We start from the raw sequence: 115,343 nt of genomic DNA, 5'->3' as shown, positions 1-115,343 counted from the left end.
GGATCTCGCCGACCGAGAACTCGGAGTCCAGTGCCTCACTGAGCACGGTCTTGAGATGCCAGTACTTCGGTTCCGGCACCGATTCCAGCTGCGTGGTCCCCACCCTGTCCTCCGCAAGAGCCGTGGTCCGGCGGTTTTTAGCGCCCTTGTTTATTAAAGGTTGTTGCACTTATCTGCGACCATAGGGCTGCCGTCACCCTTGGTCAAGACCAATCCTCGATCCCTGGGACAAGGCACAGGGGCGGCGCCGTGGAGCGTTCATGCGGCGTTCGTACGCGCCCGCATGTGTGACATTCCGGCAAAGCCCCCGTCGCACGACGGGCACGGGACCGCCCCGGACCACAATGTCCGCGGACCGCCGGTGGCCGGCGGCCGGGGTCCGGGGTCCGGGAGGTGACCGATGCACTACGGGGTGCTGGGCACGGGCGAGGTGGGCCGCACACTCGCCGACAGGCTCGTGGAGCTGGGGTACGAGGTGACCCTCGGGTCGCGTACGCGGGACAATCCGATCGCAGTGGAGTGGGCCACGGCCGTGGGCGGCCGGACGCACGCGGGCACGTTCGCGGACGCGGCCGCGGCGGCCGACGTGGTCGTGAACGCGGTGGGCGGCCGGGTGGCGCTCGACGCCCTGCGGGCGGCGGGGGCGGAGAACCTGGGCAGCAAGATCCTGGTGGACGTCTGCAATCCCCTGGCGTTCGAGGACGGGCAGTCACGGCTGGACCCGGTGGAGTCGGACAGCATGGGCGAGCAGATCCAGCGGGCCTTCCCGCACGCGCGCGTGGTGAAGACGCTCAACACCGTCAACTGCCAGGTGATGGTTGCGCCGGGGCGGGTGCCGGGCGAGCACAACCTGTTCGTGTGCGGTGACGACGCGCGCGCCAAGCAGCAGGTGACGGAGCTGCTGGGCGAGTTCGGGTGGCCGGCCGAGCGGGTCCTGGACCTGGGCGGAATCCGGTCGGCGCGGGCCGTGGAGATGCTGCTGCCGCTGTGGCTCGGCCTCTCCCGGAAGTTCGGGCACGCGGATTTCAACTTCGAGGTGCGCCGGGCACATTGAGGCCCTCGGGAACGCGGTGACTGAGCGCCGTGGCTGGTTCCGACCGCGCTTCCGTGATGGCTACGGCTGCTGGAGGATCCGGACTCTGAGTAGGGCGAGGGCCACCGCCCTCAACCTCCGCCGAGTCGTCGACCTCGGTCTCAACCACGACAACGGAGCCTGGTCCCTGACAGCCCTCACAAGATCTTCATCGGTCTTCTAGGGCCTGTCCGATGGGTTGGGCGGACTGAGCACGTCCGTGAGGCGTGTCAGTTCGATCGCGCTGACAGGGCGGAAGAACCGGTCAGGGGCGGCCAGTAGATGCCTGACCAAATACAGCAGGGTGGCTGCGTACTCGTCGATAGAGCCTGGCCAGCGGTCGGTCGACAACATCCACGGCTCAACGCCGGGGTAGGCATTATCGGGCCCGGCCGCACGGATGACGGACTTGGCCAGGAGGGCGCCGGTTCCGGCAAGGACCATCGGGGTGAACACGCGGGCGGGCGTGGTCGTGGCCGCACCACCCAGGACCGCGAGGGCACCCTCCTGCGGTGCGCCATTGGTCTGCACGCCGACCATGACCCACATCGTGCCTTGGGGGGCTTCGCGCAGCGACCGCAGGCCCACGACCTCGTACGAAGCATCGGACAGGACCTAAGGGGCTCGTCGGACGTCACCTGATCAGCTGACTCCTGTCGCGAGGGAAGTGGCGGCGTAGGAAGCTTGCACCGACATGGTGACTGTGCGGATCGTTGAGCAGCCCGGAGCCAGCCGCGGCCTGCTCACCGTACGAGACGCTGCCGCGGCGCCCTGACGAGCATCACCTGTCACCGGGACCGCAGTCACCGGGCAGACGCAGCAGCAGGCCCGGGCAGTGGCAGGGCCGACCACACTGGGAGCAGTCCGCCTCGCCGGTCGTCGTTGCCCGTACCCAGTAGTCGTGCAGAAGGGTGACCGGCTGCCAGCCGAAAGCCTTCAGCACGCCGTCGCTGCGGTCCGGCTCATTGTGCAACCAGGAGATCGCGTACGCCTCGGTGCATCGTTGTCGCAACCATTGCGAGCGCCGTGCGACGAGGGCGCTTCCGACGCCGCGTCGGCGCATCCGGGCGGCCACGGCCATGGTGCCCAGACGTCCGATTCGGCGGCCGTCGACGGACGGTGAGGTGGTGGGAAGGGCGCTGACCGGCATGGGAGCGACGAATTCCCGGTAACTGTCGTCATCCAACACGCAGGCAGTGGCCGCACCCACCACAGCCGATTGCATCCCTGCGCGAGCGACCAGGAAGAGCAGCGTCCCTTCACGGATGCCATAGAGTGCCTGGTCAACGCTGAGCATGCCACGCCCCACAACCGCATCGAACAGGCTGATGGCCTCCCTCACGACCGGCCGGTCATGGGGTCCCAGCTCGGTAACTGCCCAGTCCGTCATGGCTGACAGTGCTCCTCTCCGCGTGCCGCTGGGGTTGATGGTTGGCGGCGGTGCGCGGTCTACGTGGCTCGAAGAAAATGAGCAGGGCGGCGACGACACGTACTACGTCTACGCACCAGGCGACTTCAGCGACCCCAAGCACGTCGAGTTCAAATCGGCGGCGAAGACATGCAGCTGCCTCCAGTGGGTCAACGTGCGGCTCTCGGACACACCGTCCATCTGGCACTTCCGCTGCTCAACGCGCACCGACCGGAACGAGAGCGAGGAGGGCTGCGACCGGGTGTCGCTCGGTTCAGGGCCACGCCGATTGGTTGGCGTCGGACGGTGCCAGTAGCTACCCCCGTCGAGTGGCGCTCATGCAACACGTCACTCTGAGGGAGCAATTCACGCCGATGAAGGGGGCGCTGCCACCGGGCGACTGAATCCGCAGGCTGAGCGGCGTGTCTGGGCAGGCGGGGTGGCTGGCTCGGATGAGGGTGGTCGGTGCTGTCGCCGTCGAGGAGGATTCGTGAAGCGTCGTGTCGCCGCCGCCTTGGCCGTTGCCGTCGCCTGGCTGATGCTGTCCGCGTTACCGGCCGCGGCTCGGGGCGGCCATGGCGACATCGGGAGCGACGACTGGAACATCCCGCTCACCAACATCGGCCTGCTGTAGCGCGTCGCCACCGATCCTGAAGCGACCGGTGCGCTCGCCGGGAGCTATCTCCTCCGCAGGGCTGAACTAGGTCCACAGCCGATTCGAGGTCCGCAAGACATCAGGGCGTCCCGGTGACCACGTACCGCTGCGGCGTATTCGCGGGGCCGCCGCGTCCGCGGGTGGCTCTCCAAAGCCTTCAGCAGCGCCCGCGCCGCGTGGCGTAGACGTTGGGTCGGCGAGCGAACGGCGCACGGTGTCCGCGAAGTCCTTGGCGGCATTGCCCGGCTGGAACCCACTGATCAGGACATCGCCAACGCCCTCTACGGTTACTTCGCGACCCGGGCCAACGCCTTCCGGACCTGGGCCCTGGTGAATCCCCAGGGCTTCCGCCTCATCTACGGCGACCCTGTCCCCGGCTACCAGGCTCCCGAAGGCGGCCCCGCTCCGGATGCCGCACAAGGTGCGCCCCGCCTTCCCCGACCCGCCGCCCGCCGCCGTCGCCCTCGCCCCTGCGCATCTGGGGGCACCTGCGCGGCCTCGTGTCACTGGAGGTCTACGGCCACACGCCACGCGACACGCGCCACAGCGGGGGGCTACCTGCGGGTAGCAATTGCTGACAAGCTGTCTACGGCGTCCGTCAGTAGCCCAGACGAGGAGCACCCCATGTCCGCCACCGTCTCCTTCACCGTCCCCACTCCACACGGCCCGAAGGACGTGACCGTCTCCTACGCGCGCGTGGGACGCGGCGAGCCGCTGGTCCTGCTGCACGGCATCGGCCACCACCGGCAGGCCTGGGACCCCGTGGTGGACATCCTCGCCACCGAGCGTGACGTGATCGCCGTCGATCTGCCGGGCTTCGGCGCGTCCCCGGGCCTGCCCGGCGGCCTGGCCTACGACCTGCCCACCACCGGCTCGGTGCTCGGTGCCCTGTTCGAAGCCCTGGACCTGGACCGCCCGCACGTGGCCGGCAACTCGCTGGGCGGCCTGCTGGCCCTGGAACTGGGCCGCGAAAAGCTCGTACGGTCCGTCACGGCCCTCTCCCCGGCCGGCTTCTGGACGGAGACCGAGCGGCGCTACGCCTTCGCTCTGCTGCTCACGATGCGGGGCATCGCCCAGCGGCTCCCGGTGCCCCTGGTGGAGCAGCTGTCGCGGACCGGGGCCGGGCGTACCGCGCTGACGAGCACCATCTACGCCCGTCCCGCGCGCCGTTCACCCGAGGCCGTGGTCGCCGAGACGCTCGCGCTGGCGCGGGCCACGGGATTCGACGCGACCCTGCGGGCGGGCACCACCGTCCGGTTCACCGACGATCTGCCCGGGATGCGGGTCACCGTGGCCTGGGGTACCCGGGACCGCCTCCTCGTGCGCCGCCAGGGCGTCTGGGCCAAGACGATCATCCCCCACGCCCGGCTGGTGCGGCTGCCCGGCTGCGGGCACTGCCCGATGAACGACGACCCGGCCCTCGTCGCGCGCGTGCTCCTCGACGGCAGCCGCTGACCGGCGCCTGCCGAACCCGCCGGAGCTGAGCGCGCCGGATCCGAGGGCGACCCCTGCGCCCACCAGGGCACTGCCCGCGGCCTGGGCGGGCCCGTAGGAGCCGGTGCCGACCAGCGGGGCGGTGCAGGCGGCGGCCACCGGGATGAGCCCGGAGAAGAGCGTGGCCCGTTCCGCTCCGAGCCGCTGCATCGCCCGGTACCAGCACACGAAGCCGACGACGGTGACGACCACCGCCTGCCACAGCAGCGCGGCGGCCTCCCCGGCATCGGGACGGCGCAGCCAGGCGCCGCCGTCCAGGAGCACACCGGCGAGCGCGGCCTCGACGGCGGCGACGGCGCACACCGTCGCGGACAGCAGGCGTGGCCCGAGCGGCCGCAGCACCGGCACGGCGAGGACGGCGAACCCCACCTCTCCGCCGAGCGCACACGCCGAGTAGGCGATCCCCGGCCCGTCCGTGCGGCCCCAGCCCTGCACGGTGAACGCGCCGACGGCGACGAGCGAGGCGCCGTAGAGCACCGCACGCTGCGGGCGGCGCCGGTCGAGGAGCGGGACGAGGACGGCCACGACGACCGGTGCGCAGCCGACGAAGACACCCGGGACCGCCGGTTCGGCGCTGCGCTCGGCGGCGATGACGGCCAGGTTGAAGCCGACCATGCCGACGGCCGCCAGCAGGGCGAGACGGGTCCAGTGACGGGCGCCGAGTGCGCGCAGCCGCCGTATGCCGTCCCGTCCGGCGAGCGGGGCGAGCAGCAGACAGGCCAGGGCGTACCGCAGGAACTGGCCACCGGCGTACGGGTACTGACCCAGGACGCTGTTGGCGGTGAAGGACCCGCCGACGAGCACACAGGCAAGAGCTGCGAGCAGGGCACCGCGGGTCGTGGCGGCGGACGGGCGGGCGGCGCGGGTGCCCGTACTCGTACGTGTGGCGCCGGACCTCCGACGAGCGCTGGTGGCTTTCATGAAGGCGACGCTACGAAGCCGGGCGGTCCGGTTTAAGGTCCACTCCCATGACGTCATCGGGGACCAGTCCAGGCGGTCTTGCGGGTTCCTCCGCGTGGGAACTGCTGCTGCCCGCGGCCTCGGCACCGGCACGCGCGCGTGGCCGTGCCCTCCAGGCCGCGCTGCGCGAGGCGATCCGCTCGGGCCGGCTGGCGCCGGACACGCGCCTGCCGTCCAGCCGGGACCTGGCCGCCGACCTCGGCGTGTCGCGCGGCCTGGTCACGGAGGCGTACGAGCAGCTGACGGCCGAGGGGTACCTGCGCAGCGGCCGGGGCGCGGGAACCTGGGTGGGCGACGCGGTACGGGCGTCCCGGCCCCCCGCGCGCGACCTCGCTCCGCGCTCCCCCGGCACCCGGGCCGACTTCGTCCCGGGAACGCCGGACCTGTCGCTGTTCCCGCGCTCCGCCTGGGCTGCCGTACAGCGCGCCGTGCTGGCCGAGCTGCCGCACCACGACCTCGGCTACCCGGACCCGCGCGGGCTGCCCCGGCTGCGCACCGCGCTCGCCGGACTGCTCGCCCGCCGCCGGGGCGTGGTGGCCGACCCGGAGCGGATCGTGGTCGTCTCCGGTGTCGCCCAGGCCAGCGCCCTGGTCGGATCCGTGCTCCACGCGCGCGGGATGCGCACGATCGGGGTCGAGGACCCGGGCAGTCCGCAGCACGACGGTCTGTATGCGGCGGCCGGCCTGGGCACCGTACCGCTGCCGCTGGACGAGGACGGCCTGGCCCTCGAACCGCTGCGCGCGTCCGGCGCCCGGGCCGTGGTGACGACCCCGGCGCATCAGTACCCCACCGGCATCGCGTACTCCGCGGCGCGGCGCGCCGAACTGCTGGACTGGGCACGGTCGGTGGACGGCCTGGTACTGGAGGACGACTACGACGGGGACTTCCGCTACGACCGCGCACCCGTCGGCGCCCTCCAAGGCCTCGATCCGGAACGCGTCGCCTACATGGGCTCGGCCAGCAAGTCCCTCGCTCCCGGCCTGCGGCTGGGCTGGCTGCTCGTGCCCGCAGGCCTGACGGAGGAGGTCGTGGAGCGGAAGCGGACCATGGACCTCGGCCATCCCTCACTCGACCAGGCGCTGTTCGCGCACTTCCTGGAGCGCGGCGACTACGACCGCCAACTGCGCCGCTGCCAGCGCGCCTACCGGGAGCGGCGCGACACCCTGGTCGCCGCCCTGGCCGAGCACTTCCCCGAGGCGCGGGTGTCCGGGATCGCCGCGGGTCTGCATGCCATCGCCGAACTGCCCGAACGGTACGGCCCGGAGGAGACCTTCCTGGAGCGGGCCGCCGACGCCGGGATCGCCGTACGCCCGCTCAGTGCCTGCACGCATGCGCGTACCGGTGATGACGGCAGGGTGCGGCTGGTGCTGGGGTACGCGCATCTCGCGCCGGCCCGGATCCGTGCGGGGGTACGGCTGCTGGCCGAGGGGCTCACCGGCTGACCGGATTCGTCCCCCTGGGGCGACGAACCGTTGTTCACTTCTGGTTTGCGTGTGCGCCGCAGCGCACCAGTAGGTGTGGCTCTGCACACCGGCCGGATCCCCTCACTGGAGGCGCAGCCATGTCCCACCGTCCGTTCCCCGGCCGCCGCAGCGTGCTGCGCGGCTCCCTCGCCGCGTCGGCGGCCCTGACCCTGCCCGCCGGCCTCGGCGCGGCACCGGCGTTCGCCCTCTCCGGGCGCCCCCAGGCGGGCTGGGGCGTGCAGACGGGCGACGTGACCGCCGACTCGGGCCTGGTGTGGGTGCGTTCGGACCGGCCGGCCCGGATGGTCGTGGAGACCTCGGCCACCGAGTCGTTCCGCAACCCGCGCAGATGGTACGGCCCGGTGCTGGACGCCGAGACGGACTTCACCGGCACCACCCGGCTGCACGGCCTGCCCTCCGGCGAGCAGATCCACTACCGCGTGCTGCTCGCGGACCCGGACGACCCGCGCCGCACCGGTGAGCCCGTGACCGGTACCTTCCGCACCGTCTCCCGGCACCGCCGCGACGGTGTGCGGTTCCTGTGGTCGGGCGACCTGGCCGGCCAGGGCTGGGGCATCAACCCCGACCTCGGCGGCTACCGGATCTACGACGCGATGGCGAAGCTGGACCCGGACTTCTTCCTGTGCAGCGGCGACAACATCTACGCCGACGGCCCGATTTCCGCCACCCAGGCCCTGCCGGACGGCAGCACCTGGCGGAACATCACCACCGAGGAGAAGGCGAAGGTCGCCGAGACCCTCGCCGAGTACCGGGGCAACTTCCGCTACAACCTGCTCGACGAGAACCTCAGGCGGTTCAACGCCCAGGTGCCGTTCGTCATCCAGTGGGACGACCACGAGGTGCGCAACAACTGGTACCCGGGCGAGGTGATCGCCTCCACCGACACCCGGTACACCGAGAAGAGCATCGACGTGCTGGCGGCGCGCGCCCGACGGGCGTTCAGCGAGTACTTCCCGATCTCCACGCTGCGCCCGGGCGCGGAGGAGGGCCGCGTCTACCGCGTGCTGCACCAGGGCCCGCTGCTGGACGTGTTCGTGCTGGACATGCGCACCTACCGCAACGCCAACTCGCCCGACAACCAGACCGTGGACCCGCAGGGCATCCTCGGCCGTGAGCAGCTGGAGTGGCTCAAGCGGGAGCTGTGCCGGTCGCGTGCGGTGTGGAAGGTGATTGCCGCCGACATGCCGCTCGGGCTCGTGGTGCCCGACCCGATGGAGAGCAAGCCGAACTTCGAGGCGGTCGCGCAGGGCGACCCGGGCGCCCCGCTGGGCCGTGAGCTGCAGATCGCCGAGCTGCTGCGCTTCATCAAGCACCAGCGGATCACCGGCACGCTGTGGCTGACGGCGGACGTGCACCACACCTCGGCCCAGCACTACCAGCCGGCGCGGGCCGCTTTCACCGATTTCGAGCCGTTCTGGGAGTTCGTCTCCGGTCCGCTGAACGCCGGCGCGTTCCCGGCCAACGCGCTGGACAACACGTTCGGTCCGGAGCGGGTGTTCGTGAAGGCGCCGACCGCGTCGAACGTCTCGCCCGCCGGGGGCTACCAGTTCTTCGGCGAGGTCGACATCGACGGCGACAGCGCCGAGCTGACGGTACGGCTGCGCGAGCAGGACGGCACCGTGCTGTTCACCCAGACGCTGCAGCCGGGCCGCGTCGGCCAGTAGGCGGCACCGCGGGGCCACGGGGTCCCGTACGCTCGAAAGCCGTGCCGCGCACCGGCGTCATCCCCCGGAGCGCGGCACGGTTCCGCGCCCGCCAACTCTCCCGTCCGACGGGCGTTTTCGCAGGTCAGGCCGATTGTCAGTGGTCGCCTCTACGGTTTTCCCATGACGCGATCACTGCAGGCCGTAGCCTATCGGCGACCCTCCGTACTCGAGTCCGCGGCGGACAGACGCCGGCTCGGACTGGAAACGTCCCGGGGTGCGACACCCACGGGTGTCGAGGATCATCCGCGGTTCTTCGCGGGCTTTCTGACCTCGCCCCAGGTGGCTGCGGCGGCGCTGCTGGCGGTGGCCGACGTGGCGGCCGCGCGCTACTACCAGCCGCAGCTGCGCGCCTCGCTGGACCCGGTGGTGACGGGCAACGGCGACCGGCTGCGCTTCGAGTCCTTCTCCGGCTGCGGCGGGGTGTACGCACGGCTGGACGTGCTCACCCCGGGCCTGGACGGCGGCGAGGTGGGGCACGGGACGACGAACGTCGACGTCAACAACCCGCTGCGCGAGGCCCTGTCCCGGCTCGGCACGGACGATCCGCTCCATCTGCGGGTCGGCCCGGACGAGTTGGCTGTCACGACGCTGGACGGCCCGGTGGTGGAGAAGAAGGTTCCGCTGCCCGACCGGTGGCTGCGCGGCTTCGCCGAGGCCCAGGTGATCGCGGCCGGCTTCGACCTGCGGGCGGAGCTGCCGGCGGGCGAGGCGGTGCGGTTCCTGCGGAGCCTGCCGAGGGCGAGCGGGGCACGGCGGGTCGCAGGCGGACCAGGCTGGGTGGTGCCCGTGGGGCGCGGGCTGCGGCCCACGACGCGCGCGGTGCCGGGCGCTGTCTGCCTGCCGGGTCCGGAGCGACTGGCCGCACTGCAGCGCGTACTGCGCCATGCGACGGCCCTGCGCGTGTACGGCCCCACGGTCGGCGGTGCGGCGAGTACGGCCGCCGCCTGGGAGGTCGTCCTGCCCGGCATGCGGCTCACGCTCACGTTGTCGCCGGACGCCTCGCGTGGCTTCTCGGGCGAGGGCGGGGTCCTGGACGCGCTCGCCACCGAGGAGGCAGCCGGGGACGCCGAGTTGATCGCCGTGCTGCTGGCGTGGGAACCCCGCATCGACGTGGCCGACCTCGCGGACGCCTCGGGCCTCACGCCCGAGCGGGTGCGGGCCGCCCTGGTCCGCCTCGGCACCTCGGGCCGCGTCGGGTACGACACGGCGGAGGCGGCCTACTTCCACCGGGAGCTGCCCTACGACGCCGAGCGCGTCGAGAGGCACAATCCGCGGCTGCGCTCGGCCCGGGCGCTGGTGGCGGCGGGCGCGGTGACCCTGGACGGCACGCTGGCGACGGTGACCGCCGAGGACGGACATGTGCACCGGGTGCGGGACGAGGCGGGGGTGCTCACCTGCAGCTGCCTGTGGTGGGCGAAGTACCGGGGCGGGCGCGGTCCGTGCAAGCACGCGCTGGCGGTGCGGATGGCGCGGCGGGGTGCCGCGGTGGAACGGGACATGGCGATCGACGGGGGTATGCGATGACTGCGCTGATGGAGGCGGTACAGGCTGGGCGTACGGCGGAGACGCTGCGGCTGGTGAAGGGCATGACACCGGCCGAACGGCGCGCTTGCCTGCCGGAGTTGAAGGAGCTGCGCAAGGAGTTGCGGGCCGTCCCACCGTGGGAGGACCGGTCGGAGAAGATCCGCCCGGCGCTGCACCTGGCCGGCGCCGCCTGCCACACAGGAGCTGCGGCTGCCGCCGCCTGGCTCGCGGCGAGCGACCTACGGTGGCGACAGGCGCCCACGAAGTCACTCCTGCGGGCACTGGAGGACCGGGACACGGGCTGGCTGGCCGATGTGGCGCTCCGGCTGGCCCAGCGACCGGTGTCCGCGCAGGTGCCGTACGACCTGATGGCGGGTCTGGTGAGCCGGTCGGGGTGCGAGGTGCCGGTGACGGACGCGTATGTGATCGGCTGGGTCCGGCACATCGGCAACCGAAGCTGTCGCCGTGAGGACGCCGCCGATCTGCTGCGCCGCGAGCCGCACCTCGCCCCGCTGGTCGGCGGGCTGTTCACCCTCACGGATGTCAGCGAGGTCCGCTGGCTGCTGGGCGAAGGACCGGGCTCGTGGCAGAGCGCCCTGGCGGAACTGGCCCGGGAAGGCTTCCTGGACCGCACCTTCCTGGTCGACGCCTGCATCGCCCGGCTGCTGCGCGGCGGTGGCCCCACCGACCACCGGATCTTCCTGCCCATGCTCACGGAACTCACACTCACCCGAGAGGAGGGGCAGGCGCGGATCCCTGACTGGACGGCGCTGGCCCGTGACGCGGCCTCCCCCGTCGCCTCCCACGCACAGGCGGTGCTGACCGCCCTGGCGCTGGACGGTGACCTGACCACGCGGCAGCTGGCCGAGGCCTCCGAAGGGCTGCTGTTCCGCAGGGAGAAGAAACTCGTACGGGCCCAGCTGGTCCTGCTCGGCAAGGTGCTCTCCCGTGCCCCCGCCACGGCGGCGGAGCTGCTGCCGGTCGTGGCCCAGGCGTTCGGACACGAGGACACCCAGGTGCAGGAGCGGGCGCTCAAGCTCGTCGAACGGCATGTGAAGAGGCTCGACTCCACCGAGGTGCGTGACGAACTCGTCGGCACCGCCGATCAGTTGGTCCCGGCGCTGCGCGCGCGGGCGGCCGCCGCGCTGGGTGTCGCCGCTGTCGGGTCCGAGGAGATGTTCGAGGAGGTGCTGCCGCCCGCCCCGGAGCCGGTGCGAGTGGAGTCGGCGCCGTCGACGGCGGAGGAACTGGCAGAGGAACTGGGCGCGTTGCTGGTCGCCGGCGGTGACGTGGCTGCGTTCGAGCGGGCGCTGGACGGCCTGGTGCGCCATGCGTACCAGGATCCGGACGGGCTGCGCGAGGCGCTGGCACCAGTGATAGCGAACCGCTGGTGGGTCGAGGACGAACCCCGCCAGTGGCCGCGCACGGACGACCTGTTCAGCAACACCCGCTACGGTCTCCTCGACGCCCAGGACGGCCTCGACCTCCTCTTCGTTACCCTGCACGGCAAGGTGACCACGGCCACGCTCCACGCGGCGATGCGGCAGGGACCGCAGGAACACGAGTGCGCACACAGCGGGCTCGCCCGGGTCTTCGACGCCCGGCTCCGCGAAGTGGCCTACCGCCTGCGCACGGATCCGATGCCGCTGCTCCTCGCCACGCCCACCTGGAGCACGGGCCTGCTGGAGCCGGAGGAGCTGGTGGACCGCCTGGCCGAGTACCGGCGCCTGGACGCCCGGGTCTGCGCGACCGACTTCGCCCAGGCGCTGCTGCGGGTACGCAGGGACGACCGTGCGGCGGCCGAGGAGGCGGCACGACGGGCCAGGGCGCTCGGCACTCCGGAGGGGGTACGGCTGGCCCACTGGCTGAGCGCCGGAAACACCCTGCCCGAGGCCCGGCGGCGCACCAAGGGCGTGCGGATCCTCCTGGAGCTGGCCGAACTCATCGAGCTGCAGCACGGATTCCCGCAGGAGTTCCACCGGCTCGGCCGCCCGACGTCCGTCTTCACCGACCGCTGGCGCTGCAACCACTGGAACCACGCGATACGCCCGCACTGGCTCGCCGTGCTCCCGGAGCGACGGGAGCTGGTCGCGGCGCGGCTGCTGCCCGACCTGGCCGACACGGCCGTGGAGGACGACCGCGGCGCCGCCGTCCTTCCGCTGCTCGCCGAGGCGGGCGGCGAGGCGGGGGAGGCCGTCCACCTGTGCGTGGCGTACGGGCTCGGTGCGCGGCACCAGGAGGACCGGCTCGCCGCCGTGGACGCCCTGCTGGTGCTCGCCGCGCGGGGACAGCTCGACGCGGCGCGGCTGGGCACGGATCTGGGCGAGCTGGTGGGGCGTGGTGCGGTGAAGCCGCAGCGGCTGGCCGAGTCGGCGCGGACAGCGGCGGCCACGGGGGCCAACGCGACGATGTGGGAGATGCTCCGGCACGCCCTGCCCGTTCCGCTGGCCGGTCTTGCGACCGCCCGCCCGGAGGCGGCGGCCGTGGCGGCCCGGGGCCTCGGGGATCTGCTGGCTGTGGCGGCGGAGTGCGCCGAGCGGTCCGGGGCCCGCGGAGATGTGCCGCATCTGGCGGAGACCGCCGCACGCGCAGGCTCCTCCCGTCTGGTCACCCAGGCGCGGCGGCTGCGGGACGCCCTGGGAGTGGAGGTGGCCGCCTGAGCCGGACCTGGCGGGCCGCACCCATCAACGGCCGGGATATCCGTACCTGCCAACGGTAGAAAACGCAACGAAGAGGGCGGAAGCATGCTTTACTCGTCGGACACAAGTCGTTCGTGATCACGCAACACCGCTCCTCCACAGTGGTTGCATGACTCCAGACATGTCTCAGGTGACGCGGACGAAGCACGGACGGCCCGTGCACCACTGGCGGCGCGACCTCGTCGAACTCGCCGCCCTGTTCACCGCCGTCACGGTCGCGGACGGGGTGGCGAACCTGATCGGGCACGGGCCCGGCGGTCCGGCACTGCTGGTGATCTCGGCGATCGTGCTGGCCGCGACGGCAGGTTTCCACACCTGGTGGGCACGGCGCCACGGCCACGCACCGCCGACCGAGGATACCGGTGCCCGGCCTGCCGCGGTGCCGCGGCAGGCCGGGCTCTCGCCGGAACCGGACGCGTCGGCGCAGGACGTGACCGGGGCGAGCGCGCTGTGGCGGATGCGGACGACGGTGCGGGACGAGCCCGGTTCGCTGGCCGCGCTGTGCACGGCGCTGGCCGGGCGGCGGGTCGACATCCTGAGCCTGCAGGCGCACCCGCTGGCCGACGGCACGGTCGACGAGTTCCTGCTGCGGGCGCCCGAGGCGCTGACGGCGACCGAGATCACCCGGGCGGTCTCGCTCGCCGGTGGCGTGTCCACCTGGATCGAGCGGGCCGACGCCCACGACCTGGTGGACGCCCCCACCCGGGTTCTCGGCCTCGCGGCGCGCACCGCGCTGGACGCGGCGGAACTGCCGCTGGCCCTACGGCAGTTGCTGGGAAGGTGCACGATCCGCTCGCTGCCCGCCACGCCGGTCGGCGGAGGCCGCGGACCGGAGCCCGTGCCGGTCGAGGGGGTCCTCGAGGACACCGTCATGCGGCTGCGGGCGCCGGAAGGCGGTGTGCTCCTGGTGGAGCGGCCGTATCTGCCGTTCACGCCGACCGAGTTCGCGCGGGCCAGGGCCCTGGTGGAGCTGGACACCCGGCTCGGTCCGCGGATTCCGCGCGGCCAGGACGTGCTGACGCTGCCCGAGGGCAGCGACATCACCGTGCGCCGGGTGGACACCGGTGACCTGGCGGCGGCCCGGGCGATGCACGAGCGGTGCTCGAAGCGCACGCTAGGCATGCGGTACCACGGTCCCGTCGGCGACGCCGAGCGCTATCTGAACCACCTGCTCAGCCCGCGCTTCGGGCGGACGCTGGCCGCGCAGACCAGCTCCGGCCGCATCGTCGGCCTCGGGCACCTGCTGTGGGACGGCGACGAGACCGAGGTGGCGCTGCTGATCGAGGACGACTGGCAGCGGCGCGGCATCGGCGCCGAGCTGCTGGTCCGGCTGGTGGCGATGGCGGTGGAGGCGGGCTGCGCGAGCGTGTACGCCGTGACGCAGGCCTCCAACACCGGGATGGTCGCCGCGATGCGCGGTCTCGGGTTGCCGCTGGACTACCAGATCGAGGAGGGCACGCTCGTCATCACGGCCCGTCTGGAGGCCGCCCCGGTCGCGGTGCTGCCGCCGTCCGACGGCGGCGCGGAGCGGCTGGGCGGGGCGGCCCGCCGCGACTGAGGTCGCCGTAGGGCGGCGGCCCGGTCCCCGGTGCCGGGCCGCCGCCGTACGGGCGGCCGTCAGCCTGCGGTTTCCTGCAGGGCCATGGCCTCCTGGAGCCGTACCGGCGTCCGGGTCCGCTCGCCCAGGGCGTGGTCCAGGTCCATCCACAGGTCGTCGACGTCTTCCAGGCCGACCGACATCCGCAGCAGCCGGTCGCTGACTCCGGCGCCGCGCCGGTCGTCGGCGTCCACGATGCGGTGGCTGATGGACGCGGGGTGCTGGATGAGGGTGTCCACGCTGCCCAGGCTGACCGCCGGGGTGATCAGCCGGACCCGGGAGATCACCTCGTGCGGGTCGCCGTGCACCTCGAAGGCGAGCATCGCGCCGCCCAGGCGCGGATAGCTGACGCGGGCGACGCGCGGGTCGGCGGCGAGCCGGCGGGCCAGTACGGCGGCACTGGCGGAGGCGGCCCGGACCCGCACCGGCAGCGTGGACAGTCCCCTGAGCAGCAGATAGCCGGCCAGCGGATGCAGGACACCACCCGTGGCGAAACGTATCTTCCGAAGCTGCCCGGCGAACTCCTCGTCGCAGGCCACCACGCCGGCCAGCACGTCACCGTGGCCGCCGAGGTACTTGGTGGCGCTGTGCAGCACCAGCCGGGCGCCCTGCTCGGCGGGGCGTTGCAGGACGGGCGTGGCGAAGGTGTTGTCGGCGAGCAGCGGGACCGAGCCGCAGGCGTGGGCGACGGCTCGCAGGTCGACCTCGGCGAGGGTCGGGTTGGCCGGGGTCTCGACCATCACCAGACCGGTGTCGGGGCGCAGCGCGTCGGCGATGCCCGCCGGGTCGGTCCAGGTCACCTCCGTGCCGAGGAGCCCGGCGGTCAGCAGGTGGTCGCTGCAGCCGTACAGGGGCCGTACCGCGACGACATGCCGCAGACCCTCGGCCGAGCGGGCGAGGAGGACGGCGCTCAGCGCGGCCATGCCGCTGGCGAAGGCGACGGCGGACTCGGTGCCCTCCAGCCGGGCCAGGGCGGTCTCGAAGCGGGCGACGGTCGGATTGCCGAGGCGGCCGTAGATCGGCGGCCCGGCCGGGTCGGCTCCGTCGGTCGCGAAGGCGTCGATGCGGGCGGCCTCGGCGCGGCTGTCGTAGGAGGGATAGGTGGTGGACAGGTCGATGGGCGGGGCGTGCAGGCCCTGACGGGCGAGGTCGTCGCGGCCGGCGTGGACGGCCTCGGTGGCCAGTGCTCTCGGGGCGGTGCGTACGTCGTCGTAGGCACCTGTGCTCGCTGTGTCCATGGCGGAAGGTTGAACACCGGACGGGTCATAAGAATCGAACACCGTGCTACGTTCGGCCAATGGCTGAATCTGTCGTACTGGATCCGGTCGATCTTCATCTGCTGCGGCTGCTGCAGAACGACGCCCGGACCACCTATCGCGATCTCGCCACGCAGGTCGGCGTGGCGCCGTCGACCTGTCTGGACCGGGTGACCCGGCTGCGCCGCGCGGGAGTGATCCTCGGCCATCAGCTGCGGCTGGACCCGGCGAAGCTCGGGCGCGGACTGGAAGCCCTGCTGTCGGTGCAGGTCAGGCCGCATCGGCGGGAGCTGGTGGGGCCGTTCGTGGAGCGGATCCGGGCGCTGCCGGAGTCACGGACCGTGTTCCATCTGACCGGTCCCGACGACTATCTGGTGCATGTGGCCGTCGCGGACATGGCCGATCTGCAGCGGCTGGTTCTGGACGAGTTCACGGCGCACCGGGAAGTGGCCCGGGTGGAGACCCGGTTGATCTTCCAGCAGTGGGACTGCGGGCCGCTGCTGCCACCGGCCACGCCCAGAGCTGAATCCGGGATACCTGGGTGACGCAGGGATAGTCCGCGTATGAGGATGGGCGGCATGTCTGAGATCCAGAGCCTGCTGCCCCGCCAGGTCGCCGACGCATACGTGGACGACCTCATCGCCCTCGACCCGGTCACCGGCACCTACCTCGGTGTGAAGGAGAGTTCGAGCAGGCTGCCCGACTATTCGCCGCAGGGCCAGGAGGCCCTCGCGGAGCTGGCGCGCACCACCCTCGCCAGGCTCGACGAGGCGGAGCGGCAGCCCGGCGCGGACAGTGACGTCGAGCGGCGCTGCGGGCGGCTGCTGCGCGAGCGGCTGACCGCCGAGCTGGCCGTGCACGAGGCCGACGAGCATCTGCGCGCGGTCGGCAACATGAGCACCCCGGGCCACTCGGTGCGGGACGTCTTCACGGTCATGCCGGCGCAGACGGACGAGGACTGGGCGGCGATCGCGGAGCGGCTGCGCGCGGTGCCGGCCGCGCTCGCGGGCTACCGGGAGTCCCTGGCGCTCGGTCTGGAGCGCAAGCTGTACGCGTCGCCGCGGCCGACCGCGACCTTCGTCGATCAGCTCACCGAGTGGTCGGACACCGACGGCAAGGGCCGCGGCTGGTACGAGGACTTCGCGGCCGCCGGTCCGGACGCGCTGCGCACCCAGCTGGACGAGGCGGCCCGGGCGGCGACCGCCGCCGTGGTGGAGCTGCGGGACTGGATGCGGGACGTGTACGCGCCGGCCATCGAGGGCGCCCCGAACACGGTGGGCCGCGAGCGGTACGCGCGCTGGGCCCGCTACTTCAACGGCACCGACCTGGACCTGGACGAGGCGTACGCGTACGGCTGGTCGGAGTTCCACCGCATCCTCGGCGAGATGAAGCAGGAGGCGGAGAAGATCCTGCCCGGCGCCGAGACGCCGTGGGTGGCGCTGGCGCACCTGGACGAGCACGGCCGGCACATCGAGGGCGTCGACGAGGTCCGCGAGTGGCTGCAGGGCCTGATGGACCGGGCCATCGAGGATCTGGACGGCACGCACTTCGAACTCGCCGAGCGGGTACGGAAGGTGGAGTCGCGCATCGCCCCGCCCGGCGGTGCGGCGGCCCCGTACTACACGGCCCCGTCGGAGGACTTCTCGCGCCCCGGCCGCACCTGGCTCCCCACCATGGGGCAGACCCGCTTCCCGGTCTACGATCTCGTCTCGACCTGGTACCACGAGGGCGTGCCCGGGCATCACCTCCAGCTCGCGCAGTGGGCGCACGTGGCCAAGGACCTCTCCCGCTACCAGGCCACGGTCGGCGGGGTCAGCGCCAACGCGGAGGGCTGGGCGCTGTACGCGGAACGGCTGATGGACGAGCTGGGCTACCTCACCGAGCCGGAGGAGCGGCTCGGCTACCTGGACGCGCAGATGATGCGCGCGGCCCGGGTGATCGTCGACATCGGCATGCACCTGGAGCTGGAGATCCCGGCGGACTCGCCCTTCCACCCGGGTGAGCGCTGGACGCCCGAGCTGGCCGAGGAGTTCTTCGGGGCGCACAGCAGCCGCCCGGCGGACTTCGTGGAGAGCGAGCTGACCCGGTACCTGACGATTCCGGGCCAGGCGATCGGCTACAAGCTCGGCGAGCGGGCCTGGCTGCTCGGCCGCGACAACGCCCGCAAGCGGCACGGCGACGCCTTCGACCTGAAGGCCTGGCACATGGCGGCCCTGTCCCAGGGTTCCCTGGGCCTGGACGACCTCGTCGACGAGCTGTCCCGGCTCTGACCTCCACCGGGTCTCAACACCGGAAGCCACCCCCTCGGAGTTGACGACCTCACCGGTGACCCGGCCCGCCTCGTCCGTGGCCAGCCACGCGATGAGCCGGGCCGGGTCGTCGGCCAGGCCCAGCCCCCAACACTCCCCTCGACCGTACGGACTCCCCCGGTGGCGGAGCCAGCGGGGAGGCGGCTTGCTGGTGCCGGAGGCTGAATGGGAGAGGCGGGCCGGACATGCAGGCAAAGGGCCCGGGGCCGGGGCAGGAATCGATGGAGACGCCGCGGGCCGCCGGGCTGGCCGGAGTCGTGTTCGCGCTGTTGCTGGCCGCGGCGATCGTGCTGATCCGGCTGGGGATTCCCGAAGGGGCCGACGCGGCCACCGCGCAGGGGTTCACGGACGCCGGGCGGCGCAGCGCGGTGCAGACGGCCCTCGCGCTCGTACCGTTCGCCGGCATCTTCTTCCTGTGGTTCGTCGGCGCCGTCCGGGCCCACGTCGGGGCCGTCGAGGACAAGTTCCTCGCCACCGTCTTCCTCGGCAGCGGACTGGTCTTCACGGCCACCATGTTCGGCGCCGCCGCGGCGGCCGGTGCCGTGCTCGCCGTCGGGCATCCCTCCGGTGCCAGTCCCGGGCTGTCCGCCTGGGACTTCGGCCGCCATTTCGCGTACACGCTGATGACGGGGTACGCGATGCGGATGGCGGCCGTCTTCGTGTGCTCCATGTCGGTGATCGGGCACCGCCTCGGCGTGCTGCCGCGCTGGCTCAGCATGCTGGGCTTTCTCACCGCCCTGACGCTGCTGTTCGTCTCGTCGAACGTCCCCTGGGCGGAGCTGGTCTTCCCCGCCTGGTCGATGGTGCTCAGCGTCCACATCCTGGTGGCGGCCGGCCGCGCCAGGTCGAGCGCCGAGGCCTCGCCATGACTCCGCGGGGCCGGTCACCCGAACGGCGTGGCCCCGCGCGCGAGGCCCCCGTCGCCGCGTCCATGCTGGCGAGCGGGACTTGACCGCCGTCCGGAGATGTCCGCGCGGAACGCCGTGGTGTGCACCGGACCTGGCCCCGGAAGGGCGGGGTGTCGATGAGGCTCGTCGTCGATCTCAACAAGTGTCAGGGGTACGCGCAGTGCGCGTTCCTCGCGCCCGACGTCTTCGCCATGCACGGCGAGGAGTCGCTGGTGTACAACCCGCGGCCGGACGAGGAGCAGCGGGAGCGGCTGGCCCGCGCCGTCGCGGCCTGTCCGGTGCAGGCGATCACGGCCGACGGTCTGGACGGCACGGCGGAGCCTGCCGCGTCCGGCCGGGAGGCCTCCGATGGCCGCTGACTACGTGGACTGGCTCAGACGCGAGGGCCGGATCGTGATCGTGGGCGCCTCGCTGGCCGGTCTGCGGGCCGCCGAGACCCTGCGCGCCGAGGGCTTCGCCGGTGAACTCACCCTGATCGGTGACGAGCCGTACGAGCCGTACGACCGGCCACCGCTGTCCAAGGGCGTCCTGCTGGGCAAGGCGTCCGCGCATCACACCGAGCTGCCCCACCGTCGGGAGATCGACGCGAAGTGGCGGCTCGGCGTCGCGGCGGCGGGTCTCGACCTGGCGGCCAAGCGGGTCCGGCTGGCCGACGGGGACGAGGTGGAGTACGACCGGCTGCTCATCGCGACGGGTGTGCGCGCCCGGCCCTGGCCGAAGGAGTCGGAGGCGCGGCTGGACGGCGTCTTCGTGCTGCGCACCCGTGACGACGCGGCCGAGCTGTACCGGCGGCTGAAGGCCGGGCCGCGCCGGGTGTTCATCATCGGCGCCGGGTTCGCCGGTTCGGAGGTCGCCTCGGCCTGCCGGGAGATGGGCCTCCAGGTCACCGTGGCGGAGCGCGCCGGTGCCCCGCTGGTGGGCGCCCTCGGCGGGATCGTCGGCGCGGTCGCCGCCGACCTGCAGACCGAGAACGGCGTGGATCTGCGCACCCGGGTCACGGTGACCGCGCTGGAGGGTGACTCGGTCGGCAGGGTGCGGGCCGTGCACCTGTCCGACGAGAGCGTCGTGGAGGCGGACGTGGTGGTCGTCTCGCTGGGTTCGCAGCGCAACACCGAGTGGCTGACCGGGTCGGGGCTCGGCGCGGGCCCCCGGGGCATCGCCTGCGACGCGGGCTGCCGGGCCTTCGACTTCCGGGGCATCGTGACGGACGACGTCTTCGTCGCGGGCGACGTGGCGCGGTCGCCGCACGCGCTGTTCGGCTACCAGTTCCTCTCGCTGGAGCACTGGGGCAACGCCGTCGCCCAGGCCGAGGTCGCCGCGCACAACATGATCAGCCCCGGCAGCGAGCGCCGTCCGCACCTGTGGGTGCCCGCCTTCTGGTCGTCGATGTTCGGTGTGAACATCAAGTCGGTCGGCGTCCCGCCCATGGGCGACGAGATCATGATCACGCAGGGCTCGCTCGCCGAACGCCGTTTCGTCGGCGTGTACGGCTACCAGGGCCGCGCCATCGCCGCCGTGAGCTTCGACAACACCCGGTGGCTGGAGTTCTACCAGCGGGAGATCGAGCGGGGTGCGCCGTTCCCGGTGGAGTACCCGACGGTGGACCGCCGTCCGGAGGGCCGCAAGCCGGTCCCGGCCGACTTCCCCGACCCGTCCCTGCCGACCCACGGCCCGACCGTGACCCTCACCGGATACTCACCGACCGACCGGCAGCTGGTCTTCACCCCGGCCCACTGACCGGCACCGGCCACCACCCTCATGCCACGGACCTCCACGCCCCAAGGACCCTCATGACGCACGCCTCGCTCCTGAGTCAGATCACCGACTACGCGAACCGCGCCGACCCGTATCCGTTGTACGAGGAGCTCCGCAAGACGCCGGTGCTGCGCGAGGAGGAGGGCGGTCCGTACGTCATCAGCTCGTACTGGGACATCGAGAGCCTGCTCCACGACCCGCGGATCAGCTCCGACGCCGCCAACCTCGCCGCCGCGGGCGACGACGAGCTGTCCGATGCCGAGCAGACCGGACTGCCGCCGAGCTTCATCCGGCTCGACCCGCCGGAGCACGACCGGCTGCGGCGGATCGCCAACAGCTCCTTCGGCCCGCCGCACCGGCCCACCCGGATCGATTCCATGCGCGGCGAACTCGAGCAGATCGTCACCGCTCTGATCGACGGCTTCGGGGACGCGCGGGAGATCGACGTGGTCGACCAGTTCGCCTACCCCTTCCCGGTCACGGTCATCTGCCGGCTGCTCGGGGTGCCGCGCGAGGACGAGCCGCGCTTCCGTGCCTGGGTCGACCCGATCGTCGCCGGCCTGGACCCGGACGCGCGCACCGGCGCCGACAGCGTGTCCAAGAAAGAGGCGCAGGAGGCGCGGATGCAGCTCGGCATGTACCTGGCCGGGCTGGTCGAAGCACGCACCAAGGAACCCCGCGACGACATGCTGTCCGACCTGGTCTCCAGCCACGGTCCGGACGGCGCCATGACGACGATGGAAGTGCTCGCCACCTCGGTGCTGCTGCTGATCGCGGGCCACGAGACGACGGTCAACCTGATCACCAACGGCATGCTCACGCTGCTGCGCCACCCGGAGTACCTGCACCGGCTGCGCGAGGACCCGGGCCTGTCCGTCAAGATCGTCGAGGAACTGCTGCGCTACGAACCTCCGGTGCAGCTCGTGCCGCAGCGCACCTGCATCGCGGACATCACCGTACGCGGTGTCACCATCCCCAAGGGGTCGCGGATCTGGCTCGTGCTGGCCGCGGGCAACCGGGACCCGGAGCGGTTCAAGGACCCCGACCGCTTCGACCCGGATCGCGGTGACATCCAGCACCTCGGCTTCGGCAGCGGTATCCACAGCTGCTTCGGCGCTCCGCTGGCCCGGCTGGAGGCCCAGATCGCGCTGGCCGAGTTGGTCCGGCGGCTGGAGAATCCCCGTCTGGTCGAGGACCCGCCGCCCTACCGGCAGAACGCGGTGCTGCGCGGCCCGCGCCATCTGAAGATCACCTTCGACGCCGTGCACTGACCGTCGGCGGCAGCTTGGTCAGGGCCTGTCCGGCGGATCCTGCCGGAGTCGCGGGGCCTGCACTCGGCGGCCGGCCACCCGTCACCCGCGTGCACAACGCCGCGGGTCAATACACCCGGTCCGCGAGCCGGCTGAGCCGGACCAGGCCGACCCAGGTCTCCGGCCCGGGCTGGGCGTAGGCGGCGCGCACCACGTAGGGGCCGGGTTCCAGCGGGACGCGCAGGTGCTCCGCGCCCTCCGCCGCGCCGCCCGGCCAGGCCGAGTCGAAGAGCACCACCGGTCCCGGCACGTTCCAGCGGACCTCGGGGTGCCAGACGGCCGCGTCGAGCGCGGCGGGGATCTGGGCCAGCAGCTCGCTCTCGGAGTTCGCGGCGGACCAGCGCACGAAGGTGCCGTGCTCGGGCAGGTAGGAGGTGGAGGCGGGTTCGTCTCCGAAGACGAGGGCCGCGCTGTCACCGACCGGGAGCAGGCCGATGTACCCGTCGACCTCGCAGGCGCGGTCGTAGTCCGTGGCCAGCTCCTCGCTGTCGGCCCCCGCCCAGAAGGGCAGCACCGTCTCCGGTACGGCTATCAGCGGGCCGCCGCCCGACTCCACCCACTCCAGCGCGCCTGGATCCGCGTATCGAGCCATGGGCAGAACCTACACGGCGGGCGTCAGCAGCCGCACTCGCCTGCCACGGGTGCGGTCAGCGGATCGGTGTCGCGGCGCGCCGCCCCCTCCAAGGTCTCGTACGCGAAGCCCTCCCGTGCCCAGTACTCGAAGCCGCCGAGCATCTCCTTGACCTGGTAGCCGAGTTCGGCCAGGGCGAGGGCGGCGCGGGTGGCGCCGTTGCAGCCGGGGCCCCAGCAGTAGGTCACCACCGGCACGGACTTGTCGAGGAGCTGCTCGGCCTGCTCGGGGATGAGCGCGGTGGGCAGGTGCACGGCGCCGGGGATGTGCCCCTGGTCCCAGGCCTCGGTGGAGCGGGAGTCGACGACGACGAAGCCGGGGTCGCCGTCGGCGGCGAGCGCGGCGGCCACGTCGGAGACGTCGGCGTGGAAGGCGAGGCTGGCCCGGAAATAGGCGGCGGCCTCGGCGGGGGCGGCGGGGGCGTTCCGCAGAACGGGGTTCACGGTGTTGGTGATCATGGTCAGAAATCTATGGCCACCGGCCCGGACCCTGAAGGGGCGATCCCCGGGGTTCCCCTTGATCGGCCGGGGATTTCCCTGCTATCCATCCGGGATGACCGTGTATTCCCCGGACGCCACCGACTGGCGCATCCTCGAGGTCCTCCAGCGCGAGGGCCGGGCCAGCTACGCCGAACTGGCACGCGCCGTCTCCATGTCACCGAGCGCCGTCACCGAACGGGTGCGCCGGCTGGAGGAGGCCGGTGTCATCCAGGGGTACGCGGCGGTCGTGGACCCCGAGCGCCTCGGCCTGCCGATCCTCGCGTTCGTCCGCCTCCGCTACCCGAACGGCCACTACAAGCCCTTCCACGATCTGGTCGCGGCGACCCCGGAGATTCTGGAGGCCCACCACGTGACCGGTGACGACTGCTTCGTCATCAAGGTCGCCGCGCGGTCGATGGCACATCTGGAGGAGATCTCCGGGCGGATCGGCGCGCTGGGTTCGGTGACCACGAGCGTGGTGTACTCCTCGCCTCTGCCCCGGCGGCCCCTCGGACGCTGAAGCCGTCACACGTCCCGCTGCCGCAGCGCCGACCCCGACCGCCCCTTGACGACCTCCAGCTGGGCGTGGATCCGCCGCCGCAGGTCGGCGACATGGCTGACGATGCCGACGCTGCGGTCCCGCTCCCGGAGTGAGTCGAGGACGTCGAGGACCTCGTCCAGGGTCTGGTCGTCGAGGCTGCCGAAGCCCTCGTCGATGAAGAGGGTGCTGCAAGATCGAATACAGCCGCGCACATGCCGAAGCCCCTCCGTCCTACAAGTGCGACGGCTGCGGCAGGACTCGGATCAACTCCGAGAAGCTCGAAGACTTTCTTGCCGAGCACGTTCTGGCCGAGCTGCTCAAGCCGGAGGCACGGGAGCGGCTGCCAACGTTGGAGCGGGACATCGAGGCGGAGATCGCCCTCCTGAAGAAGCACATTGGGGGCGCCGACGAACGCTTCGCGAGCATCGGTGAACTGTACGGGCGGGGCCTGATGGTGAAGGCCGCGTTCATTGCTGCGCAGAAGGCCAGGAAGACCTGCGTGCCTCCAAGGCCCGGTTGAAGTACCTGGAGCAGATGACCGATCTGCCCATCGGTGACGTGCATGACCTCATCGCCTGGTGGCACACAGCGCCGCGCCTCGAAGCGTGGCTTGGTGCTGCTGGAGATCGAGCACGTGCGGGTGGGGCGTGCGGAGGGCAGCCAGGCCCCGGAGAAGCGGGGGCGGCTCGGCTGGCGGCAGCCTGCTGCCTGAACAATGGCCTCGTCGCCTCTCAGGGGGAGGCTCTCCAGGTGGACACCCAATTCACATGGGATGCCACACGGAAACTCCTGGCTGCCGTTGAAGAGGTCTGCCCCCTTCATGAGGTGGGCATCGTGGTGTCCACGCACCAGAACGGCGATCACACGTGGGGGCATCAGCTTCTGCCGCAGGCCGAGATCGTCACGTCCAAGACGAGCGCGGACAACAGGTGTCACGAGATCGGGCCCGAGGAGCTCGCCCTGCTTGCCTCTTCACAGTCACCCGCAGGGGCCACGGCGTATGTGGTCGAGCACTTCGGGCACTTCGACTTCTCCGGCATCTCGGTGAAGCCGCCCACGCGCACCTTCCGGGGGCAGGAGGAGATCAAAGTCGGCAGCACCGTAGTGGAGCTGATCGGCCTGGAGGCCGGTCACAGCGCAGGGGACGTTGCCGTGCATGTTCCGGATGAGCGCGTGGTGTTCGCCGGCGACGCACTGTTCTCCGATGCGCACATGGTGGTGTGGTCGGGATCGCTCAGCGGCTGCATCACGGCGTGCCAGGCTCTGTTGGCCACCGGCGCCGACGTGCTCGTGCCGGGCCATGGGCCACTACTGAGCCGCGCCGGCGTCACAGCGATCCGCGACCACCCGTGCAGCGTGCGTAACGCGGCGGCCGCATGCGTGCGAAGTGGGGTGCCGTTGGCCGACGCGGCCCGCCTGATCAAGGCGAGCCACGCCGGTACCTGGGCCCATCCGGAGCGGCTGTTCACCCAGATTGCGGCCGCCTATGCGGAGGCCGGGGTGCCGGGGGTGCCGGTGAGCACGCTGGCGATGGTGGAGGGCATGGCGTCGCTGGCCTGCTGAGCGATGTCGCCGGGCATGACGACCATGAGAGGGTTGCTGTTGCCCAGGTGGCATAAGGCGGCAAAGCCGACCTCATGGATGGGCATTCCCATTACCAGACATTACCTGAGCATGTGTTCAACATGACCTTTCCTTGACCTGCCGCTCCTAGGGTCAGAAGCCGCAGCTGCGAACGGGGGAGACGACAGCGATGGGCGACGGCAAGGTCCCCGGCAAGGTGCTGGACATCAAGACCGCGGACATCAAGGCGGCGGCACCGGCCTTCCACCAGGGGGCCATCGATCTGAGCAAGGCCCTGACCACTCTCATCCAGACCCTGGACGGCTTGGGTGAGCCCTGGGGCCATGACGAGCAGGGCGACAAGTTCGGCAGCGCCTACAAGCCGCAGCAGAAGAAGATCGAGAGCGCGGCGGGCATCCTGGTGCTCGGCCTGACGAGCATTCACGAGGCCATGGTCGACATGGCGGACGGAACCGTGGACAACGACCAGCTCATCGCCGGCATGTTCACCGAACTGAAGACCGACAAGCAGAGCGACGGTTCCGGTGAGCATTGAGGACAAAGCCCGGCACATCCTGCTCAAGCTGGGCATGTGGTGGCCCGAGGCCGACTCCGGCAAGCTGCGAGACGCGGCGAAGGCCTGGCGCACCTTCGCGGGGGCCGTGGACGACGTCCGCTCCCCCGTGCACCGCAGCGCGTCCTCGATCATCTACCACAACACCGGTGAGTCGATCGAGGCGTTCGACAAGTTCTGGGGCCGCTATGCCAAGGACCAGAACAGCGGCTGGCTGAGCGACCTCGCGGAGTCCTCGCGGGAGATGGCCAAGGCGCTCGACAAGTTCGCCGACGCCATCGACGACGCGATCAACAAGCTCTGGACGCAGATCGGCATCGACGCCGCCGTGATCGCGGGCGGCGTGACGCTCGCCTTCTTCACCGCGGGCCTCGCCTCCGGGGCCGCCGTCGCGGCGGCGGAAGCGGTCATCGAGTTCGGCGCCACGATGGGCGTCGCGGTCACCACGACGGTGGCCGAGATCGCCGCCGGCACCCTCGTCGCCGCCGCCTTCGGCGGCGTCGAGTCAGTCGCCGTCGACCTCGCCGTGGCCCAGCCGCTGAAGATGGCGACCGGTCTGCAGCACGGCTTCAGTCTCGACGAGGTCAACCAGGCCGCCAAGGACGGCATGATCTTCGGCGGCGCGCTGGGGGCAGGCGGCGGTCTGCTGAAGGCGAGCATGGAAGGCGGCCTCGCCGACACCACCCCGCTGCTGCTGCGCCCGCCGTCACTCCGCCCCGACCTGGTCGAGCTGGGCCCGGCGGCCCGCAACACCGAACGCACCCCCTGCGTGGGCGAGCCGATCGACGTGGCGACCGGCGCGATGCTGATGACGCAGACGGATCTGACGCTGCCGGGAAGTCTGCCGCTGGAATTCACGCGCACCCACCTCTCCTCGTACCGGGGTGGCGTCTGCTTCGGCCCAACCTGGATCTCCACCCTCGACGAATGCCTTCAGATCGACGGCGAGGGCGTCGTCTTCGCAGCGGCGGACGGCATGCGCCTGGTGTATCCGGTGCCGGAACCGGGCGTGCCCGCGATGCCAGTGAAGGGCGCTCGGTGGCCGCTGGAGTGGGACGGCAAGCCGGATGGCGCGATGACGGTCACGGACCCGGCCACGGGCGTCGTCCGCATGTTCGGCGCCCCCGTTCCCTCGCCCTCCTTCGGTGTATTCCACCTGGCCCTCGACTCCTGGAGCGACCGCAACGGCAACCGTATCGACGTCGAACGCGACGCCGAGGGCATCCCGTTCGGCATCCGCCACTCGGGCGGCTACTACGTCGCCGTCGACACCGAGGGCCCGCGCATCACGGCCCTGCGCCTGCTGGACGAGCCACCCTCCCGCTACCGTCCGGGCACCGCGCCCGACGAGGGCACGGTCGTCATGCGCTACAGCTACGACTCGTCTGGCAACCTGACAGGGGTCATCAACTCCAGCGGCGAGCCCCTGCGCTTCACGTACGACGCCGAGGGCCGCGTCACCCGCTGGACCGACCGTAACGGCACCTGGTTCGGTTACGTCTACGACGACCGCGGCCGGGTGGTCCGCACGGAGGGTGTTGACGGCATCCTCTCGGGCACGCTGACGTACGACGACACGGCCCGCACGACGACGTACACCGACTCGCGGGGCCATGTCTCGGCCCACCGGTACAACGCCGAGGGCTTGGTGGTGGAGGAGACGGATCCGCTGGGACATATCACCCGTACGGAGTGGGACGAGTACGGCGACAAGCCACTGACGGTCACCGACGCCCTGGGTCACACGACCCGGTACACCTATGACAACGCGGGCAACGTCACCGAGCTCACCCTGCCCGACGGCTCGATGGCCCGGGCCGCCTACAACGAGCACGGCCTGCCGACGGAAGTGGTCGAGCCGGGCGGCGCGGTCTGGCGGCACACGTACGACGAGCGGGGCAACCTGCTGACGACCGTCGACCCGATCGGCGCCGAGACACAGTACGCGTACGACGAGGCCGGCCGTCCGACAGCCATCACGAACGGGCTCGGCCACACCCGCGCGGTGGCGCACGACCCGGCGGGCCTGCCCACAGCCCTGACGGACGAACTCGGCCACACGACGACGGTCCGCCGCGACGCCTTCGGCCGGGTGGTCGAGGTGACCGATCCGCTGGGCCACACCACCCGCCTGGGCTGGACGACGGAGGGCAAGCCCTCCTGGCGCGAGCAGCCCGACGGCACGCGCGAGTCGTGGTCCTGGGACGCCCAGGGCAACCTGCTCACCCACACGGACCCCGCCGGGAACACCACCCACCACACGGTGGGCCAATTCGGTGTGCCGACGACCCGCACGGACCCGGACGGAGCGCGGTACGAGTTCGTCTACGACACCGAGCTGCGTCTGACGGCCGTCACCAACCCGCAGGGCCTGACCTGGTCGTATATCTACGACGAAGCGGGCCGGCTGACCGCGGAGACGGACTTCAACGGCCGTAACCTCACGTACAGGCACCGCGCCGATGGGCGGCTGTCTGCCCGTACCAACGGCGCCGGGGAGACTCTGCGCTTCGCGAGGGACCCGCTCGGACGGGTCGTGGAGCAGCACTCGGACGCCGGTGATGTCACGACATTCGCCTACGGCCCCGACGGCGGGCTGTGCCGTGCGGCCAACGCGGACGCCGAGGTCGTGCTGGAGCGTGACCTGCTCGGCCGGGTGCTTTCGGAGACCGTGAACGGCCGGACGACCACCCATGTCCACGACGCCGTCGGGCACCGTGTCCGAAGGACGACACCTTCCGGTCTGGTCTCGGAGTGGACGTACGACCCTGCGGGACAGCCACTTACCCTGCGGTCGTCCGTGGGCTCGCTGGACTTCGCCCATGACGCCGCGGGCCGTGAGACACAGCGCACCGTCGGTACCGTGACCACCCTGACCCAGACGTGGAACGCGACGGGGCTGCTGACCGCGCAAACCCTGTCCGCCGCCGCCCCGGATCGCCTCCTCCAGCACCGGGCGTACGCCCACCGGGCGGACGGCTACCTCACCGAGATCCGGGAGCTGACTTCAGGCACCCGTCGCTTCGACCTGGACGGCATGGGACGCGTCACCCGGATGCGTGCCCACGGCTGGAGCGAGACCTATGCGTACGACCCGGCGGGCAACCTGGTACACGCCACGACACCCGCCCAAGAGGCAACCGGTGAGCGCCGGTTCGACGGCACGCTCGTGCGCTCGGCCGGGCGCACCTCCTTTGAGTACGACGCCGAAGGCCGCCTCGTCCGCAGGACCCGCAAGCTGCTGAACGGCCAGACCCATACCTGGACCTACACATGGAACGCCGAGGACCGTCTCACGGAGGTGACCGTCCCGGACAGCAGCCGATGGCGGTACGCGTACGACCCGCTCGGCCGACGCGTCTCCAAGCACCGCGTGGCCGAGGACGGCTCCATGGCCGACCGTACGGACTTCGTCTGGGACGACCTCTGTCTGGCCGAGCAAACCGCGCCGGACGGCTGGGCCACCACCTGGGACCACGCGCCGAACAGCCCCCGCCCGGTCGCCCAGACGAGCCACAAGCCGACCGCGACAGCCGCCAACGCGTCGTCCCTGGCGCAGCTGGTTGAGGAATCGGATCCCGAGCACGGCGCTCGGTTCCACGCCGTCGTCACCGACTCCGTCGGCACCCCCATGGAACTGGTCTCCGCAACCGGAGACCTGGTCTGGCAGCGCCGTACCAGCCTGTGGGGCACCCGTTTCCCAGACCCGGAGGAGGACACACCGCCGATCGACTGCCCGCTGCGTTTCCCGGGCCAGTACGCCGATCCCGAGACGGGCCTGCACTACAACCTCCACCGGTACTACGACCCGGAGACGGCGCGGTACATCAGCGCAGACCCGCTGGGGCTGCTCCCAGCACCCGATCACCACGCCTATGTGCCAAACCCGCTGAGCTGGAGCGACCACCTCGGCCTCGCCGGGAAGGGCCCGAAGGGGCCGAGGGGGAACCCCCTCGAGTTCGGTCAGGGGTACACCGGGCGGGTGGACATCTGGGGAGAGGGCTCGAAGGGCTCAGACTTCGAGATCCACGTCTACGACAAAGCCAACCGTGAGGTCGGGACGTTCCGCAGCGACGGCTGGTTCAACAAACACAGCCTCAAGGCCGAGGAGGTCGACGTTCCGCCGGCCGTGGAGAATGCCATCAAGGGCCGGGCCATCGACACGATGCGCAGGCTCGGGCGTATCGGCCCCAAGGGAACCGAAGACATCTCCGGCGACAAATGGCGTCGCCCTCCCCTGTCACAGGAAGGTTGTCCATGAAATTCATCAAGGCGGACTGGGATTCCGAGCTGCACGGGTTCCGTCTGGATGCGGGCGCCTACCTGGCCGAGCTGCCGCGCCTGCGCGCCGGCCTGCCCCCGGGTGCCTGGTCCTTCGCCTCCGACCCCGGGCACTACGACATCGGGGGCGCCACCCGCTGTGTGAAGGACCTGGAGCTGGCCGGGGTCCGCCTCGCCACCGACAAGAGCGGAGGACTGGTCCTGGAGTTCGCGCCCAACAAGTGGAAACACGACTCCGGCCTGCGCATCAGCTATTCAGGCGTGACGCACTTCTCGATCGACTATGAACATTCCATCGACTGGATGCTGGTCGACACCGTGCTCCTCGACGAGATCCTCCCGGACGAGAACGGCGGTTGCGTCCACGAGATCGCGCTCACCGACGCGTCGATCACCGTCCGCTGTGAGGACCTGCAAGCCGTCTGGGAGACGCGAGCTGAGGAGTGACCGTCCCTTGAGCGGATTTCCGACCCCGTCGTGTTGGCACCGCCAGGGGGCGGGTCAACGTCGCCAGCCTGGGTGAACCGGACCGGATGGCGCACAGAGGCGACCCGCCTGCGCCGTCATCACGGGCCAGCTCCTAGTCAGCTTGCCGCAAAGGTGGATGCGCTCCTGAACGGCGTAAGATCGATTGTGGTGCGGGGCTGCCGGGAGTGATTGCGGTGTCCGTGCCGCCGCGCGCCGAGCCCGCTTTGGGGGAACTGCACCGCGCGGTGTCGCAATTGCGTGAGGATCTGCCTGGCGACCTCGCCCAACTCGCCGCGCGCCTCGACCAAGTGGTCACCCAGGACGTGTACCGGGCGGACCAGCGTGCGTCGATCAGCGCATCAGCCAAGTCGAATCGGGTCTTGCCGGATTGCGCGGTGAGCACGACCAAGGCCTGGAGCGTGCGCTGGCCCATGCCCAAGCCTGCTTCGGTGGGACACTCGACCACCTCGTGCGCCACGAGTTCGTCCCCCTGTGACCAGCTGATTGAGAGCGACGGACGCGCGGTAGAGCGCGGAGTTTGCTGGTGCGGGCCGGGACAGGTCACTCGCCTGCTGAGGTTGGGGGCAATCTCCTGCGCGCGCTCTCCCCGTGGTCCCATCGGTAGGAACGCGCGGCTTCAACTGCATCGATGAGTCCGTTCCCGACGTACATGCGCTGCTCCGTTCGTCCAGCACGGCCACGGCGTCCTGCTCACACCCCTAGGACCATCCGCCCAGAATTCGGCGGCCGACACTGAGCTCGATGCAAGCGATCCCCCAGACCTCGCGAACTCGAAGCGGTAGTCAATCGAACCCTCCATCATTCGCTACCTGCGGCTGCGGACACGCCATCAGGCCCGGCTCGCGTGACGGCTAGTGCCGGGGATGTCCGGAGGACAGGCGGGGGACAGAAGGCCGAGGACGATCAAGGAAGGAGACGGAAAGACGGGTAACAAAGCCCTCCAGACTGGCGGCAATGTGCCGGCCCCAGGTGCCGGTTCACGAGCCGTCACAGACCCCGCTGCCGCAGCGCCGACCCCGACCGCCCCTTGACGACCTCCAGCTGGGCGTGGATGCGCCGCCGCAGGTCGGCGACATGGCTGACGATGCCGACGCTGCGGTCGCGTTCGCGCAGGGAGTCGAGGACGTCGAGGACCTCGTCCAGGGTCTGGTCGTCGAGGCTGCCGAAGCCCTCGTCGATGAACAGGGTGTCCAGCCGGACGCCTCCGGCCTCGTCGGTGACGACGTCGGCGAGGCCCAGGGCGAGGGCGAGGGAGGCGAAGAAGGTCTCGCCGCCGGACAGGGTGGCGGTGTCCCGCTCGCGGCCGGTCCACGCGTCCACGACGTGCAGCCCGAGCCCGCTGCGGCCGCGTCCGGTGCGGTCGTCGGAGTGGACCAGGGTGTAGCGGCCCGACGACATGCGCTGCAGGCGGACGGTCGCGGCGGCCGCGACCTGCTCCAGGCGTGCGGCCAGGACGTACGACTCCAGGCGCATCCTGCGTTCGTTGTCGGCGGCGGTGCCCGCCGTGAGGGCGGCCAGGCGGGCCACCCGGTCGTACTCCGCGCGCAGCGGGGCGAGCCGGCGTACGCCCTCCGCGGCGCGCGCGGAGAGACCGTCCAGCTCGGTGCAGCAGCGGGCGGCCGCGTCACGTGCGGAGGCGGCGGCGCGCAGCCGCCGCTCCGCCTCGGCCGCTGCCTGCTCCGCCGCGGCGAGGTCGGCGGACGGCTGCTGGGCGGCGGCCGCGGTGTCGGTCTCGGCGAGCACGGCGCGGACCGCGGCCTCCTCCGACTGCCAGGCGTCCAGGCGGTGTTGGAGGTCGCGGTGGGCCGCGTCGTCCAGGAGGGCGGCGGCCGCGGCCTGCGGGGTGTCGAACCCGGCGCGGTAGGCGGCGTCGGCGAGCCGGGCGTCGGCCTCCTTGAGCCGCTGGGCGGCGTCCTCCGCGGCGCGCGCGGTGTCGGCGGCGTCGGTGAGCAGCGCCACCCGCCGCTCCAGCTGTGCGGCGCGGGCGGCCACACTGGCGGCGGTGCCGCGCGCCTGGGTCAACTCGCCTTCCAGGGTGGCCTGTTCGCGCTCCAGGGTCTCGCGGCGGGTGAGCCGGGAAGCGGCTCGTACGGCGGCCTGCTGGCGGTCGGCCTGGCGCCGCTCGCGTTCGTGCTCGGCCTGGCGCAGCTCCTCCTGGGCGGCGTGCAGGGCGGAGGCGTCGCGGCGTGCCCGCGTGTACTCCTGTTCCAGTTCGTCGGCCTCGGCCGCGAGTTGGGCGGTGGGGGTGTCGCCGGCCTCGGCGGTGGCGGCGGCGAGGGCCTCGCGTACGACGCCGAGGCGCCGTTCGTCCTCGGCGTGCTGTTCCTCGGCCCGCTGGTGGGCGGCGAGGGCGTGCTCCTCGGCCTCGCGGTCGACGTGTCCGGCCACCTTGCGGGCCGGGGCGGGGTGTTCGGTGGCTCCGCAGACGGCGCAGGGCGCGCCGTCGGTGAGGTGCGCGGCCAGCTCTGCGGCGATGCCGTTCAGGCGCTGTTCCTTGAGGTCCAGCCAGTGGGTGCGGGTGTCCAGGGCGCGCTGCCCGGAGGCGAGGGCCCGGCGCTGCGCCTCCTCCAGGTCCGCGGCCAGCTCGTCCCGGGTGCGGGCCGCGGCCAGGCGCCGTCGTGCGGGTTCGCGCTGGACGGCGAGCTGTTCGGCGCGGGTGGCCGCCTCCTGGGCGGAGTCGATACGAGACTGGAGGGCCGCGCGGGTGGCGTCCCACTCGGTGAGCCAGCCGTCGGCCTCGCGCAGGACGTCCTCGTCGGCACGCTCCTGCCGGTCCAACCCGGCCCGTTCCGCGACCAGTTCGGCGAGCCGCCGTTCGGCACGCCGGGCCGACTCGAGACCGCCCAGTTCCTCGGCGGCGCGGCGAGCGGCGGCCGCGAGGCCCGCGGGGCCGGCGTCGGCAGAGGAGTCGGGGAGTGTTCCGCGAGCGCGATCCTCGGCCTCGGCGGCCCTGCGGTGCTCGGTCTCGGCGGCCTCCCGCAGCTCCAGCGCGGGCGCCACCGTCTCCGCCTTGCGGGCGCGCGCCATGCGCTCCTGCGCCTCATGGTGGGCGCCGGCCCGCTCCTCGAGGCGTTCGGCCCGCTGCCGCGCCTCGGCGAACCGGGCCTGGAGCCGGGCGAGTTCGCGTACGTCGTCCAGGGCGCGCTGCGCCGCGGTGTGGCCGGACTCGGCGGCGGTGAGGCGGCAGTGGGCGATGGTGAGGCGCTCGCGCGCGGTGCTGCGGGCCTCGGCGGCGGCACCGAGGACGGTCTCGGCCAGGCCCGGGTCGCCGGGGCTCAGCTCCGGCAGCTCCCATGCGTCGCCAGCCGCCTGCTGCATGCGGTGCGCGTCGGCGAGCAGCGCGGCGTCACCCTCCCGCACCCGGGCCTCCGTGGTGCGCCGGCGCTCCGCGAGCCGCTTCTCGACGTCGGCGAAGCGCTGGGTGTCGAAGAGACGGCCGAGCAGCTTGCCGCGGGCCTCGGCGTCGGCGCGCAGGAAGCGGGCGAAGTCGCCCTGGGGCAGCAGGACGACCTGGCAGAACTGTTCGCGGCTCATGCCCAGCAGCTGGGTGATCTCCTCGCCGATCTCCTGGTGGGAGCGGCTGAGGTCCTTCCAGGCGCGGGCCGTGGTGTCGTACTCGCGCAGCCAGGTCTGTGCCTTGTCGACGGTCATGCCCGTGCCGCGCAGCTTGGGCCGTTCCCACGGCGGCTGCCGGGTGATCTCCAACCGGCGCCCGGCGACGGTGAGTTCGAGGCGGACCTCGGTGCGGGTGCCCGGCTCGGCGTGGTCGCTGCGCAGGTGCATGCCCTGGCCGCTGTGCCGGGCGCCGGGCACGGAGCCGTAGAGCGCGTAGCAGACGGCGTCGAGGACGGAGGTCTTGCCCGCGCCGGTGGGGCCGTGCAGCAGGAAGAGTCCGGCGGCGGACAGGGTGTCGAAGTCGACGGTCTGGGAGCCGCCGAAGGGACCGAAGGCCGTGATGTCGAGCCGGTGCAGCCTCACCGGGCCACCTCCCGCACCGCGTCGTCGGCCCGTACCGCGTCGAAGGCGTCGCGGAGCACGGCGGTCTCCTGCTCGTCGGGGCCGGCGCCGCGCACATGGGCCACGAAGTCCTCGGCGATCTGCTGGTCGCTGCGGCCGGCCAGGCGCCGGGCGTAGGACACCTCGGGGTCGTCCGGGGCGCGTTCCGGGTCGAAGACCAGGCTGAGGGTGTGCGGGAAGCGCTCGGCGAGCCGGGCCATGGGGTCGTCCGGGCGGACCGGGTCGGTGAGGGTGGCCTCGACCCAGGCGTCCTCGTGGCGGGCGAGCCCGGGGTCGGCGAGCAGCTCGTGCAGGGTGCCCCGGATGCGGGCCAGCGGGCGCGGCACCGGGCAGTCGAGGCGCTCGGCGGTGACCGAGCCGTCGGCGCCCAGGTCGATCAGCCACATGCTCTTGCGGTGGTCGGCCTCGGAGAAGGAGTACGCGAGCGGGCAGCCGGAGTAGCGCACGCGCTCGGTGATCGTCTGGCAGCCGTGCAGATGCCCGAGCGCGACGTAGTCGACGCCGTCGAAGACCCCGGCCGGTACCGCGGCCACCCCGCCGACGGTGATGTCCCGCTCGCTGTCGCTGGCCTGGCCGCCGGTGACGAAGGCGTGGGCGAGGACGACGGAACGGGTGCCCGGCGCGCGCGTGGCGAGGTCGGCGCGGACGCGGTCCATGGCGGCCGCGAGCACGGCCTCGTGGCCCGCCTTCTCCACCGCGAACTCGTCCTTCACCAGGGCCGGTTCGAGGTACGGCAGCCCGTAGAAGGCCACGTCGCCGTGGGCGTCGGCCAGCACGACCGGGGTGCCGGCGGCGGACGGTTCGGTGCGCAGGTGGATGCCGGCGCGGTCGATGAGTCCGGCACCGACGCCGAGGCGCCGGGCCGAGTCGTGGTTGCCGGAGATCATCACGGTGGGCACGCCGAGGTCCGCGAGGCGGTGCAGGGCGTCGTCGAACAGCTCGACCGCGGCGAGCGGGGGCACCGCGCGGTCGTACACGTCCCCGGACACGACCACCGCGTCCACGGCGTGCTCGCGCACGGTGGCGACGAGGTGGCCGATGAACCCGGTCTGGGCCGGGAGCATGTTCACCCGGTGGAAGGCCCGGCCGAGATGCCAGTCGGACGTGTGCAGCACTCTCAAGAAACCGCTCCGGCCAGCACGTCTACCCCATCCACACCTCGAGGACCAGCACGAACCTGGGCAGGCTCGCACACAGCACCCACCACGCTAGTGCCTGCGCACCCCTGATCCACCACGGACCTCGATGCCCGGCCCCGCATGTGCGCCCGGAGTGACCGGAAATATCCCTAAGGAGCCTAAATGTCGTCCACTGTGCGGAACACCACCCTGCGCAACTGCGGCACGGTCCGCTGAGCCGTCGCGTCGGTCACGTGCCGACCTCCACGTCCCGCCATCCGCCCGTGCGGACGCTGCGGGCGACGGCCTCGGCCGCGGCCCGGACCTGGGGCAGCAGCCGGACCGGCTGGATGAGGTCGACGCGCCCCACCGCCCCCACGGCGGCGATGACGGCACCGCGGGCGTCGCGCAGCGGAACGGCGAGACCGCCCCACCCTTCCGTGAGCGTGCCGTGGGTCACCGCATGGCCCTCGCGTCTGACCCGGACGAGGCAGCGGCCCAGTGCGGTGCCGTCCGTGATCGTGGCGGGTGTGTACGCGTGCAGCGGACCGGCGCAGATCGCGCTGCGCACGGACTCGCCCGCGTGCGCGAGCAGCACCAGCCCCACCGAGGAGGCGTGCAGCGGCAGCCTGCCGCCCGGGTCGGCGTACAGCTGCGCGAGGTCGGCCTGGTTGGTCACGACGGACAGGCAGACGCTCTCGGCGCCGTCGCGGATGGCGAGCGTCGCCCCGACCGAGGTCTGTCTGTTCAGTTCGACCAGATGCGGCTGAGCGGCTTCGGCCAGGGCGGAGCCGCGCGGGGCCAGCACGGCCGTCTCCCACAGCCGCAGGCCGATGCTGTAGGCGCCGTCGGAGTCCCGCTCCAGGGCTCCCCATCCGGTGAGCTTGTTGACGATGCGATGAACGGTGGCGACCGGCAACCCCGACCGCCGGCTGATGTCCGACAGCGTCAGGGTGCGGTTGTCCCGGTCGAACGCGCCGAGAATGCTGAGCGTCCGGTCGACGACGGAGCGCTCCGGGGCGCCGGAGTGAGGCGTGGTCATCCCGTTCAGTTCCCTTCACCTGCACGTCAGGGGTGCTTGCTTGTTCGTGCTGGCACCAGGCGTGAACTGGTGACGGGCGGCCACGGCTATCATCAAGTCTTCAAGCAGCCCAAGGAAGGTCGATCCCGGAACGTTCATGGTCGATTTCGCTTCGTTACCGATCCCTGTCGTCCCGTACACCCCGATCTGCCGACCCGGCGTCGGTATCGCGTTATCGACCGTGGGTGGCCTGCGCGAACGGGCACCCCTGGGCTTACTCACCGCTCCGCATCGGCTCGACTTCCACCAGATCATGCTGGTCACCGAAGGCCGAGGGAGCTATTCGGTCGACTCCGCCTGCATACCGTGCCCGCCCGGCACCTTGCTGTGGACCCGGCCGAACCAGGTGATCCAGTCGTTCCCGGGGGACATGGACGGCCCACTCCTCATGTTCACCGAGGCGTTCCCGTTACCGATGCCGGCCGCCCTGGGAATGCTCGACGATGTGCTGCGCCCCTCCCACTGGCTGCTCTCCGACACCGAACTCCCCCTCTTCCAGCAGCCCCTGACTCTTCTTCAGGAAGAGTTCGGACGGGCCGACCGGGGGTTGGGCGAGGAGGTGCTCAAACATCTGCTGGCCGTGGTGCTCCTCCGCGTCGACGAGGTGTGCCGGCTGCGTCACGAGGACAACCGGGCCGGTGCCCCGAGCGGTGAGGCGGGCGAGCTGTTCATCCGCTTCCGCCGGGAACTGGAGGGCGCGTACCGCGTGACCCGGCTGGTGGAGGACTACGCGGCCAGGCTCAGCTGCAGTACGCGCGCCCTGTCCCGGGCCTGCCGCGCCGTCGCCGGTACGTCCGCGAAGGACGTGATCGACGCCCGGGTCGCGCTCGAGGCGCGCCGGCTGCTCGTCCACACGGACCTGCCCATCGCCGCCATCGCGCGCCGGCTCGGCTTCTCCGAGGTGACCAACTTCGGCAAGTTCTTCGTGCGGCGCGTGAATATGGCTCCCGGGGCATTCCGGCGGGACGCCCGGACGCGCACTCAGTCCGAATCCCGGGATTCCGGGGGACACTTCACCTCCCGGTAACATATTCGACGGTCGGTGCGGCGTACGTCACCAGGATTTCTTTCCACTCTCTGGAAGAGCGGTTGTTCAGGATTCCCGGAGCTGGCAAGACTGTGACCCGCGTGCTTCGGGCGGCCACTCGAAGACACCGCGGACCTGCAAGTCCGTACCAGAAAGACCGAACTGACCACCCGCCAGATTACTGACGAGTTGTTGTCTGCCCTCCCCGGCAGTGAATCCCCGAAGCAGAACACCGCTCATATCTCCCCGATTCCCCGGCCGGCCTCCGACTTCTGGCCGGCGCGCAGGGATTGAGCCCCGCCGACCGGGCGGAAACCCGGCCGGCCGAGGGGGCGTGCGCACCGCACCGTCCACGGGCTGCCTCGGTGCGCCCGTACGCCCGAGCACGACGGGCCGGTGCCCGCCCATCGACCGCACGCGTCTTCGGACATCCCGGAGCCGCGCCTGAGGAAGGACGACCCACCATGGCCGTAGTGACCGCTTCCGAGGCCGAGAACTGGCTGATCGAGAAGATCGCCCACCGCCTCGGCGTGGCGCCGGGCGACGTCTCCCGCGAGGTGTACTTCGACGAGCTGGACCTCGACTCGACCGAGGCGCTCATCCTCGCCGGCGAGCTGGAGAACTGGCTCGGCTTCGAGCTGAGCACGACCACGCTCTGGTACCACCCGACCATCAAGGACCTGGCGTCCTTCCTGGCCGAGGAGAGCGACCGGCGTGCGACCGCCGCGTGACCAACGGCCGCCGACGGCATTGGGGTTCAGAGCGGCCACGGCCGGCGGCCGCACCGTGTTCGTCGTCCATCCCGGCGCGCTCGCGGCCCAGGTCCACCGGGGCCTGGCCGACGCGCTGCCGGAGGGCGACGGGCTGACCGTACTGGACCTGGGCGCGCTCGGCGAGTACGCGGACGCGGCGCTCAACGGCGGCCGGGCCGACACGACGGTGGAGGCCCTGGCAGGCCGGCTGCTCGCCGCGATGGACCCGGTCCGGGGGCCGTACACGCTCGCCGGCTGGTCCTTCGGCGGTGTACTCGCCCTGGCCATGGCCCGGGCGATGCCGGCCGAGCGGCGCCCCGAGCGTCTGGTGCTCCTCGACAGCATCGCGCCCACCGAGGAGTACAAGCAGCCCGACGAGGCGCTCGAACCCGGTCTGCTCCTCGGCTGGTTCACCATGTACCTGGGGGCCAAGCGGGGCCGGCCGATCGACCTCGCCCCCGAGGCGCTCGCCGGACGCGGGGCGGACGACGGGCTGCCCGTCGTGCTCGACGCGGCCGTCGCCGCCGGGGCCCTGCTCCCGGACACCCCGCTGCCGGGCCTGCGCAAGCTCTACGACACCTATGTGGACGGGCTGTTGCGCAACAACCGGCTGACGGCCCCCTACCGGCCCGGTCCCGCGCCGCTGCCGCTGGTGCTGGTGCAGGCCGAGCGCAGCCTCGTCCCGGACGACCCCACACTCGGCTGGACCCCGCTCGCCCCGCACGGTCTGACCCGGCACCGCTGTCCGGGCGACCACTACACGATGCTCAGCCGTCCCGACTCCCTCGGTGTGATCGCCCCGCTGCTGCACGCAGCCTGAACCCGCCTCGCTCCTCTTCCGCGTCACCCGCAGGTCCCGAACCGCCCCGGGGCGCCTTGCCATGCCCCGCCGTTCCGACCAAGAGAGCCTCGCCGTGAACGCTTCGCACCCTGCCGACCTCGATCGCCGGCTCGCCCGGGATCCGATCGCGATCGTCGGCCTGTCCGCCCTGTATCCCAAGTCGCGTGATCTGCGCGCGTTCTGGGCCAACGTCGTCTCCGCGGCCGACTGCATCGAGGACGTGCCCGCGACCCACTGGGACGTGTCGGAGCACTACGACCCCGATCCCGCCGCTCCCGACAAGACGTACGCCAGGCGCGGCGGCTTCGTCCCCATCGTGCCGTTCAATCCGCTGGAGTTCGGGCTGCCGCCCAACACCCTCGAAGTCACCGACGTGCTGCAGCTGCTGAGCCTCGTCGTGGCCCGTGATCTGCTCAAGGACGCGGGCGCCGACCAGGACTGGTACGACGCCTCGCGCACCGGTGTGGTGCTGGGCGTGACCGGCGCCAACCAGCTCACCCAGCCGCTGACCGCCCGGCTCCAGACGCCGGTCCTGAAGGAGGTCGTCCGCTCCTGCGGGCTGACCGAGCGGGACGCGGAGGAGATCGCGGAGAAGTTCAAGCTGGCCTTCGCGCCCTGGGAGGAGAACTCCTTCCCCGGCATGCTCGGCAACGTCGTCGCAGGCCGTATCGCCAACCGCCTGGACCTCGGCGGCACCAACATGACGATCGACGCGGCGTGCGCCAGCTCGCTCGGCGCGGTCAAGGCGGCGGTCAGCGATCTGCTGGAACGGCGTTCGGACACGATGCTGGTGGGCGGCTGCGACGCCGAGAACACCATCTTCATGTACCTGTGCTTCAGCAAGACGCCCGCGTTCTCCAAGCAGGGCCGCATCCGCCCGTTCGACGCGGACGCCGACGGCACGCTCATCGGCGAGGGCATCGGCATGCTGGCGCTGCGCCGGCTCGCCGACGCCGAGCGGGACGGCAACCGCATCTACGCCGTACTCCGCGGCATCGGCTCCTCCAGCGACGGCCGCTTCAAGTCCATCTACGCCCCGCGCAAGGAGGGGCAGATGACCGCCCTGCGCCGGGCCTATGAGGACGCGGACTGCTCCCCTGCCTCCGTCGAGCTGTTCGAGGCGCACGGCACGGGCACGGCGGTCGGCGAGGCGACCGAGCTGTCCGCGCTGTCGGCCGTGGTCTCGGAGTTCACGAAGGAACAGCAGTACGCCGCGGTCGGCAGCGTGAAGTCGCAGATCGGCCACACCAAGGCGGCGGCGGGCGCGGCCGGGATGATCAAGCTGGCGCTGGCGCTGCACCACAAGCTGCTACCGCCCACCATCAACGTGGACCGGCCCAACCCGGCGCTCGACTGGGCCGAGAGCCCGTTCTACGTCGGCACCCGCACCCGTCCGTGGATCCTCGACCCGGCCCGGCCGCAGCGGCGGGCGGGCGTGTCGTCGTTCGGCTTCGGCGGCACCAACTTCCACGTGGTGATGGAGGAGTTCGGCGACGGGTCCGACCTGCGGGTGATGTTCCCCGTGCACCGGATCTTCATGTGGCATGCCCCTGACATTGAGGGCCTGGTCCGCGCGGTCGGGGAGAGCGGGGAGCCCCGCACCGAACCCGCTCCGGCGGATCATCCCCGGCTCGCCCTGATCGCCGGCAGCGACGCCGAGCTCGCGGAACTGCGCGCCCTGGCCGCCGCCGAGCTGCGCGCCAAGCCGGACGCCGAGGCCTGGTCGCACCCCAAGGGCATCCACTTCCGCCGGTCCGCCGCCCCGCTCGGCAAGGTGGCCGCGCTCTTCGCCGGGCAGGGCAGCCAGTACGTCGAGCCCGGCCGCACGGCGGTGCTCGCGCTGCCTCCGCTGCGGGCGGCCTTCGACCGGGCGAACGCGGCCTTCGCCGGGCACGAACTCCCGCTGTCCCGGGTCGCCTTCCCGCCGCCCGCCTTCGACGAGTCGACCCGCACGGCCCAGGAGACGGCCCTGCGCCGCACCGAGTACGCCCAGCCCGCCATCGGCGCACTGGCGGCCGGTCACTTCCGTTACCTGACGGAGCTGGGCTTCGACGCGGACGGGCTCCTGGGCCACAGCTTCGGCGAGCTGGCGGCGCTGTGGGCCGCCGGTGCCCTCGACGACGACACGTACTTCGCCCTGGCCCGGGCCCGGGGCGCGGCGATGGCACCGCCCGCCGATCCGGACTTCGACGCCGGCGCCATGGCCGCCGTCAGCGCCTCCGAGGAGCAGGTGCGCGAGCTGCTCGCCGCCCACGCGGAGCTGACCGTCTGCAACCGCAACGCCCCCGACCAGATCGTGGTGGGCGGCGCCACCGAGGCCGTGGAGCGCCTGGTGGAGGCGGCCGGCGCGGCCGGGATCCGGGCGCTCAGGCTGCCGGTGTCCGCGGCCTTCCACACGCCCTTCGTCGCCCACGCCGTGGACGCGTTCGGGCGGCGGGTGGCCGACGCCGAGGTGGGCGAGCCGCGCCGCCCGGTGTTCGCCAACTCGCCGGGCGCCTCCTACGGCCCGGACCTCGACGCCAACCGGCGCACCCTGGTCGAACAGCTGATCAAGCCGGTCGAGTTCGCCGACCGGATCGAGGAGATGTACGCGGCCGGCTTCCGCACGTTCGTCGAGTTCGGCCCCAAGGGCGTGCTGACGCAGCTGGTCCGCCGCATCCTCGGCGAGCGCGAGCACTTCGCGGTGCAGCTCGACCCGGGCGACAAGGGCGACGCCGAGCTGACCCTGAAGCGGGCCGTGGCCCAACTGGCTGTCCTGGGCCTGCCGTTGGCGGTGGCGGACCGGTATGTGGCCGAGCCTCCCGCCGAGGAGCCGGTCAAGGGCATGACGGTGCCGCTCAACGGCATCAACCACGTGCCCGAGGCCCGGCGGGCGGCTTACCGGGAGGCGCTGGAGAGCGGCTATCGGGTCTCGTTGCCGGCGGTGCCGGCTCCGGCGGCCGTCACCGCCCCGGCGGCTGCCCCGGCCGCCCCTGCCGCTGCTACGGCCCCTGCACCGCAGCCGGTCGCCCAGCAGGTCACACCGGTCGCCCAGCAGGTCACACCGGTCGCCCAGCAGGTCATGCCGGTCTCGCAGCCGGTCACGCCGGTCGAACCGGCCCCCGCCCCGCAGGCCGCGCCCCTGGCGCAGCCCGCCCCACCGGACGTCCTGGAGAACGAGTTCATGGCAGAGGAACGCGCGGCCACCGCGCCCGACGACCGGCTCGCCGGGCTGCTCGCCGACCACCTGGCCCTGCACGACGACTACCTCACCGGTCAACTGTCCAGCGCCCAGCGCCTGATGGGGCTGCTGGAGCGGGCCGACGAGCAGGGCCGCGTGGACGCGGTGCTCCCGGGGGTCGCCTCCGTCAAGGAGCACGGGCTCGCGATCGGACGCACGCATCTGCGGGCCAACGAGATCCTGCGGGACCTGGCGGCCCTGGAGTACGGCGCCGCCGCCCCCGCCGTCCCCGCGGCAGCCCCGGCCACCGAGACCCCCGCGGTCGTGGCGCCTGCGCCCGCAGCGCCCGTGACAGCGCTGCCCGAAGCTCCGGCCACTCCGGCGCCCGCTGCCCTGGAAGCCCCGGCGGCTCCTGCCCCCGTAGCCCTTCCCGCCGCTGAACCCGCGGCTGCTCCTGCCCCCTCAGCCCTTCCCGCCACTGACCCCGCGGCCTCCGGCACCTCGGCGGACGACGTACGTGCCGCACTCCTGGACGTCGTCTCGCAGAAGACCGGCTACCCGGCCGACATGCTCGACCTCGACATGGACGTGGAGGCGGACTTGGGCATCGACTCCATCAAGCGCGTCGAAATCATGGGCCTCCTCCAAGAGCGCTTCCCCAGCCCCGCCCCCGTCGGCCCCGAGCAGCTCGCCGAACTCCGCACGCTCAGCGAGATCGTGGACTTCGTCCTGAGCCTCGGCGGGGTGCTCGGCGACAGGCCCCAGGCCGCGGCCACCGTGACCGCCACGGCCCCCAGGGTGGTCGTCAGCACCGCGGACATCGCCGCCGCGCTCCTCGGTGTCGTTTCGGAGAAGACGGGCTACCCGGCGGAGACGCTGGACCTGGACATGGATGTCGAGGCGGACCTGGGCATCGACTCCATCAAACGCGTCGAAATCATGGGCGTCCTCCAAGAGCGCTTCCCCAGCCCCGCCCCCGTCGGCCCCGAGCAGCTCGCCGAACTCCGTACCCTGAACGAGATCGTCGGCTTCGTCTTCGAGCTGAACGCCCCGGCTTCGGCGGCCACTTCACCCTCTGGGCCTGCGGCCTCCGGTGCCTCCACGGACGACGTGCGCGCCGCGCTCCTCGACGTCGTCTCGCAGAAGACCGGCTACCCGGCCGACATGCTCGACCTCGGCATGGACGTCGAGGCCGACCTCGGCATCGACTCCATCAAGCGCGTCGAAATCATGGGCGTCCTCCAGGAACGCTTCCCCAGCCCCACCCCCGTCGGCCCCGAACAACTCGCCGAACTCCGCACGCTCAGCGACATCGTGGACTTCGTCACCGGCCTGTCCGGCAGCCCGGAGCCCGAGCCGCAGCTTCGGCACGAGCCGAAGGGCGAGACCGACGCCCCCGCACCCGGTGCCCTCGGCCGCGGGCAGGCCGCGCTGGTGGAGCTGCCCGCTCCGGACCAGTTGGTCGGGGCGTACCCGCAGGACGGTGCCGTGCTCCTCGTCGACGACGGCAGCGAGATCGCCGCGGCCACGGCGGCCCGGCTCGGAGAGGCCGGCCGGCGGGTGCGCGTGCTGCGGCTGCCCGGTGTGCCGCAGCGCGTCACGGGGGCGGAGGACACCGCCCTGACCGGCTGGGGTGCCACCGAACTGGCCGCCCGCGTCGAGGAGTCGGCCGCCGGCCCGCTGCATCTCGTGCTCGTCTTCGCCGCCGCCGACGACCTGCCCTGGGCGGAGGGTGTGCGCAGGCTCGCGCACACGCTGCTCGTCGCCAAGCACACGATGGCCCCGCTGACCGCCGCCACCCAGGCTGGTCACCGGGCCGCGTTCGTCACCGTCACCCGGCTCGACGGCTCCTTCGGTCACACCGGTGTCGCCGAGGACGCGACGCCCGCCGGCGGCATCGGCGGACTGGTCAAGACCCTCGCGGTGGAGGCGCCGGGGCTCTTCTGCCGCGCGGTGGACCTGAGCCCGGCCCTGGGCACGGCCGAGGCCGCGGGCCTGGTGCTGGAGGAGGTGTACGACGCCGCAGCCGGCCCCGTGCAGGTGGGCCGTGAGGGCACGCGCCGCGTCGGTCTGACGCTCGGCGAGGAGCCGGCCGCGCCCGCCACGTCCGGCGCCGAGCTCGGCTCCGGCGATCTGCTCGTCGTCACCGGCGGCGGGCGCGGCATCACCGCCCGGTGCGCCACCGAACTGGCCGCTGCGTACCGCCCCGGCCTGCTGCTGCTCGGCCGTACCGCGCTCGGCGAGGAGCCCGAGTGGGCCCGCGGGCTGACCGACGCGGCCGCGCTGAAGGCGGCGGCCGTGGAGCACCTGCGGGGCACGGGGGAGAAGCCGACCCCGAAGCGGGTCGAGCAGCTCTACCGGTCGGTGATCGGCGAGCGCGAGGTCCGTGCCACCCTCGCCGGGATCCGCGCGGCGGGCAGCGAGGTCGAGTACCTGCCCGTGGACATCACCGACGCCGCCGCGACCGCCGCCGCCCTGGCGCCGTACCGGGAGCGGATCACGGGTGTGGTGCACGGTGCCGGGGTCCTCGCGGACCAGCTGATCAGCGCGAAGAAGGCGGCGGAGATCGAGCGGGTCTTCTCCGTCAAGCTCGGTGGCCTGCGCTCGGTCGTGGCAGCGGTACCGGACGAGCGGCTGCGGCATGTGGTGCTGTTCTCCTCGGTCGCCGGGTTCTTCGGCAACCGCGGGCAGTCCGACTACGCGATGGCCAACGAGGTGCTGAACGCCTGGGCCGCCGGGTTCAAGCGGAGCCACCCCGAGGCTCATGTCACGGCGCTGAACTGGGGCGCATGGGACAGCGGAATGGTGTCGCCGCAGATCAAGGCAGTGTTCGAGGAGCGCGGCATCACCCTCATCCCGGAGGAGACCGGAACCCGGCTGTTCGCCGAGCAGTTCGCGCCCGAGCGGTCCGGTGACGTGATCACGGTCCTCGGCCCGACCACTCCCCTGTCGGTGCCGGAGCACACCGCGCCCACGGCCCCGGTCGTCCTGGAGCGGGACCTGTCCGGCCTGGCCGGCGAGCCGCTGGTCGCCGACCACGTGATCGGTGACGCGCCGGTGCTGCCCGCCGCCGCGGCCCTCGGCTGGGCCGCGGGCGCCGTCGAGCGGCTGACCGGCGCCGCGGTCGCGGAGATCCGGGACTTCGTCGTCCACAAGGGCGTGGTCTTCGACGGCGGCCTCGACGGCAGCCGCTTCCAGCTCTCCGTCGACCCGACGCCCGACGGTGCCGAGGCGGACGTCGCGATCCGGTCGGTCGCGGGCGAGGGGGCCGTACGCCCGCACTACGCGGCCCGTGTCATGCTCCGCGCCTCCGCCGGAGGACCGGAGCAGGTGGCCGGCCTGCCCGCCCTGGGCGGCGGCAGCGACGCCCAGGTCTGCTACGCCGACGGCACCCTGTTCCACGGTCCGTCCCTGCGCGGCCTGCGCCGGGTGCTGGAGTCCGGCGAGGCACGGCTGGTGATCGAGTGCGCTCTGCCCGAACACCGGTCCGCCGGGGGCGCGTTCGGGAGCGGCCGGTACGCGCCCGGCACCGCCGACCTGCTGCTGCAGGCCGCGCTGGTGTGGATGCGCCGCTTCCGCGACACGGCGAGCCTGCCGATGTCCGTGGGCCGGGTGGAGCTGTACGAGGCGCTGCCGGACGGCGGACCGTTCGTCGTGGTGGTGGAGCCGGTGTCGGCGAACGGCACGACCGCGAGCCTCACGGTGACGGCGTGCGCCCCGGACGGACGGGTGCTGTCCCGGTTCACCGGCGTCTCCCTCGTGTCCACCCCGCAGCTGGCCGCCAAGTTCGCGGGCCGCTGAGCCGACTTACGAACCGCCGGTCCCGGCGGGCGTGCCTTCCCACCGCCCGCCGGGACCGGCACCTTGGAGGAAGCAGCTGCTATGCACAAGTTCGCCATCGTCGGGATCTCCTGCCTGTTTCCGGGTGCCCGGACCCCCGAGGAGTTCCGGCAGAACCTCCTCGCCGGCACGGACAGCCGCCGCGACGGCGGTACGGAGGTCTTCGGGCCGGAGCCGGACGAGCGTGACCTCGACCCCCGCCATCGCATCACCTCCCGCCGGGGCGGGTTCGTCACCGGCTTCGTGTTCGACCCGACCGGTTACCGGCTGGACCCCGGGTATCTGACACGGCTCGACCGGATCTTCCACTGGTCGATGTACGCCGCCCGGGAGGCGCTGCGGGACTGCGGCCTGGGCGACGACCCGAAGACCCTGGCCCGCACCGGGCTGGTCATGGGCAACTACTCGTTCCCGACGCCGACTTCGGCCCAGGTCAGTGTCCCGCTGGCGCAGGAGGCCGTGCTGGCCGGCCTCGGCCGGGTGCCGGGCGGTCTGCCGGGCGCGCGTCCGCTGGTCGACCGGGACGCCCTGCTGCCCGAGAACCTGCGGGTGAGCGGCTCGCCCGCGGCGGTCACCGCGGCCGCTCTCGGGCTCGGCGGCCCCCGCTACTGCCTGGACGCCGCGTGCTCGTCGGCGCTGTACGCGCTCAGCCTGGCCTGCGGCCATCTCGCGGCGGGCGAGGCGGACCTGGTCCTGGCGGGCGGTGTCTGCGCCCCCGATCCGACGCTGATCCATCTGTCCTTCTCCGATCTGCGCGCCTACCCGGAGAACGGGTTCAGCCAGCCCTTCGACAGCCGCTCCGGCGGGATCGTCACCGGTCAGGGCGCCGGCATGGTCGCGGTCAGGCGGCTGGCGGACGCGCTGCGCGACGGCGACCGCATCCACGCCGTCGTGGACGGCATCGGCCTGTCCAACGACGGCACGGGACGGCATCCGCTGGTACCGCGCAAGTCCGGCCAGCTGGACGCACTTGCGCGTGCCTACGCGGGCGCGGGCGTCGACCCCGCCGAGATCGACTACCTGGAGTGCCACGCCACCGGCACGCCGATCGGGGATGCCACCGAGGCGGAGTCCGTCGCCGAGTTCTTCGGCGCGCACGGCCGGGTGCCGCTGCTGGGCTCGGTCAAGGGCAACATCGGGCACCTGCTGACCGTCGGCGGGCTGAGCAGCCTGCTCAAGGTCGTCCTGGCCATGCGGGACGGCACGATTCCGGCGACCATCGGAGTGGAACAACCGGTCACCTCCGCGGACGGCGGGGTCGGCGCGCAGAACCTGGTGCGCACCACCCGGGACTGGCCCGAGGGGCAGGGGCCGCGCCGGGCGGCGGTGTCCGCGTTCGGGTTCGGCGGCACCAACGCGCACGTCGTGCTGTCGGCGGCGCCGGACGCTGCGTCTATTCCCGCGGCTCCCGCCGCGCTCCCGGCCCTGGACGTCGTAGGCCTCGGGGCGCACTTCGGGTCGCTGGACTCCGTGGACGCCTTCGAGCGTGCCGTGCACCGGGGCGAGGACGATCTGCGTCCGCTGCCCGAGCACCGCTGGCGGGGTCTGGACCGTACCGAGGGCGGCACCCTGGAGCAGGCGGGCCTCACCGGGGACGCACTGCGCGGGGCCTTCGTGGACGGTGTCGACGTCGACCCGGCGGAGCTGCGGGTGCCGCCGTCGGACCTGCGCATCTACAACCCGCAGCACGCGGTGCTGACGAAGGTCGCCGACGAGGCGCTGCGCGATGCCGGGTACCGGCTCGGCGCCGCGGCTCGGGACACGCCGGAACCGCGCCGGGTCGCCGTGGTGGTGGTGACCGAGATCGAGCCGTACACGCACGCCCGGCTGAGCCGGTACGGCCTCGGGGCGTTCCTGCGCCGCGAGTTGGACCGGGCGGGCGTCCGGCTGACCGAGGAGCAGCAGGCCGCGCTGACCGAGGTGGCCCGGGACGCCGTGGTGGACCCGATCGGCGCGAACGAGGTCCTCAGCTACATCGGCAACGTGATGGCCGGGCGGGTCTCGTCCCGCTGGAACCTCACCGGACCGTCGTTCACCGTGTCCGGCGACGGTGCCGGTCTGGCCGAGGCGCTCCAGGTCGCGCGGCTGCTGCTGCTCGACCCGGACCTGGAGGCGGTGCTGGTCGGCGCGGTCGACCTGGCGGGCTCGGCGGAACTCCTGCTGACGCGGCCCGAGTTGTCCGGCGAGGCGGGCCTCTCCTTCGGCCGGGACGGCCGGGGGCGGCGGGTCGGCGAAGGCGCCGGAGCCCTGGTCGTCACCCGCGCGGACACGACCCGGGGCCGGGTGCACGCCCGTATCGACGGACTGGCCGTGCGGTACGCGCAGGCGTCCGGTTCGATGCCCGCTGCGGTCGCGACACCGCTCGCCGAGGCCGCGGAAGCGGCCCTGGCCGAAGCCGGCGTGACGGCGGCTGAAGTGGGCTACGTGGAGGCCCACGCGGGCGGCACCGCCGAGGAGGACCGGACCGAGATCGAGGCGCTGGCGCGGGTGTACCGCGCGGACGCCGGCAGTACCGCCCTGGGTAGCACCACGGCACAGACCGGCGACACCGGCTCCCCGGGCGACATCGCAGAGGACGACGGGCTGACGCAGGCGCACCGCGCCACCGCCCCGGGCAGCACCAGCGCACAGACCGGCGACACCGGCTCCCCGTACGGCACCGCCGAGGACGACGGGCTGACGCAGGTACACCGCACAGGCGCCCGCACCACCGCCCTGGGCAGCGTCAAGGCGCAGATCGGGGACGCCGGTTGCGCGGCCGGTGTGGCCGGGCTGATCCGGGCCGTGCTGTGCCTGCGGCAGGCGTATCTGCCCGGCACGCGTGGCTGGCGGCGCCCCGAGGACGACCTCGCGGACGCCTTCGCCGCCTCCGCCCTCTACGTCCCCGACGCCGCACGCCCCTGGCTGCGCGAGCGCACGGACAGCCCCCGCCACGCCGCGGTGAACATCCGAGGCGCCTCGGGCTCGCACGCCCACGTGGTGCTCTCCTCCGTGCCCGGCGCCGAGCGTCCGCGTCCGCAGGCCGACTGGTCGCGGGCGGGCGGGCCGGTGCTGCTGGCCGTCGCCGCGGACACGCTCGACGGGCTGCTCGACGAGGCCGGCCGGTACCGCACGCTGCTGGCGGACGGCGCCGATCCGCGGGCTCTGGCGCGGGACGCGGCGCGCGGGCTCGACCGGCGGCGGCTGCGGATCGTCCTGGTCGGCCAGGACCACGAAAGTCTGCTGCGGCAGCTGGAGTTGGCGGTCCGGGACGTACCCGGGGCACACGCCGAGGGCAGGGAGTGGGCCACCCCGGCCGGCTCCTTCTTCACCCCCCGGCCCATCGGCCCCGAGGGACGAGTGGCGCTCGTCTACCCCGGCGCCTTCAACAGCTATCCGGGCCTGGGCGCGGACCTCTTCCGGGCCTTCCCGGCCCTGCTCGACCGCTTCGAGCGCCAGGCCGCCGAGCCGGCCCGGATGCTGCGGGCCGCCCAGCTGTATCCCCGCACCCTCGAGGCCCTCGACCGGCGCGGCCTGATGCGGCTGGAGGAGAGCCTCGGCGACGACGTCCCGTTCATGCTCGCCACCGGCACCAGTTTCGCGATCCTCTACACCGCGCTGGTGCGCGAGGTGCTGGGCATCACCGCGCACGGCGGGTTCGGCTACAGCCTCGGCGAGTCCAGCATGCTGTTCGCGACCGGTGGCTGGGACCCGGCCGGCCGCAGCGACTCGCTGATCAGCGACAGCCCGATCTTCCGGGACCGCCTGTGCGGACCACGCCGGACCGTACGGGAGCTGTGGGATCTGCCCGCGGAAACCCCCGACGGGAACGTGTGGGCCTCGCACGTGCTGCTGACGTCCGCCGAGCCGGTGCGCGAGGCGCTCGCCCGCTACGACCGGGTCCACCTGACCCACGTGAACACCCCGCGCGAGCTGGTGATCGCGGGCGATCCGGCGCAGTGCCGAGCGCTGATCGAGGAGGTGGGCTGCCCCGCCGCCCGCTCGCCCGTCAACGTGGTGATGCACTGCCCGGTCGTGGACCCCGAACTCGCGGGCCTGGCCAGGATGAACGACTACCCCATGGGCTCCTTCGGAGACCTGGAACTCTTCAGCGCCTACGACTACCAGCCCCTCCCGGCCGAGCTGCTGGCCGAGTCCCCGCGGCGCATCGCCCACACCCTGCGCTCGACGATCGACTTCCCGCGGCTGGTGCACGCGGCGTACGAGCGCGGCTACCGCTACTTCATCGAGGTGGGGCCGGGCGCCACCTGCTCCCGCTGGATCCGGGACACCCTCGGCGACACCCCGCACGTGGCCGCCTGCGTGGACCGCAGGGGCGTCCCGGCGACCACCCCGCTGGCCCACCTGACGGCCCGCCTCGTCGGCCACGGCCTCCCGGTGGACCTGACGGCCCTTCAGGACCCGGCCCCGGCGCCGTCCGACCGGCCTGCCCGCCGTCTGCCCCCGGTCCGAGTCGGCCGCGGCGAACCCATCCCGGACCGCATCGCCCGCGAGGCGACCAAGGCACTGGCCGGCACCTCCCTCGGACGGGCCACTTCGGCTCATGGGGCCCACCCAGGGGCGGCGCCCGGTCCGGCTGGACACCCGCGATCCACCACGCCGACCGTCCGGACCGGTGAAGCACCCACGGCCTTCCCCGCTCCCGCCCGCCCGGCAGCTGAAACGACCCCAGCGCTCCCCACCTCCACCGTCCCGGCCAGCGCAGGGCACATGGCCACCCCCACACCCGCCCGCACACCGGCTGAGACGCCCGTAGCCGTCCCCGCCCCCGCCCACACAGCCGCCCAAGTACCCGCCGACCTCCACGCACCCGCCCACACGTCAGGGAAAACAACCCGGCTGCCCCCCACCCACACCGGCCCGGCAAGCACAGGGCCCGAGGCCACCCCCGCACCCACCCACACACCGGCCGAGGCCCCCGCAGCCCGCCCCGCCCCTGCCCACTCGGCGACCGAACCGGCCGCGCCTCTCGCCACCCCGCCCCGCCCGACCCTCGTCAAGGCTCCTGCGCACCCCCAGCGCACCACCCGCACAGCCCAGCCCACCCCTCACCCTCAACCCGCCGTCGGCGATCCCATCGCCCATGTCGCCGCGGCCCCGCCCGCCGAAGCTCCCGAGCCCGCCGTCCCCGTCCTTTCCGTCCCGCCGGAGGAGCCCGCCGCCATGCCTGCCGACCCGACGCTGGAGATCTCCGAGGTGATCACCTTCGAGGGGGATCCGATCACGGCCCTTCCCTGGGGCGCCCCGCAGCCTCCGGCGGCCGTCGCCCCGTCCGTGACCGCCCCGCCTCCGGCCACCCCGCCTGCCGAGCCGTCGTACCCTCAGGCGCCGTCCGGCCCGGGCCGGGTGCCCGCCGCCGAGCTGGTGCGCGATCTGCGCCGGGAGATGCTCGCCGCGCACGGCGTGGTGATGGAGACCCACCGGGTGCTCCAGGCGGCGACCCTGGACCGTGCCGAGGCCCTGCTCGACGCGACGACGCCCGCCGCACCGGCTCCGCAGCCCACTCCCCTGCCGCCCGCGACCACGCCGACACCCCTGGCCCTGCCCGCCGCCGAACCCCCGGCGCCGGCCCGTGAGGGCGTCATCTGGAACGAGGCCGATCTGCTCGAGTTCGCGACCGGTTCCGTGGCCAAGGTCTTCGGACCCGAGTTCGCCGAGATCGACACCTTCGGCGCCCGCGTACGGCTGCCGGCACCGCCGTACCACTTCGTCACCCGGGTCACGGAGCTGGACGCCGAACCCGGCGTGCTCGAACCGGCCCGGATCACCACGGAGTACGACGTGCCCGAGGACGCCTGGTACGCCGTCGACGGCGGGGTGCCGCCAGCGGTGACCGTGGAGTCCGGGCAGTGCGACCTCCTCCTGGTCAGCTACCTGGGCATCGACTTCCGCAACAAGGGCGAGCGGGTCTACCGGCTCCTCGACAGCTCGCTGATCTTCAAGGGCGGGCTGCCCACGACCGGGCAGACGCTGCGCTACGAGATCTCCATCGACCGGTTCGTCCACCAGGGCGACACCACGATCTTCTTCTTCAGCTACGACTGCTTCGCGGACGGCGAGCTGATCCTCCAACTCCGCGACGCCTGCGCCGGGTTCTTCAGCAAGCAGGAGCTGGAAACCCCGCTCGGCATCGTCCTCACCGACAAGGACCGGGCCCGCCGCGCCGCGCTGCCCAAGGGCACGTTCAAGCCGCTGGCCTACGCCCGCAAGCACCAACTGGACGGCCGCGACCTGGAGTTGCTCGCGCAGGGTCGCCCCGGGGAGGTGTTCGGCCCCGATCACGCGCAGGACCCGGGCATCAACCCGGCGCTGCGCCTGCCGGACGAGCGGCTGCGCATGGTCGACGAGGTCACCGTCGACCGCAAGGGCGGGCCCTGTGAGTTGGGCCTGATCACCGCCGTGAAGCGGCTGCAGCCGGACGCCTGGTACTTCACCTGCCACTTCCCGGACGACCCGGTGCTCGCCGGTTCCCTCATCGCCGAGGGTGCCGTGCAGCTGCTGCAGATCTACCTGATGCACCAGGGCCTGCATCTCACGCTCCCGGACGCCCGCTTCCAGACGGTGACCGAGCGCCGGATCGACGTCCAGGTGCGCGGCCAGGTCACCCCGAAGGACTCCGAGATCCGCTACGAGGTGGAGGTCACCGAGCTGACCCTGCTGCCCCGGCCCACGGTCATCGCGGACGTCCTGGTGTACCTCGGGGACAAGCCGGTGGTCCGCATGCAGAACCTCGGCCTGCAGATCGTGGAGAAGCCCGGGACGCCGTACCGGCCGGAGGCCGGCGGCGTGCCGAAGTTCCTGGGCCGCCGCAACCGTAGTGGCGAGCCGGCCATGATCAACGAACTGCACCTCGCCCACTCCGCCAAGGGTCTGCTGGACATGGCGATGGGCCCGGAGTTCGAGATCTACCGCACGAGCCGCGCCCCCTACATCCCCAACGGCGACTTCCAGTTCGTCGACCGGGTCATGTCGCTCACCGGCACCCGCGGTGACCTGAGCCCCGGCCCGGAGATGGTCACCGAGTACGACTCGCCGGACGACGCCTGGTACTACGCGGAGAACTCCTCGCCGTACCTGCCGAACTGCGTGTACATGGAGTCCTCGCTGCAGGCCGCCATCTTCCTCGGCTACTACCTCGGCGCCACCCTCCGCCAGCCCGAGGAGGAGTACTCCATCCGCAACCTCGACGGCCGCGCGACCCTGGTGAAGGACATCGACCTGCGCGGCAGGACCGTCCGGCACCACTCGAAGCTGCTGATGACGAGTGTCATCTCGGGTGCGGTCCTGCAGAACTTCTCGTACGAACTCAGCGCGGACGGCGAGGTGTTCTACACCGGCGAGTCGCTGTTCGGGTACTTCAACGCGGCCGCGCTGTCCAACCAGGTCGGCCTCGACAGCGGCACCTACGTCAAGCCGTGGATCGAGGCGGAGGCCCCGGCCGCCGGGCGGGTCAGGCGCATCGAGCTGGCGGGCGGTGCGGCGCCCGCCTTCCGCGATGCCTCCGGGGGCGAACTGCACCTGCCCGGCGGCCGGTTCGACCTGGTGGACCGGGTGGATCTGGTCGCGGACGGCGGCCGGTTCGGCGCCGGCTATGTGCACGGCTTCCGCAGTATCCGGCCCGACGAGTGGTACTTCGACTGCCACTTCCACCGCGACCCGGTGATGCCCGGCTCCCTCGGCGTGGAGGCGGTGCTGCAGGCCATGCGTCTGTTCGTGCTGGAGCAGAACCTCGCCGAGGGCATGCCCCGGCCCCGCTTCGCGATGGCCACCGGCGTGGAGATGTCCTGGAAGTACCGGGGCCAGATCCTGCGCGACGACCGCGAACTGTTCTTCGACGTGCACATCAAGGAGGTCCGCAGGGAGGCGGACCGCCTGCTGCTGATCGCCGACGCGGACCTGTGGAAGCCGGGACTGCGCATCTACGAACTCACCGACGTGGCCATCGAGGTCCGCCCCGACGCCGGCTGACGCCGCGCACAGCCGAGGAGCACTGTTGTCCATGAGCACCCCCCAGGCCCCCCTCCGCTGGTACGGGGACGGGTACCCGAGCGTGGACCCGGCCGGGATCAACCAGGTCCTGAGCCGGGTGGAAGAGCCCTGCTTCATCGTGTCCACGGCCCCGGGCGCAGGCGTGGTCGCCGGCGGCACGGCCGTCGCCGGCGGGGACGGGCCGGGCGTCCTGGCCGCCGCCCCGGCCCTGCCCCCGCAGCGGCTCGGCTCCGCCGGGTTCCGCGCCGCGCACGGTGTGCGGCAGTCGTACATGGCCGGGGCGATGGCGGGCGGCATCGCCTCCGCCGATCTGGTGATCGCGCTGGCCCGGCAGGGTTTCCTCGCTTCGTTCGGCGCGGCGGGCCTGCTGCCGGAGACCATCGAGAAGGCGCTGGCCCGGTTCGCCGCCGAGATCCCGGGACTGCCGTACGCCGTCAACCTGATCCACAGTCCGAGCGAGGACCGGCTGGAGCGCGAGGCGGTCGAGCTGTTCCTGCGCCGGGGCGTGCGCTGCGTGGAGGCGTCGGCCTTCATGGGGCTGACCCCGCATCTGGTCCGCTACCGGCTGGCCGGACTGCGGCAGGACCCCTCGGGGCGGGTGGTGGCCGGAAACCGCGTCATCGCCAAGGTGTCCCGGGCGGAGACCGCCGAGCGGTTCATGCGCCCCGCCCCGGCCGCCCTGGTCGACACACTGTTGCGGGAGGGTCTGGTCACCGCCGAGCAGGCGCGGCTCGCCCATCTGCTGCCGCTCGCCGACGACATCACCGTGGAGGCGGACTCCGGCGGGCACACCGACCGCCGCCCGCTGCCCGCGCTGTTCCCGGTCATCCTGCGGGTGCGCGACCAGATCCAGCGCGAGCACCGCTACGCCACCCCGATCCGGGTCGGCGCGGCCGGCGGCCTCGGCACCCCGACCGCGGTGGCCGCCGCGTTCGCGATGGGCGCCGCCTATGTGGTGACGGGTTCCGTCAACCAGTCCTGTCTGGAGTCCGGCACCTCCCCGGCCGCCCGCGAGCTGCTGGCCCAGGCGGACGTCACGGACTGTGCGATGGCTCCGGCGGCCGACATGTTCGAGATGGGCGTGGAGCTGCAGGTGCTGCGCCGGGGCTCGATGTTCGCGATGCGGGCGCAGCAGCTGTACCGGCTCTACCAGGCGTACGACGGCATCGAGGCGCTGCCCGCCGAGGAGCGGGCGCGGCTGGAGTCGCAGATCTTCCGGCGGCCGCTGGAGGACGTCTGGCAGGAGTGCGTGCGGTACTTCGCCCGCCGTGACCCCGAGCAGCTGGACCGGGCGGCGGACAGCGCGAAGCGCCGGATGGCGCTGGTGTTCCGCTGGTACCTGGGCATGGCCTCGCGCTGGGCGGTGACCGGCGAGGCCGACCGGTCGGCCGACTACCAGATCTGGTGCGGTCCGGCGATGGGCAGCTTCAACGCCTGGGTGTCCGGCAGCTATCTGAAGACCCCGGAGAACCGGACGGTGGCCGATGTCGCCCACCACCTGATGCGCGGGGCGGCCTTCCACACCCGGATCGCCCAGCTGGCCACGGCGGGCGTGACCCTGCCGTCGGCGGCGGCCGACTACCGCCCGGTGCCGCTGGAGCTGCCCGCCCTGACGGCGGCCGTGTGATGGGCGCGCTGACACCCGAGAAGGTGGAGGAACTCCTCGGCGATCCCGACGACCCGGCCAGCCCGTACGGGTTCGCCGCCGCCGTCGCCCGGGACGAGGCCGACGCCCACCCGGACGAGCTGTGCGACCGGCTGGTCTCGGCGGGGTTCCATCTCAACTACCTGCCGAAGGAGTGGGGCGGCGCGTTCGAGTCCTTCGACCGCAGCCTGACCCTGGTGCGCGCGGCGGCCCGGCGGGATGTGAACGTGATGCCGGGCACCATGTTCGGCATCATCGCCGCCACCTGTCTGCAGCTGCACGGCGACGAGGACCAGCGGACCCGGACGGCGGACATCCTCACCCGGGGCGGCACGGTGGCGTTCGCGCTGACCGAGGCCGAGCACGGCAGCGACCTGCTCTCCGGAGAAGTGCGGCTGGACGACGACGGGCTGCTGCACGGCGAGAAGTGGATGGTCGGCAACGGCCTGCGCTGCGAGGCCGTGTACGTGGTGGCCCGTACCGGCGCCCGCGGTCCGGGGGCGTTCTCCGCCTACCTGCTGGACGCGGAGTGGGCCGAGGGCCACGGTCTGGTGCGGGAGCCGGCCGCCCGCACCGGCGGCATGCGCGGGGTGGACACCGCCCGGCTGCGCTTCGCCGGCGTCCCCGTCCCCGAGCACGCCCTGGTGGGCAAGGTGGGTCAAGGGCTGGAGGTGGCGGTCCTCGCCCAGCAGGCGGTCCGGCTGATGAGCATGGCGGGCAGCCTCGGCTGCGCGGACACCGCGCTGCGCCTGACCCTCGGCTTCGCCGCCGAGCGCCGGGTCGCCCGGGTGCCCCTGCTGGAGGTGCCCCATCCGCGCCGGGACCTGGCCGTCGCCTCGGCGGCGCTGCTCGCGGCCGACGCGGTGGCGCTGGCCGCCGCGCGGGGCGTGCATGTCGTACCGGAGGTGTTCAGCGTCTGGGCGCTCGCAGCCAAGCACGTGGTGGCGGAGGCCACGGACGATCTGGTCCGGCGCTGTGCCGCCGTGCTCGCCACGCGCGCGGTCCTGCGCGAACAGGCGCCCGGCGCGGGCATGTTCCAGAAGATCCAGCGGGACACGGCGGTGGTCAGGGTGATCGACGCCAGCCCGCTGGCGAACCTGCGCGCCTACGCCGCCCAGATCCCGGCCCTGGTCACCAGGGACGACGCGCCCGCCGCGGACACCGTGCACCGGATCTTCGCGCTGGACGCCGAGCCGCCGTCGTACGACCCCACGCGGCTGGACCTGGTCGCGCGCGGCGCGGACCCGGTCCTCGGTGCTCTGCCGGGGGTCGCCGCCGGCGCCCTGGAGCACCTGGGCGACGACCCGGCGGCGGCCCTGGTGCGCCGGCTCGGCGGTGCCGTGACCGGACTCGGCCCGCGCGCGGCCGCCGTACGGGAGCGGGACGCCGATCCCAACGCGCTGGTGGACCTCGCCGAGCGGTACGCCTGGGTGCACGCGGCCGCCGTCTGCCTGCACCTGTGGTGGCACAACCGGGAGCGGCCGCTGTACGGCGCCGAGCCGGGTGCCACCGGCTGGCTGCGGGCGGTGCTCGCCTATCTGCTCGCCCGTGCCGAGGGCGTCGACCCGCGCCGCCACGGCCCCGATCTGCTGCCCGCCCTCGACACCACCCTGGCGCTCGGCCGGGCCGGGCGGCTGATGACCGCCGTGCCGGTGCGTCTCGCTTCCGCCTCTCACCCGATGGAGGACTCCTGATGTCCCAGGCCGAGTTGACCGAACTGGCCGAGCGGCTCGAGCAGTACCTCGGCGATCCGCACGACCCGGCGAGCCGGATGTCGTTCGCCGAGGTGCTCGACCACGACGAGCGCGACGCCTTCCCGTACGGGTTCGTCGGCCTGCTGCGCCGCTGGGGGTTCCTGGACTACGGCCTGCCCGCCGAGCAGGGCGGCAAGGCCGGCAACCCGGAGACCGGGTTCACGCTGATGCGGCTGGTGGCGCGGCGCGACGGGGCGACCGCCATCGCGCTCGGGCTGACCAACGCCGCGTTCACCCCGCTGTGGATCGCGGGCACCGACGAGCAGAAGCGGCGCCAGATCGACGCCGTCCACCAGGGCGTCGGACTCGCGTGGGGGCTGTCCGAGGCCGCGCACGGCAGCGATCTGCTGAGCAACGAGGTCGTCGCGGAGCGGGTGGCGGGCGGCTACCGGCTCACCGGGGAGAAGTGGCCGATCGGCAACGCCACCTTCGCCGACCGGATGTTCGTCTTCGCGCGCACCGGGCCGCGCCAGGGCGCCGGGGACTACTCGATCCTCGTGGTCGACAAGTGGCGGGCCGACGCCGAGACTGTCCGGGAGACGCCGCTGCTGAAGCTGCACGGCGTACGGGCCCTGGACCTGAGCGGGCTGCGGTTCGACGGTGTCTTCGTCCCGGAGTCCGACCTCGTCGGCGCCGAGGGCCAGGGCCTGGAGATCGCCCTGAAGACCAGCCAGACCGCGCGCCTGGTCATCCTCAGCCTGGCCCTGTCGGGCGTGGACACCTCGCTGCGCACGGCGCTGGAGTTCGCCCAGGACCGGATCCTGTTCAACCGTCCGGTCGTCGAAGTGCCGTACACCGGGCGCCAGTTGGCGGAGTCCTTCGCCGACCTGATGGTCGCGGACGCGGTGTGTCTCGGCGCCGTGCGCAGTGTGCAGACCTCGACCGGGCAGGTGAGCGTCTTCTCCTCGGCGGCCAAGTACCTGGTGCCGACGCTGCTGGAGGAGACCCTGGCGCGGCTGAACGTGGTGCTCGGCGCCCGGGTGTTCCTGCGCACCCACCCGCGCTTCGGCATGCACCAGAAGATGCTGCGCGACATCCTGGTGACCAACATGGCCGACGGGAACACCGTCGTGAACCTGCGCAACATCGGCCACCAGCTGGCCGCGCTGCTGGAGAAGGGCCGTACCGCCGACGCCGACGTGCGCGCCGAGGCGGCCGCCCGGACGGCCGTGCTCTACAGCATGGACGCCGAACTGCCGCTCTACCGGCCCGCGTTGCAGGAGCTGTCCAACCGGGGCCTGGACGATGCGGTGCTGGCCGCGCCCGACTCCCTGATCCGGCTGCGGGTGCTCGCCGACCGGGCCACGGACAAGGACCGCGACCGGCTGCTGCTGGCCGCCGACCTGGCGACCGAACTGCTCGGCCGCCTGCTCCCGTTGGAGGAGCGCGCCGACCGGCTGCGCGCCGAGCTGGGCCGCGGCTACGCGCACTCGGCCGAGCTGTTCGACCTGGCCAAGGAGTACTGCCTGGTGCACGCGGCCGCCGCGTGCGTGCACACCTACGTGCACTCGCACGGCCTGATGGCCGAGCCGCTGCCGAGCCCTGCGCTGCTGCTGCTCCAACTGGAGCGGATCAACCGGCGGTTCCACCCCTACGGGGCCTACCACGACCCGGCCGCCGTGGAGGAGGTGCTCGCCGTGCTGACCCGCCTGCACGAACACAACCGGCTGCTGTCGCACTGGCCGATCACGCTGGCCGAGCGGACCGCGCCCACGGAGGGGGCCCGGTGCGCGGAAGCCCGCTGACGCACACCGCCGCCGGGCCGGACACGGGGGTGGCCGACCTGTGGACCCTGCCCGAGCACCGGGTGCCGGAGCTGGCCGCGCGGATGGGCGGCCCGGACCTGCTGGCCCCGGACGAGCGCACCCGGCACGACCGGCTGCTACGGACCGGCTCCCGGCGCCGCTTCCTGGGCGGGCGGCTGCTCGCCCGGCTGGCCCTGGGCGCCCGCACCGGGCTGCCTCCGGACACCTGGCGGTTCGTCCGGGACGAGAACGGGCGCCCGGAGCCGCTCCCGGACACCGGGCTGCGCTTCAACCTGTCCCACACGGACGGTCTGATCGCCTGCGTCCTCACCCGGGGGCGCAGCTGCGGTGCGGACGTGGAGCGCGTCCCCTTCGACGCGGAGAAGGCGCGCCTGCTGAACGCCTTCCTCGGCCCCGGGGACCCGGACCTCGCCACGAGCGAGCGGTGGGTGCTGGCCGAGGCCTACCTCAAGGGCGTGGGCGTCGGTCTCGCGGGAGGCGCGAAGGACCTCCGCTTCCGGCACCGGGGCGGCGGGCGGTTCACCGTCGCCGACGCGCGCCGGCCGGACGTCGCCCACCGCTGGCGGCTCGAGCTGCTGCGCCCCTCCGAGCACCACCTCGTGGCCGTGGCGACCGAGGGCGGCGGCACGGTACGCCTCCGCGAGCCCGCCACCGGCCCCTCCCCCACTCGCGGTACCTCCCTTCCCGACCCTCTGCGACCGTAAGGACCCGCCATGTCCCAGCACACGCCGACCGTCGCCGTGATCGGCGCCGGCCCCGCCGGTCTGTCCGCCGCCTACCGTCTGCGCGACCGTGCCCGGATCACCGTCTTCGAGCGCGAGGACCGCCCCGGCGGCCACGCCAACACCGTGGAGGTCGAGGAGAGCGGGCATGTGCTCGGCCTGGACACGGCGTTCATCGTCTGCAACCGGCGCTTCTACCCGCAGCTGACCGCGTTCTTCGACGAGCTCGGGGTCGACACCGTGCCGCATCCGGGCGGGTTCACCTTCTTCGACCTCGACAGCGGCCTGGAGTACGGCACCGAGGAGCTCGAACTCGACGAGAGCGCGATCGAGGAGCGCTACGCCGCCGAGTACCCCGGATTCCCGGACGTCTGGCGGGAGGTGCGCCGCTTCCACGAGGAGAGCCGGCGGGACTTCGTCCGGGGCCGCGCCGACCTGTCGATGGGCGACTACCTCGACCGGGGCGGATACAGCGAGGAGTTCCGCCACTCGTATCTGATCCTGCTCTGCTCCGCCGTCTGGTCGGTGCCTGCCGAACTGGTCTGGGAGATGCCCGCAGCCACGGTCATCGCGTTCTTCGTCGGCCACGACGAGGGCGGCCTCGGCGGCCGGCGGGTGGACTGGCGCACGGTGGGCGGCGGTTCGATCTCCTACGTGCGCAAGGCGCTCGCGGCGATCGGCCCCGACCTCAGGGTCTCCTCGCCGGTCACCGCCGTACGGCAGGAGGCGGACGGGGTCATCGTGACGACGGCCGCCGGGTCGGAGCGGTTCGACCACGCGGTGCTGGCCACGCACGCCGACGAGGCGTTCGCGCTGCTGGAGAACCCGACGAGCGCGCAGCGGACGGCGCTGGAGGGCGTCCGCTACAGCCGGTCCCGGGTGGTGCTGCACACCGACCCGTCGCTGATGCCCACCGACGCCGGGAGCCGGCGGGCCTGGAACTACGGCAAGGTCCAGGTGGACGGCGCGACCCGCTGCTTCGTCACCTACTACCTCAACCGGCTCCAGGACTTCGAGGCCGAGCGGGACTACTTCGTCACGCTGGACCCGCCCCGCCCGTTCGACCCGGACACGGTCATCGCCGCGTTCGACTACACCCACCCGGTGATCGACATGGCGCTGCGCGAGCGGCAGTCCGTGATCTACCGGGCCAACGAGGGCACCCGGGTCAAGCTGGCCGGGTCGTACTTCCACTCCAAGGAGCTGGGCCCGGATCTGATCGGCTCCCACGAGGCCGCGTTCTCGGCCGGGGCCGAGGCCGCGGCCGAGATCCTGCGCGAGCTGTCCTGACCGGTCTCAGCGCTCGGTGTGCCGCCGTGCCGACTCGTTCTCCTGGGCCATGCGCCTGAGCGCCAGCAGCGCGGGCTCCAGGAGGACGGTCAGCAGCAGGGCACGCTCGGCCAGCTCCAACGGGTCCTCGATGCCGTCCAGTTGGTCGAGATCGAGGACCGCGGTCCGCTCCGCGAGGCGGGCGTACGGCAGCAAGGTGTGCCAGTCCAGCGGGACGCCCAGCGAGCGCAGCGAGGTCAGGGTCTCGGCGAGCGCGGCGCGAGCGGGCGCCCTCTCGTGCACGTCCCAGCCCAGCTCCTTGACCAGCGCCTCGACTTCCGCCCCCTCGGGGGCCTGCTCGGGGGGCTCCTCGGCCAGCCGGATGGCGCCGAGGGCGAGGCCGAGGCTGCGGTGGGTGTCGCCCGTGTGCTGGTCCAGGGCGTCGAGGAGGTCCTTGGCGGTGCTGACGGGCAGCCCGCGGACCGTGGTCAGCGCACGGATCAGGCGGAGGCGGCGCAGGTGCTGCTCGTCGTACTCGGCCTGGGTCGCCGCGGTCTGCCGGCCGGCCGGGAGCAGGCCCTCCCGGAGGTAGTACTTGATCGTCGTCACGGAGACGCCGCTGCGGCGGCTCAGCTCGGACATGCGCATCGGTTCGGCTCCGCTCTTGAAAACTGGATACCTCTACTGTCTAACATAGATAGTAGAGGTATCCAATTTCTGGCCCTCCACTTCGTCCTGCCTCTGACCCAAGAAGGCCGTAGCCATGCCCACCCTGCCCTGGACCAGCGTCAACAAGCCCGCACCGGACGCCGCGGCGTTCGTCATGGCGTCCCGTCTGGAGGTCCGCTCCCTCAAGGACGTCCCGCGCTTCTTCCTGAAGTCCCTGGCTGCCTGGAAGCAGGTGTCCGGCGCGCCCGGCGCCTACGGCGCCTCACTGATCGCCGAGCCCTTCAAGCGCACCTTCTGGACGCTCTCGGCCTGGCAGGACAAGGACGCCCTCTACACCTACGCCCGGACCGAGCCGCACAAGTCGATCATGACCGGGCTGCGGCCCGTCATGAAGCACTCGGTCTTCACGTTCTGGCAGGTCCCCGCGGCCGACCTGCCCCTCGACTGGTCCGACGCGAAGCGCCGGCTGGCCGAGCAGGACACGCACGCCTGACCCCCGCCCACCCCATCAGGAGACCCCCGCCATGACGCTGTCCGAAGAGACCCCGGTCCTCGACGACCCGGTCCCCACCCCCGCGCCGGAGGGCCGCCGCGTACCCCTCTGGCTCGCGATCGTCGCCTGCAGCGTGCCCATGTTCATGGTCGCGCTCGACAACCTCGTCGTCTCCACCGCGCTGCACACCCTGGCCGTCGACCTGAAGGCCGACACCCAGGAACTCCAGTGGTTCGTCAACGCCTACGTCCTCAGCTTCGCCTGTCTGCTGATGACCGGTGCCGCGCTCGGCGACCGGTTCGGCCGGCGACGGTTGTTCGTGCTCGGCATCGTGGTGTTCACGCTGGCCTCCGCGGGCTGCGGACTGGCCGACACCAGCGCCCAGTTGATCACGTTCCGGGCGATCCAGGGCTTCGGGGCCGCGGCCGTGATGCCGCTGTCGCTGACCCTGCTGTCCCAGGCCGTGCCGGAGCGGATGCGCGGACTGGCCCTCGGCCTGTGGTCGGGGATCAGCGGCCTGGCCGTCGCGATGGGCCCGGTGGTGGGCGGTGCGGTGGTCGACGGGCTGGACTGGCGGTGGATCTTCTGGATCAACGTGCCGGTGGGTGTCGTCGCCGTCCCGCTCATCCTGCTGACGCTGCGCGAGAGCTCGCTGCCGGGGGTCCGCCTGGACCTGATCGGCATGATGCTGGCCGCCGCCGGACTGTGCGCGGTGGTGTGGGGCATCGTGCACGGCGACACGGACGGCTGGAGCTCGGCGAAGGTGCTGGGCGCCTTCGCCGGGGGTGCGGTGCTGCTCGCCGCGTTCGTCCTGTGGGAGGCCAGGGTCGCGGAGCCGATGCTGCCCCTGTCGTTCTACCGGGTCCGGGCCTTCACCCTCACCAACATCGTCTCAGCGGCGATGTACTTCGGGGTCTTCGGCTCGCTGTTCCTGCTGGCCCAGTACCTCCAGATCGTGCCCCCGCGCACCCCGCTGGAGGCCGGTGTCCGCACCCTGGCCTGGACGCTGATGCCGATGTTCGTCGCGCCGGTCGCCGGTGTGCTCACCAACAAGGTCGGCGGCGGCCGCCTCATGGCGCTCGGCCTGTTCCTGCAGGGTGTGGGCCTCGGCTGGATCAACCTGGTCGCGGACACCGACACCGCCTACTCGTCGATGGTCGGCCCGATGATCGTCGCGGGCATCGGCATGGGCTTCGTGTTCGCCCCCACGGCCGCGGTGGTACTCGGCTCGGTCGCCAAGGAGCACGCGGGCAAGGCCTCCGGCGCGAACACCACGGTCCGGGAGATAGGCGGGGCGCTCGGCATCGCCGTCCTCAGCACGGTGTTCACGGCGCACGGCGGCACCCGCAGCCCCCAGGAGTTCGTCGACGGCCTGCACCCGGCGGTGTGGGTCGGCGTCGCCGTGGTCCTCGTGGGCGCGCTGTGCGCCCTGGGCATTCCGCGCTCGCGGAGCGCGGCGTCCGAGGAGGCGTGAACGCCTGACAGGCGTGAGGTCCGGCCACCGGGTACGGGGGCCGGACCTCACGCGTCGCCGTAGGCTTCTCCGCCCAGCTCGAACCCGGCCGTGCCCGCCGTCGCATCGGCCAGCCACGCGCGGAAGGCGTCCACGTCGGCGTCCGGCAGGCCGATCTCGATGGTGACGGCCTCGTCGTAGCGCACGTCCCGGACCTCGCGCCCGGTGGACCGCAGGTCGTTCTGGACCTTGCCCGCGCGCTGGTGGTCGACGGTCACCGTGGCCAGCCGGAAGCGGCGCCGGGTGAGCGTGCCGAGCGCGTCCAGGGCCTCGCCGACCGCTCCGCCGTAGGCCCGGATGAGCCCGCCCGCGCCGAGCTTGACGCCGCCGTAGTAGCGGGTGACGACGGCGACCACGTACCGCATGTCGCGGCGCAGCAGCATCTGGAGCATGGGCACCCCGGCGGTGCCGCCCGGTTCGCCGTCGTCACTGGCCTTCTGCACCCCCGCGTCGGCGCCGATGACGTACGCCCAGCAGTTGTGCGTGGCGTCGGCGTGCTCCTTGCGGACGGCCGCGATGAACTCCTGGGCCTCCTGCTCGGTGGCCGCCGGGGCGAGGGCGCACAGGAAACGGGAACGGTTGACCTCGGTCTCGTGCACGCCCGCGCGGGCGACTGTGCGGTACTCGTCCTGCATCCCGCCAGCCTATGCGAGCCCCGGGCCGTCCTTGATCGCGGTGTACGGCGGCCGGGCCGGGCTACTCCTTCCCCTTCTCCTTCTTTCCGCGCGGCACGATGAACGACGTCAGCAGGGCGGTGCCCGGAGCCAGGGCCGGCCAGCCGGTGCCACGCCAGGTCAGCACGGCGACCGCGGCGGTCGGGAACTTCTCGCGGACCCGGTCGAGCGTGTCCTCCAGACCGTCACCGGCCAGCTCCAGGACCAGCTCCTCCAGCCCCGGGTTGTGCCCGACCAGCAGCAGCGTCTCCACCTCGCGCGGTGTCTCGTGCACGACCTCCAGCAGCTCCGGTACGTCGGCCGCGTACAGCCTGCGGTCGTGGCGCACCGGGGGCGGTGTGCCCCACTCGGCGGAGGCCAGCTCCCAGGTGCGGCGGGCGCGTACGGCGGTGGAGCACAGGGCGAGGTCGGGCAGGCAGTCGGCCTCGGCGAGGGCGCGCCCGGCGGCCGGGGCGTCCCGCAGGCCGCGCGGCGCGAGCGGACGCCGGTGGTCCTCGACGCCCTCGGGCCAGGCGGACTTGGCGTGCCGCAGAACCACCAGCCGGCGCAGCGGGCCCGCGCCCGCCCGCTCGATCATGCGAGCCCCCCGAGGTCACGGGCGAGGTCGAGGGCGAGCAGGCGGTCCGCGTAGACGTACGTCTCGAACCGGGCGCCGTCGGGCAGCCCCGGTGCGCTCTCCACATCCCGCAGCACGTCCAGCACCCCGGGCAGGTCGAGATCGTCCTCCCACGCGGCCCGCAACCGCGCCCGCACCGCGTCGGGCACCGGCCGCGAGGGCTGCCGCGCCCACCGGGCGACGGCCTGCCGCCAGCGAGCGAGGCTCCGTGCGGCCTCGTCGAGCCGGTCCGCATCCAGCCGTGCCGTCGTGCCGCGGGGGACGGAGAGGAGGGCGAGGCGCAGGGCGGTGGGGTCGGCGAGGAGGTCCGGGAGATCGAGCGGGTGACGGCCGTCCGGCCCCGTGGCCACCACCGGTGCGACGGCCAGGAGCGGGCCCTCGCCGGGGATTCCCTCGGTGTCCGCTCCCACCACGTGGATCGCCTGCGCCTCGCCCAGCCCCGAGGCGAGGTCGCGGCCGTCCTCGAAGGGGCGGATGGCCAGGGTGGTCGCGGCCTTGCGGAGTTCGGCGTGCCGGCGGGGCGCGGTGAGGATCGTCCAGACCGGAGTGCCGCCGAGCTCCAGGGCGCGGACCAGGACGTCCGCGGTGAGCAGGACCCGCAGGGCCGTCGGATCGAGGCCGGTGGCGTAGGCCTCGATGCGGGTCAGGCCGCGGCGGGCGGGCGCGGCGGAGACGGGCTCACCGGTTCGGGCGTCGAGGATGTGCAGCACGGCCCGAGCGTAGGCGCGCGGGCGGCCGTACGCAGGCACCTTGCACCGATTCAGGTCACCGTGGCGGGGTAGCGGGGGGAATCTGCACCCGGTGGGCGCTGTTTCCCCGACGACCATCCCCACACAGCCCGAGGAGGCCGCCGTGTACGACGACGAAGCGACGATCCGCAGGATTCTGACCGAGCTGGGTGACACCTGGGCGGTGGTCGGCCTGTCCGCCAACCGGCGGCGGGCCGCGTACGGGGTCGCGCAGGTGCTGCAGCGCTACGGCAAGCGGATCGTTCCGGTGCACCCGAGGGCGGAGGCGGTGCACGGCGAGCAGGGGTACGCCTCCCTGGCGGACATCCCCTTCGCGGTCGACGTCGTCGACGTGTTCGTCAACGGCGAGCTGGCCGGCGGGGTCGCCGACGCGGCCGTGGCGAAGGGCGCGAAGGCGGTCTGGTTCCAGCTCGGTGTCGTCGACGAAGCGGCGTGCGTACGGACCCGGGCGGCGGGCCTGGACATGGTCATGGACCGGTGTCCGGCGATCGAAATTCCCCTCCTGACCTAGTGTTACTCCCTCTTCATCACAATCCGGCGCTGAATATTGACATTCGGGTTGGGTGTCTGACCTGTGCAAAGCCAGTTCCCAAGACGGACAAGATCCTAGGTCAAGATTTGGTAATCAGTCTTTTGCCGACACGGAAAGCCTTCCTAGCCTGTGGCGTCCTTGCTCGTTAAATCTGCGTTTTCGATCTGAGAGGCCACTTGACATGGTGAAAGTCGACCATGCCGCGCCTATAGCCACGAAGGACGCCGGCGGCCTGCGCCGCGACGTCGGGCTCATCGGTCTGATGTGGGCCTCGGTGGGCTCCATCATCGGCTCCGGCTGGCTGTACGGCGCCGAGAAGGCGGTCGTCGTGGCCGGCCCCGCGGCGATCATCTCGTGGGTGATCGGCGCCGTCGCCATCGTCCTGCTGGCGCTCGTGCACGCCGAACTCGGCGGCATGTTCCCGGTGGCGGGCGGCACGGCCCGGTACCCGCACTACGCGTTCGGCGGTCTGGCCGGCATGTCCTTCGGCTGGTTCGCCTGGCTGCAGGCGGCCACCGTGGCCCCGATCGAGGTCGAGGCCATGATCGGCTACGCCGGTCACTGGAAGTGGGCCCAGAGCCTGCTGCACGCCGACGGAACGCTGACCACCAGCGGTTTCGTCACGGCCGTCGTCCTCATGGCCGTCTTCGTCGGCGTCAACTTCTTCGGCGTCCGGGCCCTGGCCCACACCAACAGCGCCGCCACCTGGTGGAAGATCGCCGTCCCGCTCGGGGCGATCTTCGTCATCGCCGCGACCAACTTCCACGCCAGCAACTTCACCTCGGAGGGCTTCGCGCCCTTCGGCGCCAAGGGCGTGCTCGGCGCGATCAGCTCCAGCGGCATCATCTTCGCGCTGCTCGGCTTCGAGCAGGCCATCCAGCTGGCCGGTGAGAGCCGGAACCCGAAGCGGGACCTGCCGCGCGCGACCCTCGGCTCGGTCGCGATCGGCGCCGTGATCTACGTCCTGCTCCAGGTCGTGTTCATCGCCGCGCTGCCGCACACCTCCTTCGCGCACGGCTGGGCCAAGCTCGACTTCCCGGGCATCAGCGGCCCGTGGGCGGGCCTCGCGACCCTGGTCGGCCTCGGCTGGCTGGGCTGGGTGCTCTACGTCGACGCGATCATCTCCCCCGGTGGCACCGGCCTGATCTACACCACCGCCACCTCCCGCGTCTCCTACGGCCTGGCCAAGAACGGCTACCTGCCGAAGGCGTTCGTCAAGACCGACAAGCGCGGCGTGCCCTGGTTCGGTCTGATCATGTCCTTCGTCACCGGTGTGGTCTGCTTCCTTCCCTTCCCGAGCTGGCAGGAGCTGGTCGGCTTCATCACCTCGGCGAGCGTGCTGATGTACGCGGGTGCGCCGCTGGCCTACGGCGTCTTCGCCAACCGCCTGCCGCACTTCGAGCGCCCGTACCGGCTGCCCTTCGGCAAGCTCATCTCCCCGCTGTCGTTCGTGGTCGCCAACCTGATCATCTACTGGGCCGGCTGGAACACGCTGTGGCGCCTGGGCTTCGCCATCCTGCTGGGCTACGTGCTGCTGGGCTCCTACGCCCTGTGGGCCAACGCCACGAACAAGCCCGACGCGCCGCGGATGGACTTCAAGGCCGCGCAGTGGCTGCCCGCCTACCTGCTGGGCATCGGCCTGATCTCCTGGCAGGGCGGCTTCGGCGAGGGCAGCAAGGGCAACATCCCCCTGTGGTGGGACATCCTCGTCGTCGCGGCCTTCTCCCTCGGCATCTACTACTGGGCCAAGGCGACCGCCTCGAAGACCGAGGCGATCGAGCGCAGCATCGACGAGGTCGTGGTCACCGACGCTCCGGCGCACTGACCTCGCATCTCCCCTGGTGTCCCGTCAGCCGCGGCAACTCCGCCGTGGCTGACGGGACACCGTCATAATGTGGGGGTGACGCACCCCTCCCCCCACCCCGGCTCCGCGCCCGAGGAACGCCGTACGGTGGTCGTCGTGGGCGCCGGGCCCGCCGGGCTCGCCCTCGGCGCCGTCCTGCGAGCCGCCTCCGTCGACTGCGTGGTCCTGGAGACCGAGAGCAGGCAGTTCATCGAGACCCGGCCGAGAGCCGGCGTCATCGAGGAATGGGCGGTCCGTGAACTCGCACGGCGCGGCCTGGCCGAGAACCTGCTGGCGCGCGCCCAGGTGCACGACGCCTGCGAGTTCCGCTTCGGCGGTGAGCGGTACCGCTTCTCCTACGGTGATCTGACGGGCCATCACCACTACGTGTACCCGCAGCCGTTGCTGGTGACGGACCTGGTGCGCGAGTACGCCGACGTCCGCGGCGGCGACATCCGCTTCGGCGTGCGCGACGTACGCCTGCACGACCTGGACTCGGACCGGCCCGCCGTGTCGTACCAGTGCCCCGAGACGGGTGAACGGCGGCTGCTGCGCTGTGACTTCGTCGCGGGCTGCGACGGGGCGCGCGGGGTGACCCGGGACGCGATCCCGGCGGAGCGCGCGCGGATCGCGCGGCAGGACGACGGCATCGGCTGGCTGGCGCTGCTCGCCGAGGCCCCGCCCTCCTCCGACTGCGTGCTGTTCGGCATCCACCCGCACGGGTTCGCCGGGCACATGGCCCGCAGCCCCGAGGTCACCCGCTACTACCTGCAGTGCCCGCCCGGCGACGATCCGGAGAACTGGCCGCACGAGCGGGTCTGGACCGAGCTGCGCACCCGCCTCGGGGCGGCCGGCGCGCCGCCGCTCACCGAGGGCCGGCTCATCGAGAAGCGGGTGCTGGACATGCACCACTACGTCGTCGAACCCCTCGTCCACGGGCGGCTGCTGCTGGCGGGCGACGCCGGTCATCTCACGGCGCCGATCGCCGCGAAGGGCCTGAACCTCGCCCTGTACGACGCCTTCCTGCTCGGCGACGCACTCGTCGCGTACGTCACCCGGGGCGACGCGAGCGGCCTGGACGGCTACTCGGCGGCGTCCCTGCGGCGGGTGTGGGACTACCAGGAGTTCTCGCAGTGGCTGTCGGACATCTATCACGGCGTCGCCTCGGGCGATCCGTTCCGTGCGGGCACCACGCTGGCCCGGCTGCGCCGCGTGTTCACCTCGCCCGCCGCGGCGGCGTCCTTCGCCGAGCAGTATCTGGGGGCGGCCGCCGCGTACTGAGCGGGACGGCGGCTCAGCCCTCGGGGGCGGCGGTGGCCTTCTCGGCGAGGCGGTGGTCGGCCACCTTCAGGGCCTCGCCGACCAGACGGCGCACATGGCCGTCGCGCAGCGAGTAGACCACGCGGCGGCCCTCCTTGCGGGTGGTGACCAGGCCCGCGAGGCGCAGCCGGGCCAGGTGCTGGCTGACGGCGGGACGGGCGGCACCGCACGCCTCCGTGAGCGTGGTGACGTCGGCCTCCCCCGCCGTGAGCGAGTGCAGCAGGGTGAGGCGGGTGCGGTCGCCGAGCAGCGCGAGGAGGTCGGCGGCGACCGCGAACTGCTCGTCGCCGGGGCTGCGCGGCTGCGCATGATGCGCAGGTGATAGGTGCATGCGTGCGCTCATACGCACATAATGGCCTCCATGGGCGCCGTCCGTCCATTCCCGCACACCGGAAGGTGATCCACGTGAGCGACCGGCACACCCACCAGCACGGCCAGGAACCCCATGACCACCGCCATGACCACGGCCGCCCCCACGCCTCCCCCGGTTTGCGGCACCGCCTCGCCCACCTCCTCACCCCGCACTCGCACGAGACCGCCGACAAGCTCGACCCCGCCCTGGAGTCCTCGGCGCGGGGCATGCGGGCGCTGTGGGTGTCGCTGGCCGTGCTCGGGGCGACCGCGCTGGCGCAGGCCGTGGTGGTGGTGTTGTCCGGGTCCGTGGCGCTGCTCGGGGACACCGTGCACAACGCGGCGGACGCGCTGACGGCCGTACCGCTGGGCATCGCCTTCGTCCTGGGGCGGCGAGCGGCGAACCGGCGGTTCACCTACGGCTACGGGCGCGCCGAGGATCTCGCGGGTCTCGCGATCGTGCTGACCATCGCCGCCTCCGCGGCGTTCGCGGCCTGGGTGGCCGTCGGGCGGCTGCTCGACCCGCGGCCGGTCGAGCATGTGCCGGTGGTCGCGGTGGCCGCGCTGGTCGGGTTCGCGGGCAACGAGTGGGTGGCCCGGTACCGGATCCGGGTGGGCCGGGAGATCGGCTCGGCCGCGCTGGTCGCCGACGGGCTCCACGCCCGAACGGACGGTTTCACCTCACTGGCCGTGCTGCTGGGGGCCGCAGGCGCGGCCCTGGGCTGGCACCTGGCCGACCCGATCGTGGGGCTGGCGATCACCGCAGCGATCGCCCTCGTGCTGCGGGACGCCGCGCGTGAGGTGTTCCGGCGGGTGATGGACGCCGTCGACCCGGCGCTGGTGGACCGGGCCGAGCGGGCGGTGCGTGCGGTGCCGGGGGTGCGCGAGGTGGGTGAGCTGCGGCTGCGGTGGATCGGGCACCGACTGCGGGCCGAGCTGGCGGTCGTGGTGGACGGCGAGGCGACGGTCCGCGAGGCGCACGCGATCGCCGTCGAGGCCGAACACGCCCTGCTGCATGCCGTACCGCGGCTCACGGCCGCCCTGGTGCACGCCGACCCGGCACCGGTGCCGGGCGGGACAGACCCGCATCTGGTGCTGGCCCATCATCTGCCGGCCCGGTCCACGGCGTGACGGCCTGCTCTCAGGCGACCCCGAGCCCTTCGAGCACGACGGCGCCGGGCAGCTCCGCGAGGGCCTTGCCCGGCACCAGCAGTTTGCCGCGCCGGCGCCCGCTGCCGACCAGGACGTAGGGCAGGTCGGCCACGGCCGCGTCCACCAGCACCGGCCATCCCTCGGGCAGTCCGACCGGGGTGATTCCGCCGTACTCCATGCCGGTCTCGCCGGTCGCGGTGTCCATCGCGGCGAACGAGGCCTTGCGGGCGCCCAGTTGGCGGCGCACCACACCGTTGACGTCGACCCGGGTGGTCGAGAGCACCACACATGCCGCGAGCGTGGTCTCGCCGCCCCGCTTGCCCGCGACCACCACACAGTTCGCCGACTGCTCCAGCAGGTCCTGGCCGTAGTGCTCCACGAAGACGGCCGTGTCGGCCCAGCGCGGGTCGGTGTCGACGTACACGATCCGGTCCGCGGGCACGTTGCCCCGCCAGTGGCGTACGGCGGCGGCGACCGGGGCGGTCAGCTCGTCCAGGCAGTCGGGGGCGGGGACGGCGGTGTCGAAGTCTCCGATGGGTGCGCGCATGGCCGCACGCTAACAGTCCGCGCGGCGGGCGTTCAGCGCACGGGCGGGACCGAGACGGCCATCACCATCTCCACGGGGACGTCCCCTTCGTTGCCGTACGTGTGCGGGGTGTCGGCCTCGAAGGTGGCGCTCGCACCCGCCGGAACGACGTGCTTCACATCGTCCACGGTGAGGGTCAGCTCGCCCGCGGTGACGTGGACGAGTTCGACGGTGCCCGTCGGATGCGGGTCGGACGGGCTGCGGTCGCCGGGCATCAGGCGCCAGTCCCACATCTCCAGGGGCCCGGGGGCCTCGGTGCCCGCCAGGAGCCGGTTGTAGCTGCCCGCCTCCGTGTGCCACAGCCGTACGGCCTGCTCGGCGGGGACGATGCGGACCTTGGGCCCCTGTTCGTAGTCGAGCAGCGTGGTGATGCTGATGCCGAGCGCGTCACCGATCTTGACCACGGTGCCGATGCTGGGGTTGGTGCGGGCCTGCTCGATCTGGATGAGCATGCCGCGGCTCACTCCCGCTCGGGCGGCCAACGCGTCCAGGGTGAAGCCGCGCTCGGTACGCCAGCGTTTGACGTTGCGCGCCAGGGACTGGGTCAGCAGGTCGAGGTCCGACACATCACATCCAGAGGGTTCACTATATTCAATTCCACAGTCCAACTAATTGAACTATGGTGTGGTGTACCTAGTCGTTCACTGCACTGTACTGCGAGGTGGCCCGTGACAGCATTGTTCGCGCTGACCACCAGTCTCCTGTGGGGTCTGGCCGACTTCGGCGGCGGGCTGCTGACGCGACGCACGCCCGCACTGACCGTGGTGGTCGCCTCGCAGGCGATCGCGGCGGCCGTGCTGGGCGTGATCGTGGTGGCGACCGGCGGCTGGAGCGAGGCGGGCCCTCGGCTGTGGTTCGCGGTCGCGGCCGGCGTGGCCGGCCCGGTGGCCGTCTTCTCCTTCTACAAGGCCCTCGCGCTGGGCCCGATGGGCGTGGTCTCCCCGCTGGCCACACTCAGCGTCGCCGTCCCGGTCGGGGTGGGCCTGGTCCTCGGCGAGCGCCCGGGGGCGCTGCAGGTCGCGGGCATCGCGGTCGCCGTCACCGGGGTCGTCCTCGCGGGCGGCCCACAGCTGCGCGGCGCGCCCGTGCAGCGGCGGACGATCCTGCTCACGCTGGTCGCGGCGCTGGGCTTCGGCACGGTGTTCGCGCTGATCACGGAGGCCTCGACCACCGTCACCGGGCTGTTCCTGTCCCTGTTCGTGCAGCGGGTGACGAGCGTCGCGGTGGGCGGCGCGGCCCTGTGCGCCTCGGTCCGGCGCGGCTCTCCCGCCCTGCCGGAGGGCGGCCTCCCGCGGACCGCGCTGCCGGCGCTCGCCTTCGTCGGGCTCGCGGACGTGGCGGCCAACGGCACCTACGCGGTCGCCGCCCAGCACGGCCCGGTCACGGTCGCGGCGGTGCTCGCCTCGCTCTACCCGGTGGTCACCGCGCTGGCCGCGCGCGGCTTCCTCAGCGAGCGGCTGCGCGCGATCCAGGCCGCGGGCGCGGGCCTCGCCCTGCTGGGGACACTGCTGCTGGCGACCGGCTAGGGCGATGCAGGGCCTCGTGGGGCAGGCGGGAAGGGGCGGACGGGTCCTGGGTCAGCCGTCGGCCTCGAGGCGGGCCAGCCGTTCGGCGCCTTCCTCGTCGAGATCGGCCAGCGCGCGCAGCTGCTCCGGTGTGATCCCATCCGGGAGCGGCACCGGCGCCGGGGTCCGCAGCGGCGGCTGCCAGCCGTCGTCAGGTGTCCAGCGCCGTACGACCCGGGCGGGCGCCCCCGCCACCACGGCGTGGTCGGGCACGGTCCCCCGCACCACGGCACCGGCCGCCACGACCACGTTCCGGCCGATCCGCGCCCCCGGCAGGATCACCGCGCCGGTGCCGATCCAGCAGCCCGGGCCGATCTCCACCGGCTCCATGCGCGGCCACTGCTTGCCGATGGGCTCGTGCGGGTCGTCGTAGGAGTGGTTGGTGGAGGTGACGTAGACGTACGGACCGAAGTAGCAGTCGCTGCCGATCGTGACCGTGGTGTCGGCGATGACGTGGCTGCCGCGGCCGAGCACGACCCCGTCGCCGATGCGCAGGATCGGATCCGGGCCGAGGTCCAGGTCCGGCATCAGGCCGGCGGTGAGGGTGACCTGTTCGCCGATGATGCAGTGGGAGCCGAGGCGGATCCAGGGTTCCCCGAAGACCGTGCCGAGCGGGAAGGCCAGCCGGGTGGCTTCGCCGATCGAGCCGAAACGGAAGCGGCCGGGGTTCTCGGCCGTCACCGAACCCGTGCGTTGCACCCAGGACCAGCCCGTGTGCACGGCCCGCTGCACCAGGTGGCGTCGCCAGGATGAGAACGTGTTCTTGCGCTTCGGCACGGGGTCACGTTACTCAGCGGTTGCCTTCGGCGAGAGGGCGGGCTGCTGTGATCTTTGCCCTACTCCGTGTCGTACCGTGCGTCGTACTACGGACGTGAGGAGACGGTGATGACGCAGAAGGCGCTGATCGTGGGCATCGGCGGGAAGGAGCCCCAGCTCGATGCGGAGGTGTTCGTGGCGCCTACGGCCTCCGTGATCGGCGATGTCACGCTGCATGCCGGGGCGAGTGTCTGGTACGGGGCGGTGCTGCGGGGTGACGTCGAGCGGATCACCGTGGGTGCTCAGGCGAATGTGCAGGACAACGTCACGCTGCATGCGGATCCCGGGTTCCCGGTGAGCGTCGGGGAGCGGGTTTCCATCGGGCACAACGCGGTGGTTCACGGGGCGACCGTGGAGGACGACTGCCTCATCGGGATGGGGGCGACCGTGCTGAACGGCGCCGTCATCGGGGCCGGGTCGCTGGTTGCCGCCCAGGCGTTGGTGCCGCAGGGGATGGTGGTGCCGCCCGGGTCACTGGTGGCGGGGGTGCCGGCCAAGGTGAGGCGGGAGCTGTCGGAGGAGGAGCGGCAGGGGGTCACCCTCAACGGGACCATGTACGCGGAGTTGGCGAAGGCGCACCGCGGGGTGCACGAGTAGGGAGTCCTACTCCCCGGCGCCTACCGGTTCTGCTTCTCGGTCTGCCGTCTGCGCCTTCTTGGCCTTGCGCTTGATGATCAGCATCGACGTCAGGCCGATCAGGAGCGCAGCTGCCAGGCCCAGGTACGAGAAGCGCTTCAGCCAGTCCTCGGCGACGACGCCCACGTAGTAGATGACGGCCGTGGTGCCGCCCGCCCAGCAGATGCCGCCGAGGACGTTGGCGATCAGGAACTTCCAGTACGGCATGTGGAGGACGCCCGCGAGAGGGCCGGCGAAGATGCGCAGGAGGGCGACGAAGCGGCCGAAGAAGACGGCCCACATGCCCCACTTCTGGAAGGAGCGCTCGGCGGTGGCGACATGGCCCTCGCCGAAGTGCCTCGGGAATTTCCTGCCCAGCCAGGCCAGCAGGGGCCGTCCGCCCTTACGGCCGATCGCGTAGCCGATGGAGTCGCCGATGACGGCGCCCGCGGTCGCGCACACCCCGAGCACGACCGGGTTGATGCCGGAGTGCTGGGAGGACATGAGCGCCGCCGAGACCAGGACGATCTCGCCCGGCAGCGGAATGCCCAGGCTCTCCAGACCGATCACCAGGCCCACCACCGCGTAGACGGCCGCCGGGGGCACCGTGTCGAGCCATTCCTGGACGTGCACCGCCGATTCCTCCCCTGTCGCCGTCCTTGTCTGCCGGAGCGTGGCTTGCGCCGTGCGCCCCAGGGGAAGGCTACCTGGTCGGCGGTGAACGGCGGCTCCCGCGCACACCCGGCGGCACCGTCCCGCCCCCGGTCCTTCGACTGTCGGACATCCCGGTGTCACGCAGGTGGGGAAGGCTCCCCCGCGGATTCGCCGCCCCGCCTCCCCCAGGTCCCCCGCCAGGGAGCCCTCCGCGGAAGGACGACGTCCCCGTGTCCTCACTGTCCCCGCTCTCCCCGCTAGCCTCACGTTCCCCGCTCTCCCCACCCTCCCTGCCGGCCTCGCCCGCCGCGCCCGAGGCTCCTGCCTGTCCCGGGCCGGAGGCTCCGGTGCGCCGTGGCTCCCTCATGGCCGCCCGGCCGGTCCGGCTCGCCCTGGTCCTGGCTCCGCTGCTGCTCGCCGTGGGCTGGGCCCTGGCCAACCGGCCCGTGGCCTACGCGGGTGTCGCGCGGCTGTTCGCGGCCGACCCGTGGTGGCTGCTGGCCGGGGGCGGCTTCGTCTGCCTGACCTGGGTCGGGGCCTCCTGTGTCCGGCAGGGTGCGCTGCCCGACCGGCTGCCGCCCGGGCTCCTGCTGGCCTCGCAGTTCGCCGCCGGTGCCGCCAACCATGCGCTGCCCGGCGGCCTCGGTGCCCACGCCGTCACGGTGCGCTTCCTGCGCACCCGGGGCGTGCCCCTGGACCGGGCGACCGCCTCGATCGGCCTGTACTCACTGGCCAAGTCCGGTGCGAAGACCGTCGTGCTGCTGGTGTTCCTGGCCGCCTCACCCGCCTGGCGGCGGCTCGGGGACCTGGTCCCGGACGGGCGGGTTCTGGTGCCCGTCGCCGCCGTCGCGGCCGGTGCACTCGCCGTCGCGGGCGTGCTGCTGACGGTCGTACGGCCGCTGCGGCGCCCGGTGACGGGGCTGCTGCGGTCCGCCCTCTGCGATGCGCGGGAGGTGCACCGCCGCCCCTGGCGGGTGCTGGCCCTGTGGGGCGGGGCGGCCGCGATGCCGCTGGTGCAGGGGGGTGCGCTGGTCTGCGTGGGGGCCTCACTCGACCTCGGGCTGCCCTGGGAACAGGTGATCCTCGCCTATCTGGCGGCCGGCACGGCCGTCGGGGCCGTGCCGGCGCCCGGCGGGCTCGCGGTGGACGCGGCGCTGGTGTGGACGCTCGTCGCGTTCGGCGCCTCGCCCGCGGTCGCCACCGCGACCGTCATCGGCTACCGGGTGCTGACCGACTGGCTGCCCCTCCTGCCGGGCGCCCTGGTGCTGTCGGCGCTGATCCGCGCCAAGGTGCTGTGAGCACCGTCAGCCAGGGTGTCGTGCGAACCGTTCACTCGCGGCGGGCGACCAGACGGTAGGCGTTGGACAGGCCCAGGCGGTGGGACAGGGGGCGTATCGCGAGCCGGTCGAGCAGGGTGGCCGTGAGCAGGGCGGGCACGCCCGCGAGGAGGAGGGCGGTGCGCAGGGCGCGGCGGCCGGCGCCGGGGGGCTCGGGCAGCCAGGGTGCGTCGTCGCGTGGGGCGGTGTGGTCGAGGGCCAGCCAGACGGCGGCGAGGAGGTCGACCGGGTCGTGCGGTTCGGCGTGCTGCTCGGCGACCACGGTGAAGCCGAGGGCGGTCAGCCGCCGGCGCAGGTTGGCGACCGGTATGAAGTGCAGGTGCTGCGGCTGGAGCCAGGGCAGCCACCAGCGGCCGAGCAGGCGGGCGTACCGGCTCTCCGGGTCCGGTACCTCGATCAGCAGATGCCCGCCGGGGCGTACGGCCTCGTGGGCGGCGCGGAGTTCGCGGTCGGGGTCGGTGCTGTGCTCGAGGTAGTGGAACATGCTCACCACGTCGTAGCGGGCGGCGAGATCGGGTGCGAGGTCGGGGAAGGAGCCGCGGTAGGCGTGCTCCACGCGGCCCTCGCGGGCGGCCAGTTCGACGCCGTCGGTGAAGTCGAGGCCGTCGAAGGTGGTGCCGGGCAGGACGGTGCGGGCGGCCTCGCAGAAGTGGCCGTGGCCGGTGCCGACATCGAGCCAGTTCTTCGGGGTGGGGTCGTACGACGCCATCGCCTCGGCGCGGCTGCGGTACATCGCGGTGCGGCCGCCGAAGGTGCCGCTCATGCGCTGTTCGCCGAGGCCGTCGTAGAAGTCGCGGTAGTAGAACTCCAGTCCCTCACCGGTCAGTTGGGGATTCTGGAAGGTGTGTCCGCAGTCCGTGCAGCGGTCGAGGGTGAATGCGCCGGGTTTGTGCTGGAGCAGGTCGGTGGTGTGCAGGCGGGTGGTGAGGCTGTCCGATCCGCACCAGGGGCAGGTGGTGCGGCGGGGTGCGAAGAAGCGTTCCGTGCCGTCGGCGAGGTCGGCCCGGTAGGCGGGGCGCAGGGCGGCGATGCGCTCGCTGTTCGTGCTGTGATCGCTCATCGGCTCTCCCTCATGGGCTGCTGTGTGAGGCCAGTCGTTCCAGGTGGGCCGCTGCCGCGCGGGCGCCGCCCGCCGCGCGGAACGCGGTGCGGACGCGGGTGGCGGCGGCCCGGTGGGCGCGGTCGTGCAGCACGGTGTCGAGGGCCTCGCCCAGCCGGGATGCGGTGACCCGGCCGAAGCGGACCCGGACGCCGGCGCCCGCGTCCACCACCTGGGCGGCCACCACGGGCTGGTCGTCGCGGATGGGCGCCACGACGAGCGGGACCCCGTGCCAGAGCGCCTCGCACACCGTGTTGTGCCCGGCATGGCAGACGACCGCGTCCATCCGCTCCAGCAGCGGGAGTTGGGGCACGGACGGCAGGACCAGTACGTCCTTGTCGGCGAGGTCGGCGGGCAGGGTGCCGCCCGGATCCACGATGACCCCCTGCACCCGGTCGGCACGTTCGCGCAGCGCGGTGCGGCACTCGGCGAGGAAGCGGCCGCCGGCGTCCGCGTTGGCGGTGCCGAGGGTCACCAGGACCTTCGCGCGGCCGGAGTCCAGCCGGTCCCAGGGGAAGCCGGGCCCGGCCGTGCGGTCGGTGAGGGACGGGCCGACGTAGTGGACCCGCTGCCCCAACGGCGCCTGAGGACCGATGAGTTCGGGTGTGCTGAAGATGAGCAGGAGGTGCGGCGAGTAGCGCGGGTCCGCGGTGCCGGCCGGGTCGCCGATCCGGGCGCGCAGCCCGGCCAGGCGCTGCCGCAGCCACTCGGCGACCTTGGGCAGCCCGTCGTAGGCGCCGGTGAACTCGGCCGAGGTGGTGGCGGAGGTCGCCCAGGGCAGGCCGAGGTGTTCGGCCACCAGGGCGCCGGCGAAGGCCTGTTGGTCGGCGACGACCACGTCCGGGCCGAACGCGGCGACGGCCGCGCGGACACCCGGGGCCATCGCGTCGGCGAGCGGCACCAGATACCACTCCCACAGGAACTTCAGCGCCTCCGCGCCCCGCAGGTCGGGCGGCCGTACGGCGCCCTCGACGCCCGGTACCGCGCCCGCGCATCCGAACACGTGCGCGTCCTCGCCCGCGAGGCGGTGCACCAGCGCCGGGTCGGCGCACGCCCAGGCCACCCGGTGTCCGTGTGTGGTGAGCCGGGCGGCGACGCCGACAGCCGGGTTGATGTGCCCGACCAGGGGCGGGACGACGAACAGGAACCCGCTCACCGGACCCCCGCCGACACGCCGCTGACGGAGTGGATCAGGTCCAGGATGTGTCCGCCCACGGTGGGGGCCGCCTCGACCAGCACCGAGTGCTCGTGCCCGGGCAGCACGACGGACCGGAAGTCGGTGAGCAGTTCCTCCATCAGCGGCACCAGGTCCACCAGGTCCGAGTCGCCGCCGTACACACCGAGGACCGGGCAGCGTACGGCCCTGATCCGGTCCTCGGTCAGCACCCTGCTGGCGGGGATGTCCCGGCCGAGGGTGGTCTCGCGGGCGAGCCGGGCGGCGCCCTTGGCGAGGCGGGCGGTGTTGTGGCCACGGTGGGCGGTGATCCAGGCGAGGGCGTCGGGCTCGTTGTGCGCGAGTTCGGTCAGCACCCGGCGCAGGATGCCGCCCAGTTTCACGGCCCAGGCGGCGGTCGCGGGCTCGGACTCGATCAGGGTGAGGCTGGCCGTGCGTTCGGGGTGGCGGGCCGCGTGGCCGAAGGCGATGGTGCCGCCGTAGGAGTTGCCGACGAGGTGCACGGGGGCGGTGATGTCGAGCCGATCGAGGAGGGCCGCCAGGTCGTCGATGTTGTGGTCGAGCGTGTAGCCGTCCGGCGGGCGTTCGCTGCGGCCGTGTCCGCGCAGGTCGTACATGACGACGTCGAGGCCGGCGGCCGCGAAGGCGGGGGCGACGGTGAAGTAGTAGCTGGCCAGGCTGTCGGTGAGCAGCCCGTGCACGAGCACGACCGTGGCATGCGGGGTACGGCCGTCCGGGGGTCCCATGCGCTGGACGTGCAGCCGGACTCCGCCGGTGTCGATCATCGCCATGGCTCAGCCCGCCTCCGTGGTCTTCAGGCTCCACACCACGTACTCCACGAGCCGACCCACGGTCAGCTCGATGATCTCGTCGAACTCCATGCCGGCCAGGAACTCGGCGAGGTTGACCCGCCGTCCGTACCGCTCCTCCAGCAGGCCCGCCAGGGTGACGAGGTCGATGCTCTCCAGTTCCAGGTCACGGTTGAAGGTGGTGGACATGCCGATCACCACGTCCTCCTCGCCGTACTCCTGGAGGAGGGTGCGGAGCATGCCGGTGATCTCGGCGAGCACGGTGTCGGTGGCGGGCTGCGCCGGCACCGGCTGGGTGGGGTTCATCGGGCGTACTCCTCGGCTGCTGCGTCGTCTTCTCCGTCAGGGACCGCCGGTCCCGTCGTCCAGGCGACGACGTAGGCGCGTGGGGCCAGGGACGGCGGATTGTTCACCTGCGTGCAGTGCACGGTGTAGGCGCGCTCCAGGCGGCCGGCGACCACCAGCCGGCTGCCGTCCGGGGCGGCCTCCCGCACGGCGAAGTCCCTGGGCCGGCCGCCGAATCCGACGCCCTCGGCCTTGGCGACGGCCTCCTTGGCGGCCCAGAACCGGGTGAACCACAGGGCCTGAGCGTCACCGCCCTGCGCACCGAGCGTGTGCAGGAGCCGCAGCTCGTCCGCGCCGAGGGCGGTGGCGAGGGTCGCGGGGTCGCGCGGGGTGACCTCCTCGATGTCGATGCCTGGGCCGGGGTGCGGGGTGTGCGGCCGTACGATCGCCACGCCCGCCTCGGCCCGGTGGGCGAGCGAGACGTCCAGCGGGGGCAGGGTGCGGCCGTGCACGCCGGTGACGTACGGGCGGCCGAGTTCGTCGTTGTGCACCCGCAGCTCCGCCGGGAAGACGGGCCCTTCGCCGTGCTGCCACAGCCACTGCCGTACGGCGTCCTTGACCGCGATCCGGCCCAGCAGCCACTGTCTGCGGCCGCGCGGCGGGCGCTCGGCGTACTGCGTGCGCTCCGCGCTGCCGAGCGAGTTGCGCATGATCAGCTCGCGCGAGGCGAGGTCCGGCCACCGCTCGTGGACGAGCGCCCAGCCGCCGGGCCGGGCCGCGGAGAGGGTGTGGCGCTCGGGGAAGCGTTCCACCGGCCGGGTCTGCGGGTCGTTGTCGAAGCGGCGGTCCTGCCAGCCGGTGAGCACGGCCCACACCCGGCCGCCGACGGTCAGCTCCGCGTCCGCCTCCAGGAGCGTGTCGGTGAGCGAGGTGATCCGCAGGAGACAGTCGACCCGTGTGCCGGGGGCGGGATGGGGTCCGTGGAACCGCATGTGCCGCATCTGCACCGGGAACACGACGGTGCGTTCCGTACGGGTCGTCATGATCCAGTAGCCGAGGAGCTGGCCGACGTTGTCCAGCAGCGCGCCGGGTGCCGCGGGTGCGGTGATCACTCCGCGGATGTGCCACTCACCGACGGCGGTCAGCTCGGTGAGGCCCTGGAACGCCGGGCCGTGGAACATCCAGCGGTCGCGGTAGATCCGGTCGGCGGTGTGCTCGGGGGCGCGTTCGGGGTCGTCCGGGCGCGGGCTCGGCGGGGGCGGTGCGGGGTGCCGGGGCGCGAGTTCGATCACGGCACGGGCCGTGGGCCCGAAGGTGACGGCGACACGGCCGGGCCGGCCGGGGTCGGGGGTGACGGTGACGGGCACGTCGACGGCGGGTGTGGCGGTGAGCCACCGGTCGAACCGGGCCCCGTGCACGGCGACCACGCGCATCCCGGGGGCCGCGCCCTCCGCCGCGTCCATCATGTGCCGGACGATGGTGGTGGCGGGGACCACCGGCCAACGGTCCTCCATGTCCGGCCAGTCGGGTCGCTGCGGGAAGAAGCAGTGGTCGAGGAGGTGGGGCATGGTGTGGGGGGAGATGTGGAGGGTTGTGGTGGTGGGGGTTGGCGTGGGCACGGGGGTGTGCAGGGCGGTGGCTCGAGCGGTGGTCCTCTGCGGTGCTGATGCCCCGTTGTGTCGACCACCTGCCGCGATCAGTACCGCCGCCGTGTCCGCTGTGTCCCGCAGCAGGGCGGTCAGCTCGGCGGCGGCGGGGAAGCGGGTGGCGAGGTCGTCGAGCGCGGATGTGCCCGGTATGGGCAGCGGTCCCGGACGGGTCGGCCGCAGCTCCGACCGCAGTGCGTCGAGGGTCGGTCCGGCCAGGGACACCAGGGCACCGTCCAGGTCGAGGGGGACGGGCCGGCGCCCGGGGATCGGCCCGGGGGTGCGGGACATCGCCGGTGCCACCCGCGCCCCCGCCACCCACAACGCCGTCGCGAGGCGTCGCAGTTGAGCCGTCCCCGTGCGGTGCGGGGAGTTGGCGGCGACGGCCAGGTGGTCGCGGTCGGCCAGGGTGTCGTCGATCAGGGAGGCCAGCCGGCCCGGGCCCATCTGGACGAAGGTGCGGTGCCCCGCCGCGTACAGGGCCTCGGACAGCTCGCGGAACCGCACGGGCTCCAGCAGGTGCCGTACGAACAGCTCGCGCACCGCCGCCTCGTCCTGCGGGAAGGGCGACGCGGTCGTCCCGGACCACACCGGCACGGTCGGCGGATGGAGCCGGAAGCGGTCGGCTGCCGCCTTGATGGGCGCCAGATACGGTTCGAGCATCGGCGTGTGGAAGCCGGATCGGAACGGCAGCACCTGGCACATGACGCCCTGGGCGCGGAAGGAGCGCACGAAGTCCTGGACCGCCGCGTCCGGCCCGCAGACCATCGACTGGCGGGGCGCGTTGTCGTGGGAGAGCACGATTCCGGAGCCGGCCCACTCCTCGGCGAGAGCCGTGCGGACCCGGTCGGCCGAGGCGCCCACGGCGGCGAAGGCGAGGCCCGGCACGGTCACGCTGTCCGGGTCGAACTCCCCCATGAACGCGTCCACTTGGGCGCCCGAGTACAGCCCGGCGGCCGCCATGGCCGTCCACTCGCCGACGCTGTGCCCGGCGACCGCATCCGGTACGACCCCCATGCGGCGCAGCGCGGCATCGAGCAGCCGGCCGACGCCGACGACCTCGAAGCCGTGCCGTCCGACGTCGCCGACCCGGACGTCGGTGCCGGTTCCGGTGAGCGGGGTCAGACCGAAGTGGGCGGCGATGCCGTCGGCGCGGGGCGCGAAGTCGCCTTCCAGACCGGGGAAGACGAAGGCCAGCTTGCCGCCGGCGGGCCCGAGCAGCGGGGCGGGCCGGAACCAGACGTCGCTGCGGCCCTGCCAGGCACGGCCCTTGCCGACGGCGCGGCGGGCCAGGGCGAGCCGCTTGGCGGTGGGATCGACGATGCCTAGGCGAGCCGGCCCGGCGTCGGGGTGCGGAAGCGCGGGGTCGAGGCCTGAGGTGAGGACTTTCGAGTCGTCGGCGTCGAGGAGGGCGGCGAGCGCGTCTACGTCGTCGGCGGCGAGCAGAAGGACGTGCTCGGGCTCGGCACCCCCCTCCGACCCCCGGGAACGGACGACCCCCTCCGACCCCCGGGAACGGACGACCCCCTCCGACCCCCGGGAACGGACGACCCCCTCCAAGCCCCGGGAACGGACAGAGGACCGAACGTCACCGGCGACGAGAACACGCTCGGCGTCCGGGGTCCGGTAGCGGGCGGGTGACCGTACGGCCCTGCCCGGTGCCTCTTCGAGCACCGCGTGGGCGTTGATCCCGCCGAAGCCGAAGGCGTTCACGGCGGCGCGCCGGACCGGCTGGTCCGGGCCGGTCTCCCAGGGGCGCGCCCGTTCCAGGGTGCGGAACCGGGTGGCCGCGAGGGCGGGGTGGGGGTCGTCGCAGTGGAGGGTGGGCAGGAGGGTGCCGTGGTACAGGGCGAGGGCGGCCTTGACCAGGCCGGCGACTCCGGCGGCCGGCATGGTGTGGCCGATCATCGACTTCACCGAGCCGAGGACGGGCCGCTCGCCCCCGTGGACCGCGCCCGGACCGAACACCTCTGCCAGCGTGGCGAGTTCGGCCGCGTCACCGGCCGGGGTGGCGGTGCCGTGGGCCTCCAGCAGGCCGATCGAGTGGGGTGTGGCGGGGTCGAGTCCGGCGGCCCGCCAGGCCTGGCGCACGGCACGGGTCTGGCCGCCGGGGTCGGGGGTGACGAGCCCGGCGGTACGGCCGTCGCTGGCCACGCCCGTCCCGCGGATCACCGCGTACACACGGTCCCCGTCGCGTTCGGCGTCCGCGAGCCGTTTGAGGACGACGACGCCGGTGCCCTCGCCGATGAGGATGCCGTCGGCCTCCCGGTGGAAGGGACGGATGCGCTGGGTCGGGGAGAGGGCGCGGAGCTGGGAGAAGACGCTCCACAGGGTGATGTCGTGGCAGTGGTGCACTCCCCCGGCCAGCATCATGTCGCAGCGGCCGGTGGTGAGTTCGGTGACCGCCTGGTCGACGGCGACGAGGGAGGAGGCGCAGGCCGCGTCCACGGTGTAGGCCGGCCCGCGCAGGTCGAGCCGGTTGGCGATGCGGGAGGCGGCGAGGTTGGGGACCAGTCCGATCGCGGACTCGGGGCTGTCCGGTCCGAGCCGTTCGGTGAACGCCTCCCGCACCCGGTCCAGTTGGGCGGACGACAGCTCGGGTAACAACTCGCCCAGTGTGCGGACGAGTTGGCCTGCGGTGCGCACCCGCTGGTCGAGCCGGACGAGGCCGGGGGTGAGGTAGCCGCCGCGGCCCAGGGCGACGCCGATCCGGTTCCGCTCGGGCAGCCGGTCCGCGCCGCCCGCGTCGGCGAGCGCGGCGGCGGCCACGTCGAGGGCGATCAGCTGGTCGGGCTCGGTGCCCGGCACCGAGGCGGGCATGATGCCGTACCGCGTGACCTCCACCTCGGCCAGGCCGTCCACGAATCCGCCGCGCCGGCAGTAGATCCGGTCGGCGACGGCGGGACCCGCGGCCGAGTCCGGGTGGTAGTAGTCGGCGTCCCACCGGCCCTCGGGGACGTCGCCGATCGCGTCCACGCCGTCGCGCAGGTTGCGCCAGTAGGCGCCGAGTCCTGCGGCACCGGGCAGCAGCACCGCCATCCCGACGACGGCGACGGGGGTCTGATGCTCCGTCATCTCACCAGCCCGAGGCGGTGTAGACGACGGCGCGGGCGGAGCGGTCGCCCCAGGCGAGTTCCCGGAGCAGGGCCGCGGTGCCCTCCTCCGGGTCGATCAGCTTCACCCCGCGGCGGGCGTACTCCCGGCCGAGTTCCTCGCCGACCATGCCGCTGTGGATGCCGGAGGGCGCCCAGGGTCCCCAGTGGACGGTGAGCGCGCGGTGGCCGGTGCGCTCGGCCCAGTCGGCGCCGAGGCGTTCCAGGGCGTCGTTGGCGGCGGCGTAGTCGGCCTGGCCACGGTTGCCGAGGACGGCGGCGATGCTGCCGAACAGCACCGTGAATCCCGGCCCGTCGGGCAGGTCTTCCAGCGCGGCGAGCAGGGCGGCGGCCCCGGCCGTCTTCGTGCCGTACACGCGCCGGAAGGACTCGGGGCTCTTCTCGGCGATCAGCCGGTCCTCGATCACCCCGGCGGCGAAGACGACCCCGTCGAGCCGGCCGTGTTCGGCGTGGATCTCCTTGACCGCCTGCAGTGCGGCGTCCTGCTCGCGGAAGTCCACCGAGCGGTAGCGGGCCTTGCTGCCGAGGGCGGCGAGTTCGGCGAGGGTCGCGGTGATCTCCCGCTGGGCGAGGATCAGTTCGGCGGCACGGTTGACCTCTGCGGGCGTCAAAGAGCCGGTCCTGGCGAGAGTGGCGCGCAGTTCGACGGCGGTACGGGCGGCAACGGTCCCGGGAGACTCGGACGCGGTGGGCGCAGGCGTACGGCCGACCAGTTCGATGCGGCAGCGGCTCGCCGCGGCCAGTGCGGCGGCGCACCGCGCCGTGATGCCCCGGGCGCCGCCGACCAGCAGCACCACGGAGTCCCGGTCGAGGCCGAGCGCGGCGGCCTCGGCGGCGCCGTCCCCGGCGGGTCCCGCACCGGTGCTGCCGAGCGGTCCCAGGGGCGCGGGCTCCAGCTCGAGACCGTGCCGCTCCCCGGCGGCCGTGCGCAGGACGACGGGGGCCGTCTCCGGCGCGAGCAGCTCGGTGAGCAGGGCGTCGGCCACGGCCGTGGGAGCGGTGTCGGGGACGGTGACGAGCCGGGCGCGGATGTCGGGGTACTCCCGGGCGATAGTGCGGAAGAGGCCGTGGAGACCGGCGGCCCGAGCCGCTGCCTCGCCGTCGGCCGGCTGGACGGCCAGCAGGCTGCGCGGGGCGCGCACCAGGGCCGCCTGGAGGACGGGGAAGGCCTCGGGCAGTACGGGAAGCTCCGGACCGGGGAGTGCGCCCAGGTACAGGACGCCGTCGGCCCTGCCGTCGGCCTCGTCGAGGAGATGGCCCTGGCCGACGGTCACCGTGTCGGCGCCGTGCGCCCGCAGCCGTGCCGTGATCTCGGCCGCCGCTCCCCCGCCGTCACCGACGAGGACGAACCGGTTGCCGCAGAGGGTGGCTGCCGGGTCGGCCGATGGCGGCGGGAGCGACACCGGACGCAGCTCGCAGCGCTTCGGGGCGTCGCCGAGGGGCTTCTGCACCTGCCCGGCAGCAGCTGCCCGATCGGCTTCCTGATCAGCCCCGGCTGTCCCGCCGACCCGCGCCGTCAGCCAGGCCGTCACCGCCGCCGCCGTACGCGCCTTGGCCAGCTCCTCCAGTTCCGCGTCGTCCAGGACCTCCGCCCCGCCCGCCATCCCCAGGCGTCGGGCGAGTTCGCCCGCTATCTCGGCCCGTTTGATCGAGTCGATGCTCAGATCCGCCTCCAGGTCGAGGCCGGGCTCGATCATGTCGACGGGGTAGCCGGTGCGCTCGCTGATGATCTCCAGGACGACGCGGTCGATGTCGTGCCCGGTCGTGGCGGCAGGTTCGGAGGAGGCGGCGGGGAGCACGGTCTGCGGAGGCGAGGCAGAAGCGGCGGGGAGCACGGTCTGCGGAGGCGAGGCAGAAGCGGCGGGTGCCGTCGGGGTCGTTCCGGGCGCCGCGCCGAAATAGGTGAGGAGCACATCGCGCTGGGCGGCGATCATCTCCCGGCTGGTGCGCAGGAATTCGGAGATCAGCGCGTCCCGGTCGGTCGGGGCGCCGTCCTGCGGGTTCGTCGTCACGGTCGTCTCCACGACTCGTCGGGCCGGTGCGAGGGCACCGGGGAGGAGTGCTCCGTCGGCGGTGCGGACGAGATGTCCGTCGACCGTCCAGCCGGGCCGCTGCGGCTCCGGTGTCCGGAGCGCGTCGACGGAGTCGCGGCCCCTGTGGAGCCAGGCGGTGCGCACCGGCAGCCCCGCGACGGCCAGGTGGGCGAGGGCGTCGAGCCAGCCGGTCAGGCCGCTGTCGGCGCGGGGCTCGCAGGCGACGGTGCGGTGCGGACGGTCGCCGAGGATCTGGCCGACGAGCCGGGTGAGCACGGTGCCGGGACCCGCCTCCACGAAGATCCGGGCGCCGGCCTCGTACATCGCCTCGATCTGTGCGGCGAAGGCGACCGGTGCGCCGATCTGGGCGGCGAGTTCGCCGCGTACGGCGTCGGCGTCGGGCGGGTACGGGGCGGCGGTGCGGTTGGCCCAGACGGGGAACTCGGGTGCCCGTACCGTCTTGTCCGCGAGGACTTCGGCGAACCGCTCCCCGGCGGCGGCCACCACCGGGCTGTGGAAGGCGCAGGCGACCGGGATACGGCGGGCGCCGAGGCCGGCCGCGCGCAACAGGCGTACGGCGATGTCGACTTCGGCCGTGGGGCCCGAGATCACGGACTGCTCGGGCGAGTTGTGGTTGGCGACGACGACCGACTCGGGCGCGCCCGCGGCGCGCAGTGCGCGTACGACGTCCTCGGCACCGGCTCCGACGGCGGCCATGGTGCCGGGTTCGTCTCCGGCGGCCGCCAGGATCGCGCTCGCGCGCTCGCCGCTCAGCTCCAGCAGAGTCTCGGGGTCGAGGGCTCCGGCCGCGCTCAGGGCGACCAGTTCGCCGTAGCTGTGTCCGGCCGCGAGGTCCGGATGGACGCCCGCGGTGGTGAGGAAGGCGTGGGCGGCGAGGCCCGTGATGCCGAGTGCGGGCTGTGCGGCCCGGGTGTCGGTGAGGGCGGCCCGGCGACGGTCGCGGGCGGCTTCGTCGAAGGCGGCGGGTGGGTACAGGGTGTCGGCGTGCGCGCGGCCGAGGTCCAGGTAGTGCCGCAGTTCGGGCAGGGCGACCAGCAGGTCGGCTAGCATGCCGGGCCGCTGGCTGCCCTGGCCGGGGAAGAGGAAGGCGACCTTGGCGTCACCGGCGACGGGATCGCCGGCCTGAGCGCTGGGCGCCGGTGCGGACGGGCCGGCCGAGGTGCGCCCCGCGACGCGGATTCCGGCCGCCGGGTCGTGCTCCCCGGCGAGGACGCGTCGCAACTGCCCGATCAACTCGTCCACATCGCGGGCCACGACCGCGGCCCGCACCGGTTCGTGAGAGGTGTCCGCGCGCCGGGCGGCGGCGAGTGCGAGGTCGCGCAGGCGCCAGGGGCGGCCGTCGGAATCGGCGGCCCGCAACATCTCCTCGACGTCCCGGCGAGCCGACGCCGTGTCCTTCCCGCGGAACAGGAACAGCTCGGCGGGCCAGGCGTCCAGGGTCTGCTGCGGCGGTACGGCGTCGCCGTGCGCCCCCACCACCACATGGAAGTTGGTCCCGCCGAAGCCGAACGCGCTCACCCCGGCGAGGCGTTCAGCGGCGGGCGCCGCCCAGGGCTGGGCACGCGTGTGGAAGGCGAACGGGCTGTCCTCCTCCGACCAGGCAGGATTGGGTTGGTCCAGGTGGAGGGTGGGCGGCCTGACGCCGGTGTACAGGGCGAGGGTGGTCTTGATCAGCCCGGCGAGTCCGGCGGCGCACTTGGCGTGCCCGATCTGCGACTTGACCGAGCCGAGCGCGCAGGTGCCGGTTTCGGCGCCCGCCTCGGCGAACACCTCGCTGAGTACGGTGAGTTCGGTACGGTCCCCGACGACCGTGCCGGTACCGTGCGCCTCGACCAGGCCGACCTCGGCAGGCGAGACGCCGGCGTTGCGGTAGGCGCGCAGCAGCGCGGCCCGCTGTCCTTCGGGGCGGGGTGCGGTCAGGCCGCGGGAGCGGCCGTCGCTGGCGGAGCCGAGGCCCTTGATCACGGCGTAGACGCGGTCGCCGTCGCGTTCGGCGTCCGCGAGTCGCTTGAGCACCACGCAGGCCACGCCCTCGCCGAGCGCGATGCCGTCCGCGCTGCCGTCGAAGGCGCGGGAGCGGCCGGTCGGCGAGAGGGCGTGCACCGAGGAGAACAGGACGAAGTCGTTGATGCCGTTGTGCAGGTCGGCCCCGCCACACAGCACGACGTCACTGCTGCCGGAGACGAGTTCCTTGCAGGCGACGTCGAGCGCGGCGAGGGAGGAGGCGCAGGCCGCGTCGACGGTGTAGTTGGCGCCGCCGAGGTCCAGACGGTTGGCGATCCGGCCGGAGATGACGTTGGCGAGCATGCCGGGGAAGGAGTCCTCGGTCAGCCGGGGCAGCTGCTCCTCCAGACCGTCGGGGACCTTGCCGTAGTACGACGGGAGGACGGCCCGCAGCGTGGCCGCGTTGGACAGGTCGCTGCCCGCCTCGGCGCCGAAGACGACGGAGGTCCGCGAGCGGTCGAACTCCCTTCCCCCATCGCCGTATCCGGCGTCGTCCAGGGCCCGGCGCGCGGCCTCCAGGGACAGCAGCTGGACCGGCTCGATGCTGCCGAGGGAGGCGGGCGGGATGCCGTAGCGCAGCGGGTCGAAGGGGATACGGGGCAGGAAGCCGCCCCATTTCGAGGCCGTGCTGCCGCTCTCGTGGTGCACGGCGGGGTCCCAGCGGTCGGGCGGGACCTCGGTGACCGCGTCGTGTCCGGTGACGATGTTGGCCCAGAAGGTGGCGAGGTCGGGGGCCTGCGGGAACATGCAGGCCATGCCGACCACGGCGATGTCGAGCGGGGCGGGGGGTGCCGGCTCCTGGGCCGGGCCGGCGGTCTGCCGCGCGGCCCGGGCGGCGAGGAGGTCGGCGGCGCCGTCGGTGACCGCGTGGTGCAGGGCCGCGAGGGTGGTGGTCGTCGAGCGGAGCACGGCGACCTCGCCGGCCATGAACATCCCGTCGCTGAGCTGCCGTTCCTCGTCCACGTCCGTCAACTCGCCCTGTGCGGACCGCTCGACGCCCTTGCTGGCGATGCGCAGCCGCCCCACGTTGAGGCGCTCCAGCGTCTCCCACACCTCGCGGTCGGGCAGGCCGGACGCGCGTAACCCGGCTTCGCGCTCACGGTAGTCGGCGGTGAAGGGGCTGGGGACGCAGCGGGTGGCGTGGCCGGGGGCGGTCTCCAGCAGGGCGGTCGTGGTGGCGGTCAGGACCTGCCGTTGGAACAGCGGCCGGATCGCGCCGTGCGTCACGGCCTCCTCGGTGAACAGGTAGGCGGTGCCCATGAGTACGCCGACGGCGGCGCCCCGGGCGGTGAGAGGTGCGGCCAGGGCGGCGGTCATCGCGGCGGACCGCTCGTCGTGGATCCCGCCGGCGAAGAACACCTCCAGCTGCCGCGCGGACTTCGTATCGGCATCGGCCAGGAAGTCTTCCAGTACGGCGAGTTGGGCCTCCCAGAGCGGGAAGGACGCCCGCGGTCCGACATGCCCGCCGCATTCGGAGCCCTCGAACACGAACCTGCGCGCACCGGCCTGCAGGAACTGCCGCAGCAGCCCCGGCGAGGGCACGTGCAGGAAGGTGCGGATGCCGGCCCGCTCCAGCGCCTCGGCCTGGGCGGGGCGTCCGCCGGCGATGATCGCGTGCGTGGGGCGCAGTTCCCGTACGGCTTCGAGCTGGGCGTTCCTGATGTCCTCGGGCGCGAATCCGAGCACGCCGACGCCCCAGGGCCGCCCGTCGAGCACGGCACGCGCCTCGGTCAGCAGGGAGCGGGTCCGCTCGCCGTCGGCCAGGGCCAGCGCCAGGAAGGGCAGCGCACCGTCCTCGGCGACGGCGGCGGCGAAAGCCGCCTGGTCACTGACCCGCGTCATGGGCCCCTGCGCGACCGGCAGCCGGGTACCGAGCGCCCGGCTCATGGGCGAGCCGGCCCGCAGAGCGCGAGCGGGGCCGCGGTGGCCCGATCCCACGAACCCACGGCCGACGGGCTCGACGGGTCCGCCGCCGAACGGCTCCAGCGGTCCGCCGCCGACCGACCCCACGGGTCCGGCACCGGTCGACTCCGCCGGTCCGCCGCCGACCGGTTCCACGGGGCCGACACCGGGCGACTCCACCGACCCGCCGCCGACCGACCCCGTCGACGCGGCACCAACCCGCTCCACGGGCTCGGCACCGTTCGTCTCCGCCGCCGCCACGACCTCCCGTATCGCCGCTCGCACCTCCCGCACCGTCCGCCGTACATCCCCCCACCGCTCGGCGAACCGTGCGGCGAGGAAGCCGTCCTGGCCCACCGGCAGGAGTTGGCGGCGCAGGTCCCGCGCGCCGAGCAGGGACGCGACCGAGGCGGTGTCGTCGGGCGGTGGGGGTGGGGTGTCGGGGCCGCGCCGGCGCAGCACCCGGTGTCCGGCGATGACCACCGTCTCGGAACCGTCCAGGGGGCGCAGCACGGCCCGGACCGCCTCCGGCAGCCCCGACTCGGCCAGCAGGGCCAGCTGGCTGTCGAGGACGACACCGGCCGCGCCACCGGCCACGGCGGCCGCCGCCGTACGCGGCCCGATGCCTCCACAGGCCCAGACCGGGACGTTCAACTCGTCGCCGGAAAGGAGGAGTTGGAGCAGCATGAAGGTGCTCAGCCCGCCGACCCGGCCGCCGCTCTCGGCACCTCGCGCGATCAGCCCCTGAGCCCCGGCACGGACCGCTTCCCGCGCCTGGTCCAGGTCCGTCACCTCGGCCAACACCCGGTGCTGTGCGGCGACTTCGCCGGGGTTCCAGAGCGCATCCGGGGCCAGGACGACGGTGTCGGGGGCACCGCCCAACGCGCTGGGGTCCAGGGCGCAACGCCCGGTCACCCGCACTCCGAAGGGCCCCGGCGCCGCCTTCCTCAGCCGGTTCAGCTCCTCGCGGGATCTTCGGTCGCCGTTCCCGAGGTCGAGGATTCCGAGGGCGCCGGCACCGCAGGCGGCCGCGGCGAGCCCGGCGTCGGGTTCTCCGAAGGGGGTGAGACAAAGGATCAGGTCGTGGGCGCGCACAGGGGAGGTCATGATGCTCCGAAGAATCGGCAAGACAGCACGGTGGGGGGTGTGCGGCAGGACACTCTGGTGCGGCCACCGGAACCTAGCGAGGTGCTTACTCGCGGGTCAATAACGCCGCGTCCATTTCGCGGGCGGGGGCATTGATTCGGCCAGCGCTCCGAATTCCTCCACAAGCGCCGAAAATCCGATCAATCCCCTGCGGTGGCAGGGCCGCACGGGTCCCGGGGGCCGCCTCGGCACACGCCTCAGACCCGCCGACAGGCAGGTGCATTCACCGCGCCCTCACCCGGCGGCAACATGTCGGAACACGATCCCGGTTTCCGTAAATTCCGGATGACGTCCGCCCGGTGGCTCGATCCCGGCGGACCGGACGACCGGAGGGCGGCACGGCCCGGGGACGGCGAGCGAGGGCCACCTGCCTCGGTGGCCCTCGGACGTCAGCCGAGCGGCAGGCCGACAGCGGTCGGTAGGGAGGCGACGGTACCCACGACCGGAGAGACGATCCGGCCCACCGGACCCTCGGGCGGGCCGGATTCCGCCGGCCGGGGATCCTCGTGGGCACCGACCTGGGCGACCCGGGTCTCGTACTCCGGCTCTGCCCCCTCGCCCCCCTGCCCCGGCAGCTCCCACGGGGGCTTCTCGCCCGATCGCCCGGGCGGCTGCTCGTCGGCCCGCTTCGAGGGCTCGGGCCGTACGGGGTCCGGCGGGGCAGGCTGCTGTTGAGCCGCCACCCCCGGTTCCAGAACCCATCGCTGTCCGCCGGACCCGTCGCGGGCCGCGACCACCACGCGCGCCGACGAGTCACCGGAGTCCGGGGCGAGGGCGAGCCCCTTGGGCCCCCGGAGCAGAAGTTCGCCCCCGACCGTGAGGTCGTACGACACCGTGCCCGCGTGCCCGACGCAGCGGGACACCATGACGCTCCGCGCCCCGGGTTCGGCGGCCAGGCAGAGGGTGGGATCGACGGCGCTGCGCAGCAACCCGTCCTCCTGGTACGACCACTGCTGCGACCCGGCGGACGAGCACTCCGCCAGCAGGACACCGGCGCCCGCCGCGACCCTTCCCCCGCTCACGTCCAGACAGCGGCCGGAGGCGAGGCTGCGCAGCCTGCCGTGGGCCACCTCGACGGGCTCGCCGACCGAGGCGGCGGACGGGGAGGCGACGGAGGGCCGCTCGCTGCCGGCGGCGGTGGCGCCGGGCCGGGCGGGGTGGCCGACGGGGGCACCCCAGGTGGCACCGGATCCCGGGACAGCGTTGTCATCGGACCAGCCCTTGGCCACGAGCACGGTCGCGAGCAGCGCGAGCGAGGTGAGGCCGACGCCGACCGCCAGGGCCGTACGGCGTCTGCCCTCGGGCAGTGTGCGGTGCCGGCCGCCGACCGCCGGGCCTTGGTCCCGGGGTGCGGACGGCCACTCCTCCGGGGCGCCGCGGCCGGGGCGGGAGTCGAGATAGCGGCGGGCGCCCCAGCCGAGCACGGTCTCGGCGAGCAGGACGTCCAGGCTCCCCTCGAAATGACCGAGCTGTTCGGCGGCGTGGCGGCAGTGCCGGCAGGACGACAGATGATGCTGCACATCCGGGAGCAGGGAGCCGCCGCGGCGAATGGGGACGTCCAGGAGGCGGTTGTAGAAGCGGCATTCCCTGGACGGCGCGAGTTCCCGGTGTGCGCGTACGCAGCCGGCCCGGAATTGCTCGCGGGCCTGTTCCAGGGCGGTCGCCGCGGTGGCCGTGTCGATCCCCGACAGACCAGCGGGTATGTTTATGGGGTCGGCCTCGACCTCGGTATGCCACAGAAGACATTGGGAGGCGCTGGGGAGGGACTGGAATGCGCGTTCGGCGAGTTGCCGCCTTACGGGCGTGGCGGTCGACGCGGCGCGCAGACCGCGGCCACCGGTGGGTTTGCGCAATTCCGGTACGACTACGCAGGCGCCCTCGTCGCCGGCCCAGACGCGGACCGTCTCGCGGACCGCGACCAGCAGCTGCGGACGCAGGGCACCGCCCGCGGCTCCGCCCGCCAGCCGGCCGAGCACCTGATGGAAGGCGTACGTGGCCACGAGCTGCGCCGGAGGCCCGGCGGCGGCCAGGCAGACGATCGCGTAGTCGCGAGTGGCCCGCCAGTGCCGGGCGAGCAGCAGGGCGACGGCGTGATGGCGGCCGTCACCCCGTCCGGCCAGCTGGGTGACGAGATTGCGGTCGGACTCCCCCGGCATGGAACCGGGGCGTGGCGGGAACGGCGGGCGTGGGGGGTGGGGGGACTGCACGGAACACCATTTCCTTTCCAGTCGCAGGACGGCATCCGAAATGGCGTCCCGTCGGAAAACAGTGCCTGATTGGTGCATACCTATGAGGGCCGGCCTTCCCGTTCGGTCCTGACCTTTGCCCTCTCATGGGGAGGCTCACCTTCGCACACGCGCCTCACAGGAAACAAGAAGCTCGAATGACCCCACTTCAAAGTCGTGGAAATACACGACAGTTACCGGCGGTATCGGCAGGCGTCTGCGATGCGCGGGTTGCACAACGGTCAACTTGTGCACACCGAAAGCCGGATGGCACACGAAATCTCCAACTTCCCGTGCGCTTGGACGCCGTACGCGATCCCGCTCGGCTCGCGGACATCCACCACATCCGCCAGGGCGACCCGCTCGGCCTCGGCCACGCCGTCCTGTGCGCCCGCCACCACGTCGGGAACCAGCCCTTCGCCGTCCTGCTCGGCGACGACCTGATCGACCCGCGCGAGACCCTGCTCCGCCGCATGGACCTGGCCGCCACCGGCATGGTGCACGGGGTCGTCTTCGACGGCCTGCGCTACGACACGGGCGACAAGGCCGACTATCTGCGCACGGTGGTCCGCCTGGCCTGCGCACGCCCGGACCTCGGCCCCGAGTTCAGGGGCCGGCTCACGGAGTTCGTGGCCACGACCTCGCCTCCCGAACGAACCGGAACCGGCACGGGTTTCGTCGTATCCAGCATCCGGAAGCGGCCACGGACTGCTTCAACGCTGTGTGTACTGTCCGTCCGCTCGCAGCTGAGCATCATTCATCCTCAGGGAGGACTCCTTGAAGAACCGCACGGCCATGGCCGCACTCACCGCCGTCACTGCCGCCCTCGGCATCACCGCACCCGCACACGCCACCGGCACCCCCACCACCGACGACGTCGCCGCGATCCGGTTCGTGTCCGTCCACTGGTGGGACCCGTCGTCGAACGACACGAACACGTACGTACAGTTCAAGAACACCGGCACCACAACAGTCGACCTCGGCGGTGCCACGCTGGCGACCCTCGACCAGGACAACGGCGTCAGATACGACATGAACTTCGGCCCGGGCACCAAGCTGGCGCCCAGGAAGACGATGGTCGTCACCATCGGAAACCGGCCCAAGCTGCCCAACTACTACGCGTGGAACCACGAGTTCGGGGTCTTCTACAAGCAGCTCGCCCTCATGCCCGCGAACCACGAACTGTACGGCATCGGCTGCATGCTCAACCCGGTCCCCGACTACGGCTACGACGTGCACAAGGGTCCCAAGTACGCGGACAGCTTCTGCTCCGGCTACAGCCGCTCCACGGTCCGCCTGTCCAAGGTGTACTCCGACTCGCCGGGCGCTGACACCCGCAGCAACTCCAGCCTGAACGCCGAGTACGTGCAGCTGAAGAACTACGGCACCAAGGACGTGAAGATCGGCGGGGACACGATCTACAACGGCGTCGACAGCCTGTACAAGCTGCCCACGTTCACCCTCAAGGCCGGGAAGACCGTCACCGTGCGCACCGGAAAGGGCACGAACACGACGAGCACCCTGTACATGAACCGTACGTCGTACTTCTGGCCGAACCGGAAGTCGTCCGGGTTCCTGTCCGACAGCAGCAACCGGCGCCTGTCGAACTGCTCCTACGACGATCACGAGCACCAGGGCTGGCAGTACTGCACCTACAACTGAACCAGAACAGCCGAAGCCCCCGCCCCCGGAGCGAGCATTGCTCACCTCCGGGGAGGGATTACGGGACCCGCAACGGCCCGCGGCTCACTTCTCCTGGTCGATCGGCCGAAGTGTCCAGAGAACGTTCATCTCGCCCGTCACGGCCCCGTCCGCGCGCCGGATCTCGATCGCCACCGGGAACTCGGGGCGCTGCCCCGCGTCCAGCTCGGCCACGACCTCGGCGGCCGGGCGGCCCAGTGTCGCGGTCGCGGTGACGGCGCCCATCGCCAGCTTCTTGTAGGCGATCTCGGCCCGCACGGCGAGCGGCACGGCACGCGAGAGCTGGTCCCCGAACGCGGCCAGGACGATGGCGCCGCTCGCGGACTCCCCGAGCGTGAACATCGCACCGGCGTGCGGGCCGCCCACGTGGTTGTGGTACTCGCCCTGGTCCGGCAGGGACACCACGGCCTGCTCCGGAGAGGTCTCCAGGAACTCCAGGTTCAGGGTCCGGGCCATGGGCACGGTGGCGACGAGCATGTCGCCGATCGACATCTGGTCTGCGCTCATACCCCTCATGTTACTCATGAGTAGCAGCGGCTGACCAGAGCCGTGGCGGCAGCGGATGAGATGAGCCACCGCCCTGACCCCGAGTCGCAACAGCCCTGGCGAGGGGCAGTGACCGAATCGTGTCCCTGGCGCCGCTAGTGTGGGCGCCCATGTGGCCAGGACAGCAGCCGCCCGGGGGCGAGCAGAACCCGCAGAACAACCCTTACCAGCAGCCGGGGTACCAACAGCCGAATCCGTACCAACAGCCCGGCTACCAGCAGCCGGGCTACCAACAGCCTGGCCCCTACGCCCAGCAGCCGCAGTGGGGTCCGCCGGCACCCGCGGGCGCCCCGCAGCCCTCGCCGGGCGGCGCCGGAGGCGGCGGGAACCGGACGAAGGTCGTCGCGATCGTGGCCGCCGCGGCCGTGGTGGTGGCCGCCGGTGTGACCGGGTTCCTGGTCCTGAACGGCAAGGACAAGAAGGACGAGGCCGACAGGCCGAACAAACCGTCCACGTCCGCGTCCGCGTCCACCGATCCGAGTGCGTCCGCCTCCGGGTCGGACGACAACCCGCGCGGCAACGAGACCGAGAAGCCCACCATTGCGGGCTGGAAGGTCGTGGTGAACCCCCGCTGGGGCGTCGCCTACGACGTGCCCGCGGACTGGGAGGTCCAGTCGCCCGGCCTCACCATCGGGTTCGATCTCCCGAACGAGAAGGACAAGAGCATCAACATGACGGGCACCGCCGAGTACAAGTCGAAGTGGTGCACTTCCGACGACGACAAGGACGGCCGCACCAGCGACACCGCGCTCGCCGTGGTGGGCAGCAAGGGCGCCAGCGGCGCCAAGGACACCGACGAGATCGCGATCAACACGCCCCCCTGGTGGGTCTACGGCGGCTACACCCAGCCCGACAAGAAGAGCATCTCCTTCGCCAAGAAGACCACGCCGTTCAAGACGGCCTCGGGGATCCAGGGCAGCTACGCCTGGGCCCAGTCGACCCACACGCCGAGGAAGGGCAAGTGCGCGAGCGACGGACAGGCGCTCACGTTCGGCTTCAAGAACTCCGCCGACGACTACGTGTCGTTCAACTTCTACGGCGCCAAGGGCGTGGACGGGGCAGTCCCCAGGGCGACCGTCCTCAAGGTCCTCAGCACCGTCCGGCTCCACGGAACCCCGACCGAGTGACGCGGACCACGGACGTTGCGGCCCGCCTCGACGGGGCGGGCCGCAACTACTCCCTCCTACGGAGCTGTCTGGCCAGGACCGCTGCGTTCTGGGTTCAGGGCGCAGAACAGCCAGATCTACATCTGTCACGACAGTGTTCGGGCTGTGCGTACTGCCGGGTGATCCGCTGTTGCCGTGGGATCAGCCAATACGGATCACGACGGGTGCGGGTGCCGGCGCCGTGATCGCGGGCGTGCCGGGGGCCTGGGCATCGCCTCTGATCGGCGCCTCGCCCCCACCGGCGACACCGCCTGCGACCGGGCCGGCGGTTTCGGGTGATCGTGCCGTGCCCGGGGCCTGCGCGAGTCCGTTGGCCCACAGCTGGTCGACACGCGAGCGCTCGGTGACGTTCGGGTAGCGATTGGTGCAGGACGGGCCGGCGGTGCCGCCCGACATCAGCTCACTGCACGGCCCGCCGTAGTCGTCCGGCAGGCCCAGCACGTGCCCGGTCTCGTGGGTGACGACGCGGACCGAGTCGTACTGCTGGTTCTGGGTGTAGTCGAGGAAGACGTAGCCACTTCCGTGGCCGTTGGTGGAGGTGTATGACCCGCGCGGGTCGTTGCCCTCGCGGTAGGAGAAGTCGGCACCACCGCTCGACGCCTCCTGGAGCTTGACGTTGGACTCGGAGCTGTTCCAGATCGAGGCTGCGCTCGCTATCTGCGAACGGAAGCTCGGCGCCTGGGAGGCGTTGTAGTAGACAGTCACCGCCTGCGCGTTCGGCTGGGCGGCGCGCTTCTCGGCAACGGACTTGAGCAGGGCCTCGAAGAACGCCTTGTTGTTCGCGGCCTCCTCAACCGGCCCGGCGTACTGCGCCACGGAGGTACCGGTGGCAGCGGACGGGGTGTCGGCCGTCTGGGCGCCGGCCGGCACCGCCGCGCCCAGCGCGCTGGAGGCCAGACCCAGGCCGAGAGCGAGGGCGAGGAGTCTCGCGGACGTTCGGGACGAGTTCATGTGGGGGGCTCCTACTCACTCGGTGACGCCGAGCGCCCAGTGCGCGGTCGACTCTGCCTGAACACCGGTTCCGAACTGCGGCGACGTCCTGTGGGTCGTCATTCTTAGAACGGCTCGACAGGGAGCGCAAAGGGTCCTCACCACTAGGTCGCCTCGTAGGTACCGGGACCTCGCCAGGGCAGTGCACGGGTCTCCGGTCCACACATGGCGGGCAGGAGGGAAAGCTGTCGCGGCGTCAGAAGCGTTACATCACCGGGCAACGGGCGTGCGCGCCGGCCGGGGGATTCCCAGGACGCGCGGCGGGATCCACATCCGGGCCAAGACGGACAAATCCTTAGATGTCTTCCATGTTGCATCTACTAAGCGTGCCGGTTCTTGACGGAGTGCTGTGACCGACGTCATAGAACATGAGCTTCCGCTTCACCCGGTGAACCGAGCGGAAGGCGACGGCTTCGGTCGTGTCAGCCGATGCCGAAAGCGCCGTCGGGGGGCTCGGGTGAGGGGACCGCGTCGGTGTCGTGGACCGGCTGCGCGCCGCCGATGAAGTCCCGCAGCGCCGGGCCGTGTTCGACCCGGGCGGGGAACGCGTCGGCGGCGGTACGGCGGGCCACGGCAGCCGTGTCGACGGTGCGGTGCGAGGCGACGAGCACCGCGTTGCCGAACCGCCGCCCGCGCAGCACGCCCGGCTCGGCGATCAGCGCCAGCTCGTCGAACACGGCCGCGAAATTGGCCAGTTGGGAGCGCAGGAACCCGAACGGCGCCGCGTCGGCGAGGTTGGCCAGATAGACCCCGCCGGGGCGCAGCACACGCTCGGCCTCGCGGGCGTACGCGAGCGAGGTGAGGTGAGCGGGCACCCGTGAGCCGCCGAACACGTCGGCGATCAGTACGTCCGCCGAGTCGCCCGGGGCAGCTTCCAGCCAGGCCCGGGCGTCCGCGGCGTGCAGCGCGACCCCCGAGCCCTCCGGCAGCGGCAGATGCTCGACGACCAGCTCCAGCAGGGCATGGTCGGCCTCGACCACGTCCTGCCGGGAGCCGGGCCGGGTGGCGGCCACATAGCGGGGCAGCGTCAGCGCCCCTCCCCCGAGGTGCAGCACATCCAGCGGCCGCCCCTCCTCGGCGACGGCGTCCAGCACATACCCGAGCCGCCGCGCGTACTCGAACTCCAGATACGCCGGATCATCCAGATCGACGTACGACTGCGGCGCCCCGTCGACGGTGAGCAGCCAGGCCCGCTCCCGATCGACATCGGGCATCAGCTTGGCGGTGCCGTGATCAACGGTCCGGGTGACGGGTATGGCTTCACTCACGAACCCATTGTCACCGGTACGGGACAGCACCGGGCGCGAGGTCCCACCTGGAGGGGCGCGGGGAACTGCGCCGACCAGCCACAACGGCCCCGCAGTCCCCCACGCGCCTGACCCCCTCCGGTCTTCGGCCCCTCAGCCGACAGAGGTGACGGTCCCGGCGCCCACAGTCCTCCCACCCTCACGGATGGCGAACCCGAGCCCCGGCTCCAACGGCACCTCCCGCCCCAGCTCCACACTCATCTCGACCGTCTCCCCGGGACGGACGACCGCCGCCTCCCCAAGGTCGACGTCCCCGACCACGTCCGCCGTACGGATGTAGAACTGTGGCCGGTACCCGGTGGACACAGGCGTCGTGCGACCGCCCTCGCGCCCCGACAGCACATAGACCCGCGCCGTGAAGCGCCGGCTCGGCACGACGCTGCCCGGCGCAGCCACCACGTGCCCCCGCCGGACGGCGTCCCGCGGCACACCGCGCAGCAGCACCGCCACGTTGTCCCCGGCCTGCGCCTCCTCCATCGGCTTGCCGAAGGTCTCCAGCCCCGTGACGACGGTCTCCACGTCGGCGCCGAGCACCGACACCCGGTCCCCCAGGCGGAGCGTCCCGCGCTCGACCGCGCCGGTGACGACCGTCCCCCGCCCGGTAATGGTGAGGACGTTCTCGACGGGCAGCAGGAACGGCGCGTCCAGGTACCGCTCCGGCATCGGCACGTACGTGTCCACCGCGTCGAGCAGCGCCTCGATCGACGCCGTCCAGCGCGGGTCGCCCTCCAGCGCCTGCAGCCCGGAGACCCGTACGACGGGCACGGCGTCCCCCGGGTACCCCTGCGCGGTGAGCAGGTCGCGGACCTCCAGCTCGACCAGGTCGGTCAGCTCCTCGTCGCCCGCGTCGGCCTTGTTGAGGGCGACGACGATGTGGTCGACGCCCACCTGCCGGGCGAGCAGCACGTGCTCGGCGGTCTGCGGCATGATCCCGTCGAGCGCCGAGACGACGAGGATCGCCCCGTCGAGCTGTGCGGCGCCGGTGACCATGTTCTTGACGTAGTCGGCGTGGCCCGGCATGTCGACATGGGCGTAGTGCCGGGTGTCGGTCTCGTACTCGACGTGCGCGATGTTGATGGTGATGCCGCGGGCGGCCTCCTCCGGGGCCCGGTCGATGCGGTCGAACGGGACGAAGGAGCCGGTGCCGCGCTCGGCGAGGACCTTGGTGATGGCGGCGGTCAGGGTGGTCTTGCCGTGGTCGACGTGGCCCATCGTGCCGATGTTCAGGTGCGGCTTGGTGCGCACGTATGCCGTTTTGGACATGGCTGTACCTCGAAGCCTCTCAGGCGTGCGGAAGATACGGGACCCCGAGGACTGGCCGACCCTCCCCCTGCGGGGTCCGCCGGACGTTCCGGAGAGGGTCAGCTTCGGGCGCCGTCGACAGCGGCCACGAGGAGCGGGACGGCAGCCTTCGGCGCATCCGCGATGGCGGATGCTGCGAGGAGGAAGGCGTACCGGAACATGACGACGATCATCGCCGACGGTCTGTCCGGCGTCGAATGGTTTTCCGCGGTACGCGAGTTCTGGACCGCAGGGCGGATGCCCTCAGGAGCCGATGTTCTTCAGCGCCTCGCGGACCGTCAGGGGGGCGAACCGGCTCCGCTCCCGCGCCACGAAGCACCGCACGGCTTCCGGGTCGGTCTTGGCGTACTCGCGCAGGGACCAGCCGATGGCCTTGCGGATGAAGAAGTCGGGGTGCCCGGACTGGAGCAGGCAGTAGGCGAACAGCCGGTCGGTGTCGGTGCGTTCCTTGTAGGTGAGCTGGTGCAGCAGGGCCGTACGCGCCACCCAGAGGTTGTCGTCCCTGATCCAGGCGTCCATGTCGGCCGCGAGCCCGGGGTCGGCCGCGGCCAGCGCGCCGACGACATGCGCGGCCAGCAGGTCGACGGTGTCCCACCAGGAGACGGTGGTGATCAGATGCCGGGCGACGGGCAGGAAGGCGGAGGAGCAGCGGGCCGCGTGCCGACGCAGGTAGTCCACGGCGAAGTACTGGTACTCGCGCTCGGGCAGCTGCCAGCAGCGCAGGGCGATCGCCGTGCAGTCGGCCTCGCCGGGGCGGGGCGTGCCGGCCAGCACCGTGCGGGACAGCGCGCGGCGGGCCGGGGTGGGGATACCGAGGAAGGGCGCCACGTCCTTCATGTACGCCCGCATCGCGACGGCCCGGTCCGCATCGGCAGCGGCCGCGTAGGTGGCGGTCAGCCGCTCCAGCACGGCATCGGCGAGAGCGCTGCGCGATACCTCGGGCGGGGCCGCACCTGTGACGGTCATGAGACGAACCATACGGCGATCACACACATCGGTCGGTTAGTGTCACCGGATGCTCGATGCCAACCGCTCTGGCACCGCCACGGCCTCTCCCCGGGCCGCCGCCACGGAGCTCGCCGTCCCCGCGGCCGTACCCGTCCCGCCGTTGCCCCGCACGGGGTTCGCGGGCCGCTGCACCCGCGCGCTGCTGTCGCCGTATGCGCGGCTGTCGCTGCTGCTCGCGCTGCTCGCGGGGGCCGCGGCGGGTGTGCTGATGTTCGAGCCGCAGAAGCTGCTGACGCACGGCTGGCCGCCGCAGCTGGGCGGGGCCGCCGCGGCGGTCGTGTTCGCGGTGGCGTACGGGCTGTGCACGGTGGCGTTCGTACCGCGCCCGCTGCTGAACCTGGCCGCGGGGGCGCTGTTCGGCTCCCAGCTCGGGCTGGGGACGGCGCTGGCGGGCACGGTGCTCGGGGCCGGGGTGGCCTTCGGCCTTGGCCGGCTGCTGGGGCAGGACGCGCTGCGGCCGCTGCTGCGGGGCCGCTGGCTGAAGGCGGCCGACGGGCAGCTGAGCCGGCACGGGTTCCGGTCGATGATGGCCGCGCGGCTGTTCCCCGGGGTGCCGTTCTGGGCGGCGAACTACTGCGCGGCCGTCTCCCGCATGGGCTGGCTGCCCTTCCTGATGGCGACGGCGCTCGGCTCGATCCCGAACACCGCCGCCTACGCGGTCGCCGGCGCCCGTGCCTCCGCGCCGACCTCGCCCGCCTTCCTGATCGCGATGGCCTCCATCGCCGTACCGGCGCTGGTCGGCACGGTGGTGGCCTGGCGCAAGCGCCACCACCTGCGCGCCGGCTGATCACTCGGTGATCCGTCAGACCCCTTCCAGGATCATCGCGTTCGCGAGGCCGCCCGCCTCGCACATGGTCTGCAGGGCGTAGCGGGCGCCGCGCTCGCGCATCGCGTGGACCAGGGTGGTGGTCAGGCGGGTGCCGCTGGCGCCCAGCGGGTGGCCGAGGGCGATGGCGCCGCCGTGCACGTTGACCTTGGTGAGGTCGGCGCCGGTCTCCTGCTGCCAGGCGAGGACCACGCTGGAGAAGGCCTCGTTGATCTCGACGAGGTCGATGTCGTCGAGGGTCAGCCCCGCCCGGCGCAGGACCTTCTCCGTCGCCGGGATGACGCCGGTGAGCATCAGCAGCGGGTCGGAGCCGGTGACGGCGAAGCTGTGCAGGCGGGCGAGCGGGCGCAGGCCGAGCCGGGCCGCGGTCTCGCTGGAGGTGATCAGCACGGCGGAGGCGCCGTCGTTGACGGGGCTCGCGTTGCCCGCGGTGATGTTCCACTCGATCTGCGGGAAGCGCTCGGCGAAGCCGGGGTCGTAGTAGGCGGGCTTGAGGTCGGCGAGGATCTCGGGGGTGCTGCCGGGCCGTACGCACTCGTCGCGGGCGACGCCGTCCAGCGGTGCGACCTCGGCGTCGAAGAGGCCGGCCTGCCACGCGGCGGCGGCCTTGTGGTGCGAGGAGACCGCGAACTCGTCCATCCGCGCGCGCGTGAGGGACCACTTGGCGGCGATCAGTTCGGCGCTGATGCCCTGCGGGAGCAGGCCCTCGGGGTAGCGCTCGGCGACGCCCGGGCCGAAGGGGTCCTTGCCGGCCGGCACGTTGGACCACATCGGCACCCGGCTCATCGACTCCACTCCGCAGGCGACGACGAGGTCGTAGGCGCCCGAGATGACGCCCTGTGCGGCGAAGTGCACGGCCTGCTGGGAGGAGCCGCACTGGCGGTCCACGGTGGTCGCCGGCACCGACTCGGGAAGGCCGGCCGCGAGGACTGCGTACCGGGTGGTGTTCATGGCCTGCTCGCCGACCTGGTCGACGGTGCCGCCGATGACGTCGTCGATCAGCGCGGGGTCGACGCCGGAGCGCTCGACGAGGGTGCGCAGGGTGTGGGCGAGGAGCTGCACGGGGTGGACGTGGGCGAGGGAGCCGTTCGGCTTGCCCTTGCCGATGGGGGTGCGTACGGCTTCGACGATGACTGCGTCTCGCATGGTGCGGGCCTCCCGCGATGGCCGGATCGATTACCGGTGAGATCGATTACTGGTGAGTAGGAAATTCAAACTCACCATAACTCGGTGAGTTGGAAAATCAAACCCTCCTCTAGACTGAATCCCATGGCCGCCACGAAAGACCCGCGCCCCTGCTCCATCGCCGACGCCCTCGCGCTGGTCGGCGAGAAGTACTCCCTGCTCGTCCTGCGGGAGGTGTGCCTGGGCAACGGCCGCTTCGACCAGCTGGTGCGCAACATCGGCGCCCCGCGCGACGTCCTGGCCACCCGGCTGCGCCGGCTCGTGGACACCGGGGTCCTCACCAAGCACGCCTACAGCGAGCGCCCGCAGCGCTTCGAGTACCGGGCCACTCAGGCGGGGCTGGAGCTGGAGCCGGTCCTGATGACCCTCAAGGAGTGGGGCGACCGCCATCTCCGCCAGGGCGCCGACCTGCCCATGGTCGTCGAGCACGTCTGCGGCAACGAACTGGTCCCCCAGGTCACCTGCAGCGCCTGCGGTGCCCCGGTACGACACGAGGACCTGACGGCCCACCCCCAGGCCCCGGGGTGGACCTTGTCGGGGCCGACGGCCGCCTAGCCCGCAGGCTGCTCCAGATACACGTCCAGCCGTCCGCACATGCCGAACTTCCCGCGCTCCGAGGGGTGTTGGGCGTGCACCCGGGCCGCTGCCAGGTGCGCGGCGTCACCCCGTCCGAGCCGGTCAAGATGGGCGCCGGTGGTCTCGGCGGCGGCCCGGGCACCTCGCCGCCACCGCTCGCGCCACTCGGCGATCCGTGGCCGTACGAGCGCGACGGCGGCCCGGTGGAAGGCGGCCAGCGGCTCGGGGCCGGAGGCCTCACGCAGCGCGCGGTAGCCCTCCAGGGCCAGGTCACGCCGGGTACGGGCGATCCGCTCGCGCTCCGCCTCGGGCGCGTCGGCCGGGACGGTGGTCGCGGCGGCGTACGTCTCCGGGTCGGTCAGGTACTCCGGGGGCAGCGTGAGCACCGCGTCGCCGGCCTCGGGCAGCCCGCTGTTCTGCATGAGGACGGTGATGCGCAGGTCCTCCTGGTTCACCAGCCGGTGGACGGTGCCCGGCGTGAACCAGGCGACCGTGCCCGCCTCCAGGGGCGTGACCTCGTACCCGGACACCGTCAGCGTCTGGACGGCACCCGTCCCGCCCGTGACGACGTACGCCTCCGAACAGGCCAGGTGCAGATGGGGAGTTCCGCCGCGGAGCCCGTCGGCGGCGGGCCAGTCGTAGACGCACAGCCGCGAGACGGCGACCCCGCCCGGCAGGCCCGTGAAGTCCCCGGCACTCACCACGGATGCGCCTCCAGATAGGCGGCCACGTCATCTCGCTGCCAGGCCCCGTCGGCCACGACGACCCGGTAGCGCCGGTGCAGTGTGTCGCCGGGGGCGAGCTCCAGCTCTTCGAAGAAGGACCAGGAGGGGGCGACCGCGGCGAACGGGTCGTTGCGGACGAACCAGTGGGCCGGGTGGGTGCCTCGGGTGCCCGCGTGGTCGTTCTCGGGCGCGTGCTCGAAGACGAGGGTCGCACGGCCGTCGGCGCCGTCGTGCTCGCCGCTGAAGGCGAGCCAGGGCGCCTGGGTGCCCATCAGCCCGGGGCCCTCCCCGTCCGGCCCGATGATCCGCCCGTCCCGGAAGGCGCGCGGACCGCGCCAGAACAGGCCGGTGTACCCGGCGAGTTCACGCCCGGCCGTGGTCGGGCTGCCGAAGCGCAGCGGCTCGTCGCGCCGGTTGGTGACGGCACTGGTCCAGGTCAGCGCCCAGGAACCCGACCCGGGGTCGACGTCGTGGACCTCGATCCGCCGCTCCTCCTGTGCCCACAGCGCACCGTCGTACGGATGCCAGGTCAGCCGCTCGTCGACGACCGCACGGCCCTCGGCGGCCGCGACCTCGTCGAAGCCGGCGTGCCGCATCGAGCCGACCCGCTCGCGGAGTTCGAGGTACCCCTGGCCGTGCACATAGCTGTTGCCGCCCCACAGATTGGCGCCGGACAGGTGCGAGGCGGTCAGCGACAGCCCCTTGTGCCAGCGGTGGTCGTTGGGCCGGTAGTCGGTGACGAGGTGACCGGCGAGGGTACGGACCGGGTGCAGGTAGGGCTTGGGCGCCTCCCAGGCCGCCTCGGGGCGGTAGACGTAGGCGAACAGCTCGACGCCGGTGGCCGGTTCGGTCACCGTGATCCGGTCGCCGTGGGCGTGGACGAGACGCAGCCCGCCGCTCATGCGGGGACCTCCTCGGCGGGTACCCAGCCGGGCGCGCCGCCGTGCAGCGCCGTGTAGTACGGGTCGCCGGGTCCGATCTCGCCCGCCCGTACGGTCGTGTCGGTGAAGGCCGACTTGTACAGCGCGGTGATCAGCTCCAGGCTGGTCCGCCCGTCCGCCCCGCTGCTGCGCGGCCGCTCTCCGGCGCGCATGCTCGCGATCAGCTCCCGCAGCTGTTCGAGGTGACTGCTGGGTACGTCGGGCCCGAAGTCCCGCCAGGCGGCGACCTGTTCGGACGGCACGTCCGGGGCCGGGATGATGCGCCAGTTGTCGTTGGCGTGCCCGTACAGGTGGGTCAGCTCGACCGTGGCGCGTTCGCAGTCGATGCGGATGCGGCTGACCTCGTCGGGGCTCAGCACGCTGTTGACGACGGTCGCCAGCGCGCCGTGTTCGAACCGGACCAGCGCGGTGGAGACGTCCTCGGTCTCCACGTCGTGCACCAGCCGGCCGGCCATCGCCCGCACCTCGCTCCACGGGCCGAGCAGGTCCAGCAGCAGATCCATCTGGTGGATGCCGTGCCCCATGGCGGGTCCGCCGCCCTCGGTGTGCCAGCGGCCCCGCCAGGGCACGGCGTAGTAAGCGTTGTCCCGGTACCAGGTGGTCTGGCAGTGGGCCACCAGCGGGCGCCCCATCGCCCGCTCGGCGAGCAGCCGCCGTACATGCCGGGATCCGGAGCCGAAGCGGTGCTGGAAGACGATCGAGGCGTACGGCCCGCCGTCGGCACCCTCCTCCGCTTCGATCGCGTCGAAGTCGGCGAGCGAGGGCACCGGCGGCTTCTCGCACCACACCCAGGCCCCGGCACGCAGTGCGGCCACCGTCTGCGCACGGTGCAGCGTCGGCGGGGTGCAGATGGTGACCAGGTCGGGCCGCTGTTCGGCGAGCATCAGATCCAGGTCGGTGCAGGCGTGCGGGATGCCGGCCTCGGCGCAGAACGTCTCCACGGCGTCCTTGTCGATGTCGACGGCGGCCACGATCTCGGTCTCGCCCTCTGCGGCGAGCCGGGCGAGCGCGGGCAGATGGGATCCGCGCCCGATGGCGCCGGTTCCGACGACGGCGGCCCGGATGCGCCGGCCGGCGAACGGAGGGGTGGAGGCAGGAGGGAGGGAAGAAGGGGGCATGGACGGGTTCAGCACTCCTCCGGGGACGGCGGCGGCGCGGTGCGGCGGATGCAGCAAGCGCTTTCCCCTGCGCTGCAACGTAAGCGGCCGCGACGGGCAAGGTCAACACCATCGGAGCGCCGTCTGCGGAACCCGTGTGCCTGCCGGTTCCCCGGGCCCGCTACGCTGCCTTCGTCACATGATCACCACGTATTCCCATCAGCGCTTGGACGCCTCACCTCCATGTCTTGGTTTGAATCCCTCGTCCTCGGACTCGTCCAGGGGCTGACCGAGTTCCTCCCCGTGTCCTCCAGCGCCCATCTGCGGCTGACCGCGGCCTTCTCGGGCTGGAAGGACCCAGGGGCCGCCTTCACGGCGATCACCCAGATCGGCACGGAGACGGCGGTCCTCATCTACTTCCGCAAGGACATCGGGCGGATCATCTCGGCCTGGTTCCGGTCCCTGTTCGACAGGACGAGGAGACACGACCACGACGCCCAGATGGGCTGGCTGGTGATCGTGGGCTCGATTCCGATCGGCGTGCTCGGCGTGACGCTCAAGGACGCGATCGAGGGGCCGTTCCGTGATCTGCGGGTCACCGCCACGATGCTCATCGTCGTCGGCGTGGTGATCGGCATCGCCGACCGGTTGGCGGCCCGCGACGAGACCGGCGGCCGGCACCGGGCGCCCAAGCAGCGCAAGACCCTGGAGAACCTCGGCGTCAAGGACGGCCTGATCTACGGCCTCTGCCAGGCGTGCGCCCTCATCCCGGGCGTCTCCCGCTCCGGCGCCACCATCAGCGGCGGCCTGTTCATGGGCTACAAGCGCGAGGCAGCGGCCCGTTACTCCTTCCTGCTGGCCATCCCGGCGGTCCTGGCGTCCGGCGTCTTCGAAGTGAAGGACTCGCTGGGCAACGGCCATGTGGCGTGGGGCCCGACCCTGTTCGCGACGGTGATCGCGTTCGCGTCCGGATACGCGGTCATCGCATGGTTCATGAAGTGGATCTCCAACAAGAGCTTCATGCCGTTCGTCTGGTACCGCATCGCCCTCGGCATCGCCATCATCGCACTGGTGACGGCGGGCGTCCTGAACCCGCACGCGGCGGAGTCGGCGAGCTGACCGGTCCGGGGACCGATCGCATGGCGCTCACCCGGCAGTTCGCTCCTCCGCTACTGCCGTGATCGTGTCCCCGACCCCGACCCCCGCCTGATCGCCCGGCTGGAGCGGGTGATCAACGGCGATCCCGGCGGGAACATCGGCCTCCTCGACCACCCCGACTTCTACGACGGCTTCGGCGGGCCACCCCGACTCCTGGGCCCCCGCCTCCGTTTCGGACATCTCTCGCGCGCTGGACGGCATGGACTGGACGAGGTCCTCGCCGAACTGCCCGCGGACTCCGCCGAAGCGGCCGTGGCCTGCGGATTCGGGGGCTTCTCCGGGGACGTACGGGCCCATCTGGTCCGGCATTTCACCACCACCCGCGCCTCCTTCCGCGCGGCGGCCCTGCAGGGCATATGCGTTCTGGTCTGGATCGACCGAGGACGCGGCCGGCGCCCGCGGTGACCAACCCCATACGTTCTGCGTAGCCACTCGGTAGCGCAGTGTCAGTTCTTGCCCCTAGGCTGTTCCGCATGTCCCCCGATTCCCCACCCCCTGGTTCCGTGCGCTCTGCTGCCGAGGTGAACGAGCAGATCCGGGCACTGTGGCTGCGTGCGGGCGGCACCCTGTCGGCCCAGGAGCGCGCGGAGTACGAGCTGTTGGTGGTCGAGTGGGCGGAGGCAATCCGCGGAGAGATCATCGAGGCGGCCTGAGCCGGGAGTTGGCGGCGAGCCTGGAGTTCGTGGCGGCCGGGGTGGCCGGCGGCCGGAGTGCGAGCGGGCCGGCCAGGTCCGTAACCGCCTTCGGCGCGGCGGTTGCGGCGGCCGGCCCTCGGCCGGCAGGTCTGCAGGCGGCGCACCATGGTGGAACGGGGCTGCAGCCGGCTGAAACAGGGGCGCGGCATGGCCCCCCTGTCTTCTGGATCACCCGGTCACTTGCGGTACCCGAGGATGGTCATCATGCCGCTCTCCGAGTGGTACTGGTTGTGGCAGTGGAGCATCCACAGGCCCGGGTTGTCGGCGTCGAAGTCGACGACGAGTTTGCGGTGGGGCAGCACCAGCGCGGTGTCCTTGCGGGCGCCGACGGCGTCGAGGCCGGTCATCGCGAACGTGTGGCCGTGCAGGTGCAGGGGGTGCCACATGTCGGTGGCGTTGATGAGGGTGAGCCGTACCCGTTCACCGGCGCGCACCGGGTGGCGCCTGCGGGGGTCGTACAGCTGGTGGTCGAAGCCCCAGTCGAACCTCTGCATGCCGCCGGTGAGCCTGATGCGCAGCTCGCGGTCGGGTGCGCGGTCGTCCAGCGCCACGGACTCGTCGGGTACGAGGCGATGCGCGGGCACGACCCGCCCGTCGAGTTCGTCGGGGCGGACGTTGCGCCCGGGAATGCTCCTTCCCCTGTCGGTGCGCAGCACGGCGAGGGCCTGGCCGTTCTTGCCCTCGGCGAGTGCGACGAGGGGGAAGATGCCGTCCTCGGCGGTGACCAGGACGTCGTAGCGCTCGGCCATGCCGACGAGGAGGGCGTCGGTCTCCGTGTGCTCCACGGGATAGCCGTCGGTGTGCGTGACGGTCATGGTGTGGTCGCCCAGCGCCACCCGGAAGGCGGTCTCGGAGCCTGCGTTGATGATGCGCAGCCGGATGCGGTCGCCGGGGCGGCACCGGAACACCGGGGGATTGAGCGGCAGTCGGCCGTTGGCAAGGTAGTACGGGTAGGCCACACTGCCCCCGGCGCTCTCGAGCAGGCGGCTGCGGGAGGTGCGCAGCACGCGGGAGGGGCCGGCCGGCAGGCGACCGCGTCGGGGACCCATGGCCATGCCGCCGCCCGCCATGGAGGTGCCGGTGCCGGGCTGGAGTTGGTCGAGTACGCGCTCCGGGGTGGAGCCGTTCACGCCGTCGACCCAGTCGTCCAGGACGACGATCCATTCCTTGTCGTAGGAGAGGGGTTCGCGGGGGTCGTCGACGATGAGCGGGGCGTACAGCGCACGGTCGGGCTGGAGTCCGACATGGGAGTGGAGGAGATACGTGCCCGGGTAGGAGACGGCGAAGCGGTAGGTGAAGTCGGCCCCAGGGCGGATGGCGTTCTGTGTCACGCCGGGGGCGCCGTCCATGTCGCAGCGCAGCCGCACTCCGTGCGCGTGGAGCGTGGTGGCGGCCGGCAGGCGGTTGGCGAGGGTGAGGCTCATGATGTCACCGGCGGTGACGCGGACCACCGGACCGGGCAGCGTCTGGTCGTAGGCCCAGCTCCGGACGATCCGCCCGCCCAGGTCCAGCGTGGACTCGGTGGCGGTGAACCCGAACCTGCGCACCGGGCCGGAACCGCGTCTGCGCTCGGCGGCAAGGACCTCCGGACCCGACGGGTCGACGTATTCTCCGGCCCCCGGGGCGACGGATCCGGCCTCGCCGAGCGGGGTCTGCTCGGGGCGGTGGTCGGGGCGGAGGACGAAGTCGGTACGGGCAGGCAGGAGTCCCGCGCCGGCGGCAGCGAGCGGGGCACGGAGCAAGGTACGCCGCGATGGTGTGTGCATGGCTGTAATAAGACACATTTTGCGGCGATTTGGGGGGAAATACGACGCGCGCGTCGGTGATGTCGGCCTCCGGTGCCCCAGTTGGCGGGCGGCGCTTCAGAAGTCGAAGACAGTGCCCGTACGGGCGTGGAGTTCACAGTCGTTGCCGTAGCTGCGCTTGAAGCTGACGGGCTGTCCGTGCCAGCGCCCCTCCGCCTGTGCGATGACCGGATCGTAGAGCAAGATGCACGTCGTGTCGTAGGCCCGCCGCTCGAGGCGTCCCCTGGATGCATCCAGGTCCTTGCAGGCCTGGGCTGCCTTGGGGTGGTGGCCACTCGGGGGGTCGCACGCGAGCACGACCGTGCGCGTGGACGACGCAGCCGGGGCCGCATCGCCGGGCCCGGGGTGCGTGATCGTCAGCCGTACGTTGGTTTCACCGTCACCTCCCGTTGCGGCTGCGGAGTTGGTTCCCAGCCCCGCAAGGAGGAGCGAAGCGATCAAGGCGGCAGCGGTCTTCCTGTTCACGCCAAGGCAAACGATCTTTCCGCCTCCCGGTCACCGGCTTGGCGAATCCGAGGACGCCGGCCGTACCCCGCTCCGCCGAATATCCGGCACGCCTCTTGGCACCTCGCCGCCGGTGGCCAACACTTGGCCGATGACTCAGCGTGTGGAACTGGCTACCGTGATGGACCGGCTGGCCGTGGACGAGCTGGTCACCGAGTACGCCGTGGCGGTGGACGACGGTGACTGGGCGGCGTACCGGCGGCTGTTCACGGCGGACGGGCGGGCCGACTACCGTTCGGCCGGTGGCATCGAGGGCGAGGCCGGCCGGATTGCCGGGTGGCTCGCCGACAACCTGGAGCTGTTCGGAATGCGGCAGCATCTGATCGTCAACCGGCGGCTGCGGTTCGGGATCCTGGACCACGACACCGGGGACACCGCCCGGGTGCGGGCCGACTACCTCAACCCGATGCGGTTCGCCGGTGACGGCGGCGGTGGCGCGCCGGACCTGGTGTGCGGCGGCCGGTACGACTTCGGGCTGCTGCGCACGCCGGACGGCTGGCGGCTGCGCGAGGTCGTGGTGCACGAGAAGTGGCGCCGGATGCCCGAGCGCAGCCCTTCGGCCGTGCCCGACTGAGCCGCCCCGGTGCCCTCTGTCGGAGATCGCTTCCGGCGCGCACACTGGAGTCAGCCCCGGGGGTAGGGAGACGCCGCATGAGGACGACGAGGACGATCGACCGCCGGCTGACCTCCTCCTGGCGACGGTCCGGCCTCGCCGCCCTCGCCGGCGCCCTTCCCGTGCTCGCGTTCCCGGCGCCCTCGCTGTGGTGGTGCGCGTACGTGGCCCTGGTCCCCTGGATCCTGCTGGCGCGCTCGGCGCCGACCGGGCGGCGGGCGGCGTACGACGGCTGGTGGGGCGGCTTCGGGTTCATGGTGGCCGTGCACCACTGGCTGCTGCCGAGCCTGCACGTGTTCATCTTCCTGATAGCCGGGCTGCTGAGTCTGCTGTGGATGCCGTGGGGGTGGCTGGTCCGCAGGTTCCTCGGCGGGGTGCCGTCGCTGCGGCGGGGCGCGGCCGCGCTGCTGGTGCTGCCGTCGGCGTGGCTGGCGGTGGAGCTGGTCCGCTCCTGGCAGGGCCTCGGCGGCCCCTGGGGCATGCTCGGTTCCAGCCAGTGGCAGGTGGACCCGGCGCTGCGGCTGGCCTCGGTGGGCGGGGTGTGGCTGCTCAGTTTCCTGGTGGTGGCCGTCAATGTGGCGGTCGCGGTGCTGGTGTCCGTGCGCGGGGCCCGGGTGCCCGCGGTGGCCTCGCTGGTCGCCACCGCCGCCGCGACCTCGGCCGCCTGGGCGTGGGCGCCCCGCCCGGACGTCGACGGCCACGTGCGGATCGCCGTCGTCCAGCCGGGCATCGTGGACGGGCTGGGGAGCCCGGCGAAACGGTTCGACCGCGAGGAGCAGCTGACCCGGCAGCTCGCCGGGCAGGGCGTCAACCTGGTCGTCTGGGGCGAGTCCAGCGTCGGCTACGACCTCGGCCGCCGGCCCGGCCTGGCCCGGCGGATCGCCGCGCTGTCCCGGCAGACCGGCGCCGACGTGCTGGTCAACGTGGACGCCCGCCGCTCCGACCGGCCCGGCATCTACAAGAGTTCGGTGCTCATCGGCCCGCACGGACCGACCGGCGACCGCTACGACAAGATGCGGCTCATCCCCTTCGGCGAGTACATACCGGCCCGCTCCCTGCTGGGCTGGGCCACCTCGGTCGGCAAGGCGGCCGGCGAGAACCGGCGGCGCGGCACGGAACAGGTCGTGATGAACGTCGGACACGGCCTGCGGATCGGCCCACTGGTGTGCTTCGAGACCGCGTTCCCGGACATGAGCCGCCATCTCGCCGAGGACGGCGCGGACGTGCTCCTCGGCCAGTCCGCCACCTCGACCTTCCAGAGCAGCTGGGCTCCCGAGCAGCACGCCTCGCTGGGCGCGCTGCGGGCCGCCGAGACCGGCCGCCCGATGGTGCACGCCACGCTGACCGGCGTCTCCGCCGTCTACGGCCCGAGCGGACAGCGCCTCGGGCCCTGGCTCGGCACCGACGCGAGCACCACGCACGTGTACGACGTACCGCTCGCGCACGGTGTCACGCCGTACGTCCGCTTCGGCGACTGGCCGGTGCACGGCGCGCTGCTGGTGCTGGCCGCACTCTGCGCGACCGAGGGGGTACGGGCGATCAGGCTGCGCCGCTCGGATCCAGAACCGCTCGCACGACCCGCTCGCACAGCTCATGGGTGGCCAGTGCGTCACGGGCGCTGAGCACCTTGCCCGCGCGCACGGCGTCCAGGAAGGCGAGGACCGCCTGCTCGATGCCGCGCTGCCGGGCCACCGGCACCCAGTCGCCGCGCCGGCGCACCGTCGGCTGCCCCTTGTGGTCGATCACCTCGGCGAGGTTGAGGACCTGACGCTTGGTGTCCTGCCCGGAGACCTCCAGGATCTCCTCGGCCGAGCCGCTGAGCCGGTTCATCACGCCGAGCGCGGTGAAGCCGTCCCCGGCGAGCTGGAGCACGACGTGGTGCAGCAGCCCGCCCTCGGTGCGGGCGCGGACGGTCACGTCGTCGACCGGGCCCGGCACCAGGAACCGCAGCGTGTCCACGACGTGGATGAAGTCGTCCAGGATCATCGAGCGCGGTTCCTCGGGCAGCCCGATCCGGTTCTTCTGCATGAGGATCAGCTCGCGCGGATGGTCCCGGCACTGCGCGTACGAGGGGGCGTAGCGCCGGTTGAAGCCGACGAAGAGCGAGACGTCGCGCTGCTCGGCGAGGGCCACCAGGCGTTCGGAGTCGGCGAGTTCGTAGGCGAGCGGCTTGTCCACGTAGGTGGGGACGCCCGCTTCGAGCAGCCGGGTGACGATCTGCGGGTGGACGTGGGTGGGCGCGTGCACGAAGGCGGCGTCGAGGCCCGCGTCGAGCAGGGAGTCGAGGGTCGTGTGCCGCCGGTCCTCGGGCAGGTGGAGCGCGTCCGCGACCCGGGCGAGGGTGGCGGGCGTGCGGGTCTGCAGGTGGAGGTCGATCTCCGGCTGCGTGCTCAGCACCGGCAGGTAGGCCTTCTGCGCGATGTCCCCGAGTCCGATGCAGCCGACCTTCACGTGCTCTCCCCTACCGCTTGCCTGCGTGTGCCTCCTCGGAAGCATACGGGGGCCGCCAGTCTGCGATGCCGTCGAAGCTCCGCAGGAACAGCGCCGGACCGGCCGTGGACAGGGCGGCGACCGCGCTGT

85 protein-coding genes and 6 pseudogenes (2 of these 91 cut by a window edge) are annotated in these 115,343 nt (G+C 72.5%); 50 read left to right on the top strand and 41 right to left on the bottom strand.

Going from position 1 to position 115,343, the window contains the following annotated elements:
• A protein-coding gene (locus ACZ5DS_RS32400; protein WP_468245618.1) for a GntR family transcriptional regulator crosses the window boundary here: on the bottom strand, positions 1 to 103 show its 5' end (the start). The gene continues 659 nt to the left of window position 1, outside the view; only the first 103 of its 762 coding nucleotides appear in the window; its start codon is at positions 101 to 103; the stop codon falls past the left edge of the window.
• A gap of 297 nt (positions 104 to 400) precedes the next feature.
• On the opposite strand from ACZ5DS_RS32400, the gene ACZ5DS_RS32395 reads away from it, so the two are divergent.
• Entirely contained in the window at positions 401 to 1,054 is a 654-nt protein-coding gene (locus ACZ5DS_RS32395) for an NADPH-dependent F420 reductase (RefSeq protein ID WP_468245616.1), read from the top strand.
• Between the two features lie 198 nt (positions 1,055 to 1,252).
• Here ACZ5DS_RS32395 and ACZ5DS_RS32390 read toward each other — a convergent pair whose 3' ends face one another.
• Positions 1,253 to 1,612 carry a hypothetical protein gene (locus tag ACZ5DS_RS32390; protein WP_468245613.1) on the bottom strand — a complete coding sequence of 120 codons (360 nt, stop codon included), beginning with the start codon at positions 1,610 to 1,612 and terminating at the stop codon, positions 1,253 to 1,255.
• Positions 1,613 to 1,853: 241 nt separating this feature from the next.
• Positions 1,854 to 2,462 carry a GNAT family N-acetyltransferase gene (locus tag ACZ5DS_RS32385; protein WP_468245610.1) on the bottom strand — a complete coding sequence of 203 codons (609 nt, stop codon included), beginning with the start codon at positions 2,460 to 2,462 and terminating at the stop codon, positions 1,854 to 1,856.
• 508 nt (positions 2,463 to 2,970) lie between these two features.
• Here ACZ5DS_RS32385 and ACZ5DS_RS32380 point away from each other — a divergent pair.
• Together ACZ5DS_RS32380 and ACZ5DS_RS32375 are read left to right on the top strand one after the other, a co-directional pair.
• Entirely contained in the window at positions 2,971 to 3,114 is a 144-nt protein-coding gene (locus ACZ5DS_RS32380) for a hypothetical protein (protein WP_468245608.1), read from the top strand.
• A gap of 645 nt (positions 3,115 to 3,759) precedes the next feature.
• Entirely contained in the window at positions 3,760 to 4,590 is an 831-nt protein-coding gene (locus ACZ5DS_RS32375; RefSeq protein WP_468245606.1) for an alpha/beta fold hydrolase, read from the top strand.
• Positions 4,591 to 4,692: 102 nt separating this feature from the next.
• Here the strand turns inward: ACZ5DS_RS32375 and ACZ5DS_RS32370 are convergent.
• A pseudogene (locus tag ACZ5DS_RS32370) lies at positions 4,693 to 5,550 on the bottom strand (EamA family transporter); the annotation flags it as partial.
• Between the two features lie 47 nt (positions 5,551 to 5,597).
• Between ACZ5DS_RS32370 and pdxR the strand changes: the two are divergent.
• From pdxR to ACZ5DS_RS32345, 5 genes are all read left to right on the top strand, one after another.
• Positions 5,598 to 7,031, top strand: coding sequence for a MocR-like pyridoxine biosynthesis transcription factor PdxR (gene pdxR / locus ACZ5DS_RS32365; RefSeq protein ID WP_468245603.1), 1,434 nt, complete (start codon positions 5,598 to 5,600; stop codon positions 7,029 to 7,031).
• 119 nt (positions 7,032 to 7,150) lie between these two features.
• Positions 7,151 to 8,737: an alkaline phosphatase D family protein gene (locus ACZ5DS_RS32360; RefSeq protein WP_468245601.1), complete on the top strand. Its 1,587-nt coding sequence runs from the start codon at positions 7,151 to 7,153 to the stop codon at positions 8,735 to 8,737.
• Positions 8,738 to 8,899: 162 nt separating this feature from the next.
• Positions 8,900 to 10,303: an SWIM zinc finger family protein gene (locus tag ACZ5DS_RS32355; RefSeq protein WP_468245598.1), complete on the top strand. Its 1,404-nt coding sequence runs from the start codon at positions 8,900 to 8,902 to the stop codon at positions 10,301 to 10,303.
• On the top strand, positions 10,300 to 12,963 hold the full coding sequence (locus tag ACZ5DS_RS32350) for a DUF7824 domain-containing protein (RefSeq protein WP_468245596.1): 2,664 nt from the start codon (positions 10,300 to 10,302) through the stop codon (positions 12,961 to 12,963). Before ACZ5DS_RS32355 ends, ACZ5DS_RS32350 begins: the two co-directional genes overlap by 4 nt.
• Positions 12,964 to 13,111: 148 nt before the next feature.
• The gene (locus tag ACZ5DS_RS32345; protein WP_468245593.1) at positions 13,112 to 14,560 is read left to right on the top strand and encodes a GNAT family N-acetyltransferase; all 1,449 of its coding nucleotides are present in this window, start codon (positions 13,112 to 13,114) and stop codon (positions 14,558 to 14,560) included.
• Between the two features lie 59 nt (positions 14,561 to 14,619).
• Here ACZ5DS_RS32345 and ACZ5DS_RS32340 read toward each other — a convergent pair whose 3' ends face one another.
• Entirely contained in the window at positions 14,620 to 15,837 is a 1,218-nt protein-coding gene (locus tag ACZ5DS_RS32340; protein WP_468245591.1) for a trans-sulfuration enzyme family protein, read from the bottom strand.
• A gap of 59 nt (positions 15,838 to 15,896) precedes the next feature.
• On the opposite strand from ACZ5DS_RS32340, the gene ACZ5DS_RS32335 reads away from it, so the two are divergent.
• Together ACZ5DS_RS32335 and ACZ5DS_RS32330 are read left to right on the top strand one after the other, a co-directional pair.
• Positions 15,897 to 16,400 (top strand): Lrp/AsnC family transcriptional regulator, encoded by a 504-nt coding sequence (locus ACZ5DS_RS32335; RefSeq protein WP_468245588.1) that lies wholly within the window; start codon positions 15,897 to 15,899, stop codon positions 16,398 to 16,400.
• 33 nt (positions 16,401 to 16,433) lie between these two features.
• Positions 16,434 to 18,125: a DUF885 domain-containing protein gene (locus ACZ5DS_RS32330; RefSeq protein WP_468245585.1), complete on the top strand. Its 1,692-nt coding sequence runs from the start codon at positions 16,434 to 16,436 to the stop codon at positions 18,123 to 18,125.
• Between the two features lie 30 nt (positions 18,126 to 18,155).
• Here the strand turns inward: ACZ5DS_RS32330 and ACZ5DS_RS32325 are convergent.
• Positions 18,156 to 18,245: pseudogene (locus ACZ5DS_RS32325) on the bottom strand (SDR family oxidoreductase); the annotation flags it as partial.
• Positions 18,246 to 18,385: 140 nt separating this feature from the next.
• On the opposite strand from ACZ5DS_RS32325, the gene ACZ5DS_RS32320 reads away from it, so the two are divergent.
• From ACZ5DS_RS32320 to ACZ5DS_RS32305, 4 genes are all read left to right on the top strand, one after another.
• Positions 18,386 to 19,033, top strand: a complete 648-nt coding sequence (locus ACZ5DS_RS32320; protein WP_468245583.1) for a hypothetical protein — start codon at positions 18,386 to 18,388, stop codon at positions 19,031 to 19,033.
• Between the two features lie 155 nt (positions 19,034 to 19,188).
• Positions 19,189 to 19,431 carry a ferredoxin gene (locus ACZ5DS_RS32315; RefSeq protein WP_468245581.1) on the top strand — a complete coding sequence of 81 codons (243 nt, stop codon included), beginning with the start codon at positions 19,189 to 19,191 and terminating at the stop codon, positions 19,429 to 19,431.
• Positions 19,421 to 20,809 carry an NAD(P)/FAD-dependent oxidoreductase gene (locus tag ACZ5DS_RS32310; RefSeq protein WP_468245578.1) on the top strand — a complete coding sequence of 463 codons (1,389 nt, stop codon included), beginning with the start codon at positions 19,421 to 19,423 and terminating at the stop codon, positions 20,807 to 20,809. The genes ACZ5DS_RS32315 and ACZ5DS_RS32310 overlap by 11 nt, the downstream gene beginning before the upstream one ends.
• Before the next feature lie 53 nt (positions 20,810 to 20,862).
• On the top strand, positions 20,863 to 22,098 hold the full coding sequence (locus ACZ5DS_RS32305; RefSeq protein ID WP_468245576.1) for a cytochrome P450: 1,236 nt from the start codon (positions 20,863 to 20,865) through the stop codon (positions 22,096 to 22,098).
• Between the two features lie 106 nt (positions 22,099 to 22,204).
• Here the strand turns inward: ACZ5DS_RS32305 and ACZ5DS_RS32300 are convergent, their stop codons facing one another.
• Both ACZ5DS_RS32300 and ACZ5DS_RS32295 read right to left on the bottom strand, forming a co-directional pair.
• Complete coding sequence (locus tag ACZ5DS_RS32300; protein WP_468245573.1) at positions 22,205 to 22,729, bottom strand: immunity 21 family protein; 525 nt, start codon at positions 22,727 to 22,729, stop codon at positions 22,205 to 22,207.
• Between the two features lie 23 nt (positions 22,730 to 22,752).
• Positions 22,753 to 23,226: a rhodanese-like domain-containing protein gene (locus ACZ5DS_RS32295; protein WP_468245570.1), complete on the bottom strand. Its 474-nt coding sequence runs from the start codon at positions 23,224 to 23,226 to the stop codon at positions 22,753 to 22,755.
• A 94-nt stretch (positions 23,227 to 23,320) separates the two neighbouring features.
• Between ACZ5DS_RS32295 and ACZ5DS_RS32290 the strand changes: the two genes are divergently transcribed.
• Positions 23,321 to 23,767 carry an Lrp/AsnC family transcriptional regulator gene (locus ACZ5DS_RS32290; RefSeq protein WP_468245568.1) on the top strand — a complete coding sequence of 149 codons (447 nt, stop codon included), beginning with the start codon at positions 23,321 to 23,323 and terminating at the stop codon, positions 23,765 to 23,767.
• 5 nt (positions 23,768 to 23,772) lie between these two features.
• On the opposite strand, the pseudogene ACZ5DS_RS32285 reads toward ACZ5DS_RS32290, so the two are convergent.
• Positions 23,773 to 23,973: pseudogene (locus ACZ5DS_RS32285) on the bottom strand (SbcC/MukB-like Walker B domain-containing protein); the annotation flags it as partial.
• Between the two features lie 164 nt (positions 23,974 to 24,137).
• On the opposite strand from ACZ5DS_RS32285, the gene ACZ5DS_RS32280 reads away from it, so the two are divergent.
• From ACZ5DS_RS32280 to ACZ5DS_RS32255, 6 genes are all read left to right on the top strand, one after another.
• Complete coding sequence (locus tag ACZ5DS_RS32280; protein ID WP_468245565.1) at positions 24,138 to 24,308, top strand: hypothetical protein; 171 nt, start codon at positions 24,138 to 24,140, stop codon at positions 24,306 to 24,308.
• A gap of 42 nt (positions 24,309 to 24,350) precedes the next feature.
• On the top strand, positions 24,351 to 24,500 hold the full coding sequence (locus ACZ5DS_RS32275) for a hypothetical protein (protein ID WP_468245856.1): 150 nt from the start codon (positions 24,351 to 24,353) through the stop codon (positions 24,498 to 24,500).
• Complete coding sequence (locus ACZ5DS_RS32270) at positions 24,479 to 25,351, top strand: MBL fold metallo-hydrolase (protein ID WP_468245848.1); 873 nt, start codon at positions 24,479 to 24,481, stop codon at positions 25,349 to 25,351. The genes ACZ5DS_RS32275 and ACZ5DS_RS32270 overlap by 22 nt, the downstream gene beginning before the upstream one ends.
• Before the next feature lie 190 nt (positions 25,352 to 25,541).
• Complete coding sequence (locus ACZ5DS_RS32265; RefSeq protein WP_468245563.1) at positions 25,542 to 25,907, top strand: hypothetical protein; 366 nt, start codon at positions 25,542 to 25,544, stop codon at positions 25,905 to 25,907.
• Positions 25,897 to 30,186 carry a DUF6531 domain-containing protein gene (locus ACZ5DS_RS32260; RefSeq protein WP_468245561.1) on the top strand — a complete coding sequence of 1,430 codons (4,290 nt, stop codon included), beginning with the start codon at positions 25,897 to 25,899 and terminating at the stop codon, positions 30,184 to 30,186. Before ACZ5DS_RS32265 ends, ACZ5DS_RS32260 begins: the two co-directional genes overlap by 11 nt.
• Positions 30,183 to 30,653 (top strand): hypothetical protein, encoded by a 471-nt coding sequence (locus ACZ5DS_RS32255; RefSeq protein ID WP_468245558.1) that lies wholly within the window; start codon positions 30,183 to 30,185, stop codon positions 30,651 to 30,653. The genes ACZ5DS_RS32260 and ACZ5DS_RS32255 overlap by 4 nt, the downstream gene beginning before the upstream one ends.
• Before the next feature lie 1,029 nt (positions 30,654 to 31,682).
• On the opposite strand, the gene ACZ5DS_RS32250 is transcribed toward ACZ5DS_RS32255, so the two are convergent.
• From ACZ5DS_RS32250 to ACZ5DS_RS32240, 3 genes are all read right to left on the bottom strand, one after another.
• Positions 31,683 to 34,673 carry an AAA family ATPase gene (locus tag ACZ5DS_RS32250; protein WP_468245556.1) on the bottom strand — a complete coding sequence of 997 codons (2,991 nt, stop codon included), beginning with the start codon at positions 34,671 to 34,673 and terminating at the stop codon, positions 31,683 to 31,685.
• Complete coding sequence (locus ACZ5DS_RS32245) at positions 34,670 to 35,833, bottom strand: exonuclease SbcCD subunit D (RefSeq protein ID WP_468245553.1); 1,164 nt, start codon at positions 35,831 to 35,833, stop codon at positions 34,670 to 34,672. The genes ACZ5DS_RS32250 and ACZ5DS_RS32245 overlap by 4 nt, the downstream gene beginning before the upstream one ends.
• Positions 35,834 to 36,080: 247 nt before the next feature.
• Complete coding sequence (locus ACZ5DS_RS32240) at positions 36,081 to 36,872, bottom strand: IclR family transcriptional regulator (RefSeq protein ID WP_468245551.1); 792 nt, start codon at positions 36,870 to 36,872, stop codon at positions 36,081 to 36,083.
• Between the two features lie 136 nt (positions 36,873 to 37,008).
• Between ACZ5DS_RS32240 and ACZ5DS_RS32235 the strand changes: the two genes are divergently transcribed.
• The 10 genes from ACZ5DS_RS32235 to ACZ5DS_RS32190 all read left to right on the top strand — a co-directional run bounded on the left by ACZ5DS_RS32235 (position 37,009) and on the right by ACZ5DS_RS32190 (position 61,697).
• Positions 37,009 to 37,938, top strand: a complete 930-nt coding sequence (locus tag ACZ5DS_RS32235; protein WP_468245548.1) for an AraC family transcriptional regulator — start codon at positions 37,009 to 37,011, stop codon at positions 37,936 to 37,938.
• 464 nt (positions 37,939 to 38,402) lie between these two features.
• A complete protein-coding gene (locus ACZ5DS_RS32230; RefSeq protein ID WP_468245546.1) occupies positions 38,403 to 38,669 on the top strand; it encodes an acyl carrier protein in 267 nt (88 codons plus the stop codon).
• Positions 38,653 to 39,510: an alpha/beta fold hydrolase gene (locus ACZ5DS_RS32225; RefSeq protein WP_468245544.1), complete on the top strand. Its 858-nt coding sequence runs from the start codon at positions 38,653 to 38,655 to the stop codon at positions 39,508 to 39,510. The genes ACZ5DS_RS32230 and ACZ5DS_RS32225 overlap by 17 nt, the downstream gene beginning before the upstream one ends.
• Positions 39,511 to 39,604: 94 nt before the next feature.
• Positions 39,605 to 46,492, top strand: coding sequence for an SDR family NAD(P)-dependent oxidoreductase (locus ACZ5DS_RS32220; protein WP_468245541.1), 6,888 nt, complete (start codon positions 39,605 to 39,607; stop codon positions 46,490 to 46,492).
• Positions 46,493 to 46,573: 81 nt separating this feature from the next.
• Complete coding sequence (locus ACZ5DS_RS32215) at positions 46,574 to 54,499, top strand: beta-ketoacyl synthase N-terminal-like domain-containing protein (protein ID WP_468245538.1); 7,926 nt, start codon at positions 46,574 to 46,576, stop codon at positions 54,497 to 54,499.
• Positions 54,500 to 54,530: 31 nt separating this feature from the next.
• On the top strand, positions 54,531 to 56,147 hold the full coding sequence (locus ACZ5DS_RS32210) for a PfaD family polyunsaturated fatty acid/polyketide biosynthesis protein (protein WP_468245536.1): 1,617 nt from the start codon (positions 54,531 to 54,533) through the stop codon (positions 56,145 to 56,147).
• Entirely contained in the window at positions 56,147 to 57,859 is a 1,713-nt protein-coding gene (locus tag ACZ5DS_RS32205; RefSeq protein ID WP_468245533.1) for an acyl-CoA dehydrogenase family protein, read from the top strand. Before ACZ5DS_RS32210 ends, ACZ5DS_RS32205 begins: the two co-directional genes overlap by 1 nt.
• Positions 57,859 to 59,664, top strand: a complete 1,806-nt coding sequence (locus tag ACZ5DS_RS32200) for an acyl-CoA dehydrogenase family protein (RefSeq protein ID WP_468245531.1) — start codon at positions 57,859 to 57,861, stop codon at positions 59,662 to 59,664. The genes ACZ5DS_RS32205 and ACZ5DS_RS32200 overlap by 1 nt, the downstream gene beginning before the upstream one ends.
• Positions 59,646 to 60,389 carry a 4'-phosphopantetheinyl transferase family protein gene (locus ACZ5DS_RS32195; RefSeq protein ID WP_468245529.1) on the top strand — a complete coding sequence of 248 codons (744 nt, stop codon included), beginning with the start codon at positions 59,646 to 59,648 and terminating at the stop codon, positions 60,387 to 60,389. The genes ACZ5DS_RS32200 and ACZ5DS_RS32195 overlap by 19 nt, the downstream gene beginning before the upstream one ends.
• A 9-nt stretch (positions 60,390 to 60,398) precedes the next feature.
• Positions 60,399 to 61,697, top strand: coding sequence for an NAD(P)/FAD-dependent oxidoreductase (locus ACZ5DS_RS32190; protein ID WP_468245526.1), 1,299 nt, complete (start codon positions 60,399 to 60,401; stop codon positions 61,695 to 61,697).
• 6 nt (positions 61,698 to 61,703) lie between these two features.
• Here the strand turns inward: ACZ5DS_RS32190 and ACZ5DS_RS32185 are convergent, their stop codons facing one another.
• Positions 61,704 to 62,324 (bottom strand): MerR family transcriptional regulator, encoded by a 621-nt coding sequence (locus ACZ5DS_RS32185; RefSeq protein WP_468245524.1) that lies wholly within the window; start codon positions 62,322 to 62,324, stop codon positions 61,704 to 61,706.
• 115 nt (positions 62,325 to 62,439) lie between these two features.
• On the opposite strand from ACZ5DS_RS32185, the gene ACZ5DS_RS32180 reads away from it, so the two are divergent.
• On the top strand, positions 62,440 to 62,838 hold the full coding sequence (locus ACZ5DS_RS32180; RefSeq protein ID WP_468245521.1) for a DUF3291 domain-containing protein: 399 nt from the start codon (positions 62,440 to 62,442) through the stop codon (positions 62,836 to 62,838).
• A gap of 31 nt (positions 62,839 to 62,869) precedes the next feature.
• Positions 62,870 to 64,312, top strand: a complete 1,443-nt coding sequence (locus ACZ5DS_RS32175; RefSeq protein WP_468245519.1) for an MFS transporter — start codon at positions 62,870 to 62,872, stop codon at positions 64,310 to 64,312.
• Positions 64,313 to 64,359: 47 nt separating this feature from the next.
• Here the strand turns inward: ACZ5DS_RS32175 and ACZ5DS_RS32170 are convergent, their stop codons facing one another.
• From ACZ5DS_RS32170 to ACZ5DS_RS32160, 3 genes are all read right to left on the bottom strand, one after another.
• A complete protein-coding gene (locus ACZ5DS_RS32170) occupies positions 64,360 to 64,986 on the bottom strand; it encodes a YigZ family protein (protein WP_468245516.1) in 627 nt (208 codons plus the stop codon).
• A 61-nt stretch (positions 64,987 to 65,047) separates the two neighbouring features.
• Positions 65,048 to 65,602, bottom strand: a complete 555-nt coding sequence (locus tag ACZ5DS_RS32165; RefSeq protein ID WP_468245513.1) for a SixA phosphatase family protein — start codon at positions 65,600 to 65,602, stop codon at positions 65,048 to 65,050.
• Entirely contained in the window at positions 65,599 to 66,351 is a 753-nt protein-coding gene (locus ACZ5DS_RS32160) for a hypothetical protein (RefSeq protein WP_468245512.1), read from the bottom strand. Before ACZ5DS_RS32160 ends, ACZ5DS_RS32165 begins: the two co-directional genes overlap by 4 nt.
• A gap of 142 nt (positions 66,352 to 66,493) precedes the next feature.
• Here ACZ5DS_RS32160 and ACZ5DS_RS32155 point away from each other — a divergent pair, with 142 nt between their 5' ends.
• From ACZ5DS_RS32155 to ACZ5DS_RS32145, 3 genes are all read left to right on the top strand, one after another.
• Positions 66,494 to 66,901 carry a CoA-binding protein gene (locus ACZ5DS_RS32155; RefSeq protein WP_468245847.1) on the top strand — a complete coding sequence of 136 codons (408 nt, stop codon included), beginning with the start codon at positions 66,494 to 66,496 and terminating at the stop codon, positions 66,899 to 66,901.
• 202 nt (positions 66,902 to 67,103) lie between these two features.
• Positions 67,104 to 68,747 carry an APC family permease gene (locus ACZ5DS_RS32150; RefSeq protein ID WP_468245510.1) on the top strand — a complete coding sequence of 548 codons (1,644 nt, stop codon included), beginning with the start codon at positions 67,104 to 67,106 and terminating at the stop codon, positions 68,745 to 68,747.
• A gap of 75 nt (positions 68,748 to 68,822) precedes the next feature.
• On the top strand, positions 68,823 to 70,046 hold the full coding sequence (locus ACZ5DS_RS32145) for a 4-hydroxybenzoate 3-monooxygenase (protein WP_468245508.1): 1,224 nt from the start codon (positions 68,823 to 68,825) through the stop codon (positions 70,044 to 70,046).
• A gap of 13 nt (positions 70,047 to 70,059) precedes the next feature.
• Here the strand turns inward: ACZ5DS_RS32145 and ACZ5DS_RS32140 are convergent, their stop codons facing one another.
• Entirely contained in the window at positions 70,060 to 70,428 is a 369-nt protein-coding gene (locus ACZ5DS_RS32140) for an ArsR/SmtB family transcription factor (protein ID WP_468245506.1), read from the bottom strand.
• Between the two features lie 62 nt (positions 70,429 to 70,490).
• On the opposite strand from ACZ5DS_RS32140, the gene ACZ5DS_RS32135 reads away from it, so the two are divergent.
• Positions 70,491 to 71,567 (top strand): cation diffusion facilitator family transporter, encoded by a 1,077-nt coding sequence (locus ACZ5DS_RS32135; protein WP_468245503.1) that lies wholly within the window; start codon positions 70,491 to 70,493, stop codon positions 71,565 to 71,567.
• Positions 71,568 to 71,577: 10 nt separating this feature from the next.
• Here the strand turns inward: ACZ5DS_RS32135 and ACZ5DS_RS32130 are convergent, their stop codons facing one another.
• Positions 71,578 to 72,135: a YbaK/EbsC family protein gene (locus ACZ5DS_RS32130; protein ID WP_468245502.1), complete on the bottom strand. Its 558-nt coding sequence runs from the start codon at positions 72,133 to 72,135 to the stop codon at positions 71,578 to 71,580.
• A gap of 32 nt (positions 72,136 to 72,167) precedes the next feature.
• On the bottom strand, positions 72,168 to 72,740 hold the full coding sequence (locus tag ACZ5DS_RS32125; RefSeq protein ID WP_468245499.1) for a helix-turn-helix domain-containing protein: 573 nt from the start codon (positions 72,738 to 72,740) through the stop codon (positions 72,168 to 72,170).
• A gap of 102 nt (positions 72,741 to 72,842) precedes the next feature.
• Between ACZ5DS_RS32125 and ACZ5DS_RS32120 the strand changes: the two genes are divergently transcribed.
• Complete coding sequence (locus ACZ5DS_RS32120) at positions 72,843 to 73,700, top strand: EamA family transporter (protein ID WP_468245497.1); 858 nt, start codon at positions 72,843 to 72,845, stop codon at positions 73,698 to 73,700.
• A gap of 51 nt (positions 73,701 to 73,751) precedes the next feature.
• On the opposite strand, the gene ACZ5DS_RS32115 is transcribed toward ACZ5DS_RS32120, so the two are convergent.
• On the bottom strand, positions 73,752 to 74,516 hold the full coding sequence (locus tag ACZ5DS_RS32115; RefSeq protein ID WP_468245494.1) for an acyltransferase: 765 nt from the start codon (positions 74,514 to 74,516) through the stop codon (positions 73,752 to 73,754).
• Positions 74,517 to 74,624: 108 nt separating this feature from the next.
• Here ACZ5DS_RS32115 and ACZ5DS_RS32110 point away from each other — a divergent pair, with 108 nt between their 5' ends.
• Positions 74,625 to 75,152, top strand: a complete 528-nt coding sequence (locus ACZ5DS_RS32110; RefSeq protein WP_468245492.1) for a gamma carbonic anhydrase family protein — start codon at positions 74,625 to 74,627, stop codon at positions 75,150 to 75,152.
• Positions 75,153 to 75,158: 6 nt separating this feature from the next.
• On the opposite strand, the gene ACZ5DS_RS32105 is transcribed toward ACZ5DS_RS32110, so the two are convergent.
• Positions 75,159 to 75,803 (bottom strand): DedA family protein, encoded by a 645-nt coding sequence (locus tag ACZ5DS_RS32105; RefSeq protein ID WP_468245489.1) that lies wholly within the window; start codon positions 75,801 to 75,803, stop codon positions 75,159 to 75,161.
• A gap of 368 nt (positions 75,804 to 76,171) precedes the next feature.
• Between ACZ5DS_RS32105 and ACZ5DS_RS32100 the strand changes: the two genes are divergently transcribed.
• The gene (locus ACZ5DS_RS32100; RefSeq protein WP_468245487.1) at positions 76,172 to 77,122 is read left to right on the top strand and encodes a lysylphosphatidylglycerol synthase transmembrane domain-containing protein; all 951 of its coding nucleotides are present in this window, start codon (positions 76,172 to 76,174) and stop codon (positions 77,120 to 77,122) included.
• Between the two features lie 31 nt (positions 77,123 to 77,153).
• Here ACZ5DS_RS32100 and ACZ5DS_RS32095 read toward each other — a convergent pair whose 3' ends face one another.
• The 7 genes from ACZ5DS_RS32095 to ACZ5DS_RS32065 all read right to left on the bottom strand — a co-directional run bounded on the left by ACZ5DS_RS32095 (position 77,154) and on the right by ACZ5DS_RS32065 (position 94,549).
• A complete protein-coding gene (locus tag ACZ5DS_RS32095; protein ID WP_468245485.1) occupies positions 77,154 to 78,221 on the bottom strand; it encodes a class I SAM-dependent methyltransferase in 1,068 nt (355 codons plus the stop codon).
• A 10-nt stretch (positions 78,222 to 78,231) separates the two neighbouring features.
• Positions 78,232 to 79,416, bottom strand: a complete 1,185-nt coding sequence (locus tag ACZ5DS_RS32090; protein WP_468245482.1) for a glycosyltransferase — start codon at positions 79,414 to 79,416, stop codon at positions 78,232 to 78,234.
• Entirely contained in the window at positions 79,413 to 80,225 is an 813-nt protein-coding gene (locus ACZ5DS_RS32085; protein WP_468245480.1) for an alpha/beta fold hydrolase, read from the bottom strand. The genes ACZ5DS_RS32090 and ACZ5DS_RS32085 overlap by 4 nt, the downstream gene beginning before the upstream one ends.
• Before the next feature lie 3 nt (positions 80,226 to 80,228).
• On the bottom strand, positions 80,229 to 80,549 hold the full coding sequence (locus ACZ5DS_RS32080) for an acyl carrier protein (RefSeq protein WP_468245477.1): 321 nt from the start codon (positions 80,547 to 80,549) through the stop codon (positions 80,229 to 80,231).
• On the bottom strand, positions 80,546 to 85,249 hold the full coding sequence (locus ACZ5DS_RS32075) for a beta-ketoacyl synthase N-terminal-like domain-containing protein (RefSeq protein ID WP_468245476.1): 4,704 nt from the start codon (positions 85,247 to 85,249) through the stop codon (positions 80,546 to 80,548). The genes ACZ5DS_RS32080 and ACZ5DS_RS32075 overlap by 4 nt, the downstream gene beginning before the upstream one ends.
• 1 nt (position 85,250) lies before the next feature.
• Positions 85,251 to 92,354: an SDR family NAD(P)-dependent oxidoreductase gene (locus ACZ5DS_RS32070; RefSeq protein WP_468245474.1), complete on the bottom strand. Its 7,104-nt coding sequence runs from the start codon at positions 92,352 to 92,354 to the stop codon at positions 85,251 to 85,253.
• Positions 92,355 to 92,782: 428 nt separating this feature from the next.
• Positions 92,783 to 94,549, bottom strand: coding sequence for a ricin-type beta-trefoil lectin domain protein (locus ACZ5DS_RS32065; RefSeq protein ID WP_468245472.1), 1,767 nt, complete (start codon positions 94,547 to 94,549; stop codon positions 92,783 to 92,785).
• Positions 94,550 to 94,911: 362 nt separating this feature from the next.
• On the opposite strand from ACZ5DS_RS32065, the pseudogene ACZ5DS_RS32060 reads away from it, so the two are divergent.
• Positions 94,912 to 95,253, top strand: a pseudogene (locus tag ACZ5DS_RS32060) (hypothetical protein); the annotation flags it as partial.
• A 142-nt stretch (positions 95,254 to 95,395) separates the two neighbouring features.
• A complete protein-coding gene (locus ACZ5DS_RS32055) occupies positions 95,396 to 96,280 on the top strand; it encodes a lamin tail domain-containing protein (protein ID WP_468245470.1) in 885 nt (294 codons plus the stop codon).
• Between the two features lie 84 nt (positions 96,281 to 96,364).
• Here ACZ5DS_RS32055 and ACZ5DS_RS32050 read toward each other — a convergent pair whose 3' ends face one another.
• Entirely contained in the window at positions 96,365 to 96,826 is a 462-nt protein-coding gene (locus ACZ5DS_RS32050; RefSeq protein WP_468245469.1) for a DUF4442 domain-containing protein, read from the bottom strand.
• 149 nt (positions 96,827 to 96,975) lie between these two features.
• On the opposite strand from ACZ5DS_RS32050, the gene ACZ5DS_RS32045 reads away from it, so the two are divergent.
• Entirely contained in the window at positions 96,976 to 97,992 is a 1,017-nt protein-coding gene (locus ACZ5DS_RS32045; protein WP_468245466.1) for a DUF8017 domain-containing protein, read from the top strand.
• A 333-nt stretch (positions 97,993 to 98,325) separates the two neighbouring features.
• On the opposite strand, the pseudogene snpA reads toward ACZ5DS_RS32045, so the two are convergent.
• From snpA to ACZ5DS_RS32025, 4 genes and pseudogenes are all read right to left on the bottom strand, one after another.
• Positions 98,326 to 98,982 (bottom strand): annotated as a pseudogene (gene snpA / locus ACZ5DS_RS32040) (snapalysin); the annotation flags it as partial.
• A gap of 461 nt (positions 98,983 to 99,443) precedes the next feature.
• Positions 99,444 to 100,289, bottom strand: a complete 846-nt coding sequence (locus ACZ5DS_RS32035) for a spermidine synthase (RefSeq protein WP_468245464.1) — start codon at positions 100,287 to 100,289, stop codon at positions 99,444 to 99,446.
• A 132-nt stretch (positions 100,290 to 100,421) separates the two neighbouring features.
• The gene (gene tuf / locus ACZ5DS_RS32030) at positions 100,422 to 101,591 is read right to left on the bottom strand and encodes an elongation factor Tu (protein WP_468245463.1); all 1,170 of its coding nucleotides are present in this window, start codon (positions 101,589 to 101,591) and stop codon (positions 100,422 to 100,424) included.
• A 282-nt stretch (positions 101,592 to 101,873) separates the two neighbouring features.
• Positions 101,874 to 102,596 carry a DNA alkylation repair protein gene (locus ACZ5DS_RS32025; RefSeq protein ID WP_468245460.1) on the bottom strand — a complete coding sequence of 241 codons (723 nt, stop codon included), beginning with the start codon at positions 102,594 to 102,596 and terminating at the stop codon, positions 101,874 to 101,876.
• A gap of 49 nt (positions 102,597 to 102,645) precedes the next feature.
• Between ACZ5DS_RS32025 and ACZ5DS_RS32020 the strand changes: the two genes are divergently transcribed.
• Positions 102,646 to 103,425: a TVP38/TMEM64 family protein gene (locus ACZ5DS_RS32020; RefSeq protein WP_468245458.1), complete on the top strand. Its 780-nt coding sequence runs from the start codon at positions 102,646 to 102,648 to the stop codon at positions 103,423 to 103,425.
• A 15-nt stretch (positions 103,426 to 103,440) separates the two neighbouring features.
• On the opposite strand, the gene ACZ5DS_RS32015 is transcribed toward ACZ5DS_RS32020, so the two are convergent.
• Positions 103,441 to 104,610 carry a thiolase family protein gene (locus ACZ5DS_RS32015; protein ID WP_468245455.1) on the bottom strand — a complete coding sequence of 390 codons (1,170 nt, stop codon included), beginning with the start codon at positions 104,608 to 104,610 and terminating at the stop codon, positions 103,441 to 103,443.
• A 123-nt stretch (positions 104,611 to 104,733) separates the two neighbouring features.
• Between ACZ5DS_RS32015 and ACZ5DS_RS32010 the strand changes: the two genes are divergently transcribed.
• Entirely contained in the window at positions 104,734 to 105,204 is a 471-nt protein-coding gene (locus tag ACZ5DS_RS32010; protein ID WP_468245453.1) for a winged helix-turn-helix transcriptional regulator, read from the top strand.
• Here the strand turns inward: ACZ5DS_RS32010 and ACZ5DS_RS32005 are convergent.
• Genes ACZ5DS_RS32005 through ACZ5DS_RS31995 form a run of 3 tightly spaced genes read right to left on the bottom strand, consistent with a single transcriptional unit; the run spans position 105,201 to position 108,009 of the window.
• On the bottom strand, positions 105,201 to 105,929 hold the full coding sequence (locus tag ACZ5DS_RS32005) for a cupin domain-containing protein (protein WP_468245450.1): 729 nt from the start codon (positions 105,927 to 105,929) through the stop codon (positions 105,201 to 105,203). The two genes, ACZ5DS_RS32010 and ACZ5DS_RS32005, sit on opposite strands and share 4 nt — an antisense overlap.
• The gene (locus ACZ5DS_RS32000) at positions 105,923 to 106,852 is read right to left on the bottom strand and encodes a DUF6807 domain-containing protein (protein ID WP_468245448.1); all 930 of its coding nucleotides are present in this window, start codon (positions 106,850 to 106,852) and stop codon (positions 105,923 to 105,925) included. Before ACZ5DS_RS32000 ends, ACZ5DS_RS32005 begins: the two co-directional genes overlap by 7 nt.
• The gene (locus ACZ5DS_RS31995; protein WP_468245446.1) at positions 106,849 to 108,009 is read right to left on the bottom strand and encodes a Gfo/Idh/MocA family protein; all 1,161 of its coding nucleotides are present in this window, start codon (positions 108,007 to 108,009) and stop codon (positions 106,849 to 106,851) included. The genes ACZ5DS_RS32000 and ACZ5DS_RS31995 overlap by 4 nt, the downstream gene beginning before the upstream one ends.
• A gap of 222 nt (positions 108,010 to 108,231) precedes the next feature.
• On the opposite strand from ACZ5DS_RS31995, the gene ACZ5DS_RS31990 reads away from it, so the two are divergent.
• The 3 genes from ACZ5DS_RS31990 (at position 108,232) to ACZ5DS_RS31980 (ending at position 109,799) form a co-directional block, all read left to right on the top strand.
• Complete coding sequence (locus tag ACZ5DS_RS31990; protein ID WP_468245443.1) at positions 108,232 to 109,107, top strand: undecaprenyl-diphosphate phosphatase; 876 nt, start codon at positions 108,232 to 108,234, stop codon at positions 109,105 to 109,107.
• Positions 109,108 to 109,215: 108 nt separating this feature from the next.
• A complete protein-coding gene (locus ACZ5DS_RS31985) occupies positions 109,216 to 109,551 on the top strand; it encodes a hypothetical protein (RefSeq protein WP_468245441.1) in 336 nt (111 codons plus the stop codon).
• A 68-nt stretch (positions 109,552 to 109,619) separates the two neighbouring features.
• The gene (locus ACZ5DS_RS31980) at positions 109,620 to 109,799 is read left to right on the top strand and encodes a hypothetical protein (RefSeq protein WP_468245438.1); all 180 of its coding nucleotides are present in this window, start codon (positions 109,620 to 109,622) and stop codon (positions 109,797 to 109,799) included.
• 218 nt (positions 109,800 to 110,017) lie between these two features.
• Here ACZ5DS_RS31980 and ACZ5DS_RS31975 read toward each other — a convergent pair whose 3' ends face one another.
• Together ACZ5DS_RS31975 and ACZ5DS_RS31970 are read right to left on the bottom strand one after the other, a co-directional pair.
• Complete coding sequence (locus tag ACZ5DS_RS31975) at positions 110,018 to 111,607, bottom strand: multicopper oxidase family protein (RefSeq protein WP_468245436.1); 1,590 nt, start codon at positions 111,605 to 111,607, stop codon at positions 110,018 to 110,020.
• A gap of 96 nt (positions 111,608 to 111,703) precedes the next feature.
• Positions 111,704 to 112,111: an SSI family serine proteinase inhibitor gene (locus ACZ5DS_RS31970; protein ID WP_468245433.1), complete on the bottom strand. Its 408-nt coding sequence runs from the start codon at positions 112,109 to 112,111 to the stop codon at positions 111,704 to 111,706.
• Between the two features lie 130 nt (positions 112,112 to 112,241).
• On the opposite strand from ACZ5DS_RS31970, the gene ACZ5DS_RS31965 reads away from it, so the two are divergent.
• Positions 112,242 to 112,724 (top strand): nuclear transport factor 2 family protein, encoded by a 483-nt coding sequence (locus tag ACZ5DS_RS31965; RefSeq protein ID WP_468245431.1) that lies wholly within the window; start codon positions 112,242 to 112,244, stop codon positions 112,722 to 112,724.
• Between the two features lie 77 nt (positions 112,725 to 112,801).
• Positions 112,802 to 114,385 carry an apolipoprotein N-acyltransferase gene (gene lnt, locus ACZ5DS_RS31960; RefSeq protein ID WP_468245427.1) on the top strand — a complete coding sequence of 528 codons (1,584 nt, stop codon included), beginning with the start codon at positions 112,802 to 112,804 and terminating at the stop codon, positions 114,383 to 114,385.
• Here lnt and ACZ5DS_RS31955 read toward each other — a convergent pair.
• Both ACZ5DS_RS31955 and ACZ5DS_RS31950 read right to left on the bottom strand, forming a co-directional pair.
• The gene (locus tag ACZ5DS_RS31955) at positions 114,303 to 115,214 is read right to left on the bottom strand and encodes a Gfo/Idh/MocA family protein (RefSeq protein WP_468245425.1); all 912 of its coding nucleotides are present in this window, start codon (positions 115,212 to 115,214) and stop codon (positions 114,303 to 114,305) included. The two genes, lnt and ACZ5DS_RS31955, sit on opposite strands and share 83 nt — an antisense overlap.
• 10 nt (positions 115,215 to 115,224) lie before the next feature.
• Positions 115,225 to 115,343 (bottom strand): annotated as a pseudogene (locus ACZ5DS_RS31950) (FAD-dependent monooxygenase); it runs 1,034 nt beyond the window's last position.

The sequence above is a fragment of the Streptomyces sp. NPDC031100 genome, from assembly GCF_055570785.1.
The sequence above is the reverse complement of the archived record's forward strand: the minus strand, read 5'-3'. Positions and strand labels throughout refer to the sequence as shown.

Coding starts and splice junctions, on each gene's coding strand:
- ACZ5DS_RS32395 (WP_468245616.1), top strand. CDS start 401: ATGCACTACGGGGTGCTGGGCACGGGCGAGGTGGGCCGCACACTCGCC.
- ACZ5DS_RS32390 (WP_468245613.1), bottom strand. CDS start 1,612: ATGGTCGGCGTGCAGACCAATGGCGCACCGCAGGAGGGTGCCCTCGCG.
- ACZ5DS_RS32385 (WP_468245610.1), bottom strand. CDS start 2,462: ATGACGGACTGGGCAGTTACCGAGCTGGGACCCCATGACCGGCCGGTC.
- ACZ5DS_RS32375 (WP_468245606.1), top strand. CDS start 3,760: ATGTCCGCCACCGTCTCCTTCACCGTCCCCACTCCACACGGCCCGAAG.
- pdxR (WP_468245603.1), top strand. CDS start 5,598: ATGACGTCATCGGGGACCAGTCCAGGCGGTCTTGCGGGTTCCTCCGCG.
- ACZ5DS_RS32360 (WP_468245601.1), top strand. CDS start 7,151: ATGTCCCACCGTCCGTTCCCCGGCCGCCGCAGCGTGCTGCGCGGCTCC.
- ACZ5DS_RS32355 (WP_468245598.1), top strand. CDS start 8,900: ATGACGCGATCACTGCAGGCCGTAGCCTATCGGCGACCCTCCGTACTC.
- ACZ5DS_RS32350 (WP_468245596.1), top strand. CDS start 10,300: ATGACTGCGCTGATGGAGGCGGTACAGGCTGGGCGTACGGCGGAGACG.
- ACZ5DS_RS32345 (WP_468245593.1), top strand. CDS start 13,112: ATGACTCCAGACATGTCTCAGGTGACGCGGACGAAGCACGGACGGCCC.
- ACZ5DS_RS32340 (WP_468245591.1), bottom strand. CDS start 15,837: ATGGACACAGCGAGCACAGGTGCCTACGACGACGTACGCACCGCCCCG.
- ACZ5DS_RS32335 (WP_468245588.1), top strand. CDS start 15,897: ATGGCTGAATCTGTCGTACTGGATCCGGTCGATCTTCATCTGCTGCGG.
- ACZ5DS_RS32330 (WP_468245585.1), top strand. CDS start 16,434: ATGTCTGAGATCCAGAGCCTGCTGCCCCGCCAGGTCGCCGACGCATAC.
- ACZ5DS_RS32320 (WP_468245583.1), top strand. CDS start 18,386: ATGGAGACGCCGCGGGCCGCCGGGCTGGCCGGAGTCGTGTTCGCGCTG.
- ACZ5DS_RS32315 (WP_468245581.1), top strand. CDS start 19,189: ATGAGGCTCGTCGTCGATCTCAACAAGTGTCAGGGGTACGCGCAGTGC.
- ACZ5DS_RS32310 (WP_468245578.1), top strand. CDS start 19,421: ATGGCCGCTGACTACGTGGACTGGCTCAGACGCGAGGGCCGGATCGTG.
- ACZ5DS_RS32305 (WP_468245576.1), top strand. CDS start 20,863: ATGACGCACGCCTCGCTCCTGAGTCAGATCACCGACTACGCGAACCGC.
- ACZ5DS_RS32300 (WP_468245573.1), bottom strand. CDS start 22,729: ATGGCTCGATACGCGGATCCAGGCGCGCTGGAGTGGGTGGAGTCGGGC.
- ACZ5DS_RS32295 (WP_468245570.1), bottom strand. CDS start 23,226: ATGATCACCAACACCGTGAACCCCGTTCTGCGGAACGCCCCCGCCGCC.
- ACZ5DS_RS32290 (WP_468245568.1), top strand. CDS start 23,321: ATGACCGTGTATTCCCCGGACGCCACCGACTGGCGCATCCTCGAGGTC.
- ACZ5DS_RS32275 (WP_468245856.1), top strand. CDS start 24,351: ATGACCTCATCGCCTGGTGGCACACAGCGCCGCGCCTCGAAGCGTGGC.
- ACZ5DS_RS32265 (WP_468245563.1), top strand. CDS start 25,542: ATGGGCGACGGCAAGGTCCCCGGCAAGGTGCTGGACATCAAGACCGCG.
- ACZ5DS_RS32255 (WP_468245558.1), top strand. CDS start 30,183: ATGAAATTCATCAAGGCGGACTGGGATTCCGAGCTGCACGGGTTCCGT.
- ACZ5DS_RS32240 (WP_468245551.1), bottom strand. CDS start 36,872: ATGACCACGCCTCACTCCGGCGCCCCGGAGCGCTCCGTCGTCGACCGG.
- ACZ5DS_RS32235 (WP_468245548.1), top strand. CDS start 37,009: ATGGTCGATTTCGCTTCGTTACCGATCCCTGTCGTCCCGTACACCCCG.
- ACZ5DS_RS32230 (WP_468245546.1), top strand. CDS start 38,403: ATGGCCGTAGTGACCGCTTCCGAGGCCGAGAACTGGCTGATCGAGAAG.
- ACZ5DS_RS32215 (WP_468245538.1), top strand. CDS start 46,574: ATGCACAAGTTCGCCATCGTCGGGATCTCCTGCCTGTTTCCGGGTGCC.
- ACZ5DS_RS32210 (WP_468245536.1), top strand. CDS start 54,531: ATGAGCACCCCCCAGGCCCCCCTCCGCTGGTACGGGGACGGGTACCCG.
- ACZ5DS_RS32205 (WP_468245533.1), top strand. CDS start 56,147: ATGGGCGCGCTGACACCCGAGAAGGTGGAGGAACTCCTCGGCGATCCC.
- ACZ5DS_RS32200 (WP_468245531.1), top strand. CDS start 57,859: ATGTCCCAGGCCGAGTTGACCGAACTGGCCGAGCGGCTCGAGCAGTAC.
- ACZ5DS_RS32190 (WP_468245526.1), top strand. CDS start 60,399: ATGTCCCAGCACACGCCGACCGTCGCCGTGATCGGCGCCGGCCCCGCC.
- ACZ5DS_RS32185 (WP_468245524.1), bottom strand. CDS start 62,324: ATGCGCATGTCCGAGCTGAGCCGCCGCAGCGGCGTCTCCGTGACGACG.
- ACZ5DS_RS32180 (WP_468245521.1), top strand. CDS start 62,440: ATGCCCACCCTGCCCTGGACCAGCGTCAACAAGCCCGCACCGGACGCC.
- ACZ5DS_RS32175 (WP_468245519.1), top strand. CDS start 62,870: ATGACGCTGTCCGAAGAGACCCCGGTCCTCGACGACCCGGTCCCCACC.
- ACZ5DS_RS32170 (WP_468245516.1), bottom strand. CDS start 64,986: ATGCAGGACGAGTACCGCACAGTCGCCCGCGCGGGCGTGCACGAGACC.
- ACZ5DS_RS32165 (WP_468245513.1), bottom strand. CDS start 65,602: ATGATCGAGCGGGCGGGCGCGGGCCCGCTGCGCCGGCTGGTGGTTCTG.
- ACZ5DS_RS32150 (WP_468245510.1), top strand. CDS start 67,104: ATGGTGAAAGTCGACCATGCCGCGCCTATAGCCACGAAGGACGCCGGC.
- ACZ5DS_RS32140 (WP_468245506.1), bottom strand. CDS start 70,428: ATGAGCGCACGCATGCACCTATCACCTGCGCATCATGCGCAGCCGCGC.
- ACZ5DS_RS32130 (WP_468245502.1), bottom strand. CDS start 72,135: ATGCGCGCACCCATCGGAGACTTCGACACCGCCGTCCCCGCCCCCGAC.
- ACZ5DS_RS32110 (WP_468245492.1), top strand. CDS start 74,625: ATGACGCAGAAGGCGCTGATCGTGGGCATCGGCGGGAAGGAGCCCCAG.
- ACZ5DS_RS32095 (WP_468245485.1), bottom strand. CDS start 78,221: ATGAGCGATCACAGCACGAACAGCGAGCGCATCGCCGCCCTGCGCCCC.
- ACZ5DS_RS32085 (WP_468245480.1), bottom strand. CDS start 80,225: ATGGCGATGATCGACACCGGCGGAGTCCGGCTGCACGTCCAGCGCATG.
- ACZ5DS_RS32080 (WP_468245477.1), bottom strand. CDS start 80,549: ATGAACCCCACCCAGCCGGTGCCGGCGCAGCCCGCCACCGACACCGTG.
- ACZ5DS_RS32075 (WP_468245476.1), bottom strand. CDS start 85,249: ATGACGGAGCATCAGACCCCCGTCGCCGTCGTCGGGATGGCGGTGCTG.
- ACZ5DS_RS32070 (WP_468245474.1), bottom strand. CDS start 92,354: ATGACCTCCCCTGTGCGCGCCCACGACCTGATCCTTTGTCTCACCCCC.
- ACZ5DS_RS32065 (WP_468245472.1), bottom strand. CDS start 94,549: ATGCCGGGGGAGTCCGACCGCAATCTCGTCACCCAGCTGGCCGGACGG.
- ACZ5DS_RS32050 (WP_468245469.1), bottom strand. CDS start 96,826: ATGAGCGCAGACCAGATGTCGATCGGCGACATGCTCGTCGCCACCGTG.
- ACZ5DS_RS32045 (WP_468245466.1), top strand. CDS start 96,976: ATGTGGCCAGGACAGCAGCCGCCCGGGGGCGAGCAGAACCCGCAGAAC.
- tuf (WP_468245463.1), bottom strand. CDS start 101,591: ATGTCCAAAACGGCATACGTGCGCACCAAGCCGCACCTGAACATCGGC.
- ACZ5DS_RS32025 (WP_468245460.1), bottom strand. CDS start 102,596: ATGACCGTCACAGGTGCGGCCCCGCCCGAGGTATCGCGCAGCGCTCTC.
- ACZ5DS_RS32020 (WP_468245458.1), top strand. CDS start 102,646: ATGCTCGATGCCAACCGCTCTGGCACCGCCACGGCCTCTCCCCGGGCC.
- ACZ5DS_RS32015 (WP_468245455.1), bottom strand. CDS start 104,610: ATGCGAGACGCAGTCATCGTCGAAGCCGTACGCACCCCCATCGGCAAG.
- ACZ5DS_RS32010 (WP_468245453.1), top strand. CDS start 104,734: ATGGCCGCCACGAAAGACCCGCGCCCCTGCTCCATCGCCGACGCCCTC.
- ACZ5DS_RS32000 (WP_468245448.1), bottom strand. CDS start 106,852: ATGAGCGGCGGGCTGCGTCTCGTCCACGCCCACGGCGACCGGATCACG.
- ACZ5DS_RS31995 (WP_468245446.1), bottom strand. CDS start 108,009: ATGCCCCCTTCTTCCCTCCCTCCTGCCTCCACCCCTCCGTTCGCCGGC.
- ACZ5DS_RS31990 (WP_468245443.1), top strand. CDS start 108,232: ATGTCTTGGTTTGAATCCCTCGTCCTCGGACTCGTCCAGGGGCTGACC.
- ACZ5DS_RS31980 (WP_468245438.1), top strand. CDS start 109,620: ATGTCCCCCGATTCCCCACCCCCTGGTTCCGTGCGCTCTGCTGCCGAG.
- ACZ5DS_RS31975 (WP_468245436.1), bottom strand. CDS start 111,607: ATGCACACACCATCGCGGCGTACCTTGCTCCGTGCCCCGCTCGCTGCC.
- ACZ5DS_RS31965 (WP_468245431.1), top strand. CDS start 112,242: ATGACTCAGCGTGTGGAACTGGCTACCGTGATGGACCGGCTGGCCGTG.
- lnt (WP_468245427.1), top strand. CDS start 112,802: ATGAGGACGACGAGGACGATCGACCGCCGGCTGACCTCCTCCTGGCGA.